Raw genomic sequence first — 94,039 nt, forward strand, 5'->3', positions numbered from 1 at the left:
ATCGAAAGAGCACTCGAAAGAGAAGGATAAGTCAACTAAATAAATAAAAACTTAATTCAAAAAGGTATTCGCAATAGTTGCGAATACCTTTTTCTAATGATTATTGTTCTTGTTCATCATCCATTTGTGGAATTTCAGGAATTCTACTAAATACTAAATCATATCCATCATTACCGTAATTTAAAGAACGGTTCACACGACTTATAGTAGCAGTCGAAGCACCTGTTTTTTCTGCTATTTCAAGATATGTCTTCTTTGCACGAAGCATTGCAGCTACCTCAAAACGCTGAGAAAGAGAAAGCAATTCATTCACAGTACAGATATCTTCAAAGAAAACGTAACATTCGTCCTTGTTCTTTAGACTTAAAATCGCTTCAAATAAATAATCCACTGAAGCATTCTTAATGTTTTTACTCATTTTATTTACTCCTTTATAAGCTTTGCAATCATAGTAAGTACAATACAGGATTCCCTTATCCTTTGTAGGCAAACTAGCTACCAATTTTGATAGTGAGCTACATTCGTAAAATATACAATTCTAAATGTTATAATTAGAATCGTATCAATTATAACTATGTGTTCTACCTCATATAACTCTGGTACATTCACATTTTATCACTATACATTACTAAAGTAAAGAGTATTTTCTTATGTTTTTATGAAAGTTTTCTTAATTAGAATACGCTTGGTTACCTAGACAATAAAGAAAAGATTCGATATAATGGGTAAAGTGTTTATCAGGAGTAAATAAAAGGATAACAATCAGCCAAATACTTGGCTTAAATGTGAAATAGAGAGGAATATACGATGAAAAAAGGAACAGAATGTATTGGAGTAGTTGAACGAATTGAGTTTCCGAACAAAGGAATTGTAATGGTAGACGATGAAAAGATTATCGTAAAAAATACCATCACTGGTCAGAAAGTTCGTTTTGTGATAAATAAAGTCAGAAAAGGAAAAAGTGAAGGCAGATTGCTTGAGGTAGTGGAAAAATCGCCACTGGAAACAAAAGAAGCTGTATGTTCTCATTTTGGAGCTTGTGGTGGCTGTACTTATCAGACCATTTCCTATGAAACACAGACTAATTTAAAGGCAGAGCAAGTAAAGAAGTTAATTGATGAAGTGATTACTCCAGAGAATAAGGAGTATGAATTTCAAGGGATTGAGGGTAGTCCATTAGAATTTTCTTACCGAAATAAGATGGAGTTCTCCTTTGGTGATGAGTATAAAGATGGACCACTAGCACTTGGACTTCATAAAAAAGGAAGCTTCTATGATATTGTAACAACATCGGATTGTAAATTAGTGCATGAAGATTATAATAAAATCTTATCCTGTGTATTGACTTTAGCAAAAGAATATCATCTAACGTATTACCATAAAATGAGCCATGAAGGATATCTACGTCATCTTCTAATTCGCCGTGCAGCAAGAACTGGGGAAATCCTTGTGAATTTAATTACAACTTCACAAACCAATGTATTAGTAAATGGTGAAGAAGATTTCTTAAATAAACTTCGTGATACTCTTAAGAACCTTACATTAGAAGGTAGTATTGTCGGAATACTTCATACTGTAAATGATAGTTTAGCAGATGTCGTACAAAGTGATCATACGGATATTCTTGATGGACAGGACTACATCTTCGAAGAAGTACTTGGACTTAAATTTAAAATCTCAACCTTCTCTTTCTTTCAAACAAATTCACTTGGAGCGGAAGTGCTTTATAGTTGTGCCCGTGATTTTGTAGGTGACACCAAAGATAAGCTTATCTTTGACTTATATAGCGGAACAGGAACGATTGCACAGCTATTAGCTCCAGTTGCTAAGAAAGTTATCGGTGTAGAGATTGTGGAAGAGGCAGTGGTTGCAGCGAAGGAGAATGCATCTTTAAACAAATTAGAAAACTGTGAATTTATTGCAGGTGATGTCTTAAAGGTAATCGACACCATTGAAGAAAAGCCTGATTTAATTGTACTTGATCCTCCAAGAGATGGGATTCATCCAAAGGCACTTGATAAGATTATTGATTACGGAGTGGATCGTTTGGTGTACATTTCGTGTAAGCCTAGTAGTTTGGCGAGAGACCTTGTGGTTCTTCAGGAGAGAGGATACCAGGTGGAGAAGGTAAGGTGTGTGGATATGTTTCCTGGGACGGTGCACGTCGAGACAATAGTTGCACTACATCGGAAAGATACGTAAAAATCCTTGATTTTAGGCACTTTGAGAGACATTTCATGTTTTCTCAGGGAGACCGAAAAGAGAAGAAAAAAGCAATTTCTGATGGTGTGAACGTGTCGGTGGTTCTGGACATGGTGTTGGGGAACACATAAATCTACAGTTCATAATTTGGACTAAACGTTGTTATTTTTATCATTCAATTAAATATTAAAATGTCGAAGAGACCGCTTATTTTCAAGCTTTTGAGAATGAGTGGTCTCTTTTTGTTTGGAAACAAAAGAAACTGAAATTTAGTAATTAGGAGAGGTGGTGACTTAAATGGAAGAAAAAAATTCAATATGTTCCAATTGGCAAGGAGACCAGGGAATAGAGAGTGATAAGGATAATAAACATGAGAAAATAGCTGTTATTCCACTAAATCAGCTAAAAGATTTTAAAAATCATCCTTTCAAAGTGGAACTAAATACGGAATTGTTTGAACTGATGCAGAGCATTGAGAACGAAGGAGTATTAGCTCCGTTGCTGGCAAGACCGAATCCTGATGGAGAAGGTTATGAAATTGTAGCGGGTCATAGAAGAAAGGCTGCATGTGAATGGGCTGGTATAACAGATGTACCTGTTGTTATTCGTAATCTTGATGATGAGCAGGCAGTTATTGCAATGATTGATAGCAATCTTCAAAGAGAGAATATCAAACCAAGTGAGAAAGCGTATGCCTATAAGATGAGATTAGAGGCGATGAAAAGGCAGGGGCTGAGGACGGATTTAACTTCGTCCCAAGTTGGGACAAAGTTAGAGAATCCCACGGTAGAGGTAAACAAATTGGAAACTTCATATGATGATGAGGGAAAATGGAATATTAATAGTCAGGTAGATGATGATAAGAAATCAAATATAAGAACGGATGATCTTTTAGCAAAGCAAGTTGGTGAAAGTAGAAATCAGATAGCACGTTATATCCGACTGACTAATCTAATCCCTAAAATTCTTGATATGGTAGATGAAGGAAAGATAGCATTTACTATTGCTGTGGAACTTTCTTATTTAAAAGAAGAAGAGCAGTACGAACTTCATGCAGTAATGGAAATAGAACAATGCACGCCATCCTTATCACAGGCAAATCGTTTAAAGCGAATGAGCCAAGCAGGCAATTTAGATATGGATGCCATGTATGATGTTCTAGGAGAGGAAAAACCAAACCAGAAGGTACAAATCAAGATACAAGCTGAGCGGTTGGATCAATATTTCCCAAGTAATTATACAGACAGGCAAAAGGTTGAATTAATCGAAAAACTAGTGAAGAGTTGGCATGACCTACGTATACAGAAGAGGTAGTTCAATGATATTTAGAAGGAGGAAGCGTATTATGGAAGATAATCATATTGAAGTAATAGGAGTAGATCATGGTTGGGCCAATTGCAAAACGATTGGAAGTGTCTTTATTTCGGGCGTGAAAGAGATTTCAACAGAGCCGGCATTGTATGATAATGTCTTGGAATATGAAGATAAGTATTATAAAATCGGCGGTGAGAGATTAGAAGTTAAGGAAACAAAAGTTACAGATGAAAATTATTATCTGCTAACACTAGCAGCTATTGCAAAAGAACTAAATCGAAGGGGAATGAGAAATGCCAATATATTTTTGGCCGCAGGACTTCCGCTTACTAAATTTGGTAAGGAGAAACCAGATTTTATTAATTATCTGTTTAAGAATAAGCAAGCTACTTTTCGGTTTGAGAAGGAAACCTACCGTATTACGATTGTTAAGGTAGCAGTATTCCCTCAGTGCTATGCAGCTATGGCAGATAAAATGCCAAAAACAAACCGTAAGCAGATTGTTGTAGATATTGGAAGTTGGACAATCGATATTATGCCAATTAAAAATTGCTTACCAGATGAATCGTTGTGCGACACGATAGATGAAGGTCTAATTACCTGCATAGGTAACATTAATAATCAGTGTGTCAGACAGTTAAGTGGCAAGATTGATGAAAGTGATATTATCCAGATTATGATGGATGGAAAGAGTGATTTAGATATGGCATATCAGAAAATTGTTACGAAAGAAATTGAAGAATTTGCTGAAGGTATCTATAAGAAATTGATTGCTCATGGTTACAATCTGAATACAACACCGATTACTTTTGTTGGTGGTGGAGCAACAGTCATGAAGCTTTTTGGAAGTAGGAAGCAGAGTAATATTAATTACCTGGAAGATATTAAGGCGAATGCAAAAGGCTATGAATTTCTCGCTAAAGTATTTTTAAGTTCGAAACGAGGAGGCGGATTAAATGGCAAATCGTAAGGACGAAGGAGATTATCACAATGTAAGGTGTAGCAGGAATAATCCGCAGCATGTGTATGTGAATAAGATATTGAGCGATTTAAATATGGATATCTATAAATCTAAGAATCAATTTATTATTGATGCAGTTGAGGCATATTGCAGAATGTTAAATCAAGATGATCTTACAGTAAATGCAACAATTGAGCGGGCTAGAAAAGAAGGCTATGTTAGGAGGAAAGATTTAGATGAAATTAAAAAAGATATTTGCAGTAGAGTTGTTAAAGAAGTGCAACAGGAAGTAATATCTATGTTAGGAACTGCTTTAGCTGCAAAACAGTCAGTAAATGTAACAGAAGAAACAATTAAGGTTAAAGAAGATAACTTTGGTGAAGTAAATGATGCTGTTGTCGGCTTAGCAACAAATTGGGTTGAATAAATGGAGGTACATTATGGCAAAGAACATAATAATCAAAATTGGATGTGTTTTATTAATGATATTAAAGGGAATTGTATGGAGTGCGCTTGCAGTACTTAAGCTTGCACTGGAATTCCTCAAAGTTACACTTTTGTTATTTGGTCTTGTCATGAGAGTATTTCTTGCATTTGTAAGGGTAGGAACAGCGTAAGGAGGTGAAGCTTATGCTAGTAGCTGGATTCAAGGAATATTTAAAGAACCGCAGGTTTGTGCAGTATTTCTATAAACTGCAAAAACAGATGATTCGTTAGGAGGATGAAGATGCATTTTATACGGGACAAACCATAGGTTGTCTCCGTGTAACCGAATAGAAAGTCTAAGGACTTCCATCTGTATAGTGGATAGGTTTGAAACGGAAAACAACCAAGCCTATCCCTTATAGAAGGAGTGGATAGGCGTCGTAAACAGCTTGAAATATAGCTGTTTTTTTATTACGCATAATTATAACAAATTAGAAAGAATGAGGATTAGAAAATGAAAGAGATTTTTGAACAGTATGGATCAGTAATTATTGCAGCAGTAGCAATTAGCGCGTTAGTAGCCATCATCGTAATGCTTTTAGCAACAGATGGAGTAGTAGCAAACTCCTTTAAGAACTTGATCGACAGCTTCTTTAACAGAGCAGCAAGCACGATTACAGGCTAATTACAGTAACTCAGTAAACCAATAACAACAAATTAGAAAGAATGAGGAATAGAGAATGAAAGAGATTTTTGAACAGTATGGATCAGTAATTATAGCAGCAGTAGCAATCAGTGCATTAGTCGCCATCATCGTGATGCTTTTAGCAACAGATGGAGTAGTAGCAAACTCCTTTAAGAATCTGATCGACAGCTTCTTTAACAGAGCAGCTAGTACGATTACAGGTTAATTTAGCAGATCAGATAGTTTATCGAAAAAATCACACAGAGAGGGGATAAGTTCCCCTCTTGGAAAGGAGTTTTATGGAACGTACTACAAAATGGGAATTGGTACCCGCACATTTTGGACCGCTTTGGTCCTATGTGGAAGATGATGAAATCACAGATATTGATTTTAATGGCAGAGACCTTTGGATTACCAATACTGCAAATGAAAGAATTAAAGTGGAGGATCACGGTGTTACAAGAGAGTTTATTGAGAAGTTCAGCCATTATATTGCCAACAACGTAAGTAAGGCATTTAACAAAGTGGAAAATCTGTTAGAAGCAGATACGGATACTCTTAGAATCAGCATTGTCCATGAATCCTCTGCGATTTCAGGAAGATCAGTTTGTATCAGAAAAACACTTCCGATTGTCCGAATGACCAGGGAGAGCATGATTACCGACGGATATTGTAGCGAGGAAATATTGGAGCTTCTTACAAACTGTGTGAAAGCTCGTATGAATTTTGTGTTCTGTGGAGAACCGGGAGTTGGAAAGACAGAAGGGATAAAATTCTTTTCTCAGTATATTTCAGAAAGTGAAAGAGTGATTACCATAGAGGATACACCGGAACTTCATTATCGTGAGATTAACCCAGATAAAGACTGTGTGGAGCTAATGGTATCAGAAGGATTTGGTTACACAAAGGCAATTAAGACAAGTCTACGTCAGAATCCAAAGTGGCTGATGTTATCGGAAGCCAGATCTGTGGAAGTGAAATATTTGCTGGAGAGCCTATCAACAGGAATTAGAGGATTTACCACCATTCATACGGATGATGTAAGAAAGATACCAGATCGAATCTTAAACATGCTTGAGAGTAGGATGGATGCTGACCGAATGGAAAATGATATTTATATGTTTATTGATGTAGGAATCCTAATCCGCAAGAAGCAAATGGAGGATGGAAAGGTACACAGATATATTGATCAAGTTTGCTTTTTTTACAGAGAAGATGGTAAAAATATAACTTTTCCAGCGGTTTTGAATGGTAAGCTTGTAGAAAAAAATCTTCCAAATCCGGTACTTGAGAAATTTGAACGTGTGGAAATCTTACCATTTACCTGTAAAGGAGGGAACTGATTATGAAGAAAAAGAGTGGAATTAAGTATCTCAGATACCGAAATCTGACTCAGGAGTTAGCAAAGTACGGGTATGAGTATACACCGAAAAAAGCCCTGTTTGCATATGGAATGATTGTTCTAGTGGCAGCTATTTTTGGACTGTTATATAAACTGGAGCTGCCATATATAGCTGCAATTGGAATTATCGGTTTGGTCTTTTCTCCAATGGTTATCTTACAGACGATGAAGGGAAGATACCACACCACCATGTTTTCCTTGGCGAATAACTATATGGAGCAGTTTTTGTATTCTTTTAAGAGGAATGGAACTGTTTTAAATGCTTTATTAGAGACAGCAACAATTTTTGATGAAGGAATATTTCATGAAGCTTTAGAGAGAGCCATAGAGCATATTCAGTATACAACGGATAGTGAAGATCCCGAGAGAGAAGCCTTAGATATAGTAGGAGAATTTTTTCACTGTGAGAGAATCGATGCAATACACTCCTTTGTTATCGGTGCCCAGAGACGAGGTGGAGATGCAGGAGGAAGCATTTTATTGCTTGCGAAGAATAGAGCAATGTGGGCGGAAAGAGTAATGAATCTTCAGAAAGAATTTCAGATTGTAAAGCGAAATATTATGATTGCGCTGGTTGCTACAATGCTCATATGTATACTTCCACTTTATCTACTTGGTGGGAATTTGGATATTAGTTCAATTCCACTTTGCCAGATATCTGCGGTAGTACTAATTGGAATCTGTATGCTGATTTATGTGAAAGCAGATAAGAAACTTTGCAGAAGCTGGATTGAGAAAGAAGTGGACAGTACCGGAATGGGTAAAAAATATCTTCAGGTCAGAGATTACGATGAAGCAAAGGAGGCGAAGAGTAGCCAGAGGATGGCAATTATTCCAGTCATTCTTTTTATCGGTGCTTTTATTTATTTTAAAAATAGCGCAATCTTGGTAGTTGGAGTTGTTGTGGTGTTATTCTTCTTAAATCAACATAAAATCGGTCATAATCTTGCTATGAAAAAGGTAGCAAGGGAGATTGAAAAGCAGTTTCCAAACTGGCTGATGGAAGTGGCGTTATTGTTACAGACAGACAATGTTCAGATGGCAATCCGTAAATCTATGGATAGTGCTCCAGAGGTACTAGTGTATGCATTGGAAGATTTGATTGATCAGTTAGAGGAAGATCCTAATGCTATTGAACCGTATCACAGATTTTTGAAAGAATATCGTAACCCTGACGTGCAGTCAGCCATGAAAATGTTATATGCACTTTCTAGTGGGAATGCAGGAGATGTTACAAAACAGGTAGAGGAATTGATTGACCGTAACAATGCAATGATGGATAAGGCAGAAAAATTAGAGCAGGAGGATAAGATTGCCGGAATGAAGGTATATATCTTACTACCATCCTTATTAGCTTCTTTTAAGTTGATGGTGGATATGGCACTGCTATTAGTAGTGTTCCTTCAAAATCTGACCTTTGGAATGTAGGAGGAAGAGATTATGAGTACAACGATAAAGACGTATGTGGGCATTTTCATACTCCTGGTATCCGTATTTTCTATGGCTGGAGTGATGTCAGCCTGTATTGATGCAAATAATGCAAGGGACTTTCATGCTTCTGTAATGGCAGAGATAGAAGATTCCAATTTTGCACCAAGTGTAATCAGTTCATGTGAAGAGCAAGCAGAAAATGCAGGATATGAATTGTTAATTGACAGTAACAGTGTAGTCAAAGATGAAGATGGGAAACCGACTCTGATGGAAGTAATCTTAAAATATGAATATCATATTGATTTCTTTGGAGTGATAAGTTCTCAGCAGATTCGAGGATTTGCAAGGTAGAGGAGGGGGAGACGATGAAGTTAATTATGGAGCAGTTTGGAAGTAGCATTATTTATGCGATTGCAGGAAGTGGAATGGCAGCAATTCTGATTGGTTTTTTAAAAGTAATCAGTAGTTAGGAGGAAAGGATGCAAGAAATATTTGAAGAATATGGAGAGTTTATAATTGAAGTAATCAGTGGTGTGCTTTTACTTGGAATACTTGCTCTTTTCCTTTTAGGAACGCCAATGATCACAATGATACAGAAATTTATCACGAGTGTGTTAGGAGGCGGTATGTAAAATGAAAGTGATATTTCAGGAGTTTGGAACAGCCATTATTGCAATTATAACAGCCGCTCTTATCATTGGAATTTTATTTGGAATTTCGGTATCAGGTAGGCATGGAATTCTAGAAATTGCAGGTGCAGCAACAAACAAAGAAGAGATTAATTATATTTCTTATAGTGACTTTGATTCAGTAGTCATATGGCATAATAGAACCAAACCGGTTGCAGGATATACAGCAACTTTCGGAAGATTCTTTGCAATCGAAAATGCAAATTTTTTAGAACGATATTATGCAAAGGATATGGAAGGCAGTATTTATCCAATGGATGAAGTAATCATTGCAAAGTTGTTTACAAATAATATGTTTGGTAAAATATTAGACATCAGAAAAGCAGATGGAACAAGTGTTATGAGTGCTTATTCAGAGGCTAATGGAAGTATCCGCTTTCCCAGTGCAGGAGTCTATGAGGTCTATTTCCAGATCAGAGACAGAGAAAATCTGACCAGTGTCTGGAAGATACCGATTGCTGTGGATGAGAGGAGAAATTAGCCGATGAAGAGTGTGTTTTTAGGATTTGGAATCACGATTTGTTCTATTATATCTATTGTTATCGTCATGACTCTTTGTGGTACTAATATAAGGCAGAATGAGTTGAATAGGGCAGTTGATAGTGCAATAAAGGATACGGTGGAGAATCAGTTTGATGACACAACCTATTCTGTAAATAGCAATGATGAGTTTGTGACTGATTTTATGGAAGATTTGTTAGTGCAAATTAATTCGGATTGTTCCGTGGTAGTAAATGTACTGGATGTAGATTATCAAAAGGGTCTATTATCCGTTGAAGTGATTGAAAAATATATACATCCCATTGGAACAGAAGGGAAAGTTTCCGTAAAGCGAACGGTAATTATGGAGCAATATACTGTGCCAATTGGTGGGGCAAGATGAAATTAGAAGGAGGATTTGGATGAAAGAGCCGTTAAAGAAGTTTTGGAAGAACCACTGGAAACCAGTGATTGCAGTGATTGTTTTGACAATATTAGTTGTTGGTATTGTTGTTTATAACAATTGGGATTCAAAAAACAATCCAGTTGAAGTAGTAGCAGATACAGGTATGATAGGTGCTAACATATCAGAGGAACCTCAGATAACAGAAGAGATAACAAGTGCTGTAGTAGAAAAGTCGACAGTTACAGAGAATGCTACAAAGGAAGTAACAGAAGCTGCTTCTGTCATAGAAAGCAAGCCGACAGTGAAACCGGAAGTCGAAGATAAGAATAATACAAAACCCAACAATGAAGATTCTAATGAGAAAGGAACAACAGAGAAGCAGTCAGAAGAACCAGAAGCTACGTCAACTACAATGCCAACAGTAAATCCCGTACAAGAAAATAAGTACGTTCCAATTTCAGAGGGATGGAAAGCTTCTGAGACAGCAAAGGGAGACATAACATCTGCTCAAAAGGCAGATATAGATAGTATGATTGAAAGCTGGAAGAGTCGGACCATGTCTGATACAGAACTGAAAGAAAAAATCGTATCATATTTGGAGGAGCAAGGTATTGAGTGTATGGAAGTTAGCGTTACCAGTAAAGGATATGCACTGTATGATGCATTACCGGAAGTTGATTTAAGAGATGGTGGCAATTTGTATTCTTTTGTAGGAACTTACAGCACGGGAAAGCAGAATCCGGATGGAACCAATAAGACGGTGTGTTACAATTGGTCTGCATTTGTATTTTAGGAGGAATTGAATAAATGAAGAAATCATGGAAAACAGGCTTACTCAGTCTGTTTTTCTTTTTGTCAATAATAGGAGTTGCCATAGTAGTCCCACCTCAAGAAGTTAGGGCAGGAAACTTTGATAATGCTGTTGATTTTTATAATAATTATGGATCAGGCATTGTGTTTAAGGATGGGTACTTTTATTACGCGACAAGGGGAAAAGCAGCAACAGCCAATGTTAGTACAACGCATTGGAGTACTATTGGTTATCGTATGAGGGTAAATACAAGTTCGCAATCCACATATATTTACTTTAATTTGTCTGGGTACACGGTAGAAACAGTAAATGAAGTGTATTCAGACGGATACATTTATGATTTATGTAGGATTAATCTTAGTTATGTGAAATCAAAATTGGCGCAGACAAATCGGACTGCGTATAACGAATTCATTATAAATGGAGGGTATTTAATTGTAGACAGTTGCATGATTACTGTCAAAATTGACAAGTACGGAAATCGTACAAACAGTGGTTCTATGGATGATTACGGAAACTTCTGGGGAAGTGTCTATACAGATTATAACGGTATAGCGAACGCTGCACCGTGGAGCAATCCAAGCTCCCTGCACAGTTATTTTAACAAGACTATTAATTATGTGACAGAATTAAAATCCAGGCAGGTTGTATATGTAAGATATCAGAATACTGATGGAGATTATGGAGGATATAGTGTAGTAATCAACAAAGATTATGTATATGGAGAGACCGTTTCATGGTCAAGAAATGCAGATGCCTGCTATAATGCTGCCAGTATTTCCTATACGGCAAAGCAGGATAAAACGTCCTATGTTTCTGTCACAAGAAAGCAATATGTACAGAATGTGTATGTGAAATATCAGGATGCGAATGGAAATTATAGTAGTGATTGGGGACTGGCAAAAAGTCAGAACTTGTATTATGGTTCTAGTTTTGAATGGTCATATGGGGGAAATGATTGTTACAATGCAAGTTCCATCAGTAAGTATACCGTGACAGAAGCAAAGAACCACTATATCTATATTTCGAGAAAGAAGTATACAGTCAGTGTAAGTGCTGGTACTGGAATTGAAAGCGTGTCTGGTGGGGGCAGTTATTATTATGGAGCAACTTCTACAGTGGATGCAGCTGTGAAAACAGGTTATACGTGGAAAAACTGGAGTGGGACTTATACTTCCATTAGTAAAAGGTATTCCTTTACTGTGGTAGGAAATATAGCGTTAACTGCAAATGCAGAAGCAAATACGTATTACATTGTATTTTATCCAAACGGGGGAAGTGGTACAATGACAACAATGACTTGCAAGTATGACCAAACGTATACTTTACCGGCAATGAGCTTTACGCCACCGGCACATCCGTGTACTTACCTTGGATGGAATACGGATGCCAATGCTTATTTTGCAAGTTATTCTGAAAGACAGCAGATTCGAAAACTGACAAGTGTAGATGGATACACATTTCATTTTTATGCTATCTGGGATTATGCACCGGATTTGACATGCAGTGACCGTTATTTTACCTTATACGAAGCAAAAACCGGTATTATTACTGAGGATGAGCTACTTAGAACAGTAAAATCGACGGACAGGGAAGATGGGACAACGCAGATCAGGGTCAAGAACTATTCATTGACTATGTTCACAAGCTTCACAAGTTCAGGAGACTTGGTAATTACCTATACCACGACTGATAGCAGAAATAATACGACAGAGAAGCAGGTTAAAGTTACAATAGTTGATACAGATGTAACCGTAGAAGGTCCGCTGGACTTTGATGGGAAGAAACAATATGCAAGGTTTATTGATTCGAGCTATTATTTGAAGTCTTATGAAAATGGTGGATTAGAATCGACTTCTAAGTGGAAAAGTGAAACAACTTACAAAGATACCTTGTCAGTTGCTATGAACAATGCGAAAGGTGAAGATGATAACTGGTCGCATACATTGCAGACTTGGGAATTTACGAAGGAGGATATAGATCAGGTTAAGCAGTATGTTTCGAATAATGGGATGGGAAATACCAAGAATGGAAATGTCTTAGCGCAATTTATATATTTATTTGAGAGATGCAGATAATAAAAAAGCTATTCTATTATTATTTTGTAAACTGGTAAAGCAAAATATCATTAAGTCAGTTAACATTCCAGATAAGAAAATGAGAATGCTTGTTGAAAATGACATTTGATAATGGAGATGGTATAATGCTATAAGAATATAAACAGGAAGTTGTTAAGGTGATATACAAATAGATTACTTATATAATTTGAGTTTTGGAGGTGCAGGATGAACGCTTTAGATTTTATAATGGAAGATGGTGAAAAATGGCTGCAATACGCCATAAGAATTAATCTCCTAAATGAAAGTAAGGAGAGCTTGGTAGAGCTAAGGAAGCAGGCATTAGTTGATGCTAAAATTAAATCGTATTTAAAAGATATAACAGATTTCCATAGTATCCTTGTGAGCAATCACAAGAATCCTGAATTGCCCATACACAAGTTACTGTTTCTTTTGGAACTTGGATTTGATACTGATGTTCCGGAAATACAATTAGCTGTTGACGAAGTCATGTCACATAAAGATAGCAATGGAGTATATCAGTCTCTAACCAATATTCCAAAACACTTTGGAGGAAGTGGTGAGGATGTGTTTAGTTGGTGCCTTTGTGACGCTCCACTATTATTATTTGCTTTGCTTAGAGCAGGAGTTGACTATGATAAACATATAAAGCAAGGGGTAGACTATCTTGTGAATTTTTATAGAGCACCAGGTTTTCCATGTACCGTTTCACAGGAGCTTGGTAAATTCAGAGGTCCAGGGAGAAAGGATGATTGTTGCCCCTATGCTACATTGATAATGTTAAGATTGCTTTCAGCTATTCCAGAGTATAGTGAGAGTAAAATTACAGAGGAAGCGGCAATGGGAATACTATTACTATGGGAAAACAGCTTATCAATTCACCCATATATGTTTTACATGGGAACTGACTTCAGAAAACTTAAAGCTCCGTCCATTTGGTATGACATAGTAAGCGTTGTAGAGGTACTAAGCCATTTTGAATGTGTTAAATTAGACAAACGTTTTATTGAGATGGTTACAATTATAAAAAACAAACAAGATGAAAATGGTTTATTTACACCAGAAGCTATTTTCCAGAAATTCAAAGGATGGGATTTTGGACAAAAGAAAAAACCATCACCCTATCTAACATACTTGTGCAATCAAATATTAGCACGAGTAGGATTATGAGTATAACTCGAAGCAGATAAATTTACAATTTATAAGAATAATATAAACTAAAACAATTTGCTCATAAAAGTGATTAAGAATTTTATGAGTAAGATTACCACAAAACAGCCAGCTAACCACTGGCTATTTTTGTGTCCATTATTGAAAGGGGCGAGTTAGATATGGTTAAATATAAACGCCAAAAAGTTCCACCATAGCATAGTTTTTTCAAAACTGAATACCAACACCAACCAATCACACTGGGAGATACAAGCTTTTTGTATCTCCCTATTTTTGTAGGGCTATCTTTAATAAACCACCGGCTAGGCCGGTGGATCACAATGGCTTCTAGCATTTTCATAATAAAACTCCTTTGTTATAATAAGTGTGGGTCTCAAACCGCACTAAATATAACAAAGGAGGTATCCAATTGGATAAGAATACATTATCACATACAACATGGGAATGTAAATATCATATTGTTTTTGCACCGAAATTTAGAAGGCAGATAATTTATGGAAGTATAAAGGCAGATGTTGCAAATATACTAAGTACATTGTGTAAAAGGAAAGGTGTAGAAATTATAGAGGCTGAATGCTGCAAAGATCACGTGCATATGCTAGTTAGAATACCACCGAATATAAGCGTTTCGGAATTCATGGGGTATTTGAAGGGAAAAAGTTCATTGATGATATTTGATAGACATTCAAATTTAAAATACAAATATGGAAATAGAAAATTCTGGTGTAGAGGATACTTTGTAGATACAGTTGGAAAAAATGCAAAGAAAATAGAAGAATACATCAGAAGCCAGTTGATGGATGACCAAGCAGAAGATCAACTAAGTTTGAAAGAATTTATTGACCCGTTCACGGGTGAGCCAGTAATAAAAGGCAAATAATAAACCCTTGTAAGGGTTAGCCAGAGAAAGTGGTGCGGTTGGGGCCTTTACTTTCGAAGGACCTTTGAGGTCCATGCCGGCAATAGCCCCTTACAGGGGCAGAGCAAACCACCAGTTCACACTGGTGGTGCTGATTATTTAGGAGGAAATTTAAATGATGAATTACGAATTATTCAAGGAAGTAGTGGCAGAGAAATTTAAAGAATTTATGCCAGAGGAGTACAAAGATTACAAGGTCGATGTACATTCAATAACAAAGGTGAACCAGACAATGGACGGAATTAATCTGGTTCCAACAGGTGATGACAGATTATCAACTTCACCAACTATCTATATCAACAACATGTACGAGCATTATAAAAAATGCGAAGATTTGCAGGAAATGTTACAGAGTGCAGCAGAGTCTATGGTTAAAGCATTTGTGGAAGCACCAAATGTTAGTCCAAAGGTTGATTTTGATACAGCCAAAGATAATATCATTATGGTGCTAGTGAATACGGAGCAGAACAAAGGAATGCTTGAGAATGTGCCTAGCAGACAGTTTCAGGATTTATCCATTATCTATCGCTGGGTTGTGGATAAGGACAGAGATGGAATTTCTAGTACGATTGTAAATAATGGTCTTGCAGAAAAATTAGGTATGAATGAAGAACAGCTTTATAAAGCTGCGGTAGAAAATACAGTACGTTTATTTCCACCAACCGTGAAATCCATGAATGATGTTATCAGAGATATGATGATGGCAGATGGAATGCCGGGTGAAATTGCAGATATGATGATTGGGGAAGTTCCAGAGGAAAACATGATGTATGTGATTTCTAATGACAGAGGTGTAAATGGTGCAGCTTCCATGCTTTATGAGGATAATCTTCACAAGTTGGCTGAAAAGTTAGAAACAGATCTGTATATTATGCCCTCGTCGCTACACGAAGTTATTGCAGTATCAGTAAATATGGGAGATCCAAATGAATTGGCTCAGATGGTAAATGAAATCAATATGGACCAGGTTTCATTAGATGAGAGATTATCAAATCAGGTATATCACTATGACAAAGACCTTAGAAAGCTTTCATTAGCAACGGATACTCCAAATAAACGTCTTGATGGAATTGTGGCAGAACCAAAACTTATCTATGAAGTTAAGGATCAGTCCAGATAGGAGTGGATTATGGAACGAGAAGTAACAATGCAAGAAATTGTGAAGCTTGTAAAAGACCAAGAAGGGGATTTTATCATTCACATTTCAATTGGAGAGGAGGCTGATACCGATGCCAAGGAAGAATGAATTTAAATTGGATGTGGTATCAGTAAGGCTTGTGAAAGACGCTCCGGTTTTATCGGAACACAGAATTGTGACTCCAGAGGATGCAGTAGATGTGGTTGGAAAATTTCTATGTGAAATGGATAGAGAGGTAGTCTGCATTGTGAATTTGAAAGGAGACAATACACCAATTAACTTTCATATTGCGAGTATGGGAGCAGTGAATCAGGCTATGGCACATCCAAGAGAATTGTTTAAATCAAGCATTCTTTCAAATGCTGCTAATATGATTCTTCTTCATTGCCACCCCTCGGGAAATTTACATCCATCCAAAGAGGATACGATGCTAACAGATCGTATGCTCAAGCTATCAGAACTAATTGGTATTCCCCTTCTTGACCATATTATTGTGGGTGGAGATAACCGTGAATATTTCAGTTTTAAGGCTAAGGGATTAATGAAAAATCCTTCTATTGTGTTAAATACGAATTATGAAACATTGAATTTTCCGCCTACTTCAATGGTAGCGGAGAAGGGAAAGGGTAGGTGATAAAATGGATAGATTTACAGAAGCAGAACTCGCAGCTGCAAAGAGCATTGACTTAACCGCAGTTGCGACAAAACTTGGATATACAGTAAGGCGTGTTGGAAATTATTACACTTTGAAAGAAATGGATTCCATTCGAATCTACAATAAAACTCATTGGTTTCGTTGGAGCAGACAGTATGAGAAAGGCGAAAATGGTGGTTCACAGATAGATTTTCTACGGGTATTTGCAGGAATGGATATAAAGGAAGCAGTATTTTGGCTACTTGATTTTGCGGGCTACAGAGGAATATCAGAAGCTAAAACATCAAAACCATTTAAGCATCAAGTAGAAGTGAAACAGGTGGAAAGTAAACTATTCGTATTACCCCAACCAGCTGCGAGCAATGCATATATTTATTCGTATTTGAATCAGGAAAGAGCAATCAGCAAGGTGGTCATCGAATACTTTATAAACCATGGACTTATTTATGAATCCAGAGATTATCACAACGTGGTGTTTAAAGGAAATGATAAGGAAGGTGTTACCAGATTTGCCAGTATGCGAGGTGTGTTTGACAGGGGTGGTAGTAGCTTTAAGTGTGATGTAGCAGGAAATGATAAGAATTATGGTTTTAACATTTTCACAGACAATAGCTGTGAATTAATTGTATTTGAAGCAGCCATTGATCTTATGAGCTATATGGACATTCATATGGATTTTGAAACAAATAAGCTTGCCCTTGGAATGTTATCTGATGCACCAATGGAGACCTTTTTAGAGGAACACCCTCAGATTACCTCCATAAGATTTTGTTTGGATAATGATGTGCCCGGAAGAAAGGCAACGGAAGAACTTACAGAGAAGTATTATAGCTTAGGTTATGATGTAGAGGACTGTCCACCACCAAAGAACTACAAGGATTACAACGAATGGCTTGTTGCTGTTAAGCTTCTGCCTGTAAGGACAGAGAGATCAATGATGCGTTGATGGGGAAATACCATACCAAAATGGACTTTTCATGGGGAATTTCCAAATGACAGATGCCAAAACATGGGGAAATGTCGTAGGGAATAAATTGGTGGTTTTCTTGATGAAAAAATATTTCATTTTATACATGGGGAAATACCATACCAAAATGGACTTTTCATGGGGAATTTCCAAATGATAAGTGCCAAAACATGGGGAATTTCCATGGGGAATATAAAATATCAGGGGTTTTAGGGGATTAGCTCCCCTAACTAGATGCATTAGAGACGGAGACGTCTCTAATGCGTATCTAGCCATGTCGGTAGCTATGCTATTGTCATGGGAAAGAACTAGAGATTTACTAAACACGGATAAGGAGGTGTGCTAACCGCAATGGATAAAGAAGCTGTTTTATTTACAAAACCAGAGGAACTTATAGAGTATCTGGATGAAAACGATTTATTGATAGATCTTAGCAGTAAAGATTCAGAAATCCTGCTTAATTATATGGAAGGTCATGGATATAGTCTTGGTGAATTAGATGGAAAGCTTGTCAGAGTCGATATCGGTGAGGAACATGGCGAAGTTATGGAGTATTCCATTGATGATGCTATTGATGTTGTTTGCGAGTGGAACTATGAGATTATTCAGGAAGCCAAGGAAAGAAGAGATTCGCCTGAAAACTTTCTGGATTTTTGTTCTAGTCAGGGTAAATATGAAACTTTGAGAGAAGATGAAAAAACTCTGGATAAGATGTTTTATAAAACTCGATATGGCAAGGAAATTAATGAACTTGCTGAAAGACTTGCACAAGAAGCCGCTAGAAATATTAAAGCAAGTAGGAAAACGGATTCAGTAGTAATTGCAGTTACAGAAGAAATTCAGCAATACAGTACAGATAAGAAGGGTAAGGTGAGATAATGGCAGATTCAGTTCATTGTATCAAGAAGACCTTACGACTCATGCCTGATGAAGCAAAGATGTTAGCTGAAAAATCAGCAAGTGCAGGAATGTGTGAAGCTGATTATCTAAGATTATTAATTAGTCAGAAGCCAAATGATTATCCGGAAGTACGCAGATTATTAAAAGATTTGATTAATGAGGTTAATAGAATAGGTATTAATATTAACCAATTGGTATTTAATCATAATTCCGGATTATATAGCGAACAGGATAGAGAACGCCTTTTTGCATACATGAAAAAACTGAATGTAACTGTCAAAGAGGCGGTGGTACAGATTGGCTATTAGTAAAATCCTTTATATGAAGGACTGTGGCAGAAACTTTCCAGGAAAGCATTTGAAGGTAGCAATTGAATATATTTCAGTGCCCGACAAAACGCAGAATGGAAAGTTTGTTGCAGGACTTAACTGTCAGCCAGATGCTGCTTATGAACAGATGAAGCAGACGAAAATAAAATTTGGCAAAACTGATAAGAGACAAGGATATCATTTGATTATTTCCTTTGAGGAAGGAGAAGTGGATGCTGATACCGCATTTGAAATCATAGGCAAGATTGCAAAAGAGTATCTTGGCGAAGAGTATGAGGCAGTATATGCGGTTCATGATAACACAGAACATATACATGGTCATATTTGTTTCAATAGTGTTAGCTTCAAGACGGGTAAGAAATATCGCTATGAAAAAGGCGATTGGGCCAGAGATATTCAACCTATTACAAACCGATTATGTGAAGCGTATGGATTATCAACGATTGAATTGTCAGAGGATAAGGCAAAGTCAAATGATCATTATAAGGAATGGAATGATTTTAGAGATGGCAAGTTTGTTTGGGGCAATATGATTAAGCGTGACCTGGATACTTGTATTATGCAGGCTCCCACTTTTGATAGCTTTTTAGAATTATTGGCAGACAAAGGGTATGAGATTAAGCAAGGAAAATATTTTGCAATCAGACCACTCGGTATGTATCGATTTAAAAGATGCAAGTCATTAGGAGAAGATTATACGGAAGAACGGATAAGAGAAAGAGTCTTTAGTGAATCTTTATCTGATTATAGACCGTTACGAAAGGGTGAGCAGCCTAGAATTGTTACGTACAAGATCAAACGATTCAAACGAGCTAAAATGTCTGGGTTGCAGAAACGATATTTTGCAAAGCTCTATCGCATAGGTCAGTTTAAGAAGAAACCATATAGTCAGGCATGGAAGTACAAGGATGATATTCGGAAGATGCATAAGTTACAGGAACAATATTTATTTCTATCAAGGCATGATATCCGAAATATTGTTGATCTTGCGATGACGACTGAAAGCCTGACAGCGAAGAAGGCAGAGGTGTCAAAGGAGAAAAGCCGGGTATTTAAAGCCAGAGCTAAATGTAACTCCCTATTTCAGACACTTGATGAAATGCAGGAATTAAAGGAGTGTGAGAATAGTTATCAGTCTGGAGACAACTTCTTTGAAGAAGAGCATCAACAGTGGAGCAATTTATTTAATAAACTTTTGAAGGAAGGATACAAAGTAGATGAGGTGGAAGTTCTAAAGGAGCATTATAGGAATGAAATAGCACTGGTGAGAGATAAGGAGAAAGCAGCATTTAAGGAACTCAATCTTGCAAAGTCTATTATGAATGAAATACTTCATGATTCAGAGGAGCGTAAGAAAGAGGAAGAAATCAAGAAAACTCAAACACAGAATAGTAAGAGCAAACAACAGCAGCCAATACATTAGGCTGTTATTTTTTTAGGAGGAATATATGGAAGAGAGAAAGCAACTCAGTGTAAGTGACAAGAACGGTATTTTAAATGAACTTACAAGAAAAGGTTATACCCAAGAGGTAGTTGATCTTGTAAAAGAAGATTTAGATTTTGGTCTTTCCCAAGAGCAAACGCAGCTATATCTGTTAAAGAAACTGGATATCCGCCAGATGAGGGTACAGTCACAATGTATTCGCAACGGATATTCGGATGATGTTATTGCAGTAATTATGTGTGACAGACTAAATGGGTATCAAATGCAGATAGCGTTGGAGTTTTTTCAAAAGGGTGTGCCGTTAGATACTATTAGACAGATTGCAGACACAGGTTTGCAGGCAGCAGCCATGCAACAGGCATTTCAAAAGATATTAGATGAAATGAAAAAGGCTCAAGACAGTGTGAAAGACGAGCCAGCATATGTAAAGCAACTAATGGAAGAAATCAAAGGAATCGTTTCAAAGATTGATGTGCAGGATAAGCGTTATGATGCTCTAAATGAGAAATTAAAGATTTTTGAAAGTACCAAAAAGGATGAAGAAGTCAAAGACGGCTTGCTAAATTCTTTAGGAGAGAAGGATCAGATGCTATCGGAACAGCAAGATAAAATTAACCTTGCAAATTCAACCATTGCAAAATTACGAAATGATATTGATGCAATAAGAGAGGAGAAGAGAAAGATGGAGAGTAGGGTAAAAGAACTTGAGGAAGAAATATCAACTAGCGCGTCTTCAAATGTAAATGCAGCTAGCAAGAGTAATGCGGTTGTGGTAGAGGATAGTGCAGCTAAACCAGTGGAAATGGCGACTGTTAATCAACCAGTAAAAAATCAGACTTCGCCGGTGCAGTTTATTTATGGAACGCCTGTTTATTATGCACCAGTTCATGACGCTAATGGAAATTTTATTCAGAATGTAGTGATTGATAAAACTGTAAAGAAGAATAATGGTGCATTTGCAGCTATATCAAAGCTTCTTTTTAAGAAGAAATCAAGACAGGATATTGTAAAACTGGTTGCAAGTGGAGAATTAGAACCATCTCAGCTTGTTCAGATTAGAAATGCCATTGAGAAGGGATTAAGCGAGGATCAACTATTAGAACTAATTCACAGTAAAGCATCAGCGGAACAAATGCAGGGCGTTATCGAAATAGCAATTAGCATTAATAGTCTTGTAGATTAGGAGGAAACAAAAAATATGAGTATACAGGTAATAAGTGAAATGGCAGAAACAGTAGCACAGAAACCATTAATCAGTAAGGAGGAACAATTATTTGTTGTTGAATTTGCATTTAAGACAAGCGATAAGGAACTGACAAATAAACTGATTGATGAACTGGCAGTACCCAATAAAGATTCGGATAATATTATTGCAAAATACGAAGCGATGCTTGATGAAAAGCCAGTATGGATCGGTCAGATTGAGAATCTGTTAATTGCGCTTGAAATGTATCGTATCGAGGAAGAAAAAGCGATAAATCGTTTGGCAGATATTTTAAATGCATATGGCATTGATGTGACAGCTGATGAAATCCGCACGGTTGGTACGAATGATTTAAAAGAGCGTGTAAAGAGAGAAATAACACTTTAGGAGGTGCAGAGTATGGCAGAAGAAATTCAAGAGGCAGTGCAAATTATTCGTGTAGCCTATGATGGCATTGAAATTGCCATGAAAGTAGGAAATGGAGGAATTGGAGCTATGCAAAAAGCAATTGATGTTCTAAAGGGAATGCTCGACTATGAAAAGTCCCTTGGTAAGACTTCAATGAAAAAGCTCTTGATGAAGGGCGGCGATTTGCAGGTATTACAGTTTAACACAGAAGATATGAAGAAGGTTGAAAAAATGGCTAAGAAGTACGGAATTCTTTATTCGGTTTTACCGGATATCAATAAGAAGGATGGACTGTCGGAGGTTATATTTCATTCGGAGGCTGTTCCTAGAGCAAATATGATGATTCAAAAGTTGAAGTTTGGAAGAATTGCAACCTTTGATGATTATTTGAAAAATGGAAATGAGAAAGATTTAAGTAAACTCATGGAATTCTTAAAGGGACAGAAATTGGGAAACGAGAAAATCCACACTGAGGAAACTGTTAGAGCAGGAGTTCTAATAGAAGGTCTGATTGAAAAGGTTGGTCTGTTTGCAATGGAGAAACAGAGCATCAGTGTGGATGCTGTAAAGGAGAATTTTAGTATTGGAAATGAACAGGCGGAAAATATTATTAGTCAGCTTGAGAAAATCGGAGTTCTTGAAAAGAGCGACTTAAATGGTGAGCATAAGGTTATCATGGATAGAGAAGCGTTTCAAAACCGAGTAAAAGGATATCAAGAGTTGGCAGATAGAATGCGTGCAATATCGGCTACTAAGGATACCAGTCTTTCTGATATTACAATTAGTAAGAAACTGATTGTTGATGAAAATGATCATGCAGTTAAGACGAGAGTTCCTGGAGCATGGGGCAAATATATGTGGATTAACAAAGAAAATATTATGGAAATTCACAATGGCAAAACAATGCTCACATTCCTTGATAGAAATAAGGACTATAAGATTTATGATGAAGAGAACCGTGTTCTTGAAACAGTAAGGGGTGAGAAACTTCATTCCAACAATTATGACAAGGTAGAAGCAGCGATAAGGGAAAGATATGAAAAATCCCAGAGTCAGACTAAAACAGCTAGACCTGTCAAGAAAGATACAGTAAAGAGGTGATGCCAATGCAGACAAGTAAGAAGAAGGTATCACCTGTTTTTATTCTTTTAGGAGCAATTGCTGCAGCATACCTTGGATATCTAGTAAATGGTGCATGGAAAACAGATATGAATATCAATGATTTCATAGCAGCATTTTCCGAGGTGTGTAATAAGCCATTAGCAAATTATTATAATGATTCAACCGTAAAAGCGGTGGTAATAGCGATGTTTGTCTATACCATCGCTATTATTATGTACTATACTAGTCAAAGGAATTATATGCCGGGCAAAGAATTCGGTACAGCTAAGTTTGAGGAACCAAAGCATGTGAATAAGATACTGGAAGACAAAGACGTGGGATTTAATCGAATTCTCAGTCAGAATGTTCGGATGTCACTTAACTTTCGCAAACTTAAACTAAACGGAAATATCTTGATTTGTGGAGGTTCCGGTGCTGGTAAAACTTTTTATGAGGTAAAGCCAAATTTGATGCAAATGCCACATCATTGTTCTTTTATCTGTACGGATCCAAAAGGGGAAATCCTCAGAAGCTGTGGTAAAATGTTAAAAGATAATGGATACAACGTAAAAGTTATTAATTTGTTGGAGATGAATAAGTCTGATTGTTATAATCCATTCTCTTATATAAGGGAAGAAACGGATGTTGTAAAACTGATTACAAACCTCATTTCTAATACAACACCAAAGGGGTCGACACCCTCAGATCCATTCTGGGAGAAGGCTGAAGGCTTATTTCTACAGGCAATTTTCTACTATGTATGGTTAGAAGAAAGACCTTCAAAGCGAAACTTTGAAACAGTTCTTAAACTCATGGGAGAAGCTGAAGTAGCAGAGCAGGGAAAGCCTTCAAAACTTGATGTGCGTATGAAATTTTTAGAAGAAAGTTCTACACTTGGAGTGAATCATCCGGCAGTAAAGCAATATAACAAATGTATGCGTGGTGCAGGAGATACGGTTCGATCCATTATTATCAGTGCCAATTCAAGATTGGCATTCCTTGAAAATAAACAGGTTTTACGGATGCTGTCGAAAGATGAACTAAACCTTGCAGAACTAGGCATTGGGGTAAATGGGGATGGAGAGACAAAAACGGCATTATTTTGTGTTATTCCTGATACAGATAAATCCTATAACTTTATTATTGGGATGCTCTACACGCAAATTTTTCAGGAGTTATACTATCAAGCTGATTTTAATTGTGGAGGCAGATTACCGATACATGTCACATTTATGCTTGATGAGTTTGCTAACGTTGCGTTGCCAGATGATTATTGTTCCTTGCTATCAACAATGCGTAGCCGTGAAATTAGTAGTATTATTATTATCCAGAACTTTGCGCAGCTCAAGGCACTTTTTAAAGATACTTGGGAGACGATTCCCGGAAACTGTGACACGTTTATCTATTTAGGAGGAAACGAGCAAAGTACGCATAAATATGTGTCAGAACTACTTGGCAAAGGTACCATAGATAAGAAGTCCAGTGGCGAAACAAAAGGAAGGCAGGGAAGTTCAAGCAGGAATTATGATGTGCTTGGAAGAGAATTATTTACACCGGATGAAGTAAGAAAGTTGGATAATAGGAAATGTCTTGTCTTTATACGTGGATTTGATCCTATTATGGACAATAAATATATTCCTTTTGGACATCCAGCTTTTGATTTGACAGCTGATGGGAAAGGTACGCCGTATGTGCATGTTATAGAAGCTGAATCTACGGTAATAGGAGCAACATTTGAAATATTAACAAAACGCTCTGTTGAGTATTATGAGGCTTTGAAGAAAAAGGGTGGGAACATTTATATTGATGACCTTACCTATGATGAATTTATGCTTTTTGGAGATACCGAACTTGGTAAACGATTTATTAGTATGGATGAGAAGGTGCAGAAAGAGAAGCTGCAATCATCACAGAATAACGAATTGGAATATTCCGAAGAGTCGGTAACGAGAAAAGTAAGATCTGAAACTAAGGCAGCGCAGCAACATCAGGAGAGAAAAGCTTTGGATGGGGAAGATACTATCACAAATCGTATGCTACATTGGAAGTATTCAAAGGAGCAAATTGCTGAACTCAAGCGAGCGATAGCAATGAAGATGTCGGAAGTTAATGTTCTAGAATTCTTTTATCCAGAGACAGATGTTAAGCAGATGAAAGAGATAATTGATACATTCCAGGCATTAGGTCAAGCTAATTTCTAATACTATAAGTTGCAGTTCGAATAAGGAATTTGTATAAATAACGATGGCATAATTGGCGTTAAATTGTTATAATCAAGCCAAATGGAAATTGTAATTTAAACTGTGATGATTTATACAATGTGCAAAGGGGGAATATTTAATGCAGTTTTATGAGTTTGGAAAAGAAAACACTGAAAATGTAATGCTTATACATGGGATGGGAACAACATGGGAAATGAGTTTTTCTTCTTTTATTGCAGTTGCTCAAAAAGAGTATCATATTATTGCGGTTTCGTTAGATGGATATAATCCTAATGAGACTTCCGAATTCGAGTCAATTGCTGTTGAATCCAAAAAAATTGCAGATTATCTTATAAAAAACTACAATGGGAACTTTGACACAATATACGGTTCGTCAATGGGTGGAGCAGTTTTGCTGAGTCTTCTTTCAAACACTAGCATTAGAATTAAAAGTGCGATAATTGATGGTTTATATGCATCTAATTATGGTATATTTTCAAAAGCAATAACCAAGCTTATGACGTCATTGACTGTAAAAACAATGAGTGGTAACTCTACTCTTTTGATGAAGATGATGGGGATTGAAAATACTGATGATTTAAGAAACAAAATGTATACTGGAGCTTCAAAAAATACTATCTATAATTGCTTTTATGAAAGCTACATTTTTAATTTACCGGCGAATATACATGAAATATTGTCATTAAAAATCTGGTATGGGAGTAAAGAGCGGTATCCACAAAAGCTATCAAATAAAATTAAGAAGGTTAATAAAAATGCAATAATTAAAATATTTGATGCTTATGGACATGGTGCTCTTTTAAATAATCCTAATCAGTTGTTAGCAGAAATTAAAAATGCAAATAGGGGAGAATAAGCATTCGCTGCATTTCGCTTTGAGCATATCATAAAGCCTTCAGATTTTAATTTGTAAATGCATACAAGGAGGCGACAAAAGATCAGTATCTAACTTTCCGGATACTCAAGAGCTTTATAATTAACATATAAATAAAAAATCATATATAGTACGACGTAGCCGAGGTAAAATCCCCGGCTATTTTTGTGCCCAATTTAAGGAGGTGATTACCGCAGTAACATATCGGGGAAAGCCCGATTCAAATTGGTCCCAGGAGCAATCCTGTTTTTATAGATGCAACTAATAATAGAAGATAAACGAAGCCGGAAGAAATGAAGCTGATTCATTTCCATCCGGCTTTTTTGTCCAAAAAAATTATAGAAGGAGAAATTATTTATGAATAAGAAAGCGATTAATATAACAAATAAGGGAACAAAGAAGGACGGCTTTTTTGTAGGAATGAAGAAGAAAGTAATTCCTGCATTTTCAGGAGCCATTATGGCTTGCAGTTTATTTTCCACACAAGTAATGGCAGCTACTGACACAAGTTCAGTAACCCAGCCACTTGATAACTTAAAGACATTGGTTATTGCAATTATTGGCGCAGTTGGTGTCATTATCCTTGCAAAGAATGTTATGGAATTTGCACAAGCGTATCAGCAGCAGGATTCTTCTACCATGAACTCTGCACTTAAGGGTATTGTGGCAGGTGTCATGATGGCGGGTATTTCATCCGTTTTAACTATCTTAGGATTCTAGGAACAATAATGGGTTAGATTCCCAAATCAACAGAAAGAGGTGAGACACAAGTATGGATATTTTCAATCTTGGAGAACAGATCCTTGACCTTCTGGAGATGGTATTTGGTTTTTGGAACAATCAGATAGCACTTGTATTTTCATTGCTCGGTCAGTCGCCCGTGGATTTTAAGGGCGGCGGTCCGTGGGCAGTCATTGAAGGAATAGAACCTATCTTCGTTGGAGTAGGTTCATCTCTGGTAGTACTGTTTTTTGTCATTGGATTTTGTTCGGAAAGCGTAGACATTCGGGAAGAAATGCGATTTGAAGTCATTTTAAAAATGATGATTCGTGTTGGAATTTCTGAATGGCTGGTAGTAAATAACGTAACTATTATGAAGGCATTTTTTACATCGATAGGTAATTTGGTTGGATTAATGACGCAAGGAAATATTCCGACACTTTCTATTGATAGTGCACAGGCAGATGTGATATCAAATCTCGGTTTTGGAGCCAGTTTGATTATGCTAATACTAGCGGCACTGTTATCCATAATCATTATTATCTGTGGGTTTTTCCTGATATACACTGTTTACTTTAGATTCTTGAAGATATTAGTAATCGTGCCTTTAGGAGCTATAGCATTTTCAACAGTAGGTGGAAACAGAAATATAAATCATACTGCTGTAACGTATGCAAAGTACTTTTTGTCGGTGGTATTGGAAGCAGTAACAATGGCATTATCAATTCTTGTTTGTAATGCATTCATTAGTGCAGGACTACCGACATTTACAGAAAATTATGCAGATTGGGCACAGACGCTTATTTATTTATGTGAGATGACATTTACAATTGCAATGACAGTCGGAAGTGTGAAAGGTGCACAAAACTTAACCAGTAGGGCATTAGGATTATAGGAAGGAGCAATTATGGAGACGTTGGAATTAAAGACACAATGGGGAAGTACGGAACAGGTACAACTTGAAATTAACAATTACCTGGATAATAACGGTATGTATATAGGGATTATGACAAGTTCAGATTATCCAGAACCATATGGAGATATGACAGTCAATCTAGATAGCAAAGCACCAGATTATTGCGGCTATATTGACACCAATAATATGCCAGAGTTAGCGAAGTTCATAGAGGACAATGATATTGGGGAGTTTACAGGGCTTACGAAACGTAGCGGCTTTTGTGAATATCCCCTTTATTTATTTAATCCAGAGAAACTTCGTGAGTTATGTCCAGATGGGATGGAAGCTTATGAACGAAGTATTGGAGCTACGAAAGCACCAGAAATGAAGGAAAAGGCAAGATAAACGGAGGTGAGGTTATGGTAATTGAAGTCAACAAGGATGTTGATAGATATCAGGAGTCAGTGGCACTTGGATTATCAGCAAAACAGCTTATATTTTCAGCAGCAAGTTTGATTAGTGGATCAGGGATTGTCTTATTACTGTATCCCTATATCGGAATTACAGGAAGTGCGTATGTGGCAATACCAGTGGTAGCACCAATTGCACTTGGAGGATTTTATTCCTATAACGGAATGAGCTTTTATAATGTGATGCAAAGAAAGCTGCATATGATGTTTGGAAACAAAGCATTGGTCTACGTATCCACTGAGAGCGAAGCAACAATTAAAGCGTATCAGCTAGTAGAGGTAGGAAAAGGCAAGAAATCAGTAAGGCAAGTAGAGCGGAATCAAAATAAAAAACAGGAGGAATTTGAAGCTATGAAGAAGAAAATGAAGAGTATAATGATTGGCTGTATTGCAGCAGTTGGGCTTGCAGTAGCAGGAACAGTAGCATATAAAATTTTTCATTAGTAACATGTAAATATTGTTATACCTCTATCAAGAGGTCGGACAATCCAGGCATTAGCCGGGAAGTTCCGGCTAGTGCATTTTAATGCAAAATGCATAGAAAGAGAGGCAAACAGATGAGTTTATTTTCAGACGGATTTAAGGAGCTTAAGAAAGCAAGCGAACCGATTTACAAAACGCCAAAGTCCATTCAGGAAACCATTGAAATTATGGCGGTGGCGGAAAATGGAATCTTTGAGGTGGCAAAGAACCGTTATTCAAAGAGTTACCGCTTTCAGGATATTAATTATACCACCACAAAGGAGGAAGAGCAGATAGATGTATTTGAAAGATACTGTAAATTCCTCAATTCGCTTGATTGTAATTTTAAGATTACAATCAACAACAAGAATAAGAACATGGTAGATTTAAGAAAAATTGTGCTTCTACAGTATAAGAAAGATGGATTTGATCATTTCCGTAAAACCTACAATGACATTATTGAAGACAAAATCAGAGAGGGGAGACAGGGAATAGAGCAGCAGAGATATTTAACGCTTACAATTGAACGTAAGAATTTTGAAGAAGCAAAAGCGCAGTTTGCAACTTTGGAAGCAACAGTCCATAAGGCGTTTATTGAACTTGGAGCCGATATCGTTCCCCTTACAGGGAATGAAAGATTAAAGGTACTCTACGATTATTATCACTTAGGGAATGAAGAACAGTTTGAATTTGATCTGAAAGATTCAAAGATAGTGGGAACTGATTTTACAAATGACCTTTGCAATGGAATGGTGAAATATTTTCCGGAGCACTTTGAGGATGAGAGAAAATTTTGTAAGGCACTATTTATAAAGAAATATCCAAGCAGTTTATCGGATCGCTTTTTAAATGAAATCACGAGTCTTCCAGTACATTCTATTACTAGTATTGATGTAGTGCCAATACCAAAGGATTTGACAACAAAGACTTTGCAGAAGAAATATCTTGGAATAGAAAGTGATATTATTAAGCAGCAAAGGGTACGAAATAAGAATAATGATTTTGCAACAGAAATCTCTTATGCAAAGAGAACTGAGAAGAAGGAAATTGAAGAAATCATGGATGATGTTAGAGAGAATGACCAGTGCCTGTTTTACGTAGCGGTTACGATTGTTCTAATGGCAGATTCAAAGAAGGAACTTGATAGTATTTGCGAAACAGTACAAACCATTGGAAAGCGTAATTCATGTACCATAGATGTACATTATTTAAAACAGAGAGAGGCACTAAATACTGCATTGCCAATTGGAGTAAGACAGGTGGAAACGATGAGAACCATGCTTACCCAGAGCCTTGCGGTTTTAATGCCTTTTAATGTTCAGGAACTGAATGATGTCGGCGGTAATTACTATGGAATCAATCAGGTTTCTAAGAATATTAATGTTGGTAATCGTAAGAAATTAATTAATGGTAATGGTTTTATATTCGGAGTACCTGGTTCGGGTAAGTCCTTCTTTGCAAAGCAGGAGATGGGAAATGTATTACTCAATACAGATGATGACATTATTATCGTGGATCCTATGAATGAGTATTTTGATATTGCTCATACATTCAAAGGAGTTGTAGTTAATATGTCAACTTACACGGATAACTACGTAAATCCGCTTGATATGGATGTATGGAATTTGGATTTGAATGATACGAAAGGTTGGATTCGAGATAAAGGTGAATTTATGCTGGGGCTTTGTGAACAGTGTATGGGAGATACTTTAAATTCCAGACAGAAATCAATTATTGATCGATGTGTAAGAAAACTATATATCGATATTGCCAAAGCGAAAGAAAAGTATATTCCTATTATGTCTGATTTCTATCAGGTGTTGCTTGAACAGCCAGAGGATGAAGCAAAGGATATTGCATTATCTCTTGAATTATTTGTAAATGGTTCCTTGAATATCTTTAATCACCAGACCAATGTAGATATTGAAAATCGTTTTATTGTATATGGTATTCGTGATTTGGGAGCAGAACTTTCTCCAATTACCATGTTGGTTATGATGGAAAATATTCAAAATCGTATCATTGAAAATGCAAAGAATGGGAAAGCGACCTGGCTGTATCTGGATGAATTTCATGTTTTATTAAATCGTGAATATTCTGCTAAATATCTTCAAGGGTTGTGGAAGAAGGTAAGAAAACAGGGCGGATTATGTACTGGAATTACCCAGAACGTAGTGGATTTGTTACAGAATTATGTGGCAACTACAATGCTTGCTAACTCAGAATTTGTTGCATTGCTAAAACAGGCTAATACAGATAGCTCTAAGTTAGCAGAAGTGATTGGAATCTCAGAAGCACAGCTTCGTTTTGTAACAAATACTTCAGCTGGCATGGGGTTAATTAAATGTGGTAGTGTGGTCATTCCTTTTGACAACACAATAAGTAAGGATACAGAAATTTATAAGCTTTATAATACCAATATTCATGAGAAGATTGCTGAGGAGAAAGCGAAAAAGATGATGGTAGAATAGAATTGTTTACTAGTGCTTGTTATGGTAAAATTGGTTTAGATATCAAATCGTAGAAAAGAAATTAACTATAATATGCCCAAATGGGGGTATATTATAGTTAAAGCTTAAATTAAAGGAGGATTAATCTATGAACAAGTTTATTTTCAATGATTATTTTCATGAGCCACAGGGAAAAATCGCAAAGCGTATGCTTTTCAAAAGCGATAATGTAATTGCCTTCATTCTAAACATTGCAAAAGGGGAAATACTACCGGGACATACACATCTAGAATCAACCCTTTTTCTGCAAGTCATGGAGGGTAATGCTAAGGTTGTCACTGATGGCAATGAAACTTCGTTACAGGTGGGCGAGTTAATGCAGGTTGATGGACAGGAAAGCTTGCAGGTTATAAACACCGGTGAAGATGTCTTACGACTTTACGTCACAATTTCACCAATGGGTTCGGATGCTTTTGCAACAGATGCAAATGTTTAATGACTTATCTTTATGCTTGCCATATAAAAAACTGTGATTTTGAACAGATGTAACGCAAACTAAATAGTAATTAAAATGCCATTATGGAGTTATTAACTCTATAGTGGCATTTTTTTATGAAAGAAGGTGAAAAATTTGAAGATTAAGAAAGTTGATGATAAACCAATGATCATCCATACCAAGGAAAAGACCAAAATTCATATGCATGAAAATCAAGATGCAAAGATTAAAGGTCATAACGTATATACGGTGGATCATTCGCCAATGAGTAAGGGCAGCACAACAAAGCAGACCGAGTCAGTGAATCAAGGTAAGGAGTCATATCGCAAGAGTACCATTCATCAAAATAGATTACGTAACCTAAATCCAATTTATCAATACCGACAGAAGCGGAAAGATTCTAATCGTTCTGTAAAAATTAAGAATTCTACTATTAAGAACGCAGGATTAATTAGTGCTAGTACAACGGTGAATCAGCTAGAAGGTGGAGAAGAAATACGAAATAGTGCAATGATTGCTTCCACTATAGCAAGACCAGTAACTGGTTCGGCTTCAAAAGGAGCAGCACTTTTTCGCAAGAAGGTTTTAGAAGAGCGCAAAGCTAAGATTAAGAAGGTGGAAGATGGAAAGAAACTTGGCAGGAAGAAGATTCGAGATACAGCTACTGGTTCAGCACGAAAGTTTGCTAAGGATTCTGCAAAGAAGGCATCCAAAGATTCTGCTAAATTTGCGGCTAAAGAATTTGCTAAAGTTGGAGCAAAGGTGGCAGGAACCGCAGCAGGGACTGCGGCAACAGGTCCGGCAGGACCATTAATTGGATTGGAAGTGGGCGAAGCAGTTGGATTTAAGCTAGACAGAAATGATGTGAAACGAACAAATCGCAATAGAAAGTTAAAATTCTTTTTCGATAAGATGAAATCGGAGGACAATCAGACAGATAGTTTTGCGAAACTTGTAAAAGATTTGATTTTTAAACAAGCATCTGTAGCAATTAAATACATTATCAAATATGTTGGAATTGCGTTGCTTATATTGTTTCTGCTAATTGCAGTTGCTGTGCTTCCCGTAATTCTAATAATTGCAATTATCTATAATTCACCCCTTGCTATATTTTTCCCGCCACTGGAAAGCGGAGACACGGTTATGTCTGTTACAAGCCAGTATGAAGCAGAATTCAATCGTGACGTAAATACGTTAGCAAGTAATCATACTGGATACGATGATGGAATTGTCGTATATGTGGATTATGAAGGTATGTCGGCAAGCCCATCAAACTATTATGACATCATGGCGGTATACATGGTGAAATATGGGGTGGGTGATACTGCAACAATTATGAATACTACATCCAAAGCAAAGCTTAAATCAGTTTTTGATGATATGTGCAGTTATACTACAACATCTGAAACTGAAACAGTAGAAAATGAGGATGGAACGACAAGTTCAACAACGGTATTGCATGTGAATGTAACCTTGAAATCCTATAGAGATATGATTTCTATTTATAACTTTAATTCGGATGAAGTTGAGTTACTTGAAATTACAATGGATCCGGAAAATCTTGTGTTGATTGGATATACAGGTGGTACTGGTGGTGGAAGTGGAGGTGGCAATGCTGTTTCAGAACTTTCACAGGCGGAGATTACTGCAATAGTCAGTGGAATTACAGATGCAAAAGCAAAGCAGACATGTACTTATGCACTTAACAAGGTTGGATATCCGTATAGTCAGGATTATCGTGACAGTGGAAACTATTATGATTGTTCTTCGCTGGCATATTATTCATGGAAGGCAGCAGGTATAGATATTAGCTATGGTGGAGCAACAACAGCAGCAGCGGAAGGTCAAGGGCTGGATGAGGCTGGAAAGGAAGTTAGCTATGAAGAGATTCAGCCAGGTGATTTGATATTTTACAGTTATTGCAGTAATGGGCGGTATAAGAATATCAGTCATGTAGCTATTTATGTAGGAAATGGTAAAGCAGTAGAAGCATTAAATGAAACGGTAGGCGTTATTTACCGTGATGTTAGCACAGGTAGTATTGTCATGATTGGAAGACCATAGTGTCATAACCAAATTACGAATGTGCAAGTAAATAAAATATGTATGAATAACAGGGCAGAGCCAATAGGTTTTGCCCTCTATTAGATTGGAGGCTATATATGGAACTAAACAATATGATATTAGTTACAGAGAACTGGAAGGGAAGAGAAACTAATTTTCTTCTAACAATTGAGGATTACAAAGAATCCGTAGTGTCAACGTTATATGCTTCACCATCAGAGACAGTGGATGCAATGATAGATTTATGTGAAAGTTGGAAAGAACCCGAGCACTGGGCAGAATTATATTTCACTTCAAATAAATCAATATCTGCTCGCTACTGTAATGGAGAAGAACAACTTCGTAAATTTCTATATGGATACTTTAATGATCCAGACAATACCTGGGAATTCGATGATAAAAGATGCAGTGCAGCTAGTCTAGAGATTCTCAAAGGGATAGGAATAACAACGGATGGAAAAGGTTCAGGAATTCAATACACCTATGAAGCGGTAATAAAAACATTTGAACAGGGCGAAATTCTTCATAATTTTAATGGTTCAGATTATAGAGTGCTTGAGAAACTGGCCGCAAGAAATCTGATGTTGATGAATGAGCGTAATGGTGAATTTATGGTTGCAATTGGTGTGGATTTTTATGTTCGACATCCTAAAGGCGATATGCCAAGTACCAATAACATGGTGTATGGAATTGAATGGAATCACGGCATTTATTATAGTCAAACACCATCAACAATAGATTTTAGAGAGATTAGAGATAAGTATGGAGAAGTAAAAGAAGTGATTTCTTTACAGGATTTTAGAAATGAACTGGCGGATAAATTTCACTTTTATCGAAAGATCATAGATAGCTCTTTGCTTGAAACAGCTGTAAAGGAAACAGCGCAAAACAGTATTTATGAAGTGTTTCAAACTGGTCGGGAGGAAGTCTTTCAGAAAAATCTGAATGCTGGTATGTATGACCGTAAATTCCTTGGAATACCAGAAACCAGTAGGGACATGGCAAGATAGACAAACTAACAATAAGAAGATGGAGGATTTTAATATGAGTAAATTAGCAGGTAATGATTTAATGAAGGATATGGAATTTTTAATAAATGAACTTCACAAGGAATGGGATAGAAGTGGAGCAACAAAGGCTACTGTAATCATTGGAATTGAAGAAGCAATAGAAGTTAATCAGGCTTTAGCAGCCAAGATTATGGAAAAGCAGGAACTGCTTGAAAAAAATGAACTGTCTTTTAAGCAAAGCATTGGTCTTTCTAGAGAAAATTATGTATTACTCAGATTGGTTAAGAAGATTAAAGCAAAGGAAGATAAGACAAATGACAAAGGTCTTGATATGGAGTTTTCTGTACCTCTTGATAAGGAAGAATATAAACTTTTTAAGAGTATGTTTAGCCCTAAGCTTGTGTAGTGATTTGAAAAACAATTAGGAAGGAGCAGTATATGAGAGTAGATAATCAAGTGCAACAGCTTTATGATGTGATGATAAAAGATGTCACTACCAATGAAGGAAAATGGCGAGATGTATGTCATATGATTGGGCAGTTATATCGTTATGAGTTTGATAATATTCTTATGGTGTATGCACAACGTCCCCAAGCAACCTTAGTGGCTGATTTTGATACTTGGAAAAAGGTTGACCGTTTCGTGAAACAAGGAAGTAAAGGAATAGCAATATTTCCATCAAGAGCCTTGAAGCCATATATGAGACATGTATTTGATATATCAGATACGGGTGGAAGGAATAGGCAATTAACATGGAATTTAGATGAGAATAATTTGTTGGATTACATGAATTATCTGGCATCAGAAGGACGTATCACTCAGCTTGAAGGCACAGAACAGGAATATTTGAAAGAACAGCTAAAACTCTTTACACAAACTGACGTTCGGAGTATAATAAAAGAGGAATTCGATGAACGAATGACAGAAATTATGCAACTAACAGGTAGTGTGATTAAGGATTTTAATGATGAAACGCAAGAGCTTACTGTAGAACAGATGGTGTATAAAAGCATCATGTATGCAGTAGGAACAAGATGTGGGTTTGACTTATCCGGCGAAGAACAGGATTTTAGTCAGATTGTAAACTTTTCTGATGAAGAAGTGGTTTACCGCCTTGGTTCTCTTGTATGCGATGTCTCCTGTAGTGTTCTTAGAGAGTTTAGCAAAAATCTAAAAACAATTGAACGGCAGAAGGATATTTCTGCGGAAAGGAGAATAGCATATGGCAGAAGTGACATTAACGTACACGGAAGTGGACGGACTATTGTACCCGAATCTAGTATTACCACAGGAGGAAGAGAAAAACCTTCTGAATCTAGGCAAATATGGAATGATGGCACTGAATTATCTGAAGGAGAACGAAGTAAGCAGATACAAGACACTTTACCGCTTCGGGAAACTAGCACAGAAGATGCACGAAGTGGACGAGGAAGCGAACCAGTTGTTAGATACACTGATGGAGAGTTACCTAAAGAAGAACAAACCAGTGGATCCCAATTCAACCATGGAGATGTGGAAGATAAGGGAACAGGCGAAGATGCAGGCAGAGGAAATCGTACTAAGTCAGATAGTAATGCGTTTTCATTAGAAAATACATCTGAAGTTCCACTAGAAGAAGCACAAGATAATGAACTGAATAAAGAATTAGATGAAATAAATTCATTAGGACAATCAAGGGAAGCCGAGTATCATCAGGCTTCCTTTTTTGACGTTTCAATGGAAAAAACATCAGCTTCTAAGTTCACATATATACATCCAAAGAAAGAACTTGTAGTACCACATGAATATATTGTTGATGTTGTAAAACGTGGCACTGGTTTTGAAGGCGGCAAGAAACGTGTTTGTGATATTTATGAGAATGTGATGGAAGCATCGGAACGAACCAAACTAATAAAGAAGGAATATGGTCTTGGCGGTGCCGGATGGCCAATTGAGGGTTATGGTCTTCATGGTTATGATTCTTTCAAAGCCAATGGACTTCGCTTTCAATGGAAAGATACGGAAGGTGAGAAAGAAGGCTATGTTAGTTGGTCGTCAATAGAGAGTGAAATCGGTGTATTAATTCTAACTGGAGAGTATATACAAACACGAACAAGTATTGATGAAATATCCATGGATGGAGATAGAGAAGATCTCAATATTACTGAGGACGCCATTGAAATGTCAGATGCGGAACAAGTGCTTGATGATTTTTCAATACCAGATGAGCTTGATGAAATGCAAGGGATGTCTGATGAAGAACTTGCAGAGGAAGATCGGTTAGTTACAGAAGCTGAATATAGAGCGGAAATAGAAGCGGAAAATGAAGCATATGATGATTTACTGCATGGAGAAGTGATAGATGTAGATGGAAGTGTTATTAATTCTAGATCTGAATTTCCGGAGTCATTAAGACAAGTAGAATTAATGGATGGAGAACTTCGACAAGCTATTGAGATTTATGTTACGGAATGTTCTTCTATAAAACCATATCAGCCTTTTCTTAAAGTAATATATGAAAGTAACTTGTTGCCACCTGACAAGATTAGTTTTGTTACCAGAATAATCAACCACAGTGGAAAAGAATACTCCCAAGCGTATTCTAATAATGCCTATGGATTGATTGAATACAATCAGAGCCAGATGGGTGTTATGGTTAATTATAAGGGAAGGGATGGAGAACGGCATAAATCAGATGTGACTTTTGAACAGATTTATGAGGTTTGCGCATATCTAATTAAAGCTGGTAGTTTTGTGGAGAAAGAACAGGATGATAGATTCAATCAGTTATGGAGTGATACACCATTTGATAAGAAAAATCCTATATATCAGGATTTTGAACGCAGATCAGCTTCATATAATGCACCAAAGCCACAGAAACGTAATTTCCATTTTAATTTATGGGAAGTTGAAACTGGTGGGGCAAAGACTAGATACAAATGGAATATTGATGCAATTCATACGTTACGTGTAGTTGAGGAGGAAGGAAGACTTGCAACACCAAAAGAACAACAGGTAATGGCTAAGTTTGTTGGGTGGGGCGGTTTGGCTCAGGTATTTAACAAAGAAGACGATGTGTGGAGTCATGAATTTATAGAACTTAGTAACCTGCTTTCAGAAGATGAATATATAGCTGCTAGAGCAACGGTTAATAATGCTTTTTATACAACACCTGCGATTGCAAGCTGTATGAATCAAGCTTTAATTAATTTTGGATTCCGAAATGGAAATGTTTTAGAACCCTCTATGGGAATCGGCAATTTCTTTGGAAGTCTACCCACACCATTGCAGGGATGTAATTTATATGGAGTCGAGGTAGATAGTATTTCAGGTAGAATTGCAAAGCAGTTATATCAAAATGCTAATATTAGCATTAACGGCTTTGAAAAGACTACCTATCCTGACAACTTCTTTGATGTGGCAATTGGTAATGTACCTTTTGGTGACTATAAACTATATGATCCAAAGTATAATAAGCATAATTTTCGTATTCATGATTATTTTCTCTCAAAAGCAATCGATCAGGTAAGACCCGGCGGTATTGTTGCATTCATTACGACGAAAGGAACACTTGATAAAAGTAATCCTACTGTTAGAAAATATCTTGCAGAAAGAGCGGAACTCATCGGTGCTATTCGACTTCCTAATACAGCATTTCATGGTAATGCAGGTACTGATGTTACAGCAGATATTCTTTTCCTTCAAAAGAGAGAAAGAACAATGTCTGTAGAACCGGATTGGGTGCATTTAGGTTATACGGAGAATGGGATTGCAATAAATTCTTATTTCGTAGAGCATCCCGATATGATGCTTGGAGCAATGGAATACGATAACCGCATGTTTGGCGAGGGAAGTAAGTATACAGCCTGTGTTAACCATGACGATAACTTTAATCTATATGAGGCGTTACAGCGTGCTGTGAAAAAACTTACTGCCACGATTCCAGAGTTAGAACTATTAGAAAATATGGATAATCAACAGAAAGATATTATTCCGGCAAATCCCGAAGTTAGAAATTTCACTTATACCTTTATGGATGGGAAACTTTATTTCAGAGAAAATTCCCAGATGTACCGTAAGGAGGTGAGTGTAAACATGGAAGAACGTATTAAGGCTATGGATAATATTCGAGCAGTAACCAGAGAATTAATAGAGATACAGACGCAGGGGTGCAGTGAGCAGGAATTAGCTGAAAAGCAGAAGGTCTTGAATGAAAGGTATGATGTATTCGCTAAGAAATACGGTTCTATTGCGGAAAGAGAAAATAGTAGAGCCTTTCGTAATGATGCGGATTATCCGCTACTTTGTTCCTTGGAGGTAGTTGATGAAGACGGAATTGCAAAGAAAGCAGATATGTTTTACAAACAGACGATTAAGCCGAAGGTGCAGATTGAAAGAGTAGAGACAGCGGTGGAAGCATTAAATGTTTCTATGAATGAATATGGAAGTGTAAATATTCCTTTTATGCTTAGTATCTATCATCCAGATGTTTCAAAAGCGATGGCTGAACTTCCAGAAGGAAGCAGCTTATCAGAGCACGCAAGAGCAGAGCTTGAACGAGACATTATGATTGAAGAATTAAAAGGCATTATCTATCTAAATCCTATGGCTTACAATGAGAATAACTTGAATGTAGGGTGGGAGAGTGCTGATGAATATTTATCAGGTAATGTAAGGGATAAATTTCGAATAGCAAAAGCATTTGCAGAAAATGATCCGGAATTGTTTGGAGTAAATGCAAAAGCATTAGAACAGGTACAACCAGTTAATTTGGATGCTTCTGAGATTGATGTAAGAATAGGAAGTACCTGGATTGAATCAGAGGATTACGAACAATTTATTTATGAACTGCTAAACACTCCAAGGAGAGCGAGGGCGGTCAGAAGCCAGTATTATAATTCTGGAATTCAGCTTCATTTGAACAAATATACAATGGAATGGTTTGTTGAGAATAAATCAATGGATAAGCATTCTGTGGCAGCTACCAAGACTTATGGTACTGGACGCATGGATGCTTATTCTATTTTTGAACAGACATTGAATCTTAAGACGGTAACAGTTAAGGATCGTGTAGAGGATGGGGATGGAAAATATCATTATGTTGTGAATAAGAATGAGACAATGCTTGCAAGGGAAAAACAGAATCAGATCAAAGAAGCATTTAAGGATTGGATTTTTAAGGATCCTGAACGCCGAGCGAAGTATGTGGAATATTATAATGAAACATTTAATAACAGCAGACTTCGTGAATATGATGGTTCTCATTTGCAGTTTCCTGGTATGAATCCAGAGATTGTACTAAAACCACATCAGAGAAATGCAGTAGCAAGAATTTTAATGGGTGGAAATACCTTACTTGCGCATTGTGTTGGTGCTGGGAAGTCCTTTGAAATGATGGCAGCATGTATGGAACAAAAACGACTTGGACTTGCCAATAAGACAGTAATGGTGGTTCCAAAATCTCTAATAGGACAAACAGCCGGAGAGTTTTTAAGACTTTATCCGTCTGCTAATATTTTGGTAGCAACAGAACGGGACTTTGAGAAGAGTAAGAGAAAGCAGTTTATCTCAAGAATAGCAACAGGAGATTATGATTGTATTATTATGTCTCATTCTCAGTTTGAGAAGGTGCCAATTTCAGCGGAACGGAAAGAGCGTATGATAAATGAGCAGATAGAAGAGATGTCGTATGCAATTGAGGATGCAAAGCGAGCAAATAGTGAGAGATGGACTGTGAAACAGATGGAATCCATGAAGAAGAAATTAGAAGAGCAGCTACGAACTCTTACTGATGAAAGCAGAAAAGATGACTTGATTACATTTGAAGAGTTAGGAATCGATTCCATCATGGTGGATGAGGCACATGGGTATAAGAACCTTGCTATTTTTTCTAAGATGAACAATGTATCTGGCATTTCAAGTTCTGGCGCTAAGAAATCTACGGACATGCAGCTTAAATGTCAGTACATTAGTGAAATCAGTGATGGCAGGGGCGTCGTGTTTGCAACAGGAACTCCAATTAGTAATACAATGTGCGAAATGTATGTTATGCAATCATATTTGCAAAAGAATGCTTTAGAGAGAATGGGTATTTATCATTTTGATTCCTGGGCATCAAACTTTGGAGAGGTAACAACTGCGTTGGAGCTTACTGTTGAAGGAAGCGGGTTCCGGTTTAAAAGTCGTTTTAATAAGTTCACGAATTTACCAGAGCTTATGAATATTTTTAGAGAAGTAGCAGATGTGCAGACCGCAGATATGCTTGATTTAGAGGTACCAAAACTTCGAGATGAAAAGTATACCATTGTTGAGAGTGAACCGGATTGTTACGTAAAGCAGGTGATGGAAAATTTCGTGGTAAGAGCAGAGCGTATCCGTAATGGTGGAGTGGATCCAAGTGAAGATAATTTTTTGAAGATTACACATGAAGCTAGACTGTTAGGAACCGACGCAAGATTATTAGATTCAGATGCACCAAATAATCCGGATGGAAAGCTGAATAAGGTAGTTGATAATATTGCTTTTGAGTATAGGAAGGCTATCAGAGAAGACAAAATAGGATGTCAGTTGGTATTTTCCGATATTGGAACACCCAAATCTTCTTGGTCACCAGAGGAACAGCCAGAAGAATTTGATATTTACAACTATGTAAAGTCAGAATTGGTCAGGAGAGGTATTCCAGCGAATGAAATAGCATTTATTCATGATGCGAAAAGCGATCCACAAAGAGATGCACTATTTAAGGATATGAGGACAGGAAAGAAGAAAATATTGATTGGTTCTACGGATAAGTGTGGGACGGGAGTCAATGTCCAGACTCATTTAGTAGCTATGCATCATATTGATTGTCCTTGGAAACCTTCTAGTATTGAACAAAGAGAAGGCAGGGGGATTAGGCAGGGAAATGAGAATTCTGAAATAGCAGTGTATAGATATGTTACGAAGGGAACCTTTGATGCATATTCCTGGTCATTAGTGGAAAATAAGCAGCGATTTATCAGTCAGGTAATGACAAGTAAATCGGTATCCAGAACCTGTGAGGATATTGATGAAGCTACACTTTCCTACGCGGAGATTAAAGCTGTTGCAACAGGTAATCCACTTATCCGTGAGAAGATGGAGTTAGATAATGATGTACAACGTTTAAAACTCTTAAAAGCATCTTATGACAGTCAGCGATATAGTTTGCAGGATAATTTCATGCTACGTTTTCCGAAGCTTATTAAAGCAGCAGAAGAGAAACTTGCCTGTGTCCGTGAGGATATTATGACGAGAGACAAACAGTTAATCGCAAGTCCAGAGTTTTGTATAACCATTGGTAAATCACAATTTGCTGAACGAGTGGATGGTGGGACGGTAATGCTTGAAGCTATCAGTAAATGCAAGACAGGTGATATTTATCCAATTGGCAGATTCAAAGGGTTTGATTTGCTTGTAGAGAAGAATTATATGGGAGTAAATTATATGGTCCTTCGTGGCAAGACTGAGTATAAAGCAGAACTTAGTACGAGCCCTGTTGGTAATATGGTCAAGCTTGAAAACACATTTAATGGGTTATCTGAAAATGAAGAATTTCTGATTAAGAAGATAGATCAGTACCAACGGGACATGGAACAGTCAAAGCAGGAGTATGAAAAGCCATTTTCGTACGAAACAGAGCTTAAAGAGAAACTGGCAAGGCAGTTTGCGTTAAATGCAGAGCTGGATCTTGAAAACAGCAAGGTGGAAGATGTTGATTTGAATGGCGTAGAAGGTAAGGATAATGACGTTCCAGACAGTAATGTGGCAGAGCGAGGAAATGACTACTTAAACGGACAGGATAATATGAGGAGGTAGTCATGCTCTATCATGTTTTAGTGATTATATTAGGTAAATAAATGATTATAGCAGGAATATTTATTGTAGTTGGGATTGTCATTTTGGCAGTCCCTTTTTAATAAAAATATATTTTTACGTATGCCAGAAGCATACAGAGAGAGGATTTTATGAAGTATTCAATCAGAGCAAATGAAATTAAGGGAAATGAAAGGCAACAAGGTGAGAATGCATCTCACCTAAGAGGTTTTGCAACATTAATCATTGGAAATGACTTTAAAATATCCAATATTGCAATTTTGGAAAGTAATGAGGGTAAGCTTTTTGTGTCAATGCCACGCTACAAATCCAGTGATAAAGATGAAAAGGGTGCGAATGTATATAAGGATGTATGCAATCCAATTACAAAAGAATTTCGTGAGGAACTTTATGACAATATATTAGAGGCTTTTGAGAAGGCAAAGTATGCAGATAAAACTGAAGAAGTGAAGAGCCAGGAGGGAACAGAGATGCCTGGTTTTTCAGTTTCAGTAACTCCATTTGAAAGAGAAGGAAGTAATATTCAAGGACTAGCACGCATTTATTTCGAAGATTGCTTTATTGTAAATAATGTATCCATTCTTCAAGGAAAAGAAGAGAGTTTATTTGTTGCAATGCCATCTTATCGTACAAAACAGGTGGATGAGAATCAGAAGGCGGTCTATCAGGATGTTTGTTATCCAGTAACAAAGGAATTTCGTGAGAAATTGTATGGGGAATTAATATCGTCATATCAGGAGGCGAAGGATAAACTGGAAACTGCGACACAGGTACAGGTACAAGGAAGTGTGGCAGTGAGTGTTGGACAACAGGAGAGAGAGACACCATTTCGCTAAAAGATATTTATGATTTTGGCGGTGCGAAAGCATCGCCTCATATAGAATGGAGGAAAGTTATATGGAGAAAATGAATATTACATTGACACAGGATGAAATGGTAATGGAGCTAATTAGGCTTTTGAAAGAAAATCAGATGAAGGATAAAGCAAATGATATTTTTGAATCGGCAATTTATGTAGATGGACTTGAGAAAAAGTTAGATCAGGTTGCTACAGAATTAAATGCAGTAAAAAAGCAACTTGATGATTTGCAGGAACAACAGATGATGAAATCTATCAAGGCACAATTAGCGAACGCATCAGAACGCATGGAAGCTTTATGCAATAGCATGAAAGAGCAGTTGTTCGAAGTTAAGACGGAATTTAAAGAAAAAGCTACATCTATTGTTACAGAAGTCAAGGCAAAGGGAAAAGAAGGATTAAATCGTATATCAGAGTTTTTTGGAGTTAAAGAAAAACTTAAAAAGCTCCGCATGAATGTAAGAGAAGCAGGTATTGAAACGGATAAGACAATAGTCAAGATTGATCGTTTTGGGGCAGATATTAGGGAAGCAGGGAGATCTGTTTCTAATGCTTTTCGTACTTTTGCTGATAAAGAAATGGTAGATTATTCAATGGTAGAAAAATCTTTTTCTAAAACTGAGATAACAAAGAAACCTTGGGAATGGAAAAGGAAGCTATTTGTGGGAATGGAACTACGATTAGATGCTGTGATTGATAAAATTGATAATCTTGCGAAAGATATAGAACTTAACAAGATGGAGAAGCATGATTTTGACAAAGTGGATAGAGATGTGATTTCACCTGGAGCAATTTCAATGATAGCTGAAAATATGGAATGTCAGTATGGAAGTGAAGCATTTGAAACATTTCAGAAACAGGAGAGAAGTAAGGAGGTCGGTGATCAGATAGTAGAGACAATTATTAAGCAAGATAGCATGAGATGATAGACTATGAGGGTAAGTACAGAAATATTTCTTTTCAATCTTTAGTGGATATGCGAATTATTTTGATTAAACTTTAGGTAATCATTTAAGAAAATTTATTCTCAATAGAAATTATTTTATGGTAATGTTAGATATGATATATAATATTTTTATTTTTGTGAAAAATGCATAATGTATCGTTATGATAGTTCCAGAATAATCAATATTGAAAAGTTAGATTGATTTATTTAATATTAAAATAAATGCGAATATAATCATTGAAGTCATTAACCACCATATAGAGTTATACTACATTTTGCATGGCTTTGATTTTTTACTAATGACATCATTTTTGTCTACTCAAGGTACATGATTGATTTACCCTCTTTAGAAATTTCGATTTTATAATCAATAGCGTTATTAATTAAACTGATAGGGAGCAACATCCTGGAATATGGTGTTTGTATAAGATTGTTGCGCTATTATTCTGAAACAAAAAAAATCCTTCCATAGAGGTATGGAACGGTGAGAGTTTGTGTATGAAACCCACTTACGTTAGTTCACCTAAACCTGCCATTCTGGAGGCATTACTATGCCAAGCAACTACACATAAGAACAGTTATTAATAAAATTTTTCAAAAGCTCTATTGACAATCAAATTTCAATAAAGTAAAATGTAACCAGTATTACATGTAATACTGGTTACATTAATTTTAAAATAGGAGGGTAATAAATTGGAAGAAAAGGAATGGTTAATATTAAATTATACAATACCTAAAGAACCTTCCCGGATTCGAGTAAGTGTGTGGAGAAAATTAAAAAAGTGTGGTTCAGTAATTATTGGACAATCAATGTGGATGCTGCCCTTATCCAATGAGCATATTGATATTTTTACTGAAATATCAAATGAAATTTTACAAAACAACGGTGATGCTTATATACTGAAAGGTGTTTTAGTTAGTGATAATGGTTCAGATAATATTGTCGAGTTATTTAACAAAGCAAGGGATGAAGAATACAAAGAGCTATTAGATAAATGCGAGGATTTTTTCCGTGAGATAGAAAAGGAAACCGAAAAAGAGAATTTTTCATTTGTAGAAGTTGAGGAAAATGAAGATGAATACAACAAACTTATTGAATGGCACAAAAAAATTGCTAAAAGAGACTTTTTCAATGCCTCGCTAAAAACGGTATCAGCGCAGGAGTTAGAAAAATGCAAGCAAATATTAGATGATTTCAGCAATCAAGTCTATGAGCTAAACAATGAAAATTAATTTAGGGAGGAATTTTAATGAGAAAATTGGATGCAATTTGGTCAATGGATAAAAAAGCCGTTCAAAGCGCATTGAATTCTGATATATCAAAAGGTCTGAGTTCAGCTGAAGCTGAGAAACGACTGAAAGAAAGCGGCTTAAATAAAATCACACAGTCTAAAACTATAACGTTCTGGGACATTTTATTTGAAGAGATAAAAGAGCCTTTAATTCTTTTACTGCTTACCATAGGGGTAATATACAGTGTTTGGGGCAAGATTGGCGATACGATAACGATTATTTTTGTAATACTTACCGTAACATTGGTAGAGGTTTACACGGAGTATAAAGCTAAGAAAAGTATTGAATCATTGAGAAAGCTTGCTTTGCCGACAACATGGGTTATGCGGGACGGGAAAGCTGTTGAAATAGAAACAAGCCTCATAGTTCCGGGTGATATACTCATATTGAAAAATGGCGTTAAAATAAGCGCTGATGCCCGTGTTATCGATGCAAGCGGACTAGAGGCAGACGAATCACAGTTGACAGGCGAATCTATGGGTATTGCTAAAATCGCAGATCTGATGCCCGCGGCTACAGGATTACATGACCGAACGAATATGGTTCACATGGGCAGCATCATACTCAAGGGCAAAGGAACGGCGATGGTGGTCAATACCGGAATGGATACGGAGCTGGGGAAAATAGCAGGGCTCACACAGGAAGCCAGAGAGCCTAAAACACCTTTGCAAAAATCTATGAAGCAGTTGTCCAAAAACCTTATTTGGATTGCAGTAGTATTTAGCGTGCTCATCCCTGTATTAGGTGTGTTTAGAGGATTGCCGCTTAAGGATATGATATTGACCGGTTTGTCTCTTTCATTTGCAACAATTCCTGAAGAAATGCCGATCATCGTGACCATGCTACTGGGGCTTGGATCAGTTAACCTTTCCAAGAAGAATGTGTTGATAAGAAGAACCCAGGCAGCGGAAACCTTAGGGAGCGTTACGGTCATTGCTACAGATAAAACAGGAACCCTTACCGAAAACAAAATGAGCATTGAAAAGTGGGCGGCAAAAGACGAGCAGCTGTTGTTTACTATCGGAGCGTTGATGGCGGACGTTGCATATGATAGCGAAGGCGGATTTTTGGGCGATCCGATGGATAAAGCGGTTATTGATAAGGCACAAGAAATGGGCCTCGAGAGAAAAGAAATCCTAAATCGTTATAAGCTGATACAAGATTTGGGTTTTGATGAAAACAGAAAGGTTTTTCAATCACTCTATCAAAATGAAGGAAAAACAATCACTGTTTTGAAAGGTGCGTCCGAAAGCATATTCTCCATGTCCAGGCAGGACGATGAAATGGAGAACAAACTTAAGGAATCAATGTCCATAGGCTACAGAACCATAGCAGTAGCATATAAAGTGGATTCTGAGAAATTTTTTACAATAATCGGACTCATCTGCTTTGACGATCCCATCCGGGAAGGTGTTAAAGAAGCAATTGCTAACAGTAACGGTGCAGGCGTTAGAGTTATTATGATTACGGGAGACCACGCGAGCACTGCCAAAAGAGTGGCTGTAAACGCAGGAATAAAGGTGACAGGTGTGCTTACCGGGGATGAAATCAATAGAATGTCTCCCGAAAGTCTTTCTGCTGCTGTCAAGAAATATAATATATTCGCAAGAATTTCGCCAGAGCAGAAGCTCAATATAGTAAAAGCACTTCGTGAGAATGGAGAGGTAATAGCCGTAACAGGCGACGGCATCAATGATGCTCCTGCTTTAAAAGCAGCTGACATTGGGATCTCGATGGGTATATCGGGTACTGACGTGGCCAAGGAGGCTGCGGATATGATATTAACGAACGACAGTTTCACGTCGATCGTAGATGCCATACAGGAGGGCAGAAGACTTTATGATAATTTGTCTAAATGTGTAAAATATTATCTGTCCTGTAAAGTAGGACTAATCATATCATTTTTAGTGCCTGTACTGTTTAACATGCCTCTTCCGTTTTCACCAATACAAATAATAATACTGGAGTTATTTATGGATTTGGCGGCGTCAACATCCTTTGTAGCTGAACCTGCAGAGTCGGATTTGCTCAAGAGAAAACCGAGAGATCCAAAAGAAAGTTTCATGAATAAAAACATGATGACAGGTATTTTCAGCGGAGGTATCACACTTTCGGCGGCAGTACTCGCTGTGTACTTCTTTAGCTGGTTTACGACAAAGGATCTTGCAACCGCGCAGACATTTGCATTTATAATATGGCTCTTTGGTCATGTATGTCTGGCCCTTAATATGAGAACAAATCATGTACCTTTAACAAAGGTGAGAGTGTTTTCAAGCCGATCCTTCAATATTTGGATGAGCGGAGTAGTTGTATTTCTCTTGATAGCACTTAATGTACCTGTACTCAGTGATTATTTAAAGCTTACGCCTGTTGGAATTTTGCCAGTAATATGCCTTGCTTTAGTGGCTGTTTTGGCTACCTTTTGGATGGAAGTACTTAAGCATTTTAAAAAGCAGTTTTGAGGAGGAAAATGGGTAGTTATAAACTATAATCGCCCTAAGAAACCTTCCAGGCTGCATTGGAAATAATGCATCCGGGGTTATTGTTCTTACAATAATTATTCCTCAAATAAATATAATAAAGAAAGGTGGTTTATTGTGGCAAAATTAAAGATTGAACCTATGAAAAACCCCGATAAAATTATTAATTATTGGAAAAAAGAAAAATTCGTTGTGGCATGCATTTTAATTTTTGGTCTGACTTTCAATATCTCAATTATTTTAGGTCCCATTTACCAAGGCAAGCTTATTGATTCTATCGTTGGAGGAGGAAGTCTGTCCTCTATTGTAACACTTACAGGTACTTATGTAGTTCTTATTGGAACTATTCAACTTTTGCGTTACTTTAAACGCTTTTATATAAGGCGTTTTGCAAACAGCACCAGTGCTACGATGCGACTTATGATTTACAATAATATTATGCATAAAAGCATTTCTGAGTTGGATAACGAAAATACTGGCAACTTGATGACCAGAGCTATTTCTGATGTTGATCTGTGCGTGGAAGGTATGCGAAAATTCACTACGGAGCTGTTTGATACTGGTGTGCTTATGACTGCCTATATCATCTCGCTGCTAGTTTATGATGTAAAAATAACGATACTTTCTATTCTTTATATTCCGATTGCCATGATGCTTGCGGAAAAACTGAAAAGTATCATTTACAAATACTCCATTGACTTTCGCAAAAAAAGCAGTGAGGTTGCTAGCATTACCTTTGATTCTATTGAAAATGCCATGCTCTACCGTGTAAACGGTATGGAAGCTCAAAACAGAGCGAAGTATAATGCCGAATTAGAAGATTTGCAGAACAAAGCAATAAAAGCCAATATATTAGAGAATTCCATGCAGCCAATTTACAATGTTATAGCTATGATTGGAATCATCATGGTAATCTACTTTGGCGGAGCAAAGGTTATTCATGGTGGTTGGACTATAGGGATTTTTTCTACATATATCACCATGTTTATTGCCATGGCAAATAAGGCAAGTAAAGCAGCCAAATTATTTAATTCTGTGCAAAAATCACAGGTATCATGGAAACGTATTAAACCCTATCTTAAGGAATACGAAAATAAAGATACTGCCGCTAATATCAATAAGGATAGCACAAAACTTTCAGTAGAAAATCTAGGTTTGCGTTATGCAGTAAGTAAGGAAAACATCATTGAAAATATAAGTTTTGAAGGAAAGCAAGGAGATATTATAGGCGTAACGGGACCCATTGCTTCCGGTAAATCTACACTTGGGATATCTTTGACAGGGTTATATCCGTATCTAGGTAGTATAAAAATAGACGGGAAAGAACTTACAAGTTACTCGGAATATGAAAGAAGTCAGATGATTTCTTACTTGGGTCATAAGTCTGAGCTGTTTTCGGACACTATTTATAACAATATTACTCTGGGAAATGAGAAGGATATTACTTCAGTTCTAAAGGATGTTTGCTTTGATACTGATTTAGCAGCGATGCCGGATGGGCAAAATACTTTAGTCGGAAATAGCGGAATTCGCCTAAGTGGTGGTCAACAGGCGAGGATATCACTTGCAAGAGCTTTGCTTAACAAAAACAAAATTATTATTATCGATGACCCATTTTCAGCAGTTGATATGAAGACGGAAGAAACAATTATCGAAAATCTTAAAAATAATTATAAACACAGTTTAATTATACTTATTTCCCATCGTTTGACTATTTTTAGCAAGATTAGCCAGGTTGTATTCTTGAACAATGATAAAATGACAGAATATGGTGCGCATAATGAGCTGATGAAAACCTCGGATCTTTATGCAACTATATTTAATTTACAATGTACAGAGAGTGGTGATGACAATGGAAAATAGTTTGGTAAAAAAGTCTATTATAAAAGTAATTAGAAAAAATATGGGTCGATGTATATTACTGATCTTTGCTGTTTGCGGCACTGTCATCACAAGTTTAGTTCCTCCACAGATTTTGAAACAAATCTTTGATCAAAACCTTGTGCCAAGAAGCAGTGACGGGCTGCTCATGTTAGCAATAGCTTATATGGGTGTTATATTGTTTATTGGCGTCTTTGATTTTATGAAGGAGGCTGTCCTTACAGTTTTAGGGCAAAAAATCACAAAGGAAATCCGGGTTGAAATGATGGTAAAGCTTGAAAAAATATATGCCTTGTTTTTCTCTAGCAATGGGTCTGGTGTAGTTGTTTCAAGATTTACTAACGATGTGGATGCGATTAACTCTTTGTTTACGAGTGGTATTGTGGGAATGATGATCGACTGTTTAAAGGTTATAGGAATTATATTTTCTATTTGGCTGTTCAGTGAAACGCTTGGAATCATCACTATAATATTACTTCCCATTATTTATGCGATCACAAGGCTTTTTCAAAAAAGAATGTTAAAGGCACAGATAGAAAATCGAATTTTAGTGGGCAAGGTAAACAATCATATTTCCGAAAGCTTGAAAAATGCACAGATGATTAAGGTTTTCAGCAAAGAAAACTACATGGAAAGGAAATATACGGAGCATTTACTGGATAACTATAAAACTGTTGAAAAAGTAAATTTCTATGATTCCGTATTTCCTCCTATGATACAAATTACCCGTGCTGTTGTAATTGCCATAATTGTTATTCTATCATCGAAGCAACTTAATTATTTGGGGATATCCCTGGGTATGGTTGCAGCATCCATTGATCTGATTTCAAACTTGTTTGCACCAATTGAAAATCTGGGAATGGAGCTTCAAAACATTCAGCAGGCAATATCCGGTATTCATCGAGTGAACAACTTTTACAGTGAGACAGAAGACACTAATACGATTAAGGAATTACAAGCAGAAAATATTATACCAATCCGTGAAGAAGTAAGACTTTCATTTCACGACTTAACATTTCATTATGAGGAAGGAACAGATGTTTTGCAAAATATCAACCTTATAATAAAACCACAGGAAAAGGTTACATTTGTCGGTAGAACAGGCGTTGGAAAATCCACATTATTTAAACTTATCATGGGATTACTGAAACCTTCTGAAGGCAATATTACAATCAATGGAATTGATGTTTACAACATACCGAATAATGAAAAACGTAAGATATTTGGTTATGTAGATCAGAGCTTTCATTTGATAAAAGGCACAGTTGCGGAGCAAATCAGTCTACAAGACGAGAGTATCACAAGAGAGCAAATTGAACATGCACTGGAATTTGTGGGAATGACGGATTATATAGCATCTTTAGAGAAGGGCTTTGATACACAAGTAATCAATGACACTCTTTTTTCACAAGGACAAATGCAACTTCTTGCGATTGCAAGAGCAATTGTGACAGATCCTCCAATTTTACTATTGGATGAAATTACGGCAAATCTAGATTCAATCACTGAGGAAAAGATAGTTACAGTACTGCAAAAGGCAAGCCGAGCACACACAATACTGTCGATTTCTCACCGTTTATCCTCTATGATTGCCAGCGATATGGTTGTTATTTTAGAAAATGGCAGAGTAAAAAATACAGGTTCTCCGGAAATGCTGTTGCAAAAGGATGACTGGTATCGCAGCCATCTTGCACTGGAGAAACTGACTTGGAGTTAAGCTGGATATATACCTTTAAGTGAGTATGAAGATGAAAGTAGTCCAATTAGGAATACAGAAGGAGGAGCCTATATGCAAGATTCACAGCTAACCAAAAACGCATTATTTGCATCTATGAAGGAACTTATGGCTAAGTACCCGATGGAAAAAATCAAGATTGTCAATAATGTTGAACGTTGCAATATGAATCAGCAGAGCTTTTACTACCGCTTTAAAGATAATTATGATTTTGTAAACTGGGTTTATTATTTGTAGCCTCATGTAATAAAGCATAAGCAGAAGCAGCTAATAACATTCCTATGGGACTAGCAAGATTACCACCAATAGTAATTGATGCAAGTACCCATATGGCAGGAAGATTAATTTTAGAACCAACGACTCTGGAATAAATCATATTCCCTTCTACTTGTTGCAATATTAGTAGAAATATGATAAAAACAAAGGCTTTGAAGGGATTAACTGTAAGTATCATAAAGGCAAAAACAATAGCACAAATATATGCACCTACAATGGGAAGTAGAGCTGTTACACCAACCAAAGAACCAATCATAGGGGTGATAGAACAATAGCAATAGGATGACGTAGTTTTTTAAAATATTTATTAGAATTTTTGGTAAATAAATGTTTCTCTATAGGACGCATGGGAACATTAAAAATGAGAGATAATACTACTCCTTATAATAAAGGAAATATAAAATCTACTAACCAAGAAGAGATTGCATTTGCAATAATGTTCATATGTCCCAAAGCTAAATAAATTAATATATAAATGGTAAAAATTCCTATGATCCATTTGGATACAAAACTACGTTTTTTCCTGCTTTCTATTAGCCTTGATAACTCCATTTTAGACATTAATGTCTTGCATAAGTGATGCAATCTTTTTTGGCTAAAATCATTTTTAAATATTATTTGCTTCCTTTTTCAGATTTGTGTTTATATAAGTAATTCGCAAGTAAAGAAAAGCCTGCATAAAGAATCATCAACAAAATTGAGACCCAAAACATAGGAGAATCAGGCTTTGTTATACTTGCCCCGAGCAGTGTGGAAAGTATGGTGTTTGGAAGTGATCCAAGAATGCTGGCGAATATATAACGTGAAAAAGGTATCTTTGTTGCACCAAGATACAAACTGACCACATCCATTGGAAGGAAGCTGATGATTCTTAGGAAGAAACATACAAAAAATGAATTATTATGTTGCAGTTCTATAATATGAGAAAGTTTAGGATATTTTTTTGTTAGTTTATCAACAGTAATAGTGCCGGAAAAATATCCGATCCAAAAAGAAACAGTGTAACAAATAAGCATTCCTGCAATATTAACAAGAAGAGCTATTCCGGTTGGGAAAAGATGTCCGCCAGCAATTTTTAAGATAATAAGCGGAAAAAAAATTGACAAACTTTTTATCGCATACAAAAGAAGTAAAATACACGCAGCAAAATAAGGGTTCTGTGGAGTGTATTTTAATATTGATTCCACAGTAAGTGTTTTCCCAAAGAAAATGTAACAAATTATAAAAATGATACATAGCACTATGGGAAGAAATTTAATAAAGGATAAATATTTGCCGGTTTTTTTTGAATTCATTATTTTTCCTTAATCAAAGCCGTGGTCTTTTAGCTAACCACCATTTTAAATTCAATTACTGTAATTATGATTATATAAGATATATTTAGACATTTCATTAGACCAAGTTTATAGTTTGTCGCAAATTTTTACTTTTTTACAAAAGTGTTACTTTTTTGGACAAACAGTCGAAAGTGTCCCAAAAGAGGTCGCTGGAATTCTTGAAGAAGCTGTTTATTTATGTTAAAATTTACAGATATAATGTGCGGTTGAAGTCAGCGTGATGAGATAATTCCTGTATCCATCTTAAGAGGCGAAATTTATTCGTATAAATGGTTAAGTTTTGTCTTATTTATATTTTTGGTAAGGATATTTTGCGAAGGAGGAAACGAATGTGGCAGATTCGAACATAACGAAAAGAGCGCTTGCTGCAGCGTTAAAGGAGTTGATTGGAGAAAAAGCATTTGAAAAAATAAGTGTTGGAGATATTTGCGAAAAGTGTGAAATGAATCGCAAGAGTTTTTACTATCATTTCAAAGATAAGTATGATTTAGTGAATTGGATTTTTGATACAGAGTTTATTGCAGCTACAAATAAAAAAAGATATGAAACCGGCTGGGATTTACTTGCAGATATAAGTCGGCTTTTTTATGATAATCGAGATTTTTATCGCAAAGTGTTGTGCATAAAAGGACAAAATTCATTCTCCGACCATTTTAGGGAATTGTTACTTTCCGTAATTGGCAGTCGCCTTCACGATATTTTAAATATTGAGATAACACAAGAGTTTCAAATTAATTTTTTTACGGATGCATTTGTTATGGCTTTTCAAAGGTGGATTTTAGAGTACACTTCTATGTTGCCTTCAGAATTTTTAGCACAGATTAAGATTTGTATTCAATATCTGGCAGTCAGATATAGTGAATTGGAGCCTTAATTTACTTTTTGGATTTGTTATAGAATAATACATATTAATAAAGTGAAGGAACAGAATAGTCGATTCCTTCACTTTTTGTTATCATTCATTAAATACTTATATTAGAAACTTAGGCTTTGGGTTTTAGAGAAACTTGTTTTAGTATTTCAATGAGCGGATGCTTAAAGCAATTGAAATTTTCATACTTATTTGAGTCATAAATTTGACTGAGTTTTCCTTCTTTGCTAAAGCCAATCGAACATGCCTCCTCGGATATGATACCATCAATAAAATAACTATCATAAATAATATCAAACGGAATTGTTCGATAAATCTGTTGAGCTCGTGTTTGCAGTATATATTGATAAACACTTACTTGTATTTCCGGCGGACAAGATGGAAATGCAAACAAAGCAGTAAACACAGGGTGCAGAATTTCAGCATCAGTTAAAAAATCACCATTAAATATTTTATTCACATCACATTCTTGATAAGGATAGAAAATTGAGTATAAAAATTTTCTTGTACGTAATAAGATACAAGCATCTTCAATTCCATCCGTATATTCCACTGCAAGCATCAGATTGTTCACTTTACTGGCTTCATCTAATAGAATATTTGTAATTTCTTTGGGAGAGCAGAAGATGATAAAGGCACATTCAGAAAATTTCTCTGCAAGTTCTAAAATATGTGGTGTCCCATCAAGAGAATAAATCATCCAGGTGTAAATTCCAAGTTCTTGTCCCTGCTCAATAAGGGAGTGATACGCTTTATTTCTTTCCAAATAAGCCAGACCACTGATTTCTAGAGAGATTGACCATGGAATATTGAATTGTTCTTTTTCTTCGATTGCCCGAATTCTTTTGGCTCCTTTCGTACAACTGTTGTAGCCAAGGTTCATTCCGAAGGTAACAAGTCGTTCCGTATCAATTGTAGATACAATATCAGGAACTAGTTTATAGTAGGAACTATGTTCGTTTTTTAGCATTTCCTGTGTGGTTTCAAAAAATTGTTGTTGAAATTTTCCTTCTGAAAAATTAAGTGCCATGTCCACTAAATTGCGAGTACTTCTTTCAGGATCATCTTGTATCTGTTTTAAAGTTTTTCTAATAGTTGTTTCTATTAACCTACGGTTAAGGTTATTTTCCATAAGCTACCTTCCTTTACGTATTTACTGAAATTTCAAGTAAGCAGAAAACATATCTTACACGGTTTAATCATAGTTAGACTTAGATATTTGTACAATGGACAAAAAGTTGATTCTGTCCAAAAATGTGACAATTTTTTTGAGTGTCAAGATTTAAGACATTTTCTGTGTTGTGTCCGTTGTATTTCGTAAATGAATTTCTATAATTAGTGCATAAGCATATTGTAAATGCTAATAAAAATTTCATAAGGAGAAGAAAAGGTATGGCTGAGAAGAAAACTAAAGAAATTATGCAGGAGTTTGCAATTAAAAAGGCACTTGGTTATCTGGAGAAGGACCCAGAAAAGAATGCACCTAAGCTTATGGATATGGTGGATAAGGTCTGCCCAGATGATTGGTACGGAGGTGCAAGAAAAACGATACGCAGGATTTTAGAAGAAAAGGGAAATTGGTATGAGCTTGTATTGCGTATTTATGATTTGGATCCTGGAGTTAGAAAAGTTTTTTTTGAGAATTTTATTTTCAACTCGGCACTGAAAGGCAGTGCGATTCAGAAGGAAATTGCTGAGAAGAACAATTGCAATGTACCTTGGGCTATTTTAATGGACCCGACCTCTGCTTGTAATCTTCACTGTACGGGCTGTTGGGCAGCAGAATATGGACATCAGTTAGAGCTTGATTTTGATACACTTGATTCTATTGTTAAGCAAGGTAAGGAGTTAGGCACATATATGTACATATATACGGGTGGTGAACCATTAGTACGCAAAAAGGACTTAATCAGATTGTGTGAGAAACATACCGATTGTGAGTTTTTATCATTTACGAACGGAACATTGATTGATGAAGAATTTTGTCAGGAAATGCTTAGAGTAAAAAATTTTGTTCCGGCTATCAGTCTAGAAGGCTTTGAAGATGCCAATGATGGGCGAAGAGGTGATGGTGTATATCAGAAAGTTATAAATGCCATGAGATTGTTAAAGGAAAATAAGCTACCTTTCGGTATTTCAACCTGCTATACTAGCAAAAACTTTGAAGATGTAAGCAGTGAAGCATTTTATAATCTGATGATAGAAAACGGAGCATTATTTGCATGGTTCTTCCATTATATGCCTGTTGGGAATTCAGCAGTTACTGAGCTTATGCCGACACCAGAGCAGAGAGAGGAAATGTATCATAGAATTCGTCATTTTAGAGAAATAAAACCGATTTTCGGAATGGACTTCCAGAATGATGCTGAGTTTGTAGGAGGTTGCATCGCAGGAGGACGCAGTTACTTCCACATAAATGCAAAAGGAGATGCTGAGCCATGTGTATTTATCCACTATTCTAATGCAAATGTTCATGACACATCAATAATTAATATTTTAAAGAGTCCTATTTTTCAGGCATATCATGATAACCAGCCATTTAATGACAATCAGTTACGTCCCTGCCCGATGCTGGAAAATCCGGAAGTCTTAAGAAAACTAGTAAAGGATACCGGAGCAGTAAATACTGACTATCAGGAGCCGGAAAGTGTAGATCATTTATGTGATAAATGTAATGCTTATGCAGAAAACTGGAAACCAACAGCGGATAGACTGTGGGAAGACAGCCATTCCTGTGAAAGCTAATTAGTAGGAAAGGAATTGATATGGATTATCAAATATTCACAGATGCTACGGCAGATATTAGTGAAGAGATGCTTGTAGGACTGCAACATATTGAGATTGTTCCAATGGAAATTAATATTGGCAATAAAACTTATGTTTATGGAACAACAGGAAATCTTACAGTAGAACAGTTTTATGCGATGCAGAGAGAAGGGATGTTTGCAAGCACAACACAAATTCGACCAGATAAATATAAGGAAGCTTTCGAACCATATTTGCAAAAGGGGAAGAACATTTTGTATTTAGGTTTTTCATCAGGCATGTCAGGCACAGTCAGTTCAGCGAGTTTGTGTGCCAGGGAATTGGAAGAAGCATATCCTACGAGAAAAATACTTTGCATTGATACTCGATGTGCATCAGTGGGTGAAGGTTTTCTTGTTAGAGAAGCTACCAAGAAGCAGGCAGAAGGAATGAAGCTGGAAGATCTAGCACAATGGGTAACCGAACATTGTTTAGATGTGTGCCATTGGTTTACGGTGGATACATTTCAGCATATACTTCATGGTGGAAGAGTATCTGCGGCAGAAGCGATTGCAGGAACGGTTTTAAAGATAAAGCCATTATTGCATGTTGATGATGAGGGTAAATTGCAAGTAATGGAAAAACCTCGTGGGAACAAGCAGGCGATGAAAGTAAAACTGAAACATATGGAGAAGGGATGGATGCCAGAGCTAGGAAAACTGGTTATTGTTGGACATGGAGATTGTCCTGAGAATGGGAAACTATTATGTGAACAAATTACAGAGCATTATCCTGAGGCGGAAATCTATATGGTTGATATAGGCCCGGTTATTGGTGCACATACAGGTCCTGGAATGATGGCACTTATCTATTGGGGAAATAACCGATAAAAATAGATTGTTTGTGCTAAAGAAGTGTAATGCCTATGAGCAAGACTCTTTCACGAAAATTTGAAAAGAGATTTAATTGGGTACAAGGATGTTGGATTGCAGCTCAGTGGCTCTTGATTGGAAATGGAATAATTACTTTATGTAATCTGGGGGAAGAATTAGTATACCTTTACAAACGATTCGGATTCGGAATTGTTGTACGAATTATGACTAGAGACAAACAGTTAATTGCAAGTCCAGAGTTTAGTATAACCATTGGTAAATCACAATTTACAGAACGAGTGGATGGAGGAACGGTTATGCTGGAAGCTATCAGTAAATTCAAGACAGGTGATATTTATCCAATTGGCAGATTCAAAGGGTTTGATTTGCTTGTAGAGAAGAATTATATGGGAGTAAATTATATGGTTCTTCGTGGTAAGACTGAGTACAAAGCAGAACTTAGTACGAGCCCTGTTGGTAATATGGTCAAGCTTGAAAACACATTTAATGGGTTATCTGAAAATGAAGAATTTCTGATTAAGAAGATAGATCAGTACCAACGGGACATGGAACAGTCAAAGCAGGAGTATGAAAAGCCATTTTCGTACGAAACAGAGCTTAAAGAGAAACTGGCAAGGCAGTTTGCGTTAAATGCAGAGCTGGATCTTGAAAACAGCAAGGTAGAAGACGTTGATTTGAATGGCGTAGAAGTTAAGGATAATGATGTTCCAGACAGTAATGTGGCAGAGCGAGGAAATGACTACTTAAACGGACTGGATAATATGAGGAGGTAGTCATGCTCTATCATGTTTTAGTGATTATATTAGGCAAATAAATGATTATAGCAGGAATGTTTATTGTAGTTGGGATTGTCATTTTGGCAGTCCCTTTTTAATAAAAATATATTTTTATGTATGCCAGAAGCATACAGAAAGAGAGGATTTTATGAAGTATTCAATCAGAACAAATGAAATTAAGGGAAATGAAAGGCAACAAGGTGAGAATGCATCTCACCTAAGAGGTTTTGCAACATTAACCTTTGGAAATGACTTTAAAATAACCAATATTGCAATTTTGGAAAGTAATGAGGGTAAGCTTTTTGTGTCAATGCCACGCTACAAATCCAGTGATAAAGATGAAAAGGGTGCGAATGTATATAAGGATGTATGTAATCCAATTACAAAAGAATTTTGTGAGGAACTTTATGACAATATCTTAGAGGCTTTCGAGAAGGCAAAGTGTGCAGATAAAATTGAAGAGGTAAAAAGTCAGGAGGGAACAGAGATGCCTAGTTTTTCCGTTTCAGTAACTCCCTTTGAAAGAGAAGGAAGTAATATTGGAGGACTAGCACTTTTGAGAATTGCTTTATTGTAAACAATGTGTCCATTCTTCAAGGAAAAGAAGAGAGTTTATTTGTTGCAATGCCATCCTATCGTACAAAACAGGTGGACGAAAATCAGAAGGCGGTATATCAGGATGTTTGTTATCCAGTAACAAAGGAATTTCGTGAGAAATTATATGGTGAATTAATATCTTCATATCAGGAGGCGAAGGAAAAGATGGAATCTGTGACGCAGATACAGGCACAAGACAAGGTGGTAGTGAGTGTTGGACAACCGGATAGAGAGACACCATTTCGCTAATAGATACTTATGATTTAGGCGGTGCGAAAGCATCGCCTTATATAGAATGGAGGAAAGTTATATGGAAAAAATGAATACTGCATTGACGCAAGATGAGATTGTAATGGAGCTAATTAGGCTTTTGAAAGAAAATCAGATGATGCATAAAGCAAATTATATCTTTGAATCGGCAACATATGTTGATGGACTTGAGAAAAAGCTGAATCAGGTTGTAGCAGAATTAAATGATGTGAAAAAGCAACTTGCTGATTTGCAGGAACAACAGATGATGAAATCTATCAAGGCACAATTAGCAAAAGCATCAAAACGTATGGAAGCTTTATGCAATAGCATGAAAGAGCAGTTGTTCGAAGTAAAGAAGGAATTTAAGAAAAAAGCTACATCTATTGTTACAGAAGTCAAGGCAAAGGGAAATGAAGCCTTAAATCGTGTTTCTGAGTTTTTAGGAGTTAAAGAAAAACTTGAAAAGCTCCGCATGAATGTAAGAGAAGCAGGTATTGAAATTGATAAGACTATTGCCATATCTCTATGAAAATGAAGACTATCTTGCCCAATTGTCTGAAAAAATATCAGAGGATATCATAATCTGCGGACATACACATATACCATATTTCAGAAATATTAATGGGGAATATTTTATTAATGCTGGTTCAGCTGGTAAACCGAAGCACGGAGATAGTAGATGCACCTATGTGATTGTCACGATAGAAAAGGAAGCGGTGTCTTGTAGCATTGAAAAAGTTGAATACAATATTAATCAGATGATAAAGGATATAGAGAATAATCAGATGATATCAGATGGTTTAGTCGAAATGTTACGACTTGGGGTGTAAGTCGTTTTGCTAGGAACACGTTGGATTGCCTTAAATACATACGACAGTTGAAAGATAAGAATATTCCCGTATTTTTTGAAAAGGAAAATATCAATAGCATGGACTCCAAGGGAGAGGTTATGCTTATCATCATGGAATTCCTTGCTCAACAGGAGAGTCAGTCACTAAGTCAGAATGTGAAGCTGGGTGTACAATACCGGTATAAACAGGGTGAAATACAGATCAATCACAATCGTTTCTTAGAGTATACCAAGGATGGAAATAAGCGACTTGTAATTGATCCGGTTGAAGCAGAAGTTGTAAAGCGCATTTATTTGGAGTACCTTGAAGGGGCAAGCTATTATTTCTCTACTCTATTTTTAAAATTTTATTTGAACTATCATAGAACAGAGTGGATTTCTTTTGTTCCAGTTTTAGGAAAATATTCTTAACGTGCCTTAGAGGGGGTTAATAGGGACTTTGAATTCGAGAAAATATGCGTGAAAGGCCACAGCCTTTAGTCAAGACTAAAGGTGTAGAGAAGTGAATGGGCGTAGGGGCTTATGGCATGGTTACATTTGTATTTTTCAAAATAGAAAGCAATTGAAAACAACCGCGCAGGAGAATTCAACTCTTACATGGTTATTTTCGATTATATTTACTTGTATTTACTAAACTAAAAAATCAAGCCATCCATATGTAAATTAAAAAATATATCCACATTCATAGTAAACTAAAAAATATATCCACTTGACAATTAATGGATGTTGTGTTATCGTATTACTAACTCTTTGCGCTGCATTACATTTCTGATATGAAATGCGAGATCAACAGTACAAACTGAGCAGGCGATGAACCTTACATTTTAAGGTCATGGGGCTGGGCCACCAAGTGTGGCAGCAGATTGTGATTATATACACATCTGTGGGACAGTAGTATGTTCCATAGGTGTTTTTTTTATACCCAAAGGAACAATATGAACTTGAATGGAGTGCCATAGAGCTATCAATCGAATGCCAAATAGGCTAAACGGAGGTAACTTTTATGACAGACTACAAACAAAACATGGCGGGACTAAGCTCCGCCGAAGCTAAGAAACTGCAGGACAGATATGGTAAAAACGAATTGGCACCACAAGAGAAAGAAAGCTTCATTAAGAAGGTCTTTCACATCATTTGTGAGCCTATGTTTTTACTGTTGATTGTTGCTGCAGTTATTTATTTTATCCTTGGTGAGCCAAGGGATGGTGCTATCATGCTAATTTTTGTTATAGGTATTATCAGTATTGATGTGATTCAAGAATGGAAAACAGATAAAACTTTAAATGCGTTAAAAGATTTATCCGCTCCACATGTCACGGTTATCCGTGATGGAAAAGAAACTGTTATCGCAAGTTCTGACCTTGTACCTAGCGATTTGATGATGATTTATGAGGGGGTGAAAATCCCAGCTGATGGTATTGTAGTAAAATGCAATGACCTTTGTGTCGATGAGTCTTCACTTACAGGTGAGGCAGAGGGAGTCTGGAAGATAAACACAGAAAACGCAGAACCCACAAATGATTATTGGCGTAAAGATTATTGTTATGCGGGAACGTTGGTAACACAAGGAACAGCAACTGTATTAGTTGAAAAAATCGGTGCAACGACTGAATACGGTAAAATCGGTGCTAATGTAGCCACAGCACCAAATGAAGATACCCCTCTCCAGAAGCAAACAGGCAGTCTGGTAAAGGTTTGTGCAGGAATAGCTGCTGTACTGTTTGCACTTGTTGGTGTGGTTACCTATTTTAATATTCCTGATCACAGTTTTGGGGATAGAATGATTGAAAGTATTCTATCGGGCATTACTCTTGCGATGGCGATGATACCCGAAGAGTTTCCTGTTATTTTAACTGTGTTCCTGTCAATGGGAGCTTGGCGTTTGGCAAAAAAACATTCACTTGTTCGCAAACTTCCATCGGTTGAGACATTAGGTGCAGTGTCGGTATTGTGCGTTGATAAGACAGGGACAATTACCATGAATCAGATGACGGTGCAGAATGCGTGGGCACTGAACGATGATACTCATACCCTTATAGAAACTATGGGACTTGGTTGCGAAACGGATGCTTATGATCCCATGGAAAAAGCAATGCTTATGTATTGTGATGAACATGGTATATCTAAGGAGCATTTATTTGGCGGAGAACTTATTACAGAGTATGCCTTTACGAATGAACTGAAAATGATGGGGCATGTATGGCGCAGAAATGGTGAAATCATCATTGCAGCAAAGGGATCACCAGAGCGAATTTTGAATGTCTGCAATATGTCAGGTAAGGACCGGGAGTTTACTGAGCAGAAAATTACTGAAATGTCTAAGGAAGGACTACGTGTTATCGCAGTAGCTACCATGAAGCCAGCGACCGAAACAAACATTCCAGAAAAAATCACAGATTGTTCGCTGACGCTTCTTGGATTGATTGGTCTTGCCGATCCTCCGAGGGAGAGCGTAAAAAATGATATTGCTGTTTGTAAAAAAGCGGGTATTCGTGTAGTAATGATTACAGGTGACAATGGAATAACCGCATCATCCATTGCAAAAAAAATTGGTATGCCAAACAGTGATCATATAATAACTGGCGATATGATAAATGAAATGAGTGACGAGGAGCTTCGAGAAAAAGTTAAGGATGTAAGTATATTCTCTCGTGTTGTTCCTGAACATAAAATGCGTATTGTGAAAGCATTTAAAGAGAATGGAGAAATCGTTGCAATGACAGGTGACGGCGTAAATGATGCTCCAGCACTAAAATATGCGGACATAGGCATTGCAATGGGCAAACGTGGTAGCGAGGTGTCAAGAGAAGCTGCTGATTTAATTCTAATGGATGATAACTTCACAACTATTGTAGATACAGTGAAAGATGGTAGAAGAATTTACGATAATATTCGTAAGGCAGTTGGATACGTTTTCACCATTCATATTCCGATTGCGTTTGCATCTTTGTTAGCACCATTTCTTGGCATAACACCTACAGCCATTTTACTATTACCACTTCATGTTGTATTACTGGAACTAATTATAGACCCAACATGCTCGATCGTTTTGGAACGTCAGCCTGCCGAAACTGATATTATGGATCGTAAGCCACGCAATCCAAAAGAAAAGCTTTTAAATGCAAAAATATTTACAAAGAGCATTATTCAGGGACTAATTATCTTTGCTGCTTCCTTTGGAACTTATTATACTACACTTAACGGTAATTTTGACAATGCTCCATCAGCTCGTGCAATGGGACTATCAATTATTATCATTTCAAATCTATTCCTTGTTCAGGTTAATAGTTCAGATAATGATTTCGCATTTAAATCGGTTGCACGACTTGCTAAAGACAAGGTAATGTGGGCTGTTAACTTTGGCACACTTGCAATGCTGGGTATCATTCTTTATTCCCCAATGAATGCATTGTTGAAACTGGCACCGCTGTCTGTAACGCTGCTTTTGAAAGCTGTAGGTTTTGCAGTGGTAGCTGTATTCTGGTATGAACTTGTAAAACTTGTCAAAAAGTTTCGTAGAGGGTAGGCCTATGGGTTGGTATCAAGATATCATTTTCCCAAAGTTAATGCATTGGAATATAGGCAAAAAATCCATTTTGAAAAAACGTGCAGCATTGTTGAAACATGCATACGGAAATATACTTGAAATAGGGATTGGGGAAGGCACAAATCTTTCCCTTTATCCCACAGAAATCACTCACATTACTGCTGTGGAGGCTTATCCACGAAAGTTGCAAAACAGTGTTGTTGATGTTACCTTGTTCGCAGAAAGTGCTGGTGCACTGCACTTTGATGACAACATCTTTGACACTGTTGTTTCAACCTTTTCCTTATGCAGTGTTGATAATTTAGAGCAGGTTTGCGCAGAAGTTTACAGAGTGCTGAAGCCTGGTGGTATTTTCTTGTTTTTAGAGCATGGAAGTGCTAATTCTAAACTTTTCAAAAAAATACAGCATCTGTTCAACCCGCTTTACAACAAATACGCTTATGGTTGCAATATCATACGCTCTTATCAAGATAACATTAGAAAAAGCGGTTTAGATATTGTATATTTAAAAATTAATCATGCACCGATTTACCCAAGATTTCTGACAGGATATGTTTATGAGGGCATTGCAAAAAAAAACTCACAGGAGAAAAAGGGTGAAAAAAGTAGTGGATTTTGAGCCGAATTTAACTAAGGGTCTCTAAACCCCATTTTTGAAAAGTTATTATTTCAAGATTAGTTATCGTTGCATTTAAACAATAAAGAAGTGTCATAGCCTTGAGATTTTAAGTACGCAAAAACAGTTGTATCGTTTAATGTTACTTTGGGTTGGTTGTAAAGAGGATCCATCAATTCCTCATAATCAGTTGGATTAAACGGTTGTTTTTCAGAAACCATATGGTAGATACAGACCATCATCATTCTAGCAATTGCAATAATTGCCTTTTTATGACCACGACGTTTTCTGATTCGCCCATATTTTATTGCGAAATAAGGTTGTTTCTTACTTTTGATTGCAGCAAGTGCACACTGAACCATCAGCGGTTTTAGGTACGCTCCTGCTTTGGCAATCCGGACGGATTTTTTCTTACCAGCAGATTCATTGTTGGCAGGAGAAAGACCACACCAGGAACAGAGATGTTTGGCATTATCAAAGATATCCATACGCACACCTATTTCAGCAAGAACTATGGTGGCACTTAATTCAGTAATGCCAGGAAGTGCAGAAATTAGTTCAACATATTCATAGTAAGGCTTGATATGAACATAGAGTTCAACTTCGGTTTGAGTAATCATATCATCAAGATAATCCAAGTGTGCTCTTGCCAGTTCGAGTTTTTTAGCTTGATCTGTTTCAATGTTGTAACCTTTAATTGCTTCGATGATTTCGTCGGATTTGGCATTCGCTTTTTTCTTGATTAACTTTCGAACTGCTTTATCATCAATCGTTTCAGAGGTATTTGAAAGCAGATATGTCATGATTTCGGTGGCAGTTTTACAAAAGGGATCAGAAAGAATACTGGCGATACCAATATTTGAAATCGTCATGCAGTTTTGGATTCGATTTTTCTCAGAAGATTTCATGCAAACCAGTTTGAAACGATAGCGGGCAAGCTCACGTAACCCCCGAAAATCTTTTGGAGGGATAAAGGAACATCTGACCAAATCAAATTTGTATAAGTCAGCAATCCATTTAGAATCCTTTTTGTCTGTTTTTTTACCTTTAATAGATTTGACGTATTTAGGATGAGTAAGACAGATATCCATGTCCTGTTCAAGGTAGTTAAAAATAGGAATCCAATACTTACCAGTGGATTCCATACAGACGTGTTTTCAGTTGTTTTCAATTAGCCAGTCGTGAAACTTCTGAATATCAGAATTGATGGTTGAAAAAGATTTCTGATTATATTCAGAGATTCCAGAACCATTCGTAGTAACGATGGTTGCAACGATAACATTTTTGTGGACATCAAGACCACAACAGATGGGGTAAATGAGCCTCATCATAGAAATCACCACCTTAACTAAAAAATGGGAATAACAACATTGACTGTCATCCTGCGACTAATAAACATGGTTTATACCAATGATAAGGGTCCGGGCTCAATGTCCCACTTGTTTGTGCTTGAAAGGATGACGGCACATATAATTATGCGGGGTCAAATAAAATTCACCACTCGCCTCCCCGTGCTCTGTAGTGTATTGCTATTCCTTATAAGAATTATAAAACAGAGATTTGAGGGGCACAACAGTTTTTCATTACTTGTTTGTGTCTTGAGCGAAGCGAAAGAAATGGAGGAAATTATGATTAAACTTATTTATCATTTAACACTACACCGCAGCAAATGTTATTTAATCCAAAAATACGGAAAAGTTTTTTGGAAGAAATTCAAGGCAAATTCGGATAAGACCTTTGCTGAAATTTTGCCACAGGTGCCGGATATAGGCGACAGTATTTTTTCCTTCAGCTACGAGTTTGGCCCAAGCTATATTGCGTGGTATAAAAGCTTTTTAGAACTCGGGTCAACTCAAGATGAAATCATTCAAAATATCTGGACAATGAACGAAATGATGGTGACGACTATACCTCGACCATTTTTGAAGGCAACCGGCAAAATATATTTGAATGGCTTTCGTAAGAAGGCTGCCACTCATGTGACACGGCAAGTAAAGGGCAATTTACATCCATTCGACTGGGCTATTACTTATCGTGAAATTAATCAGAATAGCTTTGAACTGGATATTACCGAGTGTGGACTGAAAAAGCTGGCACATCAATTTAAAGCTGATGGGTTGCTTCCAGGCATCTGCCGCATGGATTACCTTTTAGCCAATCTTATGGGTACCGGATTTGTTCGTACAAAAACACTTGGAGATGGTGATGATTGCTGTAACTGCCATTATGATTTAATTGGCAAGTGTAATTGGTCACCCGAAAAGGGCTTTACTGACAGAAAGTAGAGGTAGCTTAACTATGAAAGATGTTTTTTCAAAAACTCGTATTCCGTATATTGCACAAGCGATGAAGGATAGTTTTCCGGATAAAGATATAGTATCAATATATCGAGATGCTTGTGCCATCTTGGAAAATGAAATCAAATGTATGAATGACAGAGAAAACATAGTTGTGGGCAGTCATCTGAGACAAAATGTTCTGCCCGGATATGCTTGTTATAAAGCACTTGTAAATGTGGGTATTCCGCAGGAGCAGGCTATTGATTTTGTTGAGTTAGAAATGTGCAAGGCTGTTGAGAGATTGGCAAAGTTATGCCGTTATTTGAGCACAAAGACTTATGCGTTTTCAGTATTCAAGCTTGCATTAACCCTTGGCATGAAATTTGGTTACCCCAAAAAAGGCTGGACATCACAAACAATTGAAAATAGCAAAAACAAGGTTTATTTTAATATTACCTCATGTCTTTACTGCGAAGAGTTGAAAAAACGAAATGCTCTTGCCCTTTGCCATGCTTTTTGTCAAACCGACCACGCTGCATATGATCCACTTGCTCCGTCGGTTATATTTGAGAGAAAAGGAACATTAGCAACAACAGGAGTAAAGTGTGATTTTTGTTTTAGGAAGGGACAGATATGATTTAGTTATCTTGCTTTTTGATGAAAGTAAGTTTTGTTTTAATACCATATTACAAAAAGCATGAGATGAATGAAAGAAATTCCATGTATGAAGAGAATACAAGGAGGGAATAAAACGTGGGAAATATATTTGATGGGGAATGTATTTAGAAGGGAAATAAATAGGAAAAAGTATACTTTTAGGGACACTCGAAATGGGTGTCTCTTTTGGTGTCTAGAAATGTTGGAAAATGAATAACTGAACGTTTATAAATAGGGGGATACATTTAAGGATATATTTTTGAATCAATTAATGGATAACTATTTAGAGCAATAATCTATCATTTTTTAATGAGAATATAAAGCTTTATCAAATGGATGCAACAGAAACAAAATTTAAAAGCAAAACATTTGATACAGTACTAATCTCTTTAGTTTTACATGAAATACCTGAGGAATTGGCTGAAAAAATACTGTTAGAGGCGAAGCGGGTTTTAAAACCAAAAGGAAGGTTATTGGTCATAGAATGGGAAGAACCACAAAATTTATTGAAGAGAATACTATTTTACCTAATAAGGAAATTAGAACCTAAGGGGTTTGAACAGTTTTTAAAGATTGATACTAAGGGATATTTTGAAAAGTATGGATTGCAGATATTAGAAATAAAACATTGCGATTATACCAAAGTAATAAATCTAAAAAAGGTAACTCTTGAGTAGTATGAATGAAAAACAATCATTTCGGGGGGAAATAGAGATGAAATTAACCGCTATGGCTTATGCATACCCTTTCATAATGAAAGGTATCATTAAAAAACAATTAAAAAAGTATTATGATAAGGCAAAGCTCAAAAATATTATTACAAAGACGACAAGAGAATATAAAAAGATTGTAAAGAATTCTCCGAATATTGGAGGAAATAAAAACATATTTCTCAACAGCTATTTGATGGGGGCATATCTCGTTTCATTGTATAAAAATACGAAAGATACCATTAGCTTGAATGAATTTGATGAAATACTGGCCACTGGACTTAATAATTTTGAATTCATGAAGAAGCAAATGAGTAAAGTTGATCTGCTATCAATACAGTATAAAGAAAAGATTGAGAAAGCTGGCCGCTGGTGTGAAACAAATAAAGATAAATATCCGACAAATTGGCTTGTATCAGTGGAAGATAAAGAAAATGTTAACTTAACCCATATAGTTTTTACCAGATGTGGATTATGCGCATTATGCAAAAGAGAAAATGTACCAGAGCTTACACCATCTTTATGTGCTACTGATTATATTACAATGAGCTTCGCTAATTGTAGACTAGAAAGACCAATTACATTGGGCAATGGTGATAAGTGTTGCAATTTTTACATCACTAAGAAAAACCATGCAGTATAAAATTTCATGATGTATATTAAAAAAAAACACTTGACAATTGAGTGTGTATTCAACTATTATATACATATAAGTTGAATAGTTGTTCAACTATAACAATATAAAGAAGGTGAAAACATGAAAGATTTAGATATTAATATTAATTGTGATTGTGATGTGATTCATGCTGATATTGTAGATAAGGTCAGACTGGTTATGCCGGAGGAAGATGAACTTTATGATTTATCAGATTTCTTTAAAGTATTAGGAGATAGCACACGAGCAAAGATTATATGGGCATTAGATGAAAGTGAGATGTGTGTGTGTGATATAGCAGTGCTGTTAAACATGACCAAATCAGCTATTTCCCATCAACTTAAGGCATTAAAAGCAGCAAATTTAGTAAAGTACAGAAAAGAAGGCAAAGTAGTGTTCTATTCCTTAACAGATGATCATGTTAAGGAAATCTTTGAAAAGGGATTAGAGCATATCAGAGAAAAGTAATTATTAATATTTTTAAGTATAAGAACAAATAATATATTTAATGGAGGATAATAGTATGAAAAAGACATTTAGACTTGAAGGATTGGACTGTGCAAATTGTGCAGCAAAAATGGAAAGAGCAATTAATGAGTTAGATGGAGTAAAGGAAGCTACCGTTAATTTCATGACCACAAAATTGGTTATTGAGGGTGATGACGATAAGATGCCTACAATTATTTCAGAAGCTGAAAAAGTAGTTAAAAAAATAGAGCCTGATACAGTCATGAAGAAGGCATAAAGGAGTGTAACTAAATGAAAAAACGTCTTTGGCGCATTATTATCGGTGCAATTTTCTTTATTGTGGCTTTAATAATAAATATAGATATTAATTGGATAAGACCTGTCTTATTTTTGGTCAGTTACACTATAGTTGGTGGCGATGTGGTTTTAAGGGCTCTTAGGAATATTATTAGAGGTAAAGTTTTTGATGAAAACTTCCTTATGAGTATTGCTACAATTGGAGCATTCTTTGTAGGTGACTTTCCAGAAGGTGTCGCAGTAATGCTTTTTTACCAGGTTGGTGAATTATTTCAAAGCTATGCAGTTAATAAGTCAAGAAAGTCAATTGCAAGTCTAATGGACATTCGTCCTGACTATGCTAATGTTAAAAAAGGTGATGAACTTGTTAAAGTTGATCCAGATGAAGTTCAAATCGGAGATATTATTGTAATTAAGGCAGGAGAGAAAGTTCCTCTTGACGGTAAGGTTATTGAAGGTAGTTCTATGATTGATACATCTGCTCTTACCGGTGAATCGGTTCCTCGTGAGGTAGAAGCTGGAAATGACATTTTAAGTGGTTGCATTAATATCAATGGAGTTATTACGGTAGAAGTAACAAAAGAATATGGTGAATCAACTGTTAGCAAGATACTTGACCTGGTTGAGAATGCAAGCAGTAAAAAATCAAATTCAGAGCAATTTATAACTAGGTTTGCAAGATATTATACCCCAATTGTTGTAATTATCGCTGTTATTATTGCAATTATTCCACCGCTTTTATTTGAGGGTGCTACCTTTAGTGATTGGATTTATAGAGCTTTATCATTCCTTGTGGTTTCTTGCCCTTGTGCCCTTGTTATTTCCATACCATTAAGTTTCTTTGGAGGGATTGGTGGTGCATCAAGAAAAGGCATCTTAGTAAAAGGCAGCAACTACTTAGAGGCTTTAGCGAAAACTGAAATTGTTGTGTTTGATAAAACTGGAACGTTAACCAAAGGTGTATTTAATGTTCAGGAAATCTATCCGATAGAGATTTCAAAAGAAGAATTACTAGAATTAACTGCATATGTTGAAAGCTATTCCAATCATCCAATTTCTCTATCACTGAAACGTGCTTTTGGTAAAGATATTGATAATGGACGTATATCAGATGTTGAAGAGATTTCCGGTCATGGTGTAATTGCTTTAGTAGATGGAAAAAAGGTTATGGCCGGTAATATCAAACTAATGAAAAAAATGAATATACCTTACTTCGATGGAGAATTGATTGGTACTGTAGTACATGTTGCAGTTGATAATCAATATGCAGGCTATATCATTATTGCTGATGAGGTTAAAGCAGATTCAGCGAAGGCAATAAAAGATCTTAAAGCAGCTAATATAAAACAAACAGTTATGCTCACAGGTGATGCAAAAAATGTTGCATCAAAAGTAGCAGCAAGCTTAGGTCTTGATAAGGTATATGCTGAATTATTACCAGGTGATAAAGTTGATAAACTAGAAGAACTGTTTTCACAAAAATCCGCGAAAGGTAAACTTGCTTTCGTAGGTGACGGAATTAATGATGCTCCAGTATTAGCACGTGCTGACATTGGAATAGCAATGGGTGGATTAGGTTCTGATGCAGCCATTGAAGCTGCTGATATCGTTATTATGACGGATGAGCCTTCAAAAATAGCTACAGCCATAAAAATATCTCAAAAGACACTTAAAATCGCACAGCAAAACATGGTATTTGCTATTGGTGTCAAGATTTTATTTCTAATATTAAGTGTCTTTGGTATAACGACCATGTGGGAAGCAGTATTTGCTGATGTAGGTGTTACTATCATCGCTGTATTAAATGCTTTCAGAGTATTGAAAGTAAAAAACTTGTAAACAAAAAATAAAGAAGCAGCCAAGTGGCTGCTTCTTTAAGATTGTAGACAAAATGGCACTATGAACCTAACCTTGGTATATATAGAAGGGTTTTAAGAATCTAAGCTCTAAATTAGTTTAAGAATAAGAAGCTAATAAGGTTATTATTGTTTATGGAAGTCCAATGAGAACTGTTGAATATATCTATGAAAAAGAAGATTATCTTGCTTAAGTGACGAATAAATATCTGGGTATATCATGATCTGCGGACATACAACATATAACATATTTCAGGAGCATTAGAGGAAAAAATATTATTAATGCTGGTTCAGTTGATAAACCAAAGAACGGAGACAGTAGAGGCAACTATGTGATTGTTGAGATAGAAAAAGAAACAGTGTCATGTAGCATTGAGCAGGTCGATTACAATGTTAATCAGATGAAAGCGGGTATAGAGATTAATCAGATGATTTAGGATGGTTTAGTTGAAATGTTACGACATTGTGCGTAGACACGGATAATAGACGAACGTCCTAATAACTGAACATATGGACGGTTATACATCATCCAATATTGACCCCAAAAAGCAAAGAATAAATAGGTTTATTTAGGTATACCTTTACAAACGGATTGGATTTACTGGAAGCTAGCAGGAATCTAAGTTTATGATGAAAAATCGGTAACGAACACCTAAGAACGTGATGACTTCAATGCCATGATAGACGATTGAACGATGGAATAATTTATTTGGTCATCACTAAATTAGTAAGTCGTATTTGAAAACAGAGCTTTATCCATTATTCATCTGGAAAGGTAATGGAACAAAGGGTGGAATATTATGAGTAAAGATTGAGCAGGAATAGGGTGTGATCTCTGTTCCTGCTTATTCAAAGTTGTTAAGACTAAAATTGTCAGTGAACTGAGAGTTTTATTGTCGGCAAATTTTCTAGTTGAAATCGAAATATTCTGTAAATATATGTCTGAAATAACGTTTTGATGTTGAAATGAAACAGGAAAAGTAATACAATTATAATTACAATGTTGTTTACAATGTTATTCCGTGTTGGAGGTACACATATGCCGAATGTCAATGAGTTGTTAGAGATTGCAAAAGCTGAAATAAATTACTTGAATCTGGGTGAAGTTTTTTTAGTAAGAGATTTGTTTAAGGGATATGAATGGAACAGGATTTCAAGAAGTGATAGGCTTTTGCTAGGAACATTATTCCTCAATTTTATGAGAAATGAAAATAGTAGAGCAAAAGTAATTGAAAAAACCTCCTCGGGACAGCAAAAATATAGAATAAGCGATAGACAAAAGGAGGATTTCTGATGATAACTTCAACTTTTAATTTGATGAAGATGGATAAAATTGAACCGTTAGATGATCAATCAGTTTTTGAAACAGTTATTCCTCCACTGCAAAGAGTTAAAGAATTTTCTGATGAAGGATTTGAGGAGTTTATAGCAGAATGGGCTGTAGCTTGTGCAAAAACTAAATATAAAGATGTGTATCGAATTGGTGGTGCAGGCGATAAAGGCAGAGATGTAATTGCAGAGTATGAAAATGGAACATTTGATTATTATCAGTGTAAAAAATATTCTGCTCAATTGCAACCGAGTCAATATTGGATTGAGTTTGGGAAGCTTTGTTATTTTGTTTATAATAAAGATATTCCCATGCCTGAAAAGTATTATATAATAGCGTCTCATGATTTAAGCAAAAAGATGAGAACAATATTGGAAAACAAAGAAAATATTCGTACAGGTCTTATAAAAGAGTGGAATGATAAATGCAGTAAAAATCTTATTGATAAAAAGACGATAGCATTAAGCGGCAATCTTTTGAAATTCATTCAGAAGTTTGATTTTAATATAGTGGATACATATTCTATAAACACTATTATAGAAGAGCACAGGCATACGCAATACTTTTATTTTCGGTTTGGTGGAAACATTAAACCCAAAAGAAACATTAAAATTGAACCACCAACAGATATAGAAAATATAGAGCGTAAATATTTAAGCAAAATTTTGGTAGCATATTCAGAAAACAAAAAAGAACATATTGATGTTAATAAACTTAACCAATATGTTGATTTACTAAAAGATTTCAGTAGTAGAAGACAAGAATACTACTCCGCTGAATCACTTAAAAGGTGTATTCGAGATATTTTTTCAAGTGAAAGCGAATTTGAGATCCTAAAAAATGAAATGTACTCAGGGATAATAGATTTTGTACAAACTGAATTCAAAGATGGATTTGATAAATTAAAAAAGACCATGCACGAATCGACGAAAGTCAATTTGTCAATAAGTAGAGTGGATAATGATCTGCATTTTGTCACCAATGATGATAAGAAAGGTATATGTCATCATTTAGCCAATGACGATTTAGTTGATTGGAGGACTACAAATGAATGATAGACTTTATAATACAAAAGTAGAATTAGGATTACGTTGCTTATTTATTCTTAAAGAATTATATCCTAACTTTTGTAGTCTGGATAGATTGCTGTATTTGGATTATTTAAGCCTTTATATTGAAGACTATAAAGATGAAACTACTAATTTACATCCTAAGTATCCATTTCAATCTATTGAAGTTTTGGAGAAAAGACAAGTGTTGAAAAAATCCGTATTAGAGTTAGCTTTAAAAGGATTAATTGATGTGGAAACTAATGAGGGCTTATGTTACAGGGGTAATGGAAATACGCTATGGTTAATAGATGGCATCCAAGACAACTACGCTGAGCATTTAATGAAAAACATTCAATTAATTGTACAAGAAACAGAGCTTAAAACGGATGAGGAGTTAAAGAACATCATATTTTCTCGTAAAACAGATGAAAAAAATGAGTTTATTAACTTTTATCCCTATAACGAGGAGGTGTAGTTATGCCTGGATTTTACATAAAAAAATTAAAAGTAGTTGGCGATGGAAAAGAGGATAGTGAAATTGTATTCGAAAGAGGTCTTAACGTAATTCATGGGCCTTCTAATACTGGAAAATCTTATATATTTCAATGTATTGATTATGCTTTTGGTGCAACTAAAATAAAAAAAATTCCAGAGAGTATAGGCTATTCAAAAATATATGTAGAAATACGTAATCTTGATAATAATGAACCCATAACTATTTTACGGTTTTTAAATAGTACCGATATATTTTATTACTGCTGCAGCATTGAAGAAGTGGATAATAATCATCATTTTGAAAAATTAAAGAGTAAGCATGATCCGGATAGTGATGATAATATTTCTAAATTTTTGTTGAAACAGATAGGAATAAACGAAAACAAATATTTAGTAAGGAATAAAGACGGGAAAAAAGTCACATTGGGTTTTAGAGCTATAACGCATTTATCATTAATTTCTGAGACGGATATAATATCAGAGGTTAAGTCCCCTGTTGTAGAAACTCAAAGTACACAACAAACATATAGTAAATCTGTGTTTAGATATCTATTAACAGAACAAGATGATATAGCCTGCGCAGAGATAGAAAAAGCCGAAATTAGAAAGGCTAAAAATGAGGCAAAAATTGACTATATTAAAGAAGAAATTCTTTCTTTAACTCAAGAAAAAGAAAAACTAATTGAAGATAAAGATACCTTCGACATCGATGGTATATATAATCTGGATTACTATAAAGATAAAATAAATGAGATAGAAAAAGTTGTTAAGTTAAAGAGACAAGAACTTCATAACATTAATACAACAAATAATAAATTGAACTTACAAAAAAATAAAACACAGATGATGCTTGATAAGTTTCAACTTTTAAAAAGACAGTATTTAAGCGATATGGACAGGCTGGATTTTTCAACTGTCGGAGACAGTTTATTATCACAGGTTGCCATACACCATTGTCCTCTTTGTGATAGCGAAGTGCAGAAAGATGTTGAAAACGTAAACCACGATGATATTGTTAATTGTTGTAATTATGAAAAGGCTAAAATACAGTTTAACCTAAAAGAATTGGAAGTTTCAATCGATGATTTAGCTGAAGAGCTTCATCAAATTGAAGAGATGCTGTCATTAGGAGAAGAAAAAACAAAAGAATATAATGAAGAAATAGCTCAAATTTCATCCGAAGATTTAAAGCCTGTTAGAGTTGTAATCAAAGCATTAATTGAACAAGCAAAGATTGATAGTAAAATATCTGATATAGGAAGCACTATTGAACGTAAGAGTGGTGAAATCATTACTTTTGAAGAAAGCAAAAAGGTAAAAGAAGATTCAGTAACTGAAGGTTTGGTGATTAATCACCAAATTTATAATGAGTTATGTGAGGAAATAAAAAACGCTTTAATTTCCTGTGGATACCTAGATGTTGAAAAAGTAACGTTTGATGTTAAAACACAAGACATAGAGATTGATGGAGTTCACCGTTTATCCAACGGTAAGGGATATAGGGCATTTTTCTATGCAATCTTTAGTGCTGCGCTGATGATATATTTACAAAAACTAAAACATTCTTTTATGCATGTTTTAATTTTAGACTCACCACTTACAACGCTTAAAGAAACAGAAATTGCAGAAGCAAGTGCTGATGATTTTGTTGATAATTCTTTGCAAGATGGATTATTCACCTTTTTTTCAGATAGTTTTAATGATAAGCAGGCTATTATCATTGATAATAAGCAACCACCAAAAAACTTGTTAGGGAAATACCATGATGTCACTTTTACTAAAGGACGTAGTATTGGTAGGTATGGATTTTTTAAAAATAATTAAACCTTAGATGGAATCACTAATTATATTTATCCTTAAAATAATCAAAAATTACTATTAATAATTATTAATTTATGGAGGTGTCGAGGTGTCGTTTAATATAAAAAAACGTGAGGGATTTAAGTATAATTCTCCTCAAGAAATGTATCAAGACAATAAAATAAAAAAAATCAGAGGATTGTTGGATTATCAAGGAACTATGATTGATCAATATATGTCTAATTCTGATAAAAAGAATATAGCACTTGAACTTCCTACAGGAAGTGGGAAAACATTAGTTGGTTTATTGATTGGGGAATATAGGCGTAAAAAGAACAAGGAAAAGATTGTTTTTTTATGCCCAACAAAGCAATTAGTTAATCAGGCAGTGAGCCAAGCTACGAATAAATACGGAATTAATGCATTGGCTTTTTGTGGAAAACAGCGTGATTATTTGCCTTGTGATAAAACAAGCTTTAATATGGCCGAAGCCATTGGCGTTACAACTTATAGTGCCTTTTTTACTCAAGAAACTATGTTTGGTGATGTTGATGTAATTATTATGGACGATGTACATTCGTGCGAAGAATATATTATTTCTAACTGGACAATAAAAATTGATAAATCAAATAGTTTATTTATGGTTTTTGCAAATATATTAAAAAATATCATTGGTGAGAGCGATTATGAAAGATTAATTACTGACGACGATAGTAGAGATATTGAGGGATGGTGTAATTTAGTACCAATGACATTACTTTCCGATGTAATACTTACACTTGAACAACAGCTTAGTTTAGGACTAGATGATGGAACATCAAATTTCTATGCATGGAAAAGAATAAAGGAAAATTTTTCAGAGTGCAATATTTATTTGAATAACAGAGAGATTTTGATAAGACCTTGGATCGCACCCACTATGACATATTCACCTTATAAAAAAGCAAAACAGAGAATACTTATGTCAGCTACCTTGGGGAAAAGTGGTGAATTAGAAAGAATCACGGGAACTGAAAATATAACAACCCTTCCTATTGTAAGTGATTGGGATAAAAAAGGATTAGGAAGACGATTTTTTATAATTCCTGAGTTATCGTTAAGCGACGAACATGAAGCAGAAATTTTTCTTAACCTGCATAAGTCAACTAATCAAAAAACTGTTGTACTTGTTCCGGATGATCAATATGCCAAAAGTTTAGATAAATTTGTGGATGAAAATTGTCCAGAAGCAAATGTTTATTATGCTAAAGATATTGAACAATCAAAAGAAAATTTTATTGAGGATAATAATGCAATAACTATTTTAGCAAATAGGTTTGATGGAATTGATTTTGCAGATGATGAAAGCAGAATGCTATTTATCATTGATCTGCCGAAGGTAACTAATATACAAGAAAGATTTCTTGTAACCAGAATGGGAGCTTCTATACTGTTTGCAGAGAGAATAAGAACTAGAATTATTCAAGCAGTTGGAAGATGTTCTAGAAATCCAAGTGATTATTCTGTTGTTTGTATTTTGGGAAATACAATTCAGAATGATTTAATAAAACATGAAAAACTTAAAATGTATCCACCTGAGTTAAGAGCAGAATTACAATTTGGAATTGATATGTCAAAGCAGTATAAGGATGTTTCTGAAATATTGGAGCAGGTTAATGATTTTTTAAGTAGAAATGAAAATTGGCAAGACGCAGAGAGATACATTGTTGATTTACGTGATGAATATTGTACTGAAAAAAATGAATCAGCTAATATGGTTTTTGTAAAATTAAAGGAAGCAGCGCAACACGAGCTGAAATATCAATATTCATTATGGAAAAAGAATTATAAGGCGGCTTATGAAGAAACGATGAATATTATAAGTATTTTAAATGCACCAAGCTTAAGTGGATACAGAAGTTACTGGCAATATATAGCTGGTAGCCTAGCTTATATTTGTTTTAAACTAGGTGAAACAGGCTATCAAAACATATGTGTAAAACATTATGAAAGTGCATTAAAAGATAATATTAGTATAAAATGGTTAGAAAAACTTATTTATCAAGTAACAAATAAAAGCGAAGCATTTATAGAAGATAATTTCGTTGGTGATTTAATAAGTAATATAGAAGATAATTTGACTCAATACAATTTAGATTCGAAATTTGAAAGTAAGATAAAAGTGATAGTTAGTGATTTATCTTCGATGGATGGTAACACTTTTGAACGTGGTCATAGAGATTTAGGAGAAATGTTGGGATATATTTCTGTAAATGTTAACTCTACGGCTGCTCCGGATCCTTATTGGATAGTTAATCAAAATCTTTGCATTGTTTCAGAAGATAAAATTTATGCAACTGAGGAAAGTGAAATACCAGTAAAGCACGTTAAAGAAGCTATGGGACACAAATCGTGGATAATAACGAATGAAAAAAGAATAGGTAAACAATGTGAAGTTATTACAATTATGCTCACCAATACAGAGATAATTGAAGATGGTGCAAGAACTTTTGCAAAAGATATCTGGTATGTTAATAGAAAAGATTTTGTGAAGTGGGCATTAGATGCATTATCTGCAATTAGGGAAATGCGAAGAACATTCATAGAGTCAGGTGATATGGAATGGAGAAATAATGCCAATAATATAATGAATTTACATAAAACAACACCTAAGGATTTCTTGCAATATATCAAAAGAAAAAAATTGTTTGAATTATAAACATGCAACAAAACAGTATTTGTCATAATCAATCGTAATATGAAAATATAAAGTTTTAGATCTATAGTTAGTAATACTGATTATCTAATATAGAGCATGAAAGGATTAATTATATGCATATTGAAAGTATTAAGATAACAAATTTTAGAAAACTTGCTAAAAATGCAATCATTCATTTTGACAAACAAACGCTGATTGTTGGTAAAAATAATACTGGAAAAACTTCTGTTTCAGAAATTATTACAAAAAGTCTGACTTCGGGGGGGAAGTTTAATTTTGAAGATTTTAGTAGTGGAGCACTAACTTCTCAATTGTTAAATAATGTTTATTCGGATTATGAGAAGCAACTAACTTTTAATGCGGGAAAACCTCTGTCAAAAGAGCAAATACATATATTTGAAAGTAGAATACCTTCAATTTCTATGGATGTTTTAATATCTATTCAAGATGTGGATAATTTGGCTCAAATTAAGGAGTTACTGTTTGAGTTTAAAAATAATAGCAAAATATTAATTCGATTAAAGTTTGAATTTGTAAACTTAAAAAATTGTATTTTAAATTATAAGACATATATTTCTTCAATTATTGAAAAAAACAATACGAGACCGGAAGGTAAAAAAATAGAGATTTTAGATTTTTATAATTATATTAAACGAAATTTTGAGCAATATTTTGTTCTTAATGCTTATGCATCTAAGCCTCATAGTACATATGAAATGCCAGTATCTATAACATATGTTAAAAGTCTTTTTAATATCGGAATTATTGCAGCACAACGAGAAGTAGATGATACTTCAGATCAAAGCATGCAAACAATTAGTGGGGCAATTTGGAATTACTATCAAAAAATCACGAAGGAATCAGTGCAACTTGATCATGAGGATGAATATAAAAACTCAATTAATGAAATACAAGAAAGCTTAAATGAGAATTATAATTTGATCTTCAAAGATTTAATCGAGCAAGTGAATAGAAATATATTATTAACAGATGATAGTCAAAAAATAGGAATTACATCAGAATTTAATATTGAAGAAATATTAAAGAAGAATTCAAAACTTAAGTATAATATAGATGAGTTGGTTTTACCGGAATCTTACAATGGACTAGGGTATAGTAATTTAATGTATATATTCATAAAAATAATTACTTATAAATATAAAATTGAAATGGAAAATAAAATTTTCAATTTGTTGTTTATTGAAGAACCAGAGTCACATCTACATCCTCAAATGCAGGCTACTTTTTTAAATAGAGTAGAAGATATCTTGCAATGTGGGCGTTATATTAGTACGGTAATAACAACTCATTCTTCCTACATTTTGCAGAGTAGCTATTTAGATAATATAATATATTTTTTAGCAGATGGAAAATTCGTAATAATTAAGTCACTAAAAGAATTTTTCTTACTTCCACAGTACAGCAATTTAAAACCGTTTTTGAAAAAGTATTTTAGAATAAATACATGTGATTTGTTTTTTACTGATAAAGCTATATTGATTGAAGGAAGCGCAGAAAGAATACTAATGCCGATTTTCAAATCTATGATAGATAAAGCTGATAGTGAAAAAGAAAATCAAATTATGAAACAGCATATTACGACACTTGAAGTCGGTGGAGCTTATGCACATAAGTTTTATGAATTACTTAATTTTTTAGGGATTAAAACGTTGATAATAACTGATATAGATTCAGTATCGGGAACATATAACTCTACATGCAAATGTGATTTGCAAAACGAGGGCAATAATAAAAGTGACTATAAGATAAAAACTTCAAATCAGATTATTAAGAATTGGTTTGAAGTTGTGGGTGAAAAATTATTTTTAAAGGATTTAATTGATAGTCATTTTTTGAATACACTGTCAGGAAGAGAAACTTGTTTAGTAAAAAAAGTAGATGGGTACGCATGGGTTCGTCTTGCGTTTCAATTACCAATTGATGATGAATTATATTGGGGTAGAACATTTGAGGAGCAATTAATTAAAGAAAATAGACAATACTTAACGAACATTATTGTAGAACATGCAAAAAAGCAACGAATAGTAGCAGAGGTAGCAGTGGCAGAAGTTGAAGCAGAAGAGACAACAATATCGCCAAAAATAGAAACAGTTGAACCATTATGTATTTGTTCACTTGAAGATGCTATAAAGCAAGCGAATATAACTGATAATCTAGAAAATCTAACATCAGATTTATTAAATGAAAATATTTTTGAGATAGTTTCAAAATTAAATAAAACTGATTTTGCTTTTGATTTATTGATGTTGGATGGCTGGGATATGCCTCAATACATAAAGGAGGGACTGGCATGGATCAAGAAGTAATACAAACAATTTTTAAATGTTTTAATGATAACCAAAATTTTGTGCTTGAAGCTGGAGCCGGAGCTGGAAAAACACATGCATTAATGGAGTCTATTGAATATCTTCAACACAATTTTTATAAAGTCACAGCAATTCAACCCAATATATTATGTATAACATATACTAATGTTGCAAAAGATGAAATTAATTCTCGCATATTAACTCATAAAAATATATGCGTTAATACAATGCATGAATTTTTATGGGATTTTATGAATCAATTTCAAAATGAGTTAATTAATTTTGTATTGGAGATGATTGAGGCAGATAAACTTCAATTAAATACAGATATTGATAAAGCTCAAAAATTAATTGATAAGCCTAGAAAGAATACGAATATTGAAGATAAGAAAGCAATAATAATAAAAAACACTGAGCGTCTTAAAAAATATGAAAATGTATCTATAACTAAAATTTCCTATGAGAGCTACCGAGCATTATATAAAGGTGTTATTAGTCATGATGATCTTTTAGCACTTGCAATAAAATGCTTAGAAAATTCTGTTTTCGCAAATATATTTACAAATACATTCACTCATATTTTGATAGATGAATTTCAAGATACAGATGGAAATATTCTAACCAAGCTACTAGATATTGTCAAATCGAAGAAAGAAAAAGAGGATAATTATCTCGTTATTGGTCTTTTTGGTGATGAGATGCAACGCATATATTCAAATTCCCCTTTAACAATTGACTATAATAAAAACAACTTCCTTTCAATACCTAAATTAGAAAATTATAGAACATGTGAAAAAATAATTATTGCAAACAACGTTTTGCGCGGTGATGGACTTGAACAAAAACATAAAAATCCAGAGGTTAAATTTAATAAACTTCAGTTTGTTTATAATTTAAGTTCTGATACCTATTTAAAAAATTACGATCAAATTGACATTTCAGAGTATAAACGTTTGTTTTTGAGTCATAGACAAATTGCAGCTGAAATTGGATTTGATGGTATTTCTAGCATTTTTTCAATGGAATATGGAAGATATAGTAATGATAAATTACTAAAAATGGAGGATAGTTTTATTTCGGCTATTTTGACCAATATCGTAAAGCTACTGTATGAATATCAATCAAATAATTTTGAGTTAATTATAAAGAAAATTGGACTGAATTCATTTGACCAGTTGCAATTTGGAGTATTATTTTCTAACATAGACGAATTGCTTAAATGTAATGCTACTTTAGAACGGGTAATAAATGCATTAGTAGAAAGCCATATTCAAATTAACCAGAAGAAAATTGAAGAAATAATAAGTAATTATAAAGAACGAGATAAGGAGAAGTTTATAAATGATTTATTTTGTATAGAGATAAATCAATATATTAACTTATTTAAACAAATTAATGGAAAGACTCAACTGCAAACATTGCATGGTGTTAAAGGTGCAGAATACTCTCATGTTATTGTAAATATGTTTGCTAATCAACCTTGGAATACATATAATTTTGATGATTTATTTTTGCATGGAATAGACGGAAGTTCAGCTGTGTATAATGCGCACAAATTGTTTTATGTTGCTTGTACTAGAGCAAAAAGTTCATTGGTCATTAATTATATTACTGATAATAACGACAAAAATCTAAGTGATAATATGTTGAAAAATATAAAGAATCTTTTTGGTGACCTAATTGAAACTAGATGTTATCTGCCCTAAAGTAAAAATAATTATGGTAGATTAATTTCTTATCTTGATATACAAGTACTCTGATTTATTTGGAGCACTAAGTAATGTTATTGCGAAAATTACCATAAGTCAGGCGATGATGATTTGTATAATTATAGTGGGTGCCTTGATGATGACTATGATATTTATACTGTTTAGAAAAGTGAAAAAACTTGAAAAGAATATAGCGAATAATATGAGATGAAAAAAAGGTGATAAAAGGCAGATTTTAAAATAATCGTTTGTATTGACTGTAAAGAACGAATGATCTGAATTGTTAGTAAGAAATAAAGAAAGTACTAGGGCAGCAATGTTAATAATCAAGGAGCAAAAATGTGGAGGAGATTTATTGGAGAAGACTGAGATTGAATTACTTAAGGATGACAAACTTTCTGCTGATATAAAGCAGGAACTTTTAAAGTATGGAATAAATATTGATTCAAATGGGGTGTATTTTCAAAATAAAAATTACAATATATTTCTGACAAAATATTTGGATATAGATGGATTTCGCTTTTTGTCATATGATTATTATATTGAGAAGATAATAATTGGACAGAGTAAACTTAATACTATAAAAAAAGGGAAATTTAACGTGGGAACTCAAAAGATAATTCCTTTAGAAAAGATTTCAGAAAAAGAGTTGTACTACGAAATATATGATGAAATTGTAGGAGATGATACAGATCCTGAAAGTGATACTGACAAAATCAAAGGCATTCGAAATAAATTTTATGGTGGAATTAAAAAGGGTGGTATTATAGATCAGCTTGAGGAAATATTCGGATTTAAGCTAGAGGATTTTGATGATAAATATAGTAAATTTAAGTTTATGAAACTTATGTATGTTCTTAGTAAAACAAAGATGTATGGAGAAAGTGTGAATTTTTACCTTATGTTTCAGAAACCAACATTTGAAAATGTTGATAAGACTGTATATGCAGAGGCAAATCGCAATGGAAAAAATATTGCAATATTAAAAAATGAGTTAATTAAAGAAGTACCACTTGAGAAAGTGAGAAGTCTAAATTTAAAACTGATTGAGATGACAAATAATTGGGAGCGATTATTAGGCGTTTCAGCAAGATATGCATATGAGCACAACACAGAGAACTTATGGCGATTAGCGGAGTTTCTAGAAAAAAAGGTGGTTAATTTACTTCCGGAAGATTCGAAAATGATTGTTCGAAAATGTAGAGAACCATTATTTGATATTATTTATTTCAAAGTATTACAACTTGAGTATATATCGATAAAAACTGATTTCGTAAGAATAAATAATGAAACGCTGCAGTATGTAAAGCAGAAGAGAAATATGATAAGTGGGAATTCAAGTGAAGAGGTTAAGAGAAACTTACTTAAATCATATATTAAGTCACGTAAGGAGGTTCTTGCTAAATATTTGGTTGAGCCAGACTTTTCTGAACATAAGGCGGTGCTCTTTATTGATGAAAATGCAAGAAATACTATTATATTGGTAGAATGGTTTGAACAATCATATGACATAGATTTCTCAAATAGAGTTCCAGTATTACTGCTAATATCAATATTATTGGCTATAAGAGATGCAAGTAAGAATGATGAAGCAATGGAATATTCATACTACAGGGCATTGCAAACAGGAAATATGAGATTAGTAGATAAGTTAAGTAGGGGTAAGAAGTCAGAAGAAGTATATCATCGTTTGTGGGCGAAGAAAGTACACTTTATACATTCATGCTTATGTGGGATGGGACAAGAAGCAGAATACAATATTAGAATTGAAAAGGCATTGGATACAATTATGTCTTTTCTGATGAATTACCATAATCTTGATGATTTTGAATTTTGCAATGACCATATTTTTGATATAGTTATGAGATCGTTTGTTTTAGATGAATTAGCATTAAAAAATATTAAACATGTAGCTGATGGAATAGCTGCACTAACTGGTTATAAAACGGAAATTCTTCATAGGAATCCACTCAAGTTATTTAAAATGATGACAGAAAACTATGATTTCAATCCATTTATCGAAGGATTTGTTGACGATATTAGAAAAATTGAAGCAGGAATCGTTGAAGTGGAATATCATAAAATAATCGAATTAATTAAATATCCTTCGGGAATAAAATTAGGTGGAATTTTTAAAGTAAGAGTAAATCAGGATAGAAAAGTATTGCAACTATTGGATTATCATGATATTTCACCAGATGAAGAGTGTGAAAAGTTACGCAGTCTAGGATTTGAAAAAATGGTATGGATGGGTGAAGATGATGTAAAAGAGTATACTCCTGAAGAGCAGGGTCAGTTATATTGTGTATAGAAAATCATGAAAGTGAAACAACAACTTAGGATTGTTTGGATTTGGCGGTTAGCAAATTAATAAAAAGTAAATTTATTTGCCTGTTTGTGCTGTTTGTGTAAAGAAACCGGGGTAGATATTAGTGGAAATACACTCCATTAATTTCTACTCCGTTTTCTATTTATTAAAACACGTATAAAACTTGACAATGCAAAAGTGGCTTGTTATACTTACAGAAGAAAAGAAAACACGTATAATACTTGACAAAGGAGAATGGGATGGTAACAAGAGAATTGGATTCAATTGTAAATGAAATAGTAAGTGGAATAGTTATATCAAGAATTGAACATAAAGAAGACACTTATAAAAGGATTGAGGGAACGAGAAACGTATTAACATTGAGATCAATTACATGCGGAATGATTGATGGTGAAGAAGTTCAAAAAATCAATTTATCTAAAACGGTTTCTTCTGATAAATTAACAACATATGGAGATATAGTACTAAAATTGAATAAACCATTTGACTCTGTATATATAGAAAGAGAATATGAAAACTATCTAATTCCATCATTTTGCTGCAAAATAAGCGGTTTAAATTTAAAAGAAGTAGATCCGTATTATTTAGTAGGATACCTAAATACTCCTTTTACCAAGGAATATCTGATAACAGCCAATGGAGCATCTGCGTCATCATTGCTTAAAATTAAGGATATAAAAAAACTACCAATTCCATTGCCAAATATCAAAGAGCAAAGAGCTATTGGTGAAGTATTTAGGGTTTGTTGTGAAAGACAAGTTCTAATGAAAAAGATGATAAACCACGAAATGAAGATGGCTGAAAATATTATTATGGAAACCGCAAGAGAGGTGTTTGGTAATGAATAAAGAGATGGATTCACATGAAGTTATCAAGGTAGTAAGACGGATAGAAAAAGAATTGTCATTATGGAAGTATTATGATGCTTTTAAAGGAAAAAGCATTGTTAATGCGATTTACATTATATATTTAAAATATCTTATAGATAATGATAATACTGATACGGAGAACAATTTGTTTTCATATATTCATGAAACACTAAGGGACAATAAAGAAATTGATAATTCAGTATTGACAAACTATATTCAGAAGAGAGTAATAGTCGAATCTGAGAATATGAATATTTTTTGGCAATACACGCAGAGAATTGATTTTTCAAAATTACCTAAAGATTTTGAGGAGGTACTTTATTTAATTGATATGCTTGATTTTTCAATTTCTGAAAACAGAAAAAATATAACTTATGCATTGTTAATGATAGTTTCTTCACTATATGGGATGCATACTTTTAAAGGCGGAGTATATGAAAATGACATTAATTTGATAACTGGTGCTGTTGAAATACTTGAGCCAGATGATAACCTGGAGTATTACGATTTTTCTTGTGGTGCAGGCGCATTACTTGCGATAAGTGCGACAACTGGTTCAAAAATCTATGCAGAAGAACCAGATTTTGAAAAAGCAGTAGTTGCATATGTTATTTTAAAAATTACGGGAGTAAATGATTTGGATATTGTAGTTGGAGATGTACTGCAAACCCCAATGACATTAAGATTTCCTGAAAAGTTATTTGATAGAATAATATCGGCACCACAATTAGTGGATAAAGAGGTTAGTTCGCAGAAAATAAACAGCAGCGATTGTGCACAGGAATTTTTATACGGAGATTCTTTGGCGGATAGTGGAATGTGGATTTATGCACGTCATATTATAAAGAAATTAAAACAAGATGGAAAAGGTATACTTATAGTCCCGATTTCAATACTTTCAAGAGAAGGAGCTACAAAAGAGGATAGAGTTCGAATAGCTGAAAGAGGCAGTATTGAAGCAATTATTCAGCTTCCTAATGGAATTGCAACAGTTGCAGTAAGACTATGTATTATTGTATTGCGAAAAGGTACAGATATTAGCAATGTAAATCAGAAAATACAGATTGTTGATTTGAGCGGGCAAAAAGGGAGTAGATATATTCGGTGCGAGGACAAGAATACATTAACGGGATATATTGATTACAAAAAGTTGGCATCAATAGTACTAAATAAACAAGAAATTGATGGAATAAGTAAAATAATTTCATTATCAGATTTAGATGGTGAAAATATGAACTTGACACCAGCAGTATATTTGCGGGATATAAATGAATTAATGATGCAGCGTGAGAATACGGTTGATATTCTTGAAAAACAAAAGGAATTTATAAATATGTATCACAGTTCTGAAAAAGAACTAGACAATGCCATATTAAATTATTACACATTATGGGGCGAGAAATATAAAAAGGAGGAGCATTTATGAGAATAAATAATAAGCGTAGAGTTATGTTGCAGAGCTATGTTGATTCAATGAAACTGAAAGGAAAACCAAAATGTCCGTGCTGTGGGAATAGCCTTACATATGTATATTCAGATACACAGGAAGGGCATATAAATCAGAAATGTTATCGATGTAAAGGAAAGGTGTTAATTGATTTAAAAACAATGGAAACCTATTTGATTGTTGAAGATGAATTTGCTTAAGCTTAGAAAACTTTGATATATCATATTTCAAAGCTACCGAGTACAGGGGCCACCGTACCATATTGTTGAGAAACAGTATAGGTTAAAATAGATAGTATGAGCCACCGAATATAACCGGAGCAAATCTATGAAATACAGTTACTGTTCATATGAAATCATATGAATCGTATTCTGTTTCATAGATTTGCTCTTTTTTTGTGAAGATTATTTTTATAGAAATAAAAAAAGATAGAATTCTCTACCAAGATAGCATGTCAAAAATGATATTTTAGGTATGTAACATATAGCAAGGAGGTGAACAAGATGAGTTCATTAATTGATGAAGACGAACTGGAATGCAAAGAATGTGGTCATATCGGCATGTGGCTAAATGGCGATTTTGATGTTGAATGTCCTAATTGTGGTGCTGAGTATTCTTATATGGACGAAGAAGAATAACAAGCATCAAAGAAATTTACAAAGGAAGGAGGAGCAGATATGTATCAGGAAAAGACCAGATGTCTAGGATTGAGAATGGAAAAGTACAGTGCAAATTAGAATATATCTTTGTTTTGACACAATATCTGGATGTATCTGCTGACTTCCTCCTTTATGGTAGAAAAAAACAGAATGAGAGGGAGGCGGTTACCAATATTCTGGATGAATTAAATCCAAGAGATTTTAACAGAGCTAAGAATATTCTAAAAGCCGCATTTGAATAAAATAGACCAACAAAGTCTACGAATCAGTGGAAGATAGACTTACGAGGTCGAGAAAACCATCTTGAAATGTTTTATTATTATATTGTGCTTAAGGCAAGCATAGTGATCCTTGAAAATAGAATAGTAGATTTAAGAGAATATCATCTAACCATAGGGGATTTTGATATGTAAATGCTTTGGTCTGGTTAGAAATAACAGATCAGATTAAGGTTACAGCTACACATTAATTACCAACGAGCAATATAGGAAGAAATATAGAGGGTGAAAACTACGAAGTCTTGACCAGAAAGCCATAGACAGGGTGTGGCGTCCAAAGCAGAAAGCTGAGCAGCTGGAAACTGAAGTGAGGTTCTTTTGCAAAGTACTCGAAGATATCGTGGAATATCTCTCATTATAGTATTAATGAGATTAAGGGGATGATGATGGTTTTGTTAAATCAGTAAATTAGTAAAATAAATTTACTCTGGGATAAAACAAGTAACAAGTACGAAATAAAGGACAGGCACTGGTAAATAAATATTGACACGAACAAGTGTTCGATTTATAATATTTTTATCGCTACCAGGAACCGATGGAAAGGTTACATATAATTGTTAAACAGCCCCCGAATATTTTAGTGGAGGTGTTAAAAGTGGAGTTAGCAGAGGAGGAAATACATGTACATTGTCCGTTCTGTTCAAATAAAAGGTTATTTGATTGTGGGGCATCGGCAGAAGGCATTATAAAGATTAAATGCCCTTGTTGCAGAGCAGTATCTGTAATTAATTTGCAATATGTAACGGAGAAACATAGAAGCAGAAGAATTGTAGCATACAAGAAAGCAGCTACAAATTATATACAGTGACTACTGAGCCACGCATCAGCATAGAGATCTGAATAATCAGATCTGTTATAGGGCAAGTTTTAAAACCGCATCCTATAACTGTTAGATAGCAAATTGCCAGAGTAAGAAGTTAGTTAAGTAACTAACTCTTATTCTGGCTTTTTTTGTTTTTCTTTATATATGAAAATTTGATTCATAAATAATCTGTCATATTATATTTAAAATCATTTTGAAATCTAAGTAAATAAAGCCATGCCAGAAAGGAAGGAGGTGATCCAGTGGCTACAAATAAAAACTTTCAAATGGGAGAGAGAATACGTGAATGCAGAAAACTAAAAAGTATGTCCCAGTCGGAATTGGCAGAAGCAATCGGAGTATCAGACAATACCATATCTAATATGGAAACGGGCAACAACAATGTAAAACTTGAAAATATTGAAAAAGTAGCTGATTTTTTTAAAGTGTCACTGGATTATCTCGTAAAAGGTGTTGGACAAGCTCCTTCGGATGATGATTTTCTTAATCGTTATAATAAATTATTGCAGGCAGATAAGAAAAAAATGATTGAATTTATGAATATATTTTTCCCGGAAACAGCTTAATTTTACAAATTCCCAATGCATTGGGTGAGACGTGCGTAATATCCAAATACGTTTTGTGGGATTTGGTAGTTGAATATTCTATCATAAGTACAGGTTAAGAAATACAAACCGCTGTACTTTGAAAACTGAATATTCAACACAGGAACCTCATTAAGCAAACGGGAAAAAAACGAAGGGAGCTGAGGGAGGTGTGGATATTATCCACGGAAGAGACTAAGGACACAATTTGAATTTACAAAATTGTGGTCGAATGCTAAAGCTATCCAGCAAGGAGTTAAGCCAATATGTTCCTGCCGAAAGGCATACGTAATGTAGTAAGGAACGAGCGAGCCATTCACAAGACAAATGGAGTGATTTCCATTATAAAACCAAGGTCAAGACTGATATGTACGGGTGCTGCTGGCAAACAGTTCCTACGGGCAAAGGCTTATAACCGGCAAGCTGAGTAATCAGCGTGTACAATGTCTTTTAATCAAAGATACTTACTGTGTTCCCAGACATGTGGGCGAGGAGGGAAGTGGTAAAAGCTGCTTCGGTACATGTCATTTTGCTTTTTGAAATAAGAGTCTTGGTAGCAAGGATCTTATTTGAGAAAGCAACGCCGGCAAATTTCTCTACATAAACGATGGAGGTAAAAAACGATGAATAGAGCATCAATATATATTAGAAGCAAAGGAACAGAAGCATCTGGAAAGTCTATATTGACACAACTGGTAGAAATGACAGTTGGAACAGGAATTAAGGAAGTAGAAGGAGATCTTGTTGTTGAGTTTAGGGGTAATGCAGAAGGCGATTATCTCAAAAATATTTTGGAGGCAGTAAAATCAGGAAAAAGCAATATTATTATTGTAGACAAACTTGAAAGCTTCTTCAATAATACAGATGAAGCAAGAAAATTTGCATTGCAATTGATGAATCTTGGAGCATGTATCTTTGTCAGAAAGAATGATGATTTGGTGTTATACCAGGATAAAGAAAATTATTGCTGTGTTATTCAGGAATTAGCGAGTAAATGGTATTAATATGGCTGCTAACTATTCAATTGTGATTATGGGTAGTGAAACAGTCATTTTTGACGCTTATGGAAACAAAGTGATTAGCTGTCCGACAGAAAAAGAGGCAGTTGAGTATATCAATGAAATAGAAGAAGGAAATAACGAAATGGATAAGATTCGAATAATTATTTATTTGTGTGAAAGTGAAGATAGTGATTTAGACAGCAAGCTACAGAATGATTTGATAAAGTGGTCAAAGCTACAGGGGTATGAAATTGTTGCTATTATATCAGAATATACTGGAGGCACGGGAATTGCTAAGAAAGGTTATACCACATGCTTAGATATGATAGATGATTGTGAGGCTGAAGGCATCGTTGCATTATCAGAAGCAATGATTTCAGATGAAGCAGAAATCATAGAAGATTTTGTTACTATGATTGGCTGCTATGGCGGTTTTGTAAGATTTGCATTGGAAGGAAAAGCTAAGGGTATTGATGTATCAGCTTTAGACGATAGCGATGAGGATATCTTCGAAAATCGTTGTACAATTACACTACTATAAAGAAATATGCATTAGTTGGTCAGCTGGTGAAAACTAGCTGACCAGATTGGAGGAAAAATGAAGATTAGAGAATTTGTTGAAGACTATCCTGAAACAACTAAACCGACAAGAAATAACAATGTCTTCCGTAACGGTGATGGGAACGGAAACAATTACAATAAAGTGCCAAATACAATTGAAAGAGCATTAGCAATGGAACCTGTTAAAAAAGGTGATATCGTACTAATTAATATGGGAGATGATACAGAACATTGTAAAATGGTTGGTTCTCGCCCTGCTATTGTATGTGGCCGTTTCATTCCAGACTGTCCTGTGATTCTTGTGATTCCGATGACACAATCATTTAGACAAATTGACAGACCAGAGCATATTTTTATAGATAAGAATGACTGTGAAAATTTGAGAGAATCAGGAATGGCAATGTGCGAACAATTGTGCAGTGCGGATCGTACGCAGGTTATTAAGAAAATTGCAGCTATTACGGACAAAAGATTGATAGAAAAACTTAATATAGCACTTATCTATCAGCTTGAACTGCTGGATGAGGAGTGAGTAAATGGCAAAAGAATTGGAATTAGCAAAGAAATTAGCTGTTCTTGGAAAGCTTTATTGTATGGCATTACTCAGTGAAGACGAGTACACAGCAGTGAAAAAGAGAATTATGAGAGAATATAACGTGGTTAGTTTTATGAATACATAACATATTAGAATGCCGGTGAAAAAATTTCATCGGCATTTTCACATGTTCGTTCATATTTAACTTTTGGATTATAGTAAAGTCAGAAACAAACATGAAAGGTTTCTGATTTTACCATACTTCAAGAGAGGAGGAGGTCAATATGGCAGAAGTTGAAGTAATAAAAGCAAGTGATGGTACTGTAAGCAGGCGTAGAGATACTATTGGAAAAGGATTGAGGCTAGAAAGACAGAGAGTGGCAGCCTATGTGAGAGTAAGTACCGATGGAGAGGAACAGTTACAGAGTTTTCAGTCTCAGATGGAATACTATACAGATAAAATATCCAAGAATAAGGATTGGGCATTTGTTGGTATTTATTCAGATGAAGCAATAACTGGAACGAAGACATCAAAAAGAGATGGTTTCTTAAATATGATTAATGACTGTATGAACGGCTTAGTAGATGTTGTTCTAACAAAATCTATTTCTAGATTTTCACGTAATCTTGTTGATACGTTACAGTATGTGCGTATGCTAAAAGAGAAGAATGTTGCGATTATTTTTGAGAAAGAGAACATTAATACTCTTTCGATGGAAAGCGAAATGGCATTGGCATTATTAAGCACACTGGCACAGAATGAAGTTGAATCTTTATCAGCCAATACAAAAATGGGACTTAAGATGAAAATGAAACGAGGTGAATTATTAGGTTTTAATGGTTGTCTGGGATATGATTATCATCAGGAAGATAAGTCACTTAGCATGAACGAAGAAGAGGCTGATATTGTTCGGTGGATTTTCAATCGTTATAATCAAGGATATGGTGCCTACACTATAGCGAAAGATTTGATCAGATTAGGTAAGAAAAACAAGAAAGGTATCGTTAAATGGACTGACAGTGGCATAAGAGGAATTATTTCGAACGAGAAATACAAAGGAGATTTACTTCTAGGCAAGACTTTTACAGTAGATCCACTTACGAAACGCAGGCTTGATAATATGGGTGAAGAAGATCAGTTTTATATTAAAAATCATCATGAAGCCATCGTATCTGAGGAAGAGTGGAATATGGCTCAGGAAATTCGTAAGAGCAGATATGGCAAGAACACAAGTATTATAGAAGGAACAAGGGAAAAGCAGTCGCGTAAATTTGCATTTAGCAGCATGTGTGAATGTGCGTATTGCGGAACAAAATTCTCAAGAAGATCACATCATCAGGATACACAACATAAAAAGCCGGTTTGGGTATGTAGAACGGCTGCTAATAAGGGAAAGGCTAGTTGTCCTGATAGTAAAGCTATTGATGAATCTATTCTTGAAAATGCTTTCGTAGAATCCTTTCAGTTATTGGCGGATAATTTTGATGATATCTTAGAGTCAGTATTAGAATCTATTGAGATTGAGTTATCCAGTACAGATAATAGCGATAGATTAAAACGTGTTGATAAGAGCCTGGCAACAGTGGAAGCCAAGCGAAAGAAATTGACTGACATGTTGCTTGATGATAAAATTTCAAAAGAGGCTTATGATGAAAGATTTGATGAATTTACACGGAAAATCAGTCAAACTAAGCAGGAGCAGCAGATTTTGATTGAAAATGAAGCGGCTAAGAAAGATGTTGGTAAGAGAATGAAGGAAATAAGAGCACGAATTTCCGAAGTTAAGGTAATGGATAGATTTGATCGTGCTGTATTTGAAAGTATCGTAAAAAAAGTTATTATTGGTGAGGTGGGTGAAGATGGGAAATCAGATCCATACAAAATCACTTTTGTACTGAAAGGACTTGCAGATTTTTCAATATCAGATGCAAGGAAGCGATACAAGAATTTGCATAAGCAAATAAGCTAATAATAATTATTATTCAATAAGAAGAAAGGGCTGTTTAAAATGAGCACTCAAAACGACTTATTGGATGGTAATAATAG

91 protein-coding genes, 1 pseudogene and 1 riboswitch (1 of these 93 cut by a window edge) are annotated in these 94,039 nt (G+C 35.3%); of the genes and pseudogenes, 86 read left to right on the plus strand and 6 right to left on the minus strand.

What is annotated here, in order from left to right:
* Nucleotides 1–43: the end of a DUF1836 domain-containing protein gene (locus CC92_RS0118220; protein ID WP_029505453.1), read on the plus strand. The gene continues 596 nt to the left of window position 1, outside the view; only the last 43 of its 639 coding nucleotides appear in the window; the start codon falls outside the window, past its left edge; the stop codon is at nucleotides 41–43.
* A gap of 57 nt (nucleotides 44–100) precedes the next feature.
* Here the strand turns inward: CC92_RS0118220 and CC92_RS0118225 are convergent, their stop codons facing one another.
* Nucleotides 101–418 carry a YerC/YecD family TrpR-related protein gene (locus CC92_RS0118225; protein WP_029505248.1) on the minus strand — a complete coding sequence of 106 codons (318 nt, stop codon included), beginning with the start codon at nucleotides 416–418 and terminating at the stop codon, nucleotides 101–103.
* Between the two features lie 389 nt (nucleotides 419–807).
* On the opposite strand from CC92_RS0118225, the gene rlmD reads away from it, so the two are divergent.
* The 46 genes from rlmD (at nucleotide 808) to CC92_RS0118475 (ending at nucleotide 52,050) form a co-directional block, all read left to right on the plus strand.
* Nucleotides 808–2,202: a 23S rRNA (uracil(1939)-C(5))-methyltransferase RlmD gene (gene rlmD, locus CC92_RS0118230; protein ID WP_031420544.1), complete on the plus strand. Its 1,395-nt coding sequence runs from the start codon at nucleotides 808–810 to the stop codon at nucleotides 2,200–2,202.
* A gap of 297 nt (nucleotides 2,203–2,499) precedes the next feature.
* Nucleotides 2,500–3,516 carry a ParB/RepB/Spo0J family partition protein gene (locus CC92_RS0118235; protein WP_081870270.1) on the plus strand — a complete coding sequence of 339 codons (1,017 nt, stop codon included), beginning with the start codon at nucleotides 2,500–2,502 and terminating at the stop codon, nucleotides 3,514–3,516.
* A 31-nt stretch (nucleotides 3,517–3,547) separates the two neighbouring features.
* Nucleotides 3,548–4,486, plus strand: coding sequence for a ParM/StbA family protein (locus tag CC92_RS0118240; RefSeq protein ID WP_330373308.1), 939 nt, complete (start codon nucleotides 3,548–3,550; stop codon nucleotides 4,484–4,486).
* Entirely contained in the window at nucleotides 4,473–4,904 is a 432-nt protein-coding gene (locus CC92_RS0118245) for a hypothetical protein (RefSeq protein WP_051926213.1), read from the plus strand. Before CC92_RS0118240 ends, CC92_RS0118245 begins: the two co-directional genes overlap by 14 nt.
* A gap of 13 nt (nucleotides 4,905–4,917) precedes the next feature.
* Nucleotides 4,918–5,094 (plus strand): hypothetical protein, encoded by a 177-nt coding sequence (locus tag CC92_RS22695; protein ID WP_156037024.1) that lies wholly within the window; start codon nucleotides 4,918–4,920, stop codon nucleotides 5,092–5,094.
* Nucleotides 5,095–5,417: 323 nt separating this feature from the next.
* A complete protein-coding gene (locus CC92_RS22850) occupies nucleotides 5,418–5,588 on the plus strand; it encodes a hypothetical protein (protein ID WP_170841245.1) in 171 nt (56 codons plus the stop codon).
* Nucleotides 5,589–5,643: 55 nt separating this feature from the next.
* Entirely contained in the window at nucleotides 5,644–5,814 is a 171-nt protein-coding gene (locus CC92_RS22855; protein ID WP_170841245.1) for a hypothetical protein, read from the plus strand.
* Nucleotides 5,815–5,887: 73 nt separating this feature from the next.
* Nucleotides 5,888–6,931, plus strand: a complete 1,044-nt coding sequence (locus tag CC92_RS0118270) for an ATPase, T2SS/T4P/T4SS family (protein ID WP_031420553.1) — start codon at nucleotides 5,888–5,890, stop codon at nucleotides 6,929–6,931.
* A 2-nt stretch (nucleotides 6,932–6,933) separates the two neighbouring features.
* Nucleotides 6,934–8,418, plus strand: a complete 1,485-nt coding sequence (locus tag CC92_RS0118275; RefSeq protein WP_031420555.1) for a hypothetical protein — start codon at nucleotides 6,934–6,936, stop codon at nucleotides 8,416–8,418.
* A gap of 12 nt (nucleotides 8,419–8,430) precedes the next feature.
* Nucleotides 8,431–8,772: a hypothetical protein gene (locus tag CC92_RS0118280; RefSeq protein ID WP_031420557.1), complete on the plus strand. Its 342-nt coding sequence runs from the start codon at nucleotides 8,431–8,433 to the stop codon at nucleotides 8,770–8,772.
* A 128-nt stretch (nucleotides 8,773–8,900) separates the two neighbouring features.
* Entirely contained in the window at nucleotides 8,901–9,053 is a 153-nt protein-coding gene (locus CC92_RS22860; RefSeq protein ID WP_197035811.1) for a hypothetical protein, read from the plus strand.
* A 1-nt stretch (nucleotide 9,054) separates the two neighbouring features.
* Nucleotides 9,055–9,591 carry a hypothetical protein gene (locus CC92_RS0118295; protein ID WP_031420559.1) on the plus strand — a complete coding sequence of 179 codons (537 nt, stop codon included), beginning with the start codon at nucleotides 9,055–9,057 and terminating at the stop codon, nucleotides 9,589–9,591.
* 3 nt (nucleotides 9,592–9,594) lie between these two features.
* The gene (locus CC92_RS0118300) at nucleotides 9,595–9,993 is read left to right on the plus strand and encodes a hypothetical protein (RefSeq protein ID WP_031420561.1); all 399 of its coding nucleotides are present in this window, start codon (nucleotides 9,595–9,597) and stop codon (nucleotides 9,991–9,993) included.
* Nucleotides 9,994–10,012: 19 nt separating this feature from the next.
* Nucleotides 10,013–10,789 carry a hypothetical protein gene (locus tag CC92_RS22865; RefSeq protein ID WP_051926214.1) on the plus strand — a complete coding sequence of 259 codons (777 nt, stop codon included), beginning with the start codon at nucleotides 10,013–10,015 and terminating at the stop codon, nucleotides 10,787–10,789.
* A gap of 14 nt (nucleotides 10,790–10,803) precedes the next feature.
* Nucleotides 10,804–12,885 carry an InlB B-repeat-containing protein gene (locus CC92_RS0118310; protein ID WP_031420564.1) on the plus strand — a complete coding sequence of 694 codons (2,082 nt, stop codon included), beginning with the start codon at nucleotides 10,804–10,806 and terminating at the stop codon, nucleotides 12,883–12,885.
* Nucleotides 12,886–13,092: 207 nt separating this feature from the next.
* On the plus strand, nucleotides 13,093–14,055 hold the full coding sequence (locus tag CC92_RS0118315) for a hypothetical protein (protein ID WP_051926215.1): 963 nt from the start codon (nucleotides 13,093–13,095) through the stop codon (nucleotides 14,053–14,055).
* A gap of 409 nt (nucleotides 14,056–14,464) precedes the next feature.
* Nucleotides 14,465–14,935: an IS200/IS605 family transposase gene (gene tnpA, locus CC92_RS0118325; RefSeq protein WP_029501569.1), complete on the plus strand. Its 471-nt coding sequence runs from the start codon at nucleotides 14,465–14,467 to the stop codon at nucleotides 14,933–14,935.
* A 154-nt stretch (nucleotides 14,936–15,089) separates the two neighbouring features.
* Complete coding sequence (locus CC92_RS0118330; RefSeq protein WP_031420568.1) at nucleotides 15,090–16,094, plus strand: DUF5688 family protein; 1,005 nt, start codon at nucleotides 15,090–15,092, stop codon at nucleotides 16,092–16,094.
* A 109-nt stretch (nucleotides 16,095–16,203) separates the two neighbouring features.
* Nucleotides 16,204–16,746, plus strand: coding sequence for a JAB domain-containing protein (locus tag CC92_RS0118340; protein ID WP_031420570.1), 543 nt, complete (start codon nucleotides 16,204–16,206; stop codon nucleotides 16,744–16,746).
* A gap of 4 nt (nucleotides 16,747–16,750) precedes the next feature.
* Nucleotides 16,751–17,713: a DUF3991 and TOPRIM domain-containing protein gene (locus CC92_RS0118345; RefSeq protein WP_034225326.1), complete on the plus strand. Its 963-nt coding sequence runs from the start codon at nucleotides 16,751–16,753 to the stop codon at nucleotides 17,711–17,713.
* A gap of 372 nt (nucleotides 17,714–18,085) precedes the next feature.
* Nucleotides 18,086–18,613 (plus strand): hypothetical protein, encoded by a 528-nt coding sequence (locus CC92_RS0118355; protein WP_031420575.1) that lies wholly within the window; start codon nucleotides 18,086–18,088, stop codon nucleotides 18,611–18,613.
* Entirely contained in the window at nucleotides 18,613–18,942 is a 330-nt protein-coding gene (locus CC92_RS0118360) for a MobC family plasmid mobilization relaxosome protein (RefSeq protein WP_031420577.1), read from the plus strand. The genes CC92_RS0118355 and CC92_RS0118360 overlap by 1 nt, the downstream gene beginning before the upstream one ends.
* Nucleotides 18,932–20,386 carry a relaxase/mobilization nuclease domain-containing protein gene (locus CC92_RS0118365; RefSeq protein ID WP_156037025.1) on the plus strand — a complete coding sequence of 485 codons (1,455 nt, stop codon included), beginning with the start codon at nucleotides 18,932–18,934 and terminating at the stop codon, nucleotides 20,384–20,386. The genes CC92_RS0118360 and CC92_RS0118365 overlap by 11 nt, the downstream gene beginning before the upstream one ends.
* Nucleotides 20,387–20,411: 25 nt before the next feature.
* Nucleotides 20,412–21,590: a hypothetical protein gene (locus tag CC92_RS0118370; RefSeq protein ID WP_031420579.1), complete on the plus strand. Its 1,179-nt coding sequence runs from the start codon at nucleotides 20,412–20,414 to the stop codon at nucleotides 21,588–21,590.
* Nucleotides 21,591–21,605: 15 nt separating this feature from the next.
* Nucleotides 21,606–21,998: a hypothetical protein gene (locus CC92_RS0118375; protein ID WP_031420581.1), complete on the plus strand. Its 393-nt coding sequence runs from the start codon at nucleotides 21,606–21,608 to the stop codon at nucleotides 21,996–21,998.
* Between the two features lie 12 nt (nucleotides 21,999–22,010).
* Complete coding sequence (locus CC92_RS0118380; RefSeq protein WP_031420583.1) at nucleotides 22,011–23,120, plus strand: PcfB family protein; 1,110 nt, start codon at nucleotides 22,011–22,013, stop codon at nucleotides 23,118–23,120.
* 5 nt (nucleotides 23,121–23,125) lie between these two features.
* On the plus strand, nucleotides 23,126–25,321 hold the full coding sequence (locus CC92_RS0118385; protein WP_031420585.1) for a VirD4-like conjugal transfer protein, CD1115 family: 2,196 nt from the start codon (nucleotides 23,126–23,128) through the stop codon (nucleotides 25,319–25,321).
* A 139-nt stretch (nucleotides 25,322–25,460) separates the two neighbouring features.
* Nucleotides 25,461–26,198: an alpha/beta fold hydrolase gene (locus CC92_RS0118390; RefSeq protein WP_031420587.1), complete on the plus strand. Its 738-nt coding sequence runs from the start codon at nucleotides 25,461–25,463 to the stop codon at nucleotides 26,196–26,198.
* 375 nt (nucleotides 26,199–26,573) lie between these two features.
* Nucleotides 26,574–26,936, plus strand: coding sequence for a major capsid protein (locus CC92_RS0118395; protein ID WP_031420589.1), 363 nt, complete (start codon nucleotides 26,574–26,576; stop codon nucleotides 26,934–26,936).
* Nucleotides 26,937–26,988: 52 nt separating this feature from the next.
* Nucleotides 26,989–27,831 carry a hypothetical protein gene (locus tag CC92_RS0118400; RefSeq protein ID WP_031420590.1) on the plus strand — a complete coding sequence of 281 codons (843 nt, stop codon included), beginning with the start codon at nucleotides 26,989–26,991 and terminating at the stop codon, nucleotides 27,829–27,831.
* 12 nt (nucleotides 27,832–27,843) lie between these two features.
* Entirely contained in the window at nucleotides 27,844–28,239 is a 396-nt protein-coding gene (locus CC92_RS0118405) for a DUF4313 domain-containing protein (protein WP_031420592.1), read from the plus strand.
* 14 nt (nucleotides 28,240–28,253) lie between these two features.
* On the plus strand, nucleotides 28,254–28,748 hold the full coding sequence (locus CC92_RS0118410; protein ID WP_031420593.1) for a PrgI family protein: 495 nt from the start codon (nucleotides 28,254–28,256) through the stop codon (nucleotides 28,746–28,748).
* A gap of 113 nt (nucleotides 28,749–28,861) precedes the next feature.
* Nucleotides 28,862–31,237, plus strand: a complete 2,376-nt coding sequence (locus tag CC92_RS0118415) for a VirB4-like conjugal transfer ATPase, CD1110 family (protein WP_031420594.1) — start codon at nucleotides 28,862–28,864, stop codon at nucleotides 31,235–31,237.
* 127 nt (nucleotides 31,238–31,364) lie between these two features.
* Complete coding sequence (locus CC92_RS0118420; protein WP_031420596.1) at nucleotides 31,365–31,712, plus strand: cupin domain-containing protein; 348 nt, start codon at nucleotides 31,365–31,367, stop codon at nucleotides 31,710–31,712.
* Between the two features lie 126 nt (nucleotides 31,713–31,838).
* Nucleotides 31,839–33,776: a C40 family peptidase gene (locus CC92_RS0118425; RefSeq protein WP_031420597.1), complete on the plus strand. Its 1,938-nt coding sequence runs from the start codon at nucleotides 31,839–31,841 to the stop codon at nucleotides 33,774–33,776.
* Nucleotides 33,777–33,874: 98 nt separating this feature from the next.
* Nucleotides 33,875–34,786, plus strand: a complete 912-nt coding sequence (locus tag CC92_RS0118430; protein WP_031420599.1) for a hypothetical protein — start codon at nucleotides 33,875–33,877, stop codon at nucleotides 34,784–34,786.
* A gap of 34 nt (nucleotides 34,787–34,820) precedes the next feature.
* Entirely contained in the window at nucleotides 34,821–35,192 is a 372-nt protein-coding gene (locus CC92_RS0118435) for a hypothetical protein (protein WP_031420601.1), read from the plus strand.
* Nucleotides 35,193–36,008: 816 nt separating this feature from the next.
* Entirely contained in the window at nucleotides 36,009–36,374 is a 366-nt protein-coding gene (locus tag CC92_RS23535) for a TnpV protein (protein ID WP_242847875.1), read from the plus strand.
* A 3,671-nt stretch (nucleotides 36,375–40,045) separates the two neighbouring features.
* Nucleotides 40,046–42,601 (plus strand): helicase-related protein, encoded by a 2,556-nt coding sequence (locus CC92_RS23540; RefSeq protein WP_278246076.1) that lies wholly within the window; start codon nucleotides 40,046–40,048, stop codon nucleotides 42,599–42,601.
* 149 nt (nucleotides 42,602–42,750) lie between these two features.
* Nucleotides 42,751–43,455, plus strand: coding sequence for a SpoVG family protein (locus CC92_RS0118445; protein ID WP_031420603.1), 705 nt, complete (start codon nucleotides 42,751–42,753; stop codon nucleotides 43,453–43,455).
* A 61-nt stretch (nucleotides 43,456–43,516) separates the two neighbouring features.
* Nucleotides 43,517–44,404, plus strand: coding sequence for a DUF6674 family protein (locus CC92_RS0118450; RefSeq protein WP_031420604.1), 888 nt, complete (start codon nucleotides 43,517–43,519; stop codon nucleotides 44,402–44,404).
* Nucleotides 44,405–45,117: 713 nt separating this feature from the next.
* Nucleotides 45,118–45,657: a Chromate resistance protein ChrB gene (locus tag CC92_RS0118455; RefSeq protein ID WP_031420605.1), complete on the plus strand. Its 540-nt coding sequence runs from the start codon at nucleotides 45,118–45,120 to the stop codon at nucleotides 45,655–45,657.
* Between the two features lie 17 nt (nucleotides 45,658–45,674).
* Nucleotides 45,675–48,179, plus strand: a complete 2,505-nt coding sequence (locus CC92_RS0118460; protein ID WP_081870272.1) for a cation-translocating P-type ATPase — start codon at nucleotides 45,675–45,677, stop codon at nucleotides 48,177–48,179.
* A gap of 135 nt (nucleotides 48,180–48,314) precedes the next feature.
* Nucleotides 48,315–50,060 carry an ABC transporter ATP-binding protein gene (locus tag CC92_RS0118465; RefSeq protein WP_031420609.1) on the plus strand — a complete coding sequence of 582 codons (1,746 nt, stop codon included), beginning with the start codon at nucleotides 48,315–48,317 and terminating at the stop codon, nucleotides 50,058–50,060.
* Nucleotides 50,050–51,795 carry an ABC transporter ATP-binding protein gene (locus tag CC92_RS0118470; protein ID WP_081870273.1) on the plus strand — a complete coding sequence of 582 codons (1,746 nt, stop codon included), beginning with the start codon at nucleotides 50,050–50,052 and terminating at the stop codon, nucleotides 51,793–51,795. Before CC92_RS0118465 ends, CC92_RS0118470 begins: the two co-directional genes overlap by 11 nt.
* A 72-nt stretch (nucleotides 51,796–51,867) precedes the next feature.
* Nucleotides 51,868–52,050, plus strand: a complete 183-nt coding sequence (locus CC92_RS0118475) for a hypothetical protein (protein ID WP_031420613.1) — start codon at nucleotides 51,868–51,870, stop codon at nucleotides 52,048–52,050.
* On the opposite strand, the gene CC92_RS23545 is transcribed toward CC92_RS0118475, so the two are convergent.
* Complete coding sequence (locus CC92_RS23545) at nucleotides 52,007–52,291, minus strand: AI-2E family transporter (RefSeq protein ID WP_242847882.1); 285 nt, start codon at nucleotides 52,289–52,291, stop codon at nucleotides 52,007–52,009. The genes CC92_RS0118475 and CC92_RS23545 overlap by 44 nt on opposite strands.
* Between CC92_RS23545 and CC92_RS23130 the strand changes: the two genes are divergently transcribed.
* Entirely contained in the window at nucleotides 52,224–52,364 is a 141-nt protein-coding gene (locus CC92_RS23130; protein ID WP_242847883.1) for a hypothetical protein, read from the plus strand. The genes CC92_RS23545 and CC92_RS23130 overlap by 68 nt on opposite strands.
* A 339-nt stretch (nucleotides 52,365–52,703) precedes the next feature.
* Here CC92_RS23130 and CC92_RS0118485 read toward each other — a convergent pair whose 3' ends face one another.
* Nucleotides 52,704–53,276: a TVP38/TMEM64 family protein gene (locus tag CC92_RS0118485; protein WP_197035812.1), complete on the minus strand. Its 573-nt coding sequence runs from the start codon at nucleotides 53,274–53,276 to the stop codon at nucleotides 52,704–52,706.
* A gap of 481 nt (nucleotides 53,277–53,757) precedes the next feature.
* Between CC92_RS0118485 and CC92_RS0118490 the strand changes: the two genes are divergently transcribed.
* Nucleotides 53,758–54,300 carry a TetR/AcrR family transcriptional regulator C-terminal domain-containing protein gene (locus CC92_RS0118490; RefSeq protein WP_031420616.1) on the plus strand — a complete coding sequence of 181 codons (543 nt, stop codon included), beginning with the start codon at nucleotides 53,758–53,760 and terminating at the stop codon, nucleotides 54,298–54,300.
* 109 nt (nucleotides 54,301–54,409) lie between these two features.
* Here the strand turns inward: CC92_RS0118490 and CC92_RS0118495 are convergent, their stop codons facing one another.
* Nucleotides 54,410–55,429 (minus strand): hypothetical protein, encoded by a 1,020-nt coding sequence (locus CC92_RS0118495; protein ID WP_031420618.1) that lies wholly within the window; start codon nucleotides 55,427–55,429, stop codon nucleotides 54,410–54,412.
* A gap of 260 nt (nucleotides 55,430–55,689) precedes the next feature.
* Between CC92_RS0118495 and CC92_RS0118500 the strand changes: the two genes are divergently transcribed.
* The 10 genes and pseudogenes from CC92_RS0118500 to CC92_RS0118540 all read left to right on the plus strand — a co-directional run bounded on the left by CC92_RS0118500 (nucleotide 55,690) and on the right by CC92_RS0118540 (nucleotide 64,576).
* Nucleotides 55,690–57,042: a radical SAM protein gene (locus CC92_RS0118500; RefSeq protein ID WP_051926216.1), complete on the plus strand. Its 1,353-nt coding sequence runs from the start codon at nucleotides 55,690–55,692 to the stop codon at nucleotides 57,040–57,042.
* A 20-nt stretch (nucleotides 57,043–57,062) separates the two neighbouring features.
* Nucleotides 57,063–57,932, plus strand: a complete 870-nt coding sequence (locus CC92_RS0118505) for a DegV family protein (protein WP_031420621.1) — start codon at nucleotides 57,063–57,065, stop codon at nucleotides 57,930–57,932.
* Nucleotides 57,933–57,967: 35 nt separating this feature from the next.
* Nucleotides 57,968–58,708, plus strand: a complete 741-nt coding sequence (locus CC92_RS22710) for a hypothetical protein (RefSeq protein WP_156037027.1) — start codon at nucleotides 57,968–57,970, stop codon at nucleotides 58,706–58,708.
* Nucleotides 58,709–58,859: 151 nt separating this feature from the next.
* Nucleotides 58,860–59,288, plus strand: a complete 429-nt coding sequence (locus tag CC92_RS23135; RefSeq protein WP_242847876.1) for a SpoVG family protein — start codon at nucleotides 58,860–58,862, stop codon at nucleotides 59,286–59,288.
* A gap of 5 nt (nucleotides 59,289–59,293) precedes the next feature.
* Nucleotides 59,294–59,557 (plus strand): septation protein SpoVG family protein, encoded by a 264-nt coding sequence (locus tag CC92_RS23140; protein ID WP_242847877.1) that lies wholly within the window; start codon nucleotides 59,294–59,296, stop codon nucleotides 59,555–59,557.
* 61 nt (nucleotides 59,558–59,618) lie between these two features.
* Nucleotides 59,619–60,089, plus strand: a complete 471-nt coding sequence (locus CC92_RS0118520) for a DUF6674 family protein (RefSeq protein ID WP_051926217.1) — start codon at nucleotides 59,619–59,621, stop codon at nucleotides 60,087–60,089.
* Nucleotides 60,061–60,390: a metallophosphoesterase family protein gene (locus CC92_RS23670; RefSeq protein WP_197035813.1), complete on the plus strand. Its 330-nt coding sequence runs from the start codon at nucleotides 60,061–60,063 to the stop codon at nucleotides 60,388–60,390. The genes CC92_RS0118520 and CC92_RS23670 overlap by 29 nt, the downstream gene beginning before the upstream one ends.
* A pseudogene (locus CC92_RS0118530) lies at nucleotides 60,351–60,728 on the plus strand (recombinase family protein); the annotation flags it as partial. The gene CC92_RS23670 and the pseudogene CC92_RS0118530, both read left to right, overlap by 40 nt.
* Before the next feature lie 471 nt (nucleotides 60,729–61,199).
* Nucleotides 61,200–61,304: riboswitch (NiCo riboswitch) on the plus strand.
* A 109-nt stretch (nucleotides 61,305–61,413) separates the two neighbouring features.
* Nucleotides 61,414–63,936, plus strand: a complete 2,523-nt coding sequence (locus tag CC92_RS0118535; protein WP_031420629.1) for a cation-translocating P-type ATPase — start codon at nucleotides 61,414–61,416, stop codon at nucleotides 63,934–63,936.
* Between the two features lie 4 nt (nucleotides 63,937–63,940).
* Nucleotides 63,941–64,576, plus strand: a complete 636-nt coding sequence (locus tag CC92_RS0118540; RefSeq protein WP_031420630.1) for a class I SAM-dependent methyltransferase — start codon at nucleotides 63,941–63,943, stop codon at nucleotides 64,574–64,576.
* A 56-nt stretch (nucleotides 64,577–64,632) separates the two neighbouring features.
* Here the strand turns inward: CC92_RS0118540 and CC92_RS21200 are convergent, their stop codons facing one another.
* A complete protein-coding gene (locus CC92_RS21200) occupies nucleotides 64,633–65,718 on the minus strand; it encodes an IS110 family transposase (RefSeq protein ID WP_242847878.1) in 1,086 nt (361 codons plus the stop codon).
* 12 nt (nucleotides 65,719–65,730) lie between these two features.
* On the minus strand, nucleotides 65,731–65,904 hold the full coding sequence (locus CC92_RS23150) for a hypothetical protein (protein ID WP_242847879.1): 174 nt from the start codon (nucleotides 65,902–65,904) through the stop codon (nucleotides 65,731–65,733).
* Nucleotides 65,905–66,201: 297 nt separating this feature from the next.
* On the opposite strand from CC92_RS23150, the gene CC92_RS0118550 reads away from it, so the two are divergent.
* From CC92_RS0118550 to CC92_RS0118695, 27 genes are all read left to right on the plus strand, one after another.
* Nucleotides 66,202–66,858, plus strand: coding sequence for an L-2-amino-thiazoline-4-carboxylic acid hydrolase (locus CC92_RS0118550; RefSeq protein ID WP_031420631.1), 657 nt, complete (start codon nucleotides 66,202–66,204; stop codon nucleotides 66,856–66,858).
* Nucleotides 66,859–66,871: 13 nt separating this feature from the next.
* Entirely contained in the window at nucleotides 66,872–67,489 is a 618-nt protein-coding gene (locus tag CC92_RS0118555; RefSeq protein ID WP_031420632.1) for an L-2-amino-thiazoline-4-carboxylic acid hydrolase, read from the plus strand.
* A gap of 337 nt (nucleotides 67,490–67,826) precedes the next feature.
* Nucleotides 67,827–68,186, plus strand: coding sequence for a class I SAM-dependent methyltransferase (locus CC92_RS21915; protein WP_278246077.1), 360 nt, complete (start codon nucleotides 67,827–67,829; stop codon nucleotides 68,184–68,186).
* 37 nt (nucleotides 68,187–68,223) lie between these two features.
* Nucleotides 68,224–68,862, plus strand: a complete 639-nt coding sequence (locus CC92_RS0118570; protein WP_031420635.1) for an L-2-amino-thiazoline-4-carboxylic acid hydrolase — start codon at nucleotides 68,224–68,226, stop codon at nucleotides 68,860–68,862.
* A 114-nt stretch (nucleotides 68,863–68,976) separates the two neighbouring features.
* On the plus strand, nucleotides 68,977–69,342 hold the full coding sequence (locus tag CC92_RS0118575; protein WP_031420636.1) for an ArsR/SmtB family transcription factor: 366 nt from the start codon (nucleotides 68,977–68,979) through the stop codon (nucleotides 69,340–69,342).
* A 55-nt stretch (nucleotides 69,343–69,397) separates the two neighbouring features.
* A complete protein-coding gene (locus CC92_RS0118580) occupies nucleotides 69,398–69,619 on the plus strand; it encodes a cation transporter (protein WP_031420637.1) in 222 nt (73 codons plus the stop codon).
* Between the two features lie 14 nt (nucleotides 69,620–69,633).
* Nucleotides 69,634–71,478 carry a heavy metal translocating P-type ATPase gene (locus tag CC92_RS0118585; RefSeq protein ID WP_031420639.1) on the plus strand — a complete coding sequence of 615 codons (1,845 nt, stop codon included), beginning with the start codon at nucleotides 69,634–69,636 and terminating at the stop codon, nucleotides 71,476–71,478.
* Nucleotides 71,479–72,534: 1,056 nt separating this feature from the next.
* A complete protein-coding gene (locus tag CC92_RS0118595) occupies nucleotides 72,535–72,789 on the plus strand; it encodes a single-stranded DNA-binding protein (RefSeq protein ID WP_031420640.1) in 255 nt (84 codons plus the stop codon).
* On the plus strand, nucleotides 72,789–73,880 hold the full coding sequence (locus tag CC92_RS0118600) for an ABC-three component system protein (protein ID WP_031420642.1): 1,092 nt from the start codon (nucleotides 72,789–72,791) through the stop codon (nucleotides 73,878–73,880). The genes CC92_RS0118595 and CC92_RS0118600 overlap by 1 nt, the downstream gene beginning before the upstream one ends.
* The gene (locus CC92_RS0118605; protein ID WP_031420644.1) at nucleotides 73,873–74,352 is read left to right on the plus strand and encodes an ABC-three component system middle component 2; all 480 of its coding nucleotides are present in this window, start codon (nucleotides 73,873–73,875) and stop codon (nucleotides 74,350–74,352) included. Before CC92_RS0118600 ends, CC92_RS0118605 begins: the two co-directional genes overlap by 8 nt.
* A gap of 2 nt (nucleotides 74,353–74,354) precedes the next feature.
* The gene (locus CC92_RS0118610) at nucleotides 74,355–76,196 is read left to right on the plus strand and encodes a hypothetical protein (protein WP_031420645.1); all 1,842 of its coding nucleotides are present in this window, start codon (nucleotides 74,355–74,357) and stop codon (nucleotides 76,194–76,196) included.
* A gap of 85 nt (nucleotides 76,197–76,281) precedes the next feature.
* Nucleotides 76,282–78,870 (plus strand): DEAD/DEAH box helicase family protein, encoded by a 2,589-nt coding sequence (locus CC92_RS0118615; RefSeq protein WP_031420646.1) that lies wholly within the window; start codon nucleotides 76,282–76,284, stop codon nucleotides 78,868–78,870.
* A 113-nt stretch (nucleotides 78,871–78,983) separates the two neighbouring features.
* Nucleotides 78,984–81,197 carry an AAA family ATPase gene (locus tag CC92_RS0118620; RefSeq protein ID WP_031420648.1) on the plus strand — a complete coding sequence of 738 codons (2,214 nt, stop codon included), beginning with the start codon at nucleotides 78,984–78,986 and terminating at the stop codon, nucleotides 81,195–81,197.
* Nucleotides 81,182–82,903: a UvrD-helicase domain-containing protein gene (locus CC92_RS0118625; RefSeq protein ID WP_031420649.1), complete on the plus strand. Its 1,722-nt coding sequence runs from the start codon at nucleotides 81,182–81,184 to the stop codon at nucleotides 82,901–82,903. The genes CC92_RS0118620 and CC92_RS0118625 overlap by 16 nt, the downstream gene beginning before the upstream one ends.
* 358 nt (nucleotides 82,904–83,261) lie before the next feature.
* Nucleotides 83,262–85,217 carry a hypothetical protein gene (locus CC92_RS0118630; RefSeq protein ID WP_031420651.1) on the plus strand — a complete coding sequence of 652 codons (1,956 nt, stop codon included), beginning with the start codon at nucleotides 83,262–83,264 and terminating at the stop codon, nucleotides 85,215–85,217.
* 257 nt (nucleotides 85,218–85,474) lie between these two features.
* Nucleotides 85,475–86,083, plus strand: coding sequence for a restriction endonuclease subunit S (locus CC92_RS0118635; protein WP_031420652.1), 609 nt, complete (start codon nucleotides 85,475–85,477; stop codon nucleotides 86,081–86,083).
* Nucleotides 86,076–87,530, plus strand: a complete 1,455-nt coding sequence (locus tag CC92_RS0118640) for an N-6 DNA methylase (RefSeq protein WP_031420654.1) — start codon at nucleotides 86,076–86,078, stop codon at nucleotides 87,528–87,530. Before CC92_RS0118635 ends, CC92_RS0118640 begins: the two co-directional genes overlap by 8 nt.
* Nucleotides 87,527–87,751 (plus strand): hypothetical protein, encoded by a 225-nt coding sequence (locus CC92_RS0118645; protein ID WP_031420656.1) that lies wholly within the window; start codon nucleotides 87,527–87,529, stop codon nucleotides 87,749–87,751. The genes CC92_RS0118640 and CC92_RS0118645 overlap by 4 nt, the downstream gene beginning before the upstream one ends.
* Nucleotides 87,752–88,054: 303 nt before the next feature.
* The gene (locus tag CC92_RS23265) at nucleotides 88,055–88,189 is read left to right on the plus strand and encodes a hypothetical protein (RefSeq protein ID WP_278246075.1); all 135 of its coding nucleotides are present in this window, start codon (nucleotides 88,055–88,057) and stop codon (nucleotides 88,187–88,189) included.
* A gap of 59 nt (nucleotides 88,190–88,248) precedes the next feature.
* Nucleotides 88,249–88,452, plus strand: coding sequence for a hypothetical protein (locus CC92_RS21210; protein WP_034225336.1), 204 nt, complete (start codon nucleotides 88,249–88,251; stop codon nucleotides 88,450–88,452).
* A gap of 631 nt (nucleotides 88,453–89,083) precedes the next feature.
* The gene (locus tag CC92_RS0118660; RefSeq protein WP_031420657.1) at nucleotides 89,084–89,296 is read left to right on the plus strand and encodes a hypothetical protein; all 213 of its coding nucleotides are present in this window, start codon (nucleotides 89,084–89,086) and stop codon (nucleotides 89,294–89,296) included.
* 257 nt (nucleotides 89,297–89,553) lie between these two features.
* On the plus strand, nucleotides 89,554–89,877 hold the full coding sequence (locus CC92_RS22305) for a helix-turn-helix domain-containing protein (protein WP_197035814.1): 324 nt from the start codon (nucleotides 89,554–89,556) through the stop codon (nucleotides 89,875–89,877).
* Between the two features lie 641 nt (nucleotides 89,878–90,518).
* Complete coding sequence (locus CC92_RS0118675; RefSeq protein WP_031420660.1) at nucleotides 90,519–90,899, plus strand: hypothetical protein; 381 nt, start codon at nucleotides 90,519–90,521, stop codon at nucleotides 90,897–90,899.
* A gap of 1 nt (nucleotide 90,900) precedes the next feature.
* Nucleotides 90,901–91,437: a hypothetical protein gene (locus CC92_RS21215; protein WP_034225339.1), complete on the plus strand. Its 537-nt coding sequence runs from the start codon at nucleotides 90,901–90,903 to the stop codon at nucleotides 91,435–91,437.
* 57 nt (nucleotides 91,438–91,494) lie between these two features.
* Complete coding sequence (locus tag CC92_RS0118685; RefSeq protein ID WP_031420662.1) at nucleotides 91,495–91,989, plus strand: type II toxin-antitoxin system PemK/MazF family toxin; 495 nt, start codon at nucleotides 91,495–91,497, stop codon at nucleotides 91,987–91,989.
* Nucleotides 91,990–91,993: 4 nt separating this feature from the next.
* A complete protein-coding gene (locus CC92_RS22875; protein ID WP_170123023.1) occupies nucleotides 91,994–92,137 on the plus strand; it encodes a hypothetical protein in 144 nt (47 codons plus the stop codon).
* Nucleotides 92,138–92,276: 139 nt separating this feature from the next.
* A complete protein-coding gene (locus CC92_RS0118695) occupies nucleotides 92,277–93,962 on the plus strand; it encodes a recombinase family protein (protein ID WP_031420664.1) in 1,686 nt (561 codons plus the stop codon).
* The last annotated feature ends 77 nt before the right edge of the window (nucleotides 93,963–94,039 follow it).

Source organism: Lachnoclostridium phytofermentans (assembly GCF_000733755.1).
GTDB classification, from domain to species: domain Bacteria; phylum Bacillota; class Clostridia; order Lachnospirales; family Lachnospiraceae; genus Lachnoclostridium; species Lachnoclostridium phytofermentans_A.

Coding starts and splice junctions, on each gene's coding strand:
- CC92_RS0118520 (WP_051926217.1), top strand. CDS start 59,619: ATGGAAAAAATGAATACTGCATTGACGCAAGATGAGATTGTAATGGAG.
- CC92_RS0118275 (WP_031420555.1), top strand. CDS start 6,934: ATGAAGAAAAAGAGTGGAATTAAGTATCTCAGATACCGAAATCTGACT.
- CC92_RS0118570 (WP_031420635.1), top strand. CDS start 68,224: ATGAAATTAACCGCTATGGCTTATGCATACCCTTTCATAATGAAAGGT.
- CC92_RS0118410 (WP_031420593.1), top strand. CDS start 28,254: ATGGTAATTGAAGTCAACAAGGATGTTGATAGATATCAGGAGTCAGTG.
- CC92_RS0118495 (WP_031420618.1), bottom strand. CDS start 55,429: ATGGAAAATAACCTTAACCGTAGGTTAATAGAAACAACTATTAGAAAA.
- CC92_RS0118315 (WP_051926215.1), top strand. CDS start 13,093: ATGAACGCTTTAGATTTTATAATGGAAGATGGTGAAAAATGGCTGCAA.
- CC92_RS21210 (WP_034225336.1), top strand. CDS start 88,249: ATGTCTAGGATTGAGAATGGAAAAGTACAGTGCAAATTAGAATATATC.
- CC92_RS0118390 (WP_031420587.1), top strand. CDS start 25,461: ATGCAGTTTTATGAGTTTGGAAAAGAAAACACTGAAAATGTAATGCTT.
- CC92_RS0118645 (WP_031420656.1), top strand. CDS start 87,527: ATGAGAATAAATAATAAGCGTAGAGTTATGTTGCAGAGCTATGTTGAT.
- CC92_RS0118595 (WP_031420640.1), top strand. CDS start 72,535: ATGCCGAATGTCAATGAGTTGTTAGAGATTGCAAAAGCTGAAATAAAT.
- CC92_RS0118555 (WP_031420632.1), top strand. CDS start 66,872: ATGAAAGATGTTTTTTCAAAAACTCGTATTCCGTATATTGCACAAGCG.
- CC92_RS0118415 (WP_031420594.1), top strand. CDS start 28,862: ATGAGTTTATTTTCAGACGGATTTAAGGAGCTTAAGAAAGCAAGCGAA.
- CC92_RS0118225 (WP_029505248.1), bottom strand. CDS start 418: ATGAGTAAAAACATTAAGAATGCTTCAGTGGATTATTTATTTGAAGCG.
- CC92_RS0118330 (WP_031420568.1), top strand. CDS start 15,090: ATGATGAATTACGAATTATTCAAGGAAGTAGTGGCAGAGAAATTTAAA.
- CC92_RS0118435 (WP_031420601.1), top strand. CDS start 34,821: ATGAGTAAATTAGCAGGTAATGATTTAATGAAGGATATGGAATTTTTA.
- CC92_RS0118450 (WP_031420604.1), top strand. CDS start 43,517: ATGGAGAAAATGAATATTACATTGACACAGGATGAAATGGTAATGGAG.
- CC92_RS0118400 (WP_031420590.1), top strand. CDS start 26,989: ATGGATATTTTCAATCTTGGAGAACAGATCCTTGACCTTCTGGAGATG.
- CC92_RS0118235 (WP_081870270.1), top strand. CDS start 2,500: ATGGAAGAAAAAAATTCAATATGTTCCAATTGGCAAGGAGACCAGGGA.
- CC92_RS0118640 (WP_031420654.1), top strand. CDS start 86,076: ATGAATAAAGAGATGGATTCACATGAAGTTATCAAGGTAGTAAGACGG.
- CC92_RS0118695 (WP_031420664.1), top strand. CDS start 92,277: ATGGCAGAAGTTGAAGTAATAAAAGCAAGTGATGGTACTGTAAGCAGG.
- CC92_RS0118460 (WP_081870272.1), top strand. CDS start 45,675: ATGAGAAAATTGGATGCAATTTGGTCAATGGATAAAAAAGCCGTTCAA.
- CC92_RS0118575 (WP_031420636.1), top strand. CDS start 68,977: ATGAAAGATTTAGATATTAATATTAATTGTGATTGTGATGTGATTCAT.
- CC92_RS0118385 (WP_031420585.1), top strand. CDS start 23,126: ATGCAGACAAGTAAGAAGAAGGTATCACCTGTTTTTATTCTTTTAGGA.
- CC92_RS22695 (WP_156037024.1), top strand. CDS start 4,918: ATGGCAAAGAACATAATAATCAAAATTGGATGTGTTTTATTAATGATA.
- CC92_RS0118295 (WP_031420559.1), top strand. CDS start 9,055: ATGAAAGTGATATTTCAGGAGTTTGGAACAGCCATTATTGCAATTATA.
- CC92_RS0118360 (WP_031420577.1), top strand. CDS start 18,613: ATGGCAGATTCAGTTCATTGTATCAAGAAGACCTTACGACTCATGCCT.
- CC92_RS0118625 (WP_031420649.1), top strand. CDS start 81,182: ATGGATCAAGAAGTAATACAAACAATTTTTAAATGTTTTAATGATAAC.
- CC92_RS23535 (WP_242847875.1), top strand. CDS start 36,009: ATGGCAGAAGTGACATTAACGTACACGGAAGTGGACGGACTATTGTAC.
- CC92_RS22850 (WP_170841245.1), top strand. CDS start 5,418: ATGAAAGAGATTTTTGAACAGTATGGATCAGTAATTATTGCAGCAGTA.
- CC92_RS0118395 (WP_031420589.1), top strand. CDS start 26,574: ATGAATAAGAAAGCGATTAATATAACAAATAAGGGAACAAAGAAGGAC.
- CC92_RS0118430 (WP_031420599.1), top strand. CDS start 33,875: ATGGAACTAAACAATATGATATTAGTTACAGAGAACTGGAAGGGAAGA.
- CC92_RS0118345 (WP_034225326.1), top strand. CDS start 16,751: ATGGATAGATTTACAGAAGCAGAACTCGCAGCTGCAAAGAGCATTGAC.
- CC92_RS0118635 (WP_031420652.1), top strand. CDS start 85,475: ATGGTAACAAGAGAATTGGATTCAATTGTAAATGAAATAGTAAGTGGA.
- CC92_RS0118310 (WP_031420564.1), top strand. CDS start 10,804: ATGAAGAAATCATGGAAAACAGGCTTACTCAGTCTGTTTTTCTTTTTG.
- CC92_RS0118370 (WP_031420579.1), top strand. CDS start 20,412: ATGGAAGAGAGAAAGCAACTCAGTGTAAGTGACAAGAACGGTATTTTA.
- CC92_RS0118270 (WP_031420553.1), top strand. CDS start 5,888: ATGGAACGTACTACAAAATGGGAATTGGTACCCGCACATTTTGGACCG.
- CC92_RS21200 (WP_242847878.1), bottom strand. CDS start 65,718: ATGGAATCCACTGGTAAGTATTGGATTCCTATTTTTAACTACCTTGAA.
- CC92_RS0118405 (WP_031420592.1), top strand. CDS start 27,844: ATGGAGACGTTGGAATTAAAGACACAATGGGGAAGTACGGAACAGGTA.
- CC92_RS0118340 (WP_031420570.1), top strand. CDS start 16,204: ATGCCAAGGAAGAATGAATTTAAATTGGATGTGGTATCAGTAAGGCTT.
- CC92_RS0118620 (WP_031420648.1), top strand. CDS start 78,984: ATGCATATTGAAAGTATTAAGATAACAAATTTTAGAAAACTTGCTAAA.
- CC92_RS0118585 (WP_031420639.1), top strand. CDS start 69,634: ATGAAAAAACGTCTTTGGCGCATTATTATCGGTGCAATTTTCTTTATT.
- CC92_RS23540 (WP_278246076.1), top strand. CDS start 40,046: ATGAATCCAGAGATTGTACTAAAACCACATCAGAGAAATGCAGTAGCA.
- CC92_RS0118380 (WP_031420583.1), top strand. CDS start 22,011: ATGGCAGAAGAAATTCAAGAGGCAGTGCAAATTATTCGTGTAGCCTAT.
- CC92_RS0118240 (WP_330373308.1), top strand. CDS start 3,548: ATGGAAGATAATCATATTGAAGTAATAGGAGTAGATCATGGTTGGGCC.
- CC92_RS0118540 (WP_031420630.1), top strand. CDS start 63,941: ATGGGTTGGTATCAAGATATCATTTTCCCAAAGTTAATGCATTGGAAT.
- CC92_RS0118505 (WP_031420621.1), top strand. CDS start 57,063: ATGGATTATCAAATATTCACAGATGCTACGGCAGATATTAGTGAAGAG.
- CC92_RS23150 (WP_242847879.1), bottom strand. CDS start 65,904: ATGATGAGGCTCATTTACCCCATCTGTTGTGGTCTTGATGTCCACAAA.
- rlmD (WP_031420544.1), top strand. CDS start 808: ATGAAAAAAGGAACAGAATGTATTGGAGTAGTTGAACGAATTGAGTTT.
- CC92_RS0118675 (WP_031420660.1), top strand. CDS start 90,519: ATGAATAGAGCATCAATATATATTAGAAGCAAAGGAACAGAAGCATCT.
- CC92_RS21215 (WP_034225339.1), top strand. CDS start 90,901: ATGGCTGCTAACTATTCAATTGTGATTATGGGTAGTGAAACAGTCATT.
- CC92_RS22710 (WP_156037027.1), top strand. CDS start 57,968: ATGAGCAAGACTCTTTCACGAAAATTTGAAAAGAGATTTAATTGGGTA.
- CC92_RS0118445 (WP_031420603.1), top strand. CDS start 42,751: ATGAAGTATTCAATCAGAGCAAATGAAATTAAGGGAAATGAAAGGCAA.
- CC92_RS0118355 (WP_031420575.1), top strand. CDS start 18,086: ATGGATAAAGAAGCTGTTTTATTTACAAAACCAGAGGAACTTATAGAG.
- CC92_RS0118470 (WP_081870273.1), top strand. CDS start 50,050: ATGGAAAATAGTTTGGTAAAAAAGTCTATTATAAAAGTAATTAGAAAA.
- CC92_RS0118420 (WP_031420596.1), top strand. CDS start 31,365: ATGAACAAGTTTATTTTCAATGATTATTTTCATGAGCCACAGGGAAAA.
- CC92_RS0118535 (WP_031420629.1), top strand. CDS start 61,414: ATGACAGACTACAAACAAAACATGGCGGGACTAAGCTCCGCCGAAGCT.
- CC92_RS0118580 (WP_031420637.1), top strand. CDS start 69,398: ATGAAAAAGACATTTAGACTTGAAGGATTGGACTGTGCAAATTGTGCA.
- CC92_RS22860 (WP_197035811.1), top strand. CDS start 8,901: ATGCAAGAAATATTTGAAGAATATGGAGAGTTTATAATTGAAGTAATC.
- CC92_RS0118375 (WP_031420581.1), top strand. CDS start 21,606: ATGAGTATACAGGTAATAAGTGAAATGGCAGAAACAGTAGCACAGAAA.
- CC92_RS0118300 (WP_031420561.1), top strand. CDS start 9,595: ATGAAGAGTGTGTTTTTAGGATTTGGAATCACGATTTGTTCTATTATA.
- CC92_RS23135 (WP_242847876.1), top strand. CDS start 58,860: ATGAAGTATTCAATCAGAACAAATGAAATTAAGGGAAATGAAAGGCAA.
- CC92_RS0118500 (WP_051926216.1), top strand. CDS start 55,690: ATGGCTGAGAAGAAAACTAAAGAAATTATGCAGGAGTTTGCAATTAAA.
- CC92_RS0118610 (WP_031420645.1), top strand. CDS start 74,355: ATGCCTGGATTTTACATAAAAAAATTAAAAGTAGTTGGCGATGGAAAA.
- CC92_RS22875 (WP_170123023.1), top strand. CDS start 91,994: ATGGCAAAAGAATTGGAATTAGCAAAGAAATTAGCTGTTCTTGGAAAG.
- CC92_RS23265 (WP_278246075.1), top strand. CDS start 88,055: ATGAGTTCATTAATTGATGAAGACGAACTGGAATGCAAAGAATGTGGT.
- CC92_RS23130 (WP_242847883.1), top strand. CDS start 52,224: ATGATAAAAACAAAGGCTTTGAAGGGATTAACTGTAAGTATCATAAAG.
- CC92_RS0118475 (WP_031420613.1), top strand. CDS start 51,868: ATGCAAGATTCACAGCTAACCAAAAACGCATTATTTGCATCTATGAAG.
- CC92_RS22855 (WP_170841245.1), top strand. CDS start 5,644: ATGAAAGAGATTTTTGAACAGTATGGATCAGTAATTATAGCAGCAGTA.
- CC92_RS0118605 (WP_031420644.1), top strand. CDS start 73,873: ATGAATGATAGACTTTATAATACAAAAGTAGAATTAGGATTACGTTGC.
- CC92_RS0118550 (WP_031420631.1), top strand. CDS start 66,202: ATGATTAAACTTATTTATCATTTAACACTACACCGCAGCAAATGTTAT.
- CC92_RS22865 (WP_051926214.1), top strand. CDS start 10,013: ATGAAAGAGCCGTTAAAGAAGTTTTGGAAGAACCACTGGAAACCAGTG.
- CC92_RS0118600 (WP_031420642.1), top strand. CDS start 72,789: ATGATAACTTCAACTTTTAATTTGATGAAGATGGATAAAATTGAACCG.
- CC92_RS0118685 (WP_031420662.1), top strand. CDS start 91,495: ATGAAGATTAGAGAATTTGTTGAAGACTATCCTGAAACAACTAAACCG.
- CC92_RS0118280 (WP_031420557.1), top strand. CDS start 8,431: ATGAGTACAACGATAAAGACGTATGTGGGCATTTTCATACTCCTGGTA.
- CC92_RS0118245 (WP_051926213.1), top strand. CDS start 4,473: ATGGCAAATCGTAAGGACGAAGGAGATTATCACAATGTAAGGTGTAGC.